The 110,526-nt window shown below is 73.9% G+C and carries 115 protein-coding genes, 3 tRNA genes and 3 pseudogenes (2 of these 121 cut by a window edge); 69 read left to right on the top strand and 52 right to left on the bottom strand.

Features of this window, described 5'->3' with window-relative positions; all coding sequences use genetic code 11:
* From NLX85_RS14530 to NLX85_RS14550, 5 genes are all read right to left on the bottom strand, one after another.
* Positions 1–422, bottom strand: partial view of a glycoside hydrolase family 13 protein gene (locus NLX85_RS14530; protein WP_254335576.1) — the beginning only. 1,222 nt of this gene lie to the left of the window's left edge; only the first 422 of its 1,644 coding nucleotides appear in the window; its start codon is at positions 420–422; its stop codon lies off the left edge, out of view.
* Positions 423–457: 35 nt separating this feature from the next.
* Positions 458–1,528, bottom strand: a complete 1,071-nt coding sequence (locus NLX85_RS14535; RefSeq protein ID WP_254335301.1) for a LacI family DNA-binding transcriptional regulator — start codon at positions 1,526–1,528, stop codon at positions 458–460.
* A gap of 62 nt (positions 1,529–1,590) precedes the next feature.
* Positions 1,591–2,550 (bottom strand): carbohydrate ABC transporter permease, encoded by a 960-nt coding sequence (locus NLX85_RS14540; protein ID WP_254335303.1) that lies wholly within the window; start codon positions 2,548–2,550, stop codon positions 1,591–1,593.
* Between the two features lies 1 nt (position 2,551).
* Positions 2,552–3,598 (bottom strand): carbohydrate ABC transporter permease, encoded by a 1,047-nt coding sequence (locus NLX85_RS14545; protein WP_254335304.1) that lies wholly within the window; start codon positions 3,596–3,598, stop codon positions 2,552–2,554.
* Between the two features lie 71 nt (positions 3,599–3,669).
* Entirely contained in the window at positions 3,670–5,010 is a 1,341-nt protein-coding gene (locus tag NLX85_RS14550; RefSeq protein ID WP_254335306.1) for an ABC transporter substrate-binding protein, read from the bottom strand.
* Between the two features lie 262 nt (positions 5,011–5,272).
* Between NLX85_RS14550 and NLX85_RS14555 the strand changes: the two genes are divergently transcribed.
* Positions 5,273–6,049 (top strand): M23 family metallopeptidase, encoded by a 777-nt coding sequence (locus NLX85_RS14555; RefSeq protein WP_189197859.1) that lies wholly within the window; start codon positions 5,273–5,275, stop codon positions 6,047–6,049.
* Between the two features lie 36 nt (positions 6,050–6,085).
* Here NLX85_RS14555 and NLX85_RS14560 read toward each other — a convergent pair whose 3' ends face one another.
* The 5 genes and pseudogenes from NLX85_RS14560 to NLX85_RS14580 form a co-directional block, all read right to left on the bottom strand.
* A complete protein-coding gene (locus tag NLX85_RS14560) occupies positions 6,086–6,580 on the bottom strand; it encodes a TspO/MBR family protein (RefSeq protein WP_254335308.1) in 495 nt (164 codons plus the stop codon).
* Between the two features lie 147 nt (positions 6,581–6,727).
* Positions 6,728–6,871 (bottom strand): GPGG-motif small membrane protein, encoded by a 144-nt coding sequence (locus NLX85_RS14565; protein WP_168215290.1) that lies wholly within the window; start codon positions 6,869–6,871, stop codon positions 6,728–6,730.
* A pseudogene (locus tag NLX85_RS14570) lies at positions 6,862–7,639 on the bottom strand (metallophosphoesterase). Before NLX85_RS14570 ends, NLX85_RS14565 begins: the two are co-directional and overlap by 10 nt.
* 10 nt (positions 7,640–7,649) lie before the next feature.
* Positions 7,650–7,859: a hypothetical protein gene (locus tag NLX85_RS14575; RefSeq protein ID WP_229791949.1), complete on the bottom strand. Its 210-nt coding sequence runs from the start codon at positions 7,857–7,859 to the stop codon at positions 7,650–7,652.
* Between the two features lie 56 nt (positions 7,860–7,915).
* On the bottom strand, positions 7,916–8,662 hold the full coding sequence (locus tag NLX85_RS14580) for a nucleotidyltransferase (protein ID WP_308210726.1): 747 nt from the start codon (positions 8,660–8,662) through the stop codon (positions 7,916–7,918).
* On the opposite strand from NLX85_RS14580, the gene NLX85_RS14585 reads away from it, so the two are divergent.
* Entirely contained in the window at positions 8,650–9,381 is a 732-nt protein-coding gene (locus NLX85_RS14585; RefSeq protein WP_254335313.1) for a dTMP kinase, read from the top strand. The genes NLX85_RS14580 and NLX85_RS14585 overlap by 13 nt on opposite strands.
* Here NLX85_RS14585 and NLX85_RS14590 read toward each other — a convergent pair.
* On the bottom strand, positions 9,366–10,052 hold the full coding sequence (locus tag NLX85_RS14590) for an SDR family NAD(P)-dependent oxidoreductase (RefSeq protein WP_254335314.1): 687 nt from the start codon (positions 10,050–10,052) through the stop codon (positions 9,366–9,368). The genes NLX85_RS14585 and NLX85_RS14590 overlap by 16 nt on opposite strands.
* A 310-nt stretch (positions 10,053–10,362) precedes the next feature.
* On the opposite strand from NLX85_RS14590, the gene NLX85_RS14595 reads away from it, so the two are divergent.
* The 3 genes from NLX85_RS14595 (at position 10,363) to NLX85_RS14605 (ending at position 13,673) form a co-directional block, all read left to right on the top strand.
* Positions 10,363–11,277 carry a MurR/RpiR family transcriptional regulator gene (locus tag NLX85_RS14595; protein ID WP_254335316.1) on the top strand — a complete coding sequence of 305 codons (915 nt, stop codon included), beginning with the start codon at positions 10,363–10,365 and terminating at the stop codon, positions 11,275–11,277.
* The gene (gene murQ, locus NLX85_RS14600) at positions 11,274–12,221 is read left to right on the top strand and encodes an N-acetylmuramic acid 6-phosphate etherase (RefSeq protein WP_254335318.1); all 948 of its coding nucleotides are present in this window, start codon (positions 11,274–11,276) and stop codon (positions 12,219–12,221) included. The genes NLX85_RS14595 and murQ overlap by 4 nt, the downstream gene beginning before the upstream one ends.
* Before the next feature lie 462 nt (positions 12,222–12,683).
* Positions 12,684–13,673, top strand: coding sequence for an RNA polymerase sigma factor RpoD/SigA (locus NLX85_RS14605; protein WP_189197923.1), 990 nt, complete (start codon positions 12,684–12,686; stop codon positions 13,671–13,673).
* Between the two features lie 72 nt (positions 13,674–13,745).
* On the opposite strand, the gene NLX85_RS14610 is transcribed toward NLX85_RS14605, so the two are convergent.
* Positions 13,746–14,714 (bottom strand): C40 family peptidase, encoded by a 969-nt coding sequence (locus NLX85_RS14610; RefSeq protein WP_254335320.1) that lies wholly within the window; start codon positions 14,712–14,714, stop codon positions 13,746–13,748.
* A 492-nt stretch (positions 14,715–15,206) separates the two neighbouring features.
* On the opposite strand from NLX85_RS14610, the gene NLX85_RS14615 reads away from it, so the two are divergent.
* Positions 15,207–15,725 (top strand): DUF6232 family protein, encoded by a 519-nt coding sequence (locus NLX85_RS14615; protein WP_254335322.1) that lies wholly within the window; start codon positions 15,207–15,209, stop codon positions 15,723–15,725.
* A gap of 10 nt (positions 15,726–15,735) precedes the next feature.
* On the opposite strand, the gene NLX85_RS14620 is transcribed toward NLX85_RS14615, so the two are convergent.
* Positions 15,736–16,065 (bottom strand): DUF3817 domain-containing protein, encoded by a 330-nt coding sequence (locus NLX85_RS14620; RefSeq protein ID WP_254335324.1) that lies wholly within the window; start codon positions 16,063–16,065, stop codon positions 15,736–15,738.
* A 25-nt stretch (positions 16,066–16,090) separates the two neighbouring features.
* Positions 16,091–16,510, bottom strand: a complete 420-nt coding sequence (locus NLX85_RS14625; RefSeq protein ID WP_254335326.1) for a hypothetical protein — start codon at positions 16,508–16,510, stop codon at positions 16,091–16,093.
* A gap of 122 nt (positions 16,511–16,632) precedes the next feature.
* Between NLX85_RS14625 and NLX85_RS14630 the strand changes: the two genes are divergently transcribed.
* The 3 genes from NLX85_RS14630 to NLX85_RS14640 are packed head-to-tail and all read left to right on the top strand — an operon-like array spanning position 16,633 to position 17,828.
* Positions 16,633–16,932 carry a DUF6158 family protein gene (locus NLX85_RS14630; protein ID WP_254335328.1) on the top strand — a complete coding sequence of 100 codons (300 nt, stop codon included), beginning with the start codon at positions 16,633–16,635 and terminating at the stop codon, positions 16,930–16,932.
* Positions 16,932–17,255 (top strand): hypothetical protein, encoded by a 324-nt coding sequence (locus NLX85_RS14635; protein ID WP_254335330.1) that lies wholly within the window; start codon positions 16,932–16,934, stop codon positions 17,253–17,255. The genes NLX85_RS14630 and NLX85_RS14635 overlap by 1 nt, the downstream gene beginning before the upstream one ends.
* A gap of 33 nt (positions 17,256–17,288) precedes the next feature.
* A complete protein-coding gene (locus NLX85_RS14640) occupies positions 17,289–17,828 on the top strand; it encodes a DUF1360 domain-containing protein (RefSeq protein WP_374628083.1) in 540 nt (179 codons plus the stop codon).
* A gap of 59 nt (positions 17,829–17,887) precedes the next feature.
* Here NLX85_RS14640 and NLX85_RS14645 read toward each other — a convergent pair whose 3' ends face one another.
* The 3 genes from NLX85_RS14645 to NLX85_RS14655 are packed head-to-tail and all read right to left on the bottom strand — an operon-like array spanning position 17,888 to position 19,509.
* Positions 17,888–18,097 carry a hypothetical protein gene (locus NLX85_RS14645; RefSeq protein ID WP_254335334.1) on the bottom strand — a complete coding sequence of 70 codons (210 nt, stop codon included), beginning with the start codon at positions 18,095–18,097 and terminating at the stop codon, positions 17,888–17,890.
* 41 nt (positions 18,098–18,138) lie between these two features.
* On the bottom strand, positions 18,139–18,372 hold the full coding sequence (locus NLX85_RS14650) for a hypothetical protein (RefSeq protein WP_256566920.1): 234 nt from the start codon (positions 18,370–18,372) through the stop codon (positions 18,139–18,141).
* Positions 18,373–18,417: 45 nt separating this feature from the next.
* Positions 18,418–19,509: a 3-deoxy-7-phosphoheptulonate synthase gene (locus tag NLX85_RS14655; protein WP_254335335.1), complete on the bottom strand. Its 1,092-nt coding sequence runs from the start codon at positions 19,507–19,509 to the stop codon at positions 18,418–18,420.
* 478 nt (positions 19,510–19,987) lie between these two features.
* On the opposite strand from NLX85_RS14655, the gene NLX85_RS14660 reads away from it, so the two are divergent.
* Positions 19,988–20,203, top strand: a complete 216-nt coding sequence (locus tag NLX85_RS14660) for a hypothetical protein (RefSeq protein WP_254335337.1) — start codon at positions 19,988–19,990, stop codon at positions 20,201–20,203.
* Here NLX85_RS14660 and NLX85_RS14665 read toward each other — a convergent pair.
* Positions 20,178–20,891 carry a phosphodiesterase gene (locus NLX85_RS14665; protein WP_254335339.1) on the bottom strand — a complete coding sequence of 238 codons (714 nt, stop codon included), beginning with the start codon at positions 20,889–20,891 and terminating at the stop codon, positions 20,178–20,180. The genes NLX85_RS14660 and NLX85_RS14665 overlap by 26 nt on opposite strands.
* Before the next feature lie 81 nt (positions 20,892–20,972).
* Here NLX85_RS14665 and NLX85_RS14670 point away from each other — a divergent pair, with 81 nt between their 5' ends.
* The 7 genes from NLX85_RS14670 to NLX85_RS14700 all read left to right on the top strand — a co-directional run bounded on the left by NLX85_RS14670 (position 20,973) and on the right by NLX85_RS14700 (position 28,576).
* Complete coding sequence (locus NLX85_RS14670; RefSeq protein WP_254335340.1) at positions 20,973–22,265, top strand: pitrilysin family protein; 1,293 nt, start codon at positions 20,973–20,975, stop codon at positions 22,263–22,265.
* Complete coding sequence (locus tag NLX85_RS14675; RefSeq protein WP_254335341.1) at positions 22,262–23,608, top strand: pitrilysin family protein; 1,347 nt, start codon at positions 22,262–22,264, stop codon at positions 23,606–23,608. Before NLX85_RS14670 ends, NLX85_RS14675 begins: the two co-directional genes overlap by 4 nt.
* A 300-nt stretch (positions 23,609–23,908) precedes the next feature.
* The gene (locus NLX85_RS14680; RefSeq protein ID WP_254335342.1) at positions 23,909–24,934 is read left to right on the top strand and encodes an aspartate-semialdehyde dehydrogenase; all 1,026 of its coding nucleotides are present in this window, start codon (positions 23,909–23,911) and stop codon (positions 24,932–24,934) included.
* Positions 24,935–25,029: 95 nt separating this feature from the next.
* Positions 25,030–25,470 (top strand): PPOX class F420-dependent oxidoreductase, encoded by a 441-nt coding sequence (locus NLX85_RS14685; RefSeq protein ID WP_254335343.1) that lies wholly within the window; start codon positions 25,030–25,032, stop codon positions 25,468–25,470.
* Between the two features lie 91 nt (positions 25,471–25,561).
* Positions 25,562–25,978, top strand: coding sequence for a CBS domain-containing protein (locus NLX85_RS14690; RefSeq protein WP_254335344.1), 417 nt, complete (start codon positions 25,562–25,564; stop codon positions 25,976–25,978).
* A 169-nt stretch (positions 25,979–26,147) separates the two neighbouring features.
* On the top strand, positions 26,148–26,516 hold the full coding sequence (locus NLX85_RS14695) for an SCP2 sterol-binding domain-containing protein (protein WP_254335345.1): 369 nt from the start codon (positions 26,148–26,150) through the stop codon (positions 26,514–26,516).
* Complete coding sequence (locus tag NLX85_RS14700; protein ID WP_254335347.1) at positions 26,516–28,576, top strand: glycogen debranching N-terminal domain-containing protein; 2,061 nt, start codon at positions 26,516–26,518, stop codon at positions 28,574–28,576. The genes NLX85_RS14695 and NLX85_RS14700 overlap by 1 nt, the downstream gene beginning before the upstream one ends.
* 55 nt (positions 28,577–28,631) lie before the next feature.
* Here NLX85_RS14700 and NLX85_RS14705 read toward each other — a convergent pair whose 3' ends face one another.
* Positions 28,632–29,024, bottom strand: a complete 393-nt coding sequence (locus NLX85_RS14705; protein ID WP_254335349.1) for a VOC family protein — start codon at positions 29,022–29,024, stop codon at positions 28,632–28,634.
* A gap of 19 nt (positions 29,025–29,043) precedes the next feature.
* A complete protein-coding gene (locus tag NLX85_RS14710; RefSeq protein ID WP_254335351.1) occupies positions 29,044–29,691 on the bottom strand; it encodes an alpha/beta hydrolase in 648 nt (215 codons plus the stop codon).
* 111 nt (positions 29,692–29,802) lie between these two features.
* Here NLX85_RS14710 and NLX85_RS14715 point away from each other — a divergent pair, with 111 nt between their 5' ends.
* The 3 genes from NLX85_RS14715 (at position 29,803) to NLX85_RS14725 (ending at position 32,202) form a co-directional block, all read left to right on the top strand.
* Positions 29,803–30,552 carry a 1-acyl-sn-glycerol-3-phosphate acyltransferase gene (locus NLX85_RS14715; RefSeq protein WP_254335353.1) on the top strand — a complete coding sequence of 250 codons (750 nt, stop codon included), beginning with the start codon at positions 29,803–29,805 and terminating at the stop codon, positions 30,550–30,552.
* A 103-nt stretch (positions 30,553–30,655) separates the two neighbouring features.
* The gene (locus NLX85_RS14720; protein ID WP_254335354.1) at positions 30,656–31,258 is read left to right on the top strand and encodes an isochorismatase family protein; all 603 of its coding nucleotides are present in this window, start codon (positions 30,656–30,658) and stop codon (positions 31,256–31,258) included.
* A 5-nt stretch (positions 31,259–31,263) separates the two neighbouring features.
* Positions 31,264–32,202 (top strand): GlxA family transcriptional regulator, encoded by a 939-nt coding sequence (locus NLX85_RS14725; protein ID WP_254335355.1) that lies wholly within the window; start codon positions 31,264–31,266, stop codon positions 32,200–32,202.
* A 40-nt stretch (positions 32,203–32,242) separates the two neighbouring features.
* On the opposite strand, the gene NLX85_RS14730 is transcribed toward NLX85_RS14725, so the two are convergent.
* From NLX85_RS14730 to NLX85_RS14745, 4 genes are all read right to left on the bottom strand, one after another.
* Positions 32,243–32,980, bottom strand: a complete 738-nt coding sequence (locus NLX85_RS14730; RefSeq protein WP_254335356.1) for a hypothetical protein — start codon at positions 32,978–32,980, stop codon at positions 32,243–32,245.
* Positions 32,981–33,053: 73 nt separating this feature from the next.
* Positions 33,054–33,770 (bottom strand): response regulator transcription factor, encoded by a 717-nt coding sequence (locus tag NLX85_RS14735; RefSeq protein WP_254335357.1) that lies wholly within the window; start codon positions 33,768–33,770, stop codon positions 33,054–33,056.
* Positions 33,740–34,942 carry a hypothetical protein gene (locus NLX85_RS14740; RefSeq protein WP_254335358.1) on the bottom strand — a complete coding sequence of 401 codons (1,203 nt, stop codon included), beginning with the start codon at positions 34,940–34,942 and terminating at the stop codon, positions 33,740–33,742. Before NLX85_RS14740 ends, NLX85_RS14735 begins: the two co-directional genes overlap by 31 nt.
* Positions 34,932–36,110: an ATP-binding protein gene (locus NLX85_RS14745; protein WP_254335360.1), complete on the bottom strand. Its 1,179-nt coding sequence runs from the start codon at positions 36,108–36,110 to the stop codon at positions 34,932–34,934. Before NLX85_RS14745 ends, NLX85_RS14740 begins: the two co-directional genes overlap by 11 nt.
* Positions 36,111–36,252: 142 nt before the next feature.
* Here NLX85_RS14745 and NLX85_RS14750 point away from each other — a divergent pair, with 142 nt between their 5' ends.
* Positions 36,253–36,408 carry a hypothetical protein gene (locus NLX85_RS14750; RefSeq protein ID WP_254335362.1) on the top strand — a complete coding sequence of 52 codons (156 nt, stop codon included), beginning with the start codon at positions 36,253–36,255 and terminating at the stop codon, positions 36,406–36,408.
* Positions 36,409–36,445: 37 nt separating this feature from the next.
* On the opposite strand, the gene NLX85_RS14755 is transcribed toward NLX85_RS14750, so the two are convergent.
* Positions 36,446–37,246, bottom strand: a complete 801-nt coding sequence (locus tag NLX85_RS14755) for a class I SAM-dependent methyltransferase (protein ID WP_254335364.1) — start codon at positions 37,244–37,246, stop codon at positions 36,446–36,448.
* Between the two features lie 83 nt (positions 37,247–37,329).
* Here NLX85_RS14755 and NLX85_RS14760 point away from each other — a divergent pair, with 83 nt between their 5' ends.
* The 3 genes from NLX85_RS14760 (at position 37,330) to NLX85_RS14770 (ending at position 39,788) form a co-directional block, all read left to right on the top strand.
* Positions 37,330–37,773, top strand: coding sequence for a hypothetical protein (locus NLX85_RS14760; protein WP_254335365.1), 444 nt, complete (start codon positions 37,330–37,332; stop codon positions 37,771–37,773).
* A gap of 64 nt (positions 37,774–37,837) precedes the next feature.
* Complete coding sequence (locus tag NLX85_RS14765; RefSeq protein WP_254335369.1) at positions 37,838–38,986, top strand: hypothetical protein; 1,149 nt, start codon at positions 37,838–37,840, stop codon at positions 38,984–38,986.
* A 304-nt stretch (positions 38,987–39,290) separates the two neighbouring features.
* Positions 39,291–39,788 carry a hypothetical protein gene (locus NLX85_RS14770; RefSeq protein ID WP_254335370.1) on the top strand — a complete coding sequence of 166 codons (498 nt, stop codon included), beginning with the start codon at positions 39,291–39,293 and terminating at the stop codon, positions 39,786–39,788.
* A 170-nt stretch (positions 39,789–39,958) separates the two neighbouring features.
* Here the strand turns inward: NLX85_RS14770 and NLX85_RS14775 are convergent, their stop codons facing one another.
* Complete coding sequence (locus NLX85_RS14775; RefSeq protein ID WP_254335371.1) at positions 39,959–40,768, bottom strand: alpha/beta fold hydrolase; 810 nt, start codon at positions 40,766–40,768, stop codon at positions 39,959–39,961.
* Positions 40,769–41,022: 254 nt separating this feature from the next.
* On the opposite strand from NLX85_RS14775, the gene NLX85_RS14780 reads away from it, so the two are divergent.
* Both NLX85_RS14780 and NLX85_RS14785 read left to right on the top strand, forming a co-directional pair.
* Positions 41,023–41,631, top strand: a complete 609-nt coding sequence (locus NLX85_RS14780) for a dihydrofolate reductase family protein (RefSeq protein WP_254335373.1) — start codon at positions 41,023–41,025, stop codon at positions 41,629–41,631.
* A gap of 166 nt (positions 41,632–41,797) precedes the next feature.
* Positions 41,798–42,391 carry a hypothetical protein gene (locus NLX85_RS14785; protein ID WP_254335375.1) on the top strand — a complete coding sequence of 198 codons (594 nt, stop codon included), beginning with the start codon at positions 41,798–41,800 and terminating at the stop codon, positions 42,389–42,391.
* 28 nt (positions 42,392–42,419) lie between these two features.
* Here NLX85_RS14785 and NLX85_RS14790 read toward each other — a convergent pair whose 3' ends face one another.
* Positions 42,420–42,920 carry a hypothetical protein gene (locus NLX85_RS14790; protein ID WP_254335376.1) on the bottom strand — a complete coding sequence of 167 codons (501 nt, stop codon included), beginning with the start codon at positions 42,918–42,920 and terminating at the stop codon, positions 42,420–42,422.
* Between the two features lie 174 nt (positions 42,921–43,094).
* Positions 43,095–44,030, bottom strand: coding sequence for a hypothetical protein (locus tag NLX85_RS14795; RefSeq protein WP_254335378.1), 936 nt, complete (start codon positions 44,028–44,030; stop codon positions 43,095–43,097).
* Positions 44,031–44,123: 93 nt separating this feature from the next.
* Here NLX85_RS14795 and NLX85_RS14800 point away from each other — a divergent pair, with 93 nt between their 5' ends.
* Positions 44,124–44,489: a hypothetical protein gene (locus NLX85_RS14800; protein WP_254335380.1), complete on the top strand. Its 366-nt coding sequence runs from the start codon at positions 44,124–44,126 to the stop codon at positions 44,487–44,489.
* Positions 44,490–44,703: 214 nt separating this feature from the next.
* On the top strand, positions 44,704–45,201 hold the full coding sequence (locus NLX85_RS14805) for a hypothetical protein (RefSeq protein WP_254335382.1): 498 nt from the start codon (positions 44,704–44,706) through the stop codon (positions 45,199–45,201).
* A 176-nt stretch (positions 45,202–45,377) separates the two neighbouring features.
* On the opposite strand, the gene NLX85_RS14810 is transcribed toward NLX85_RS14805, so the two are convergent.
* Together NLX85_RS14810 and NLX85_RS14815 are read right to left on the bottom strand one after the other, a co-directional pair.
* Complete coding sequence (locus tag NLX85_RS14810; protein ID WP_254335383.1) at positions 45,378–45,839, bottom strand: hypothetical protein; 462 nt, start codon at positions 45,837–45,839, stop codon at positions 45,378–45,380.
* A 164-nt stretch (positions 45,840–46,003) separates the two neighbouring features.
* A tRNA-Arg gene (locus NLX85_RS14815) sits at positions 46,004–46,079 on the bottom strand.
* 168 nt (positions 46,080–46,247) lie between these two features.
* Here NLX85_RS14815 and NLX85_RS14820 point away from each other — a divergent pair.
* A complete protein-coding gene (locus NLX85_RS14820; protein ID WP_254335384.1) occupies positions 46,248–46,988 on the top strand; it encodes a hypothetical protein in 741 nt (246 codons plus the stop codon).
* A gap of 10 nt (positions 46,989–46,998) precedes the next feature.
* On the opposite strand, the gene NLX85_RS14825 is transcribed toward NLX85_RS14820, so the two are convergent.
* Together NLX85_RS14825 and NLX85_RS14830 are read right to left on the bottom strand one after the other, a co-directional pair.
* Complete coding sequence (locus NLX85_RS14825; RefSeq protein ID WP_254335385.1) at positions 46,999–48,024, bottom strand: alpha/beta hydrolase; 1,026 nt, start codon at positions 48,022–48,024, stop codon at positions 46,999–47,001.
* An 86-nt stretch (positions 48,025–48,110) separates the two neighbouring features.
* Positions 48,111–48,521 carry an HPF/RaiA family ribosome-associated protein gene (locus NLX85_RS14830; RefSeq protein WP_254335386.1) on the bottom strand — a complete coding sequence of 137 codons (411 nt, stop codon included), beginning with the start codon at positions 48,519–48,521 and terminating at the stop codon, positions 48,111–48,113.
* A 290-nt stretch (positions 48,522–48,811) separates the two neighbouring features.
* Between NLX85_RS14830 and ssb the strand changes: the two genes are divergently transcribed.
* The 3 genes and pseudogenes from ssb to NLX85_RS14845 form a co-directional block, all read left to right on the top strand.
* Positions 48,812–49,573 carry a single-stranded DNA-binding protein gene (gene ssb, locus NLX85_RS14835; protein WP_254335387.1) on the top strand — a complete coding sequence of 254 codons (762 nt, stop codon included), beginning with the start codon at positions 48,812–48,814 and terminating at the stop codon, positions 49,571–49,573.
* 92 nt (positions 49,574–49,665) lie between these two features.
* Positions 49,666–50,679, top strand: a complete 1,014-nt coding sequence (locus tag NLX85_RS14840; protein ID WP_254335390.1) for a cobalamin biosynthesis protein — start codon at positions 49,666–49,668, stop codon at positions 50,677–50,679.
* Positions 50,676–52,340, top strand: a pseudogene (locus tag NLX85_RS14845) (cobyric acid synthase); the annotation flags it as partial. The gene NLX85_RS14840 and the pseudogene NLX85_RS14845, both read left to right, overlap by 4 nt.
* On the opposite strand, the gene NLX85_RS14850 reads toward NLX85_RS14845, so the two are convergent.
* Positions 52,239–52,640, bottom strand: coding sequence for a rhodanese-like domain-containing protein (locus NLX85_RS14850; RefSeq protein WP_254335577.1), 402 nt, complete (start codon positions 52,638–52,640; stop codon positions 52,239–52,241). The pseudogene NLX85_RS14845 and the gene NLX85_RS14850 sit on opposite strands and share 102 nt — an antisense overlap.
* A gap of 111 nt (positions 52,641–52,751) precedes the next feature.
* On the opposite strand from NLX85_RS14850, the gene NLX85_RS14855 reads away from it, so the two are divergent.
* The 4 genes from NLX85_RS14855 (at position 52,752) to NLX85_RS14870 (ending at position 56,776) form a co-directional block, all read left to right on the top strand.
* The gene (locus NLX85_RS14855; protein ID WP_254335394.1) at positions 52,752–53,405 is read left to right on the top strand and encodes a hypothetical protein; all 654 of its coding nucleotides are present in this window, start codon (positions 52,752–52,754) and stop codon (positions 53,403–53,405) included.
* Positions 53,406–53,441: 36 nt separating this feature from the next.
* Entirely contained in the window at positions 53,442–54,794 is a 1,353-nt protein-coding gene (locus NLX85_RS14860) for a dipeptidase (protein WP_254335578.1), read from the top strand.
* 78 nt (positions 54,795–54,872) lie between these two features.
* Entirely contained in the window at positions 54,873–55,079 is a 207-nt protein-coding gene (locus tag NLX85_RS14865) for a hypothetical protein (protein WP_254335396.1), read from the top strand.
* Between the two features lie 104 nt (positions 55,080–55,183).
* Entirely contained in the window at positions 55,184–56,776 is a 1,593-nt protein-coding gene (locus NLX85_RS14870) for an ATP-dependent DNA ligase (RefSeq protein ID WP_254335404.1), read from the top strand.
* A 46-nt stretch (positions 56,777–56,822) separates the two neighbouring features.
* On the opposite strand, the gene NLX85_RS14875 is transcribed toward NLX85_RS14870, so the two are convergent.
* The 3 genes from NLX85_RS14875 to NLX85_RS14885 all read right to left on the bottom strand — a co-directional run bounded on the left by NLX85_RS14875 (position 56,823) and on the right by NLX85_RS14885 (position 58,574).
* A complete protein-coding gene (locus tag NLX85_RS14875) occupies positions 56,823–57,212 on the bottom strand; it encodes a hypothetical protein (protein WP_254335406.1) in 390 nt (129 codons plus the stop codon).
* A 23-nt stretch (positions 57,213–57,235) separates the two neighbouring features.
* Positions 57,236–57,661 (bottom strand): hypothetical protein, encoded by a 426-nt coding sequence (locus NLX85_RS14880; RefSeq protein ID WP_254335590.1) that lies wholly within the window; start codon positions 57,659–57,661, stop codon positions 57,236–57,238.
* 97 nt (positions 57,662–57,758) lie between these two features.
* Entirely contained in the window at positions 57,759–58,574 is an 816-nt protein-coding gene (locus NLX85_RS14885; protein WP_254335408.1) for an SURF1 family protein, read from the bottom strand.
* A 135-nt stretch (positions 58,575–58,709) separates the two neighbouring features.
* On the opposite strand from NLX85_RS14885, the gene NLX85_RS14890 reads away from it, so the two are divergent.
* Positions 58,710–60,077 carry a cobyrinate a,c-diamide synthase gene (locus NLX85_RS14890; RefSeq protein WP_254335410.1) on the top strand — a complete coding sequence of 456 codons (1,368 nt, stop codon included), beginning with the start codon at positions 58,710–58,712 and terminating at the stop codon, positions 60,075–60,077.
* Positions 60,074–60,643 carry a GNAT family N-acetyltransferase gene (locus NLX85_RS14895; protein ID WP_254335413.1) on the top strand — a complete coding sequence of 190 codons (570 nt, stop codon included), beginning with the start codon at positions 60,074–60,076 and terminating at the stop codon, positions 60,641–60,643. The genes NLX85_RS14890 and NLX85_RS14895 overlap by 4 nt, the downstream gene beginning before the upstream one ends.
* 106 nt (positions 60,644–60,749) lie before the next feature.
* On the opposite strand, the gene NLX85_RS14900 is transcribed toward NLX85_RS14895, so the two are convergent.
* Positions 60,750–62,882, bottom strand: a complete 2,133-nt coding sequence (locus NLX85_RS14900) for a transglycosylase domain-containing protein (RefSeq protein WP_254335415.1) — start codon at positions 62,880–62,882, stop codon at positions 60,750–60,752.
* Between the two features lie 133 nt (positions 62,883–63,015).
* Between NLX85_RS14900 and cobC the strand changes: the two genes are divergently transcribed.
* The 3 genes from cobC (at position 63,016) to cobA (ending at position 66,537) form a co-directional block, all read left to right on the top strand.
* Positions 63,016–64,098, top strand: coding sequence for an Rv2231c family pyridoxal phosphate-dependent protein CobC (gene cobC, locus NLX85_RS14905; protein ID WP_254335417.1), 1,083 nt, complete (start codon positions 63,016–63,018; stop codon positions 64,096–64,098).
* Positions 64,098–65,168, top strand: a complete 1,071-nt coding sequence (gene cobT, locus NLX85_RS14910) for a nicotinate-nucleotide--dimethylbenzimidazole phosphoribosyltransferase (RefSeq protein WP_254335579.1) — start codon at positions 64,098–64,100, stop codon at positions 65,166–65,168. The genes cobC and cobT overlap by 1 nt, the downstream gene beginning before the upstream one ends.
* Before the next feature lie 73 nt (positions 65,169–65,241).
* Entirely contained in the window at positions 65,242–66,537 is a 1,296-nt protein-coding gene (gene cobA, locus NLX85_RS14915; RefSeq protein ID WP_254335419.1) for a uroporphyrinogen-III C-methyltransferase, read from the top strand.
* 62 nt (positions 66,538–66,599) lie between these two features.
* Here the strand turns inward: cobA and otsB are convergent, their stop codons facing one another.
* Complete coding sequence (otsB, locus tag NLX85_RS14920) at positions 66,600–69,161, bottom strand: trehalose-phosphatase (RefSeq protein ID WP_254335581.1); 2,562 nt, start codon at positions 69,159–69,161, stop codon at positions 66,600–66,602.
* A gap of 35 nt (positions 69,162–69,196) precedes the next feature.
* Entirely contained in the window at positions 69,197–70,597 is a 1,401-nt protein-coding gene (locus tag NLX85_RS14925) for a trehalose-6-phosphate synthase (protein ID WP_254335421.1), read from the bottom strand.
* 305 nt (positions 70,598–70,902) lie between these two features.
* Between NLX85_RS14925 and ettA the strand changes: the two genes are divergently transcribed.
* The 4 genes and pseudogenes from ettA to NLX85_RS14945 all read left to right on the top strand — a co-directional run bounded on the left by ettA (position 70,903) and on the right by NLX85_RS14945 (position 74,517).
* Complete coding sequence (gene ettA / locus NLX85_RS14930; protein WP_254335424.1) at positions 70,903–72,579, top strand: energy-dependent translational throttle protein EttA; 1,677 nt, start codon at positions 70,903–70,905, stop codon at positions 72,577–72,579.
* Positions 72,572–72,997, top strand: a pseudogene (locus tag NLX85_RS14935) (acyl-CoA thioesterase); the annotation flags it as partial. The gene ettA and the pseudogene NLX85_RS14935, both read left to right, overlap by 8 nt.
* A 135-nt stretch (positions 72,998–73,132) precedes the next feature.
* Positions 73,133–73,801, top strand: coding sequence for a hypothetical protein (locus tag NLX85_RS14940; protein WP_254335426.1), 669 nt, complete (start codon positions 73,133–73,135; stop codon positions 73,799–73,801).
* A gap of 131 nt (positions 73,802–73,932) precedes the next feature.
* The gene (locus NLX85_RS14945; protein ID WP_254335428.1) at positions 73,933–74,517 is read left to right on the top strand and encodes a YbjN domain-containing protein; all 585 of its coding nucleotides are present in this window, start codon (positions 73,933–73,935) and stop codon (positions 74,515–74,517) included.
* 22 nt (positions 74,518–74,539) lie between these two features.
* Here NLX85_RS14945 and NLX85_RS14950 read toward each other — a convergent pair whose 3' ends face one another.
* The 3 genes from NLX85_RS14950 to NLX85_RS14960 form a co-directional block, all read right to left on the bottom strand.
* Positions 74,540–74,959 (bottom strand): globin, encoded by a 420-nt coding sequence (locus NLX85_RS14950; RefSeq protein ID WP_374628084.1) that lies wholly within the window; start codon positions 74,957–74,959, stop codon positions 74,540–74,542.
* Between the two features lie 50 nt (positions 74,960–75,009).
* On the bottom strand, positions 75,010–76,395 hold the full coding sequence (locus NLX85_RS14955; protein WP_254335429.1) for an MFS transporter: 1,386 nt from the start codon (positions 76,393–76,395) through the stop codon (positions 75,010–75,012).
* Positions 76,396–76,644: 249 nt separating this feature from the next.
* Positions 76,645–77,637 carry a mechanosensitive ion channel family protein gene (locus tag NLX85_RS14960; RefSeq protein WP_374628091.1) on the bottom strand — a complete coding sequence of 331 codons (993 nt, stop codon included), beginning with the start codon at positions 77,635–77,637 and terminating at the stop codon, positions 76,645–76,647.
* A gap of 349 nt (positions 77,638–77,986) precedes the next feature.
* Between NLX85_RS14960 and NLX85_RS14965 the strand changes: the two genes are divergently transcribed.
* Positions 77,987–78,526, top strand: coding sequence for an HNH endonuclease (locus NLX85_RS14965; protein ID WP_091319047.1), 540 nt, complete (start codon positions 77,987–77,989; stop codon positions 78,524–78,526).
* A gap of 7 nt (positions 78,527–78,533) precedes the next feature.
* Here the strand turns inward: NLX85_RS14965 and NLX85_RS14970 are convergent, their stop codons facing one another.
* The 3 genes from NLX85_RS14970 to NLX85_RS14980 all read right to left on the bottom strand — a co-directional run bounded on the left by NLX85_RS14970 (position 78,534) and on the right by NLX85_RS14980 (position 80,443).
* Complete coding sequence (locus NLX85_RS14970; RefSeq protein WP_254335433.1) at positions 78,534–79,358, bottom strand: class F sortase; 825 nt, start codon at positions 79,356–79,358, stop codon at positions 78,534–78,536.
* Positions 79,359–79,371: 13 nt separating this feature from the next.
* A complete protein-coding gene (locus tag NLX85_RS14975) occupies positions 79,372–79,881 on the bottom strand; it encodes a hypothetical protein (RefSeq protein ID WP_254335437.1) in 510 nt (169 codons plus the stop codon).
* A 91-nt stretch (positions 79,882–79,972) separates the two neighbouring features.
* Positions 79,973–80,443, bottom strand: coding sequence for an Lrp/AsnC family transcriptional regulator (locus NLX85_RS14980; protein WP_254335438.1), 471 nt, complete (start codon positions 80,441–80,443; stop codon positions 79,973–79,975).
* A gap of 142 nt (positions 80,444–80,585) precedes the next feature.
* Here NLX85_RS14980 and NLX85_RS14985 point away from each other — a divergent pair, with 142 nt between their 5' ends.
* From NLX85_RS14985 to NLX85_RS15050, 14 genes are all read left to right on the top strand, one after another.
* Positions 80,586–81,470 carry a tryptophan 2,3-dioxygenase gene (locus NLX85_RS14985; protein ID WP_254335439.1) on the top strand — a complete coding sequence of 295 codons (885 nt, stop codon included), beginning with the start codon at positions 80,586–80,588 and terminating at the stop codon, positions 81,468–81,470.
* A 14-nt stretch (positions 81,471–81,484) separates the two neighbouring features.
* On the top strand, positions 81,485–82,762 hold the full coding sequence (gene kynU / locus NLX85_RS14990) for a kynureninase (protein ID WP_254335441.1): 1,278 nt from the start codon (positions 81,485–81,487) through the stop codon (positions 82,760–82,762).
* Positions 82,763–82,817: 55 nt separating this feature from the next.
* Positions 82,818–84,152: an FAD-dependent oxidoreductase gene (locus NLX85_RS14995; protein WP_254335443.1), complete on the top strand. Its 1,335-nt coding sequence runs from the start codon at positions 82,818–82,820 to the stop codon at positions 84,150–84,152.
* A gap of 20 nt (positions 84,153–84,172) precedes the next feature.
* A complete protein-coding gene (locus tag NLX85_RS15000; RefSeq protein ID WP_254335585.1) occupies positions 84,173–85,654 on the top strand; it encodes a 2-hydroxymuconic semialdehyde dehydrogenase in 1,482 nt (493 codons plus the stop codon).
* A 65-nt stretch (positions 85,655–85,719) separates the two neighbouring features.
* On the top strand, positions 85,720–86,514 hold the full coding sequence (locus NLX85_RS15005; RefSeq protein WP_254335445.1) for a 2-keto-4-pentenoate hydratase: 795 nt from the start codon (positions 85,720–85,722) through the stop codon (positions 86,512–86,514).
* Positions 86,511–87,440, top strand: coding sequence for an acetaldehyde dehydrogenase (acetylating) (locus NLX85_RS15010; protein WP_254335447.1), 930 nt, complete (start codon positions 86,511–86,513; stop codon positions 87,438–87,440). Before NLX85_RS15005 ends, NLX85_RS15010 begins: the two co-directional genes overlap by 4 nt.
* Positions 87,437–88,498 carry a 4-hydroxy-2-oxovalerate aldolase gene (gene dmpG / locus NLX85_RS15015; RefSeq protein ID WP_254335449.1) on the top strand — a complete coding sequence of 354 codons (1,062 nt, stop codon included), beginning with the start codon at positions 87,437–87,439 and terminating at the stop codon, positions 88,496–88,498. The genes NLX85_RS15010 and dmpG overlap by 4 nt, the downstream gene beginning before the upstream one ends.
* Positions 88,495–89,268, top strand: coding sequence for a 2-keto-4-pentenoate hydratase (locus NLX85_RS15020; protein ID WP_254335451.1), 774 nt, complete (start codon positions 88,495–88,497; stop codon positions 89,266–89,268). The genes dmpG and NLX85_RS15020 overlap by 4 nt, the downstream gene beginning before the upstream one ends.
* 20 nt (positions 89,269–89,288) lie before the next feature.
* On the top strand, positions 89,289–89,744 hold the full coding sequence (locus NLX85_RS15025; protein ID WP_254335586.1) for a RidA family protein: 456 nt from the start codon (positions 89,289–89,291) through the stop codon (positions 89,742–89,744).
* Positions 89,741–90,265: a 3-hydroxyanthranilate 3,4-dioxygenase gene (locus NLX85_RS15030; protein ID WP_254335453.1), complete on the top strand. Its 525-nt coding sequence runs from the start codon at positions 89,741–89,743 to the stop codon at positions 90,263–90,265. Before NLX85_RS15025 ends, NLX85_RS15030 begins: the two co-directional genes overlap by 4 nt.
* Complete coding sequence (locus NLX85_RS15035; protein WP_254335455.1) at positions 90,265–91,266, top strand: amidohydrolase family protein; 1,002 nt, start codon at positions 90,265–90,267, stop codon at positions 91,264–91,266. The genes NLX85_RS15030 and NLX85_RS15035 overlap by 1 nt, the downstream gene beginning before the upstream one ends.
* A 64-nt stretch (positions 91,267–91,330) precedes the next feature.
* Entirely contained in the window at positions 91,331–92,794 is a 1,464-nt protein-coding gene (locus tag NLX85_RS15040) for an amidase (protein ID WP_254335457.1), read from the top strand.
* Between the two features lie 74 nt (positions 92,795–92,868).
* A complete protein-coding gene (locus NLX85_RS15045; protein ID WP_148430771.1) occupies positions 92,869–93,156 on the top strand; it encodes a hypothetical protein in 288 nt (95 codons plus the stop codon).
* The gene (locus NLX85_RS15050) at positions 93,143–93,556 is read left to right on the top strand and encodes a DUF5130 family protein (protein WP_091319084.1); all 414 of its coding nucleotides are present in this window, start codon (positions 93,143–93,145) and stop codon (positions 93,554–93,556) included. Before NLX85_RS15045 ends, NLX85_RS15050 begins: the two co-directional genes overlap by 14 nt.
* Before the next feature lie 150 nt (positions 93,557–93,706).
* On the opposite strand, the gene pepN is transcribed toward NLX85_RS15050, so the two are convergent.
* Positions 93,707–96,253, bottom strand: coding sequence for an aminopeptidase N (gene pepN, locus NLX85_RS15055; protein WP_254335459.1), 2,547 nt, complete (start codon positions 96,251–96,253; stop codon positions 93,707–93,709).
* Positions 96,254–96,479: 226 nt separating this feature from the next.
* Here pepN and NLX85_RS15060 point away from each other — a divergent pair, with 226 nt between their 5' ends.
* The 4 genes from NLX85_RS15060 to NLX85_RS15075 all read left to right on the top strand — a co-directional run bounded on the left by NLX85_RS15060 (position 96,480) and on the right by NLX85_RS15075 (position 99,405).
* Positions 96,480–97,103: a disulfide bond formation protein DsbA gene (locus tag NLX85_RS15060; RefSeq protein WP_254335461.1), complete on the top strand. Its 624-nt coding sequence runs from the start codon at positions 96,480–96,482 to the stop codon at positions 97,101–97,103.
* A 120-nt stretch (positions 97,104–97,223) separates the two neighbouring features.
* On the top strand, positions 97,224–97,583 hold the full coding sequence (locus tag NLX85_RS15065; protein ID WP_254335463.1) for a hypothetical protein: 360 nt from the start codon (positions 97,224–97,226) through the stop codon (positions 97,581–97,583).
* A 78-nt stretch (positions 97,584–97,661) separates the two neighbouring features.
* Positions 97,662–98,870, top strand: a complete 1,209-nt coding sequence (locus NLX85_RS15070) for a DUF1015 family protein (RefSeq protein ID WP_254335465.1) — start codon at positions 97,662–97,664, stop codon at positions 98,868–98,870.
* Positions 98,871–98,934: 64 nt separating this feature from the next.
* On the top strand, positions 98,935–99,405 hold the full coding sequence (locus NLX85_RS15075) for a ribose-5-phosphate isomerase (RefSeq protein WP_254335467.1): 471 nt from the start codon (positions 98,935–98,937) through the stop codon (positions 99,403–99,405).
* A 38-nt stretch (positions 99,406–99,443) separates the two neighbouring features.
* On the opposite strand, the gene NLX85_RS15080 is transcribed toward NLX85_RS15075, so the two are convergent.
* Both NLX85_RS15080 and NLX85_RS15085 read right to left on the bottom strand, forming a co-directional pair.
* Entirely contained in the window at positions 99,444–99,875 is a 432-nt protein-coding gene (locus NLX85_RS15080) for a hypothetical protein (protein ID WP_254335469.1), read from the bottom strand.
* A gap of 37 nt (positions 99,876–99,912) precedes the next feature.
* Entirely contained in the window at positions 99,913–101,133 is a 1,221-nt protein-coding gene (locus NLX85_RS15085) for a GNAT family N-acetyltransferase (RefSeq protein WP_254335473.1), read from the bottom strand.
* 99 nt (positions 101,134–101,232) lie between these two features.
* Here NLX85_RS15085 and NLX85_RS15090 point away from each other — a divergent pair, with 99 nt between their 5' ends.
* Positions 101,233–101,763 (top strand): hypothetical protein, encoded by a 531-nt coding sequence (locus tag NLX85_RS15090; RefSeq protein ID WP_254335474.1) that lies wholly within the window; start codon positions 101,233–101,235, stop codon positions 101,761–101,763.
* A gap of 400 nt (positions 101,764–102,163) precedes the next feature.
* Positions 102,164–104,044, top strand: coding sequence for a propionyl-CoA synthetase (locus NLX85_RS15095; protein WP_254335475.1), 1,881 nt, complete (start codon positions 102,164–102,166; stop codon positions 104,042–104,044).
* Here NLX85_RS15095 and NLX85_RS32995 read toward each other — a convergent pair.
* Complete coding sequence (locus tag NLX85_RS32995; RefSeq protein WP_256566696.1) at positions 104,034–107,090, bottom strand: Hsp70 family protein; 3,057 nt, start codon at positions 107,088–107,090, stop codon at positions 104,034–104,036. The genes NLX85_RS15095 and NLX85_RS32995 overlap by 11 nt on opposite strands.
* Positions 107,091–107,190: 100 nt before the next feature.
* Positions 107,191–107,451, bottom strand: coding sequence for a hypothetical protein (locus NLX85_RS15110; RefSeq protein WP_254335476.1), 261 nt, complete (start codon positions 107,449–107,451; stop codon positions 107,191–107,193).
* Between the two features lie 159 nt (positions 107,452–107,610).
* Here NLX85_RS15110 and NLX85_RS15115 point away from each other — a divergent pair, with 159 nt between their 5' ends.
* Positions 107,611–108,042: a hypothetical protein gene (locus NLX85_RS15115; protein WP_254335477.1), complete on the top strand. Its 432-nt coding sequence runs from the start codon at positions 107,611–107,613 to the stop codon at positions 108,040–108,042.
* Between the two features lie 433 nt (positions 108,043–108,475).
* Here the strand turns inward: NLX85_RS15115 and NLX85_RS15120 are convergent, their stop codons facing one another.
* The gene (locus NLX85_RS15120) at positions 108,476–108,955 is read right to left on the bottom strand and encodes a hypothetical protein (RefSeq protein WP_254335478.1); all 480 of its coding nucleotides are present in this window, start codon (positions 108,953–108,955) and stop codon (positions 108,476–108,478) included.
* A 244-nt stretch (positions 108,956–109,199) separates the two neighbouring features.
* Positions 109,200–109,273: transfer RNA gene (locus tag NLX85_RS15125), tRNA-Gly, on the bottom strand.
* Positions 109,274–109,411: 138 nt separating this feature from the next.
* Here NLX85_RS15125 and NLX85_RS15130 point away from each other — a divergent pair.
* A tRNA-Pro gene (locus NLX85_RS15130) sits at positions 109,412–109,485 on the top strand.
* A 145-nt stretch (positions 109,486–109,630) separates the two neighbouring features.
* Positions 109,631–110,526, top strand: the 5' portion of a protein-coding gene (gene tig / locus NLX85_RS15135) for a trigger factor (protein WP_254335479.1). It continues 451 nt past the right edge of the window; the window shows 896 of its 1,347 coding nt (coding positions 1–896); its start codon is at positions 109,631–109,633; the stop codon falls past the right edge of the window.

Consider the following 110,526-nt stretch of genomic DNA (forward strand, 5'->3'; position numbering starts at 1 on the left):
CCGTCGCGGAAGATGTACCGCTGCCGCTCGGGGCTGCCCGGCGCGGCCGCGACCGCGGCCCGGAACCAGCGGTGCTCCGACGAGGTGTGGTTGGGCACCAGGTCGACGATCACCCGCAGGCCGCGCGCCTTCGCCTCGGCGATCATCTTGTCGGCGTCGCCCAGGGTGCCGAAGAGCGGGTCGACGTCCCGGTAGTCGGCCACGTCGTAGCCGGCATCGGCCTGGGGTGACGGGTAGAACGGCGACAGCCAGATCGCGTCGACGCCCAGCTCGCTGAGGTGACCGAGCCGGGCCGTGATGCCGGGGAGGTCGCCGATGCCGTCGCCGTTCGCGTCGGCGAACGAGCGCGGGTAGATCTGGTAGATGACGGCCTCGGTCCACCAGCCGGTGGCCGGGGTCTCCTGCGTCGCGTCGGTGTTCAGCGCCTTCTCCCTGTCGTGCGTACGGGACGAATGTTTCAGTTTGCCCGGGGCGGCGCGGTCGATTCGCGCACCACCAGGCGAGTGGGCAGGATCACCGAGGTGGGTGACCCGTCGTCGGGGTCCGGGCCGCGCGGGGCCGGCACCAGCCCGGCGTACGGGTCGGCGACGCGCCCGCCCAGCGGGTCGAGCAGCATCCGGGCGGCCAGGAGCCCCTGCTCGGCGGCCGGTTGGGCGATGGTGCTCAGCCCGAGCACCCCGGCCAGGTCGTGGTCGTCGATGCCGATCACGCTGACGTCCTGGGGCACCCGCAGCCCCGCGTCGCGCAGCGCGGTCATGGCGCCCATGGCCATCTCGTCGCAGGCGGCGAAGATCGCGGTCGGCGGCTCGCCCCGGGCCAGCAGCTCGGCGGTCGCCCGGGTGCCGCCGTCAACGGTGAACTGCGACTCGACGTCCAGGCTCGGGTCGGGCCGGAGCCCGGCCGCGCGCAGCGCCTCCTGGTAGCCGCGCCGCCGGTCCAGGTGGGTGGTGAAGGCCAGCTCGTCGTCCGGGTCGCCGGAGATGTGCGCGATCCGGGTGTGGCCGAGGTCGAGCAGGTGCCGGGTGGCGGTCCGCGCCGCGGCCACGTCGTCGATGCGGACGCAGGGCCAGCCGGGCACCCCGCTGCCGGAGCTGATCGTCACGCCGGGCAGGGCCAGCTTCGTCAGCGCGGAGAGGTCGGCCGGGCGCAGCGGGGTGGCGACCAGGATGATCGCGTCCACCCGCTTGTGCAGGCTGGCCGGGCGCAGCACCCGCTGCCGGATCTGCTCCCGCCCGCCGAGGTTGTAGAGCAGCAGGTCGTAGCCGTTCTGGTGGAGGTAGTCCTCGACCGCCTCGACCACCGTGCCGAAGAACCACCGGGTGATCCGGGGGACCACCACCGCGACCGTGCCGGTCTTCCCGCCGGCCAGCCGGGAGGCGCTCGGCGAGACCGCGTACTGGAGCTGCTCGGCGGCGGCGAGCACCCGGCGCCGCGTCGCGGCCGAGACCGTCGGCAGGCCGCGCAGCGCCCGGGAGACGGTGGCCGTGGAGACCCCGGCCAGGCGGGCGACATCGTCAATCTTCGTCATTGGTTCCCCGCTCCGAGCCGCGCCCGCCGCCGCCGGGGTGCCGGCGGCGGCGGAGCAGCGGATCAGCCCTTGACGCTGCCGGCGAGCAGGCCCCGCACGAAGAAGCGCTGGAGGGACAGGAACACGATCAGCGGTACGACGATCGACACGAACGCGCCGGCCGTCAGCCGCTGCCACTCGTTGCCCCGGGTGCCGGCCAGCTCGGCGAGCCGGACGGTCAGCGGGGCGGTCTCGTCGCCGCCCCCGGCGAAGATGAGCGCGACCAGCAGGTCGTTCCAGACCCAGAGGAACTGGAAGATGCCGATCGCGGCCAGCGCCGGGGTGATCAGCGGCAGGACGATGGTCCGGAAGATCTTCGGGTGGGTGGCCCCGTCGACCCGGGCCGACTCCATCAGCTCGCCCGGCAGCTGCGAGATGAAGTTGTGCAGCAGGTAGACGGCGAACGGGAGCGCGAAGCAGGTGTGCGCGAACCACACCTGCGCGAACTTCTGCTCGTCGACCAGATCCCAGGCGGGGAGCACCTGGATCCCGGCGATCGTGACACCGGTGGAGAAGAACTTCAGCAGCGGCACGAGCGCCATCTGCAGCGGCACGATCTGCATCGCGAAGATCGCGATGTAGACCCAGTCCCGGCCCTTGAAGTTGATCCACGCCAGCGCGTACGCGGCCAGTGAGGCGAAGGCGATCGGGAACAGCACCGAGGGGATGGTGATCGCCAGCGAGTTGATGAAGTAGCTGGCCAGCTGCCCCGACGAGCCGGTGCTGAACAGCACCTCCTGGTAGTTCTCCAGGGTGAACTGCGGGTCGCTGAAGAAGGTCCACCAGCCGGTGGTCTTGATCTGGTCCTCGGGTCGGAACGAGGAGATGAACAGGCCGAAGGTCGGGACCGTCCAGAGCAGCGCGAGCACGATCGAGACCAGGGTGGCGGTGCGGCTGTTCAGCCGCTTGCGGACCCGGGCGGCCCGGCCGGGCGTCGCGGTGGCCTGGACGCCGGCTCCGACGGTGGGGGTGGCGGTGGTCATCTCAGCCCTCCCGCTGCTGACGCAGGTTGCGGATCTGGTAGATCACGATCGGGATGACCAGGACGAAGAGGAAGACCGCGAGGGCGGAGCCCTGCCCGGGCTCGCCGTAGCGGAACGCCTGGTTGTACATCTCGTTCGCGATGACGCTGGTGTCGTAGTTGCCGTTGGTGGCGGTCCGGACGATGTCGAAGACCTTCAGCGTGGCGATCGAGAGCGTCACGACCACGACGATCACCGCCGGCCGGATGCTCGGCATGGTGATCTGCCAGAACATCTGCCACGGGGACACCCCGTCGAGGCGGGCCGCCTCGACGATGTCGGCGGGGATGGCCTTGATGGCGGCGGAGAGCACCACCATGGCGAAGCCGGCCTGGATCCAGATCATGATCACGATGAGCAGCAGGGTGTTCAGCGGCGACTCCAGGAGCCACTGCTTGGGCTCGCCGCCGAGGCTCACGACGATCTGGTTGAGCAGGCCGATCTGGTCGCCGTCGCCCCGGTAGGCGTAGACGAACTTCCAGATGATGGCGGCGCCGACGAACGAGATCGCCATCGGCAGGAAGATCAGGGACTTGGCCACCGACTCGAAGCGGGCCTTGTCCACGAGGACGGCGTAGATCAGGCCGAACGCGGTGGCCACCAGCGGAACCAGCAGCACCCAGATCAGGCTGTTGATCAGCACCCGGACGATGGAGTCCTCGGAGAACATCCAGGTGTAGTTGGCCAAGCCCACCCAGTTGCTGCTGTCCTTGTCCATGAACGAGAGGAGGGTGGTCCGGATCGCCGGCACCACCAGCCCGATGGCGAGGAACAGCAGTGTCGGCAGCAGGAAGAAGAGCGCGAACAGGCCTTCCCGCGGCTTGCGCCGGCGGGGCAGGGGCGTGCCGCTCGCCACGGCCGCGACCAGCCTCGCCTCCCGGCGGCGGTCGAACCAGGCCGGCACCACGTCGAGGAGCAGGAGCAGCCCACCCACCACCGCGACGAAAGCGATCAGCCCGTACATCAGCATGAGGAACTTCGGCTGTTCCGCCGCGAAGTCGAACTCCATCGACCCTCCCTCAAGGGTTCGGTTGCGGGCGGTGGCCCGGCCCGCGTCGCGGACCGGGCCACCGCCTCAGATCACTTCCAGCTGCCCTCGATGCCGTTCAGCACCGTGGTGGTGTCCTTGCCGTTGATCCAGTCGACCATGCCCTTCCAGAAGGTGCCCGCGCCGACCGCGGCCGGCATCAGGTCCGAGCCGTCGAACCGGAACTCGGTCTTCGGGTCCTGGAGGATCTGCACGGAGAGCTTGTCCACCGGGTTCGGGACATTGTTGATGTCGAGCTTCTTGTTCGCCGACAGCCAGTCGCCGATCTTGGCGCGGCTGTTGACGTACTCGCCGGAGGCCAGGTAGGTCTGCACCGCCTGGACCTCGGGACGGTCGGCGAAGGCCGAGACGAACTCGCCGGCGCCGAGCACCGGCTTGCCCTTGGCCGGGTCGACGGCCGGGAAGTAGAACGCGAAGACGTCGCCGTCCTCGGCCACCTTGGTGCCCTGCGGCCACTGGTTGGCGTAGAAGGACGCCTGGCGGTGCATGGCGCACTTACCGGTGGTGATCGGCGTGCCGGCCTCCTGGAAGGAGGTGGTGGCGATGCTCTTCACGCCGCCGAAGCCGCCGTTCATGTACTTCTCGTTCTTGAGGATGCTGCCGGCCTTGTCGACCGCGTCGGCGACCTTCGGGTCGTTGAACGGGATGCCGTGGGTGGTCCACTGGTCGTAGACCTCCACGCCCTGGGTGCGCAGCAGCACGTCCTCGATCCAGTCGGTGGCCGGCCAGCCGGTGGCGTCACCGGACTCGATGCCCGCGCACCACGGCTTGGTGCCACTCGCCGCGATCTTGTCGCTGAGGGCGATCAGCTCGTCCCAGGTGGTCGGGACGCTCCAGCCCTTCTCCTTGAAGGTCTTCGGCGAGTACCACACGTAGGACTTCACGTTGGAGCCGAGCGGCACGCCGTAGAGCTTGCCGTTGACGGTGCTGTACTTCAGCCAGTCGGGGGAGAAGTTCTGCTCGGCCAGCCCCTTAGTGTCGGCGCCGACCTCCTTGATCTTGCCCGAGTCGACGAACCGCTTGAGCAGACCGGGCTGCGGGATGAAGGCCAGATCGGGGGCGTTGCCGCCGTCGACCCGGACGCCCAGCTGGGCCTCGAACTCGCCGGAGCCCTCGTGGTCGATGTCGATGCCCGTGCAGTCCTCGAACTGCTTCCAGGACTGGTCCAGGCGGTCGGCCTCGATGTCCCGGATCGACGAGTAGATCGTCACCTTCTTGCCGTCGTGGCCCTGGTACTTCTCATATGCGGCGCACTCGGGCTTGCTCGCGTTGCCGCTCTTCTTGTCGTTGCCGGTGCCGCAGGCGGTGACGCCGAGCGCCAGCCCCAGAACGCCGGCGATCGCGAGAGCCTGGCGCGATCTGGCAAACGCCATGCCGATCTCCTTCCTTGCCGGCGCGTGGGGGAAATCGAACCCGCGCCGGTCCGATGGTCGTCCCCACATGTAAGCGCTTGCATCGCGTCCGGTCCACCCCCTGCCGGACACGGCCCGGTAACAATCCCGAAACCCGCTCACCGGCCGTGGGCACGCTCCCACGCTCCGCTGACGACCTGCCGCGACGCCCTCTTCCCATCGATGGAACTTTCTGCCACGCTGTCCGAAGCGGATCGAAAACTTTCAACATAGGAGGCAATGGATGCGCAAGCGCTGGTTCAGCCTCGCGGCGGTGGCGGCCGTCCTCGTGGCCCTGGTGCCGGCGGCCCCGGCCATGGCCGCGCCGACGTTCAAGGTCCCGTTCCCCTGCAACCAGTCCTGGTCCGGCCAGACCCGGTCCGACCACAGCCCGGCCTACGCCATCGACTTCAACCGCACGGACGACCTCGGCGACCCGGTGGTGGCCAGCGCGCCCGGCACCGTCGACCGGGTCACCGACCTCGGCGGCACCAGCTACGGCAAGTACGTCCGGATCGACCACGGCAACGGCTACACCACCTACTACGCCCACCTGAGCAGCTTCAACGTCTCGGTCGGTCAGGTCGTCGGCTACGGCCGGGTGATCGGCTACGTGGGCAGCACCGGCGGCTCGACAGGCCCGCACCTGCACTACGAGCAGCGACTCAGCGGCAACGACATCCAGGTCCGCTTCAACGGTGCGCTCGCCCTCTACTGGGGCACCAAGACCTACACGAGCGACAACGGCTGCGCCGGCTCGAACACGGGCGCCGGCACCGTCAACACCACCTCCGGCGTGGCGCTGACCGTCCGGTCCGGTCCGGGCACCGGCTACAGCGCGGTGGGCACCGTGGCCGACGGCGCCAGCGTCACCATCTACTGCCAGACCAGTGGCACCTCGGTCACCGGCACCTACGGCACCAGCTCGATCTGGGACCGGATCGGCTCCGGCCGGTACATCTCCGACGCGTACGTCTACACCGGCTACGACGGCTACATCCCGGGCGTGCCCCGCTGCTGACCCGAGGTGGGCGCGGGGCCGTCGGCCCCGCGCCGCTCACCCGTTCAGCCGCCAGATGGCGAAGTTGAGCGCGGCGGCGAACGTCACCCAGGCCCAGTAGGGCAGCAGCAGGAGCGCCGCCGGCCGGGAGACCCGCCGGAACAGCGCCACGGTGACCCCGATGGCCAGCCACATCAGCACGATCTCGGCGAACGCCAGGCCGTAGCGGCCGGCGCCGAAGAAGAGCGGCGTCCAGATGGCGTTCAGGACCAGTTGGGTGACCCAGGCGCCGAGCGCCGGTCCCCAGCCGGCCTGCCGCCAGACCAGCCAACCCGCGACCGCGATGAGCGCGTAGAGGACCGTCCAGACCGGCCCGAAGAGCCAGGACGGGGGAGCCCACGCCGGCTGGTCGAGGCTGGCGTACTCCTCCTGGGTGCCCCGCACCCCGAGCGCGCCGACGGCCGCCGCGACGGTGACCGCGGCGCCGAAGCCCAGCAGCGCCCACCACCTCCGGCCGCGCCCGACCCGCCGGATGCTTCCCGAGATCGTCATACCGCCGGATGCCCCGCCCGCCGGCTGGACAAACCGGCCCGGCGCAGCACAGCGCCGGGGTCGCCGGGCCCGGACGCTCCTGTCTGGGAGGACGGAGGTTCGGACCCGGCGACCCCGGCGGGTCAGGGGTGGTGGGAGGTCGAACGGCTAACTGAAGATGCTGACGCCGCCCGGGCCGACCAACAGGCCGACGATGATGAGGACGACGCCCCAGAGGATCTGCCGGCGGAAGAGCGCGAGGATGCCGGCGACCACCAGTACGACTGCGAGAATCCAGAGAATCAGCTCCATGTCGGCTGGATACCCGTCCGTCGGATCCGGGAAACCTGCTTCTCAGCCGAGATGATCACCGACGTGGAAGATGCTGTACGCCTGTTTGATCACCGGGTGCGCGACGTTGCGGACCCGTACGCCGCCGGGGGTGGTGCCCCGTTCGCTGCCGTGGTGGGCGTGCCCGTGCAGGGCCAGCGCGGTGGGCGCCGAGTCGATCGCCTGGCCGAGCTGGTAGCAGCCGAGGAACGGGTAGATCTCCAAGGGCTCGCCGGCGAGGGTGTCGGGCACGGGGGAGTAGTGGGTGAGCGCGACCAGCAGGTCGCAGTCCAGCCCGCGCAGCGCCTCGCCGAGCGCGTCCGCGCTCTCGTTGGTGGTCCGGACGAACGCCTTCATCTCCGGCTCGCCGAAGTCGCTGGCGCACCGCCCGGCGAACCCGCCGCCGAAGCCCTTCACCCCGGCCACGCCGAGCCGCCTACCGGCGCACTCCAGCACGATCCCGGTCCCCTCCAGCACGGTGATCCCGGCGTCCTCCAGCACCTTGACCACCTGGGGCACCTGGTCGCACTGGTGGTCGTGGTTGCCGAGCACGGTGAGCACCGGCACGCCGAGGTCGCCGAACTCCTGTGCCACGCACCGCGCCTCGGACTCGGTGCCGTGCCGGGTCAGATCACCCGCGAGCAGCAGCACGTCCGCGCAGTCGGGCAGCTCCTCCAGCGCGGGCCGGAACCGGCCGACCACGTCCTCGTCCAGGTGCACGTCGCCGACGGCGGCGATGCGGATCACCATCGAACCTCCCTCACGGCAGCTCCTCGACCTGGGTGGGCGCCTGCGTGCGGATCACGCCGATGTCGCTGGTGATCGGCAGGTCCGGGAACCGCTCGGCCACCCGGCGCAGGATCTCCTCCCGCCGGTGCGGGCTCTCCACCTCGCCGTAGAGCACCAGGCCGCGCTCGCGGCGCACCACGGTGATGCCCTGTTCGGCGACGTCCGGGTCCTCGGCCAACATGCTCTGGATCTCCGCCTCGACGTACTCGTCGGGCGGCGCGCCGCCGTGCTGTCCGGTCACGGGGTCTCCCTTCCTCCGGACGCGCCGCCGGGCAGCACGTCGAGCCGGTCGAGCAGCACCAGGAACGCCTCGGCGTACGGGGAGTGCTGCGTCTCCTTCCGTACCCGTTCCCAGTCGATCTGTTCCCGCAGCGAGCGGGCGAGCGGCAGGGCCCGGGCGAAGTCGCAGTAGTGCTGGGAGAAGCTGAGCAGCTTGTGCACCATGAGCTGGCTGGCCGAGAGCACCGGCATGTGGATGGCGTCGACCGGCCGCACGATGGTGTCGGCGAAGGTCTCCTCGGTCACCGGGGTCTCGATCGGCCGGTGGATCAGGTCCACCATCCGGCCCTCGTCGTAGACCTTGACCAGCCAGTCCTCGGGCGGGCGCTCGGCCGTGAAGCCGGCCTCCACCAGGGCCTCCAGGGCCCGGTCCACGTCCTGCTGCCGGATCAGGAAGTCCACGTCGTGTTCGCTGGAGTGGCCGCCGTGGGCGTAAACGGCGAAGCTCCCACCCAGCGCGAAGGGGATCTCGGACTGCTTGAGCACGGCGGCGACCTTCTTCAGCGTGTGCACCAGGGTCTCGTCCCCGCGCTCGGCCATCTGGGTCTCCCGTCGTCGTAGGTGGCGGTGGGAATGAAGTTGCGTACCCGGCGAACGGGTCGGCCACACCTGTAGCGGGCGCGGCCCGACGTGCCGGGGACAGATGTGGACAAACCGCCGAAGGCGAGCACGGGTCGGATAACCTCGGCAGGGTGGCCAGGTCACTGCGGGTGCGGCGCGGCACGGCCCGACTGCGCGCCGTCGCCCTGATCGGCATCGACGGCTCGGGCAAGACCACCCAGGCCCACCGGCTCGCCGAGGCGCTCACCGCCGCGGGCCACCCCGCCACCTACCACCGCAACGCCGGCGGCCGCCGCTGGCTCGGCCGGTTGGCCCAGCGGGTCGGCCGGCCCGACGCCCAGCGGCTCGTCGGGCGCAACGGCCTGCTCGCCGTGGAGTCCGTGCTCCGCTGGCTGGCCATCGCGCTCGCCCTGCTGAGCTGCCTGGTGACCGGCCGGACGGCCGTCATGGACCGCTGGTCCGCCTGCCAGTACGCCAGCATCCGTGCGCACGGCGGGCAGCGCTGGGAGCGGCTGGCCCGGGCCGGTTACCGGGTCTTCCCGCCGCCCCGGGTCACCTTCCTGCTCACCGTGGACCCGGCCGAGGCGTACCGGCGGATCGAGCGGCGCGGCACCGACCACGAGAGCATGCAGTGGCTCAGCGCCGCGGCCACCGCGTACCGGACCCTGCCGGAGTACGCGGGCTTCGTGGTGGTGGACGGTAGCGGCAGCCCGGAGGAGGTGTCCCGGCGGATCCGCGCGCACCTCACCGAGTGGCTCCCCGGCGATCCGCCCCCGCCGGCCGATCCGGGCCCGGACGACACCCGGCCGCCGTCCGGCGGGGAGGGGCGCGGCGAACCCGTGCCGGCTCAGGCCCGCCCGTAGACCGGGATGCTCGCCCCGCTGGTCGGCGCCGACTCGTCGGAGGCCAGGAAGCGGATCACCGCGGCGATCTCGGCCGGCGGGACCCAGCGCCGGTGGTCGGCGTCCGGCTGGGCGGCCCGGTTGGCCGGGGTGTCGATCACGCTGGGCAGCACCGTGTTGCAGCGCACACCCCGCTGCCGGTACTCCACGGCCACGGCGTTGGCGAAGGCCTGCACGGCCGCCTTCGCGGTGACGTAGCCGGCCGCGCCGGGGAACGGGGCCACGGCGGCCCGCGCCGACACGCAGACCACCGCGCCGCCGCCGGCCTCCACGAGGTGCGGCAGCGCGGCCTGGGTGACCAGGTAGGTGGGGCGCAGGTTGATCCGCAGCATCCGGTCGAACTCCTCGATCGGGGTCTCGTGCACCAGCCCGCCGCTGGCGTACCCGCCGACCAGGTTGACCACGGCCCGTAGCGGCGCGGCCGGCTCGGCGGCGGCGACGGCCACCGCCCGCGCGGCCCCGGCGGGGTCGAGCAGGTCCGCCACGACGCGGACCGGTCCGGCCGCCGGTGCTGCCCCGCCACCCTCCCGTTCGGGTACGACCACCCGCCAGCCGGCCGTCAGGAAGGCGGCGGTGACCGCACCGCCCAGCCCGCCCGTGCCACCGGTCACCAGCACCGTCCGTTCCGCCATGGGCACACGCTAGCCGCCCGGCCGGCCCGGCGGTGACCGGGTCGCGACCGGAGCCGTCGACGCTGGTCGATGCCGGTCGGGGTGCCGTACCGGCCGACCCGGTGACCCCGGCGAGGCCGTCCGGCCGGTGCGGCGGGCGCGACGGCGGAACCGCCCGTCGGCCGGCGGGGCGGAGTCGACCGCACCGGAGGAGGCGGCGGGGCTGCGGGAATGGGACCCTTGGCGCGGGGGGCGGGCGCGGAAGGCGGTACTTTTCCCGATACGCGCCGTCATGGTTGACGGTCACGCCTCATGAAAGTAAGTTTCATCCGTGGCGAAGAGTCCGAAGATTTCTGCGAGTCACGAGCCCGGTGGACTGATCGTCCACATCAGCGGGCTGCTCCCCTCGCTGTCCCCGGCCGAGCAGCGGGTGGCCCGGCTGGTCGTCTCCGATCCGGCCGACGCCGCCCGGCGCACCATCACCGACCTCGCCACCGCCGCCGAGACATCCGAGGCCACCGTCATCCGGTTCTGCCGGTCGGTGGGCATGGACGGCTACCCCCAGCTGCGCATCCGGCTCGCCGCCGAGGCCGCCCGCCGGGTCGAGCCACCGGACGCCCGGGTCGTCGGCGGCGACATCCCGCCCGGCGCCGACCTGGCGCAGATCATCGCCACCATCGCGTTCAACGACGCGCGGGCCGTCGAGGAGACCGCCGAGCAGCTCGATCCCGCCGTCTGCGAGCAGGTTGTCGAGGCGATCGTCGCGGCCGGCCGGATCGACGTCTACGGCGCCGGCGCCAGCGGCTTCGTCGCCTCGGACTTCCAGCAGAAGCTGCACCGCATCGGCCGCACCGCCTTCTACTTCCCGGACGTGCACACCGCGCTCACCTCGGCCGCCCTGCTCGGCCGCGGCGACGTCGCGGTCGGCATCTCGCACACCGGCACCACCTCCGACGTCATCGAGGTGCTCGAACAGGCCCGCGCCCGGGGCGCCACCACGGTCGCGCTGACCAACTTCCCCCGCTCGCCGATCACCGACGTCGCCGACCACGTGCTGACCACCGCGGCCCGGGAGACCACCTACCGCTCCGGCGCGATGGCCAGCCGGCTGGCCCAGCTGACCGTGGTCGACTGCCTCTTCGTCGGGGTGGCGGCGCGGAACCGGACCAAGGCCAGGAAGGCGCTGGAGGCCACCGCCGAGGCGGTCCAGTCGCACCGGGTGGGCGCCGGCCGGAGGCGGGCATGACGGCAGGACGGGTGGAGCGGGACGAGATGGCCCCGATGCGGCCCGTGGTCCGGGTGGGCGCCCCCACCGAGCGGCGCAACCCGCAGAGCCTCGACCTCGACCTGATGTCGACCCGGGACGTGCTCACCGTCATCAACGAGGCGGACCGGCGGGTGCCCGCCGCGGTGGCCGCCGTCCTCGACGAGATCGCCGAGACCGTCGACCTGGCCGTCGCCGCGCTGCGCGGCGGCAACCGGGTGCACTACTTCGGCGCCGGCACCTCCGGCCGCCTCGGGGTGCTGGACGCCGCCGAGCTGGCCCCCACCTTCAACTCGCCGCGGCACTGGTTCTGCGCCCACCTGGCCGGCGGCCCCGAGGCTATGTGGCGGGCCGTCGAGGACGCCGAGGACGACGAGCGCGGCGGCGCCGCCGAGGCCGCCGAGTGCGTACGCCCCGGCGACCTGGTGGTCGGGCTGGCCGCCAGCGGGCGCACCCCGTACGTCCTCGGGGCGCTCGCCGCGTCCCGGGCGCAGGGGGCCGCGACCGTGCTGCTCTGCGCCAATCCGGAGGCCGACGCCGCCGGGACGGTGGACGTCTTCATCGGGGTGGACACCGGACCCGAGGTGGTCACCGGGTCGACCCGGATGAAGGCGGGCACCGCGCAGAAGCTGGTGCTCAACACGTTCTCCACGGCCGTGATGGTGCGCCTCGGTCGGGTCTACTCGAACCTCATGATCGACATGGTGGCCACCAACGCCAAGCTGCGCGGCCGCATGATCTCGATCCTCATGGAGGCCACCGGCTGCGCCGAGGAGGTCTGCCGCAGCGCCCTCAACGAGGCCGACGGCGACCTGAAGACCGCCCTCGTCTCGCTGGTGTCCGGCGCCGAGGTCTCCGCCGCCCGGGCCGCCCTGGCCCGCTCCGCCGACCAGGTACGCGGCGCGCTCGCCCTGCTCGCCTCCTGACGCGGCCGCCCGCCCGGATCCCCTCCCGGCCGGGCCCGCGCCTGGCGGTGCGACGCGTGTCACGTGGCGGTGCGGGACGTCCCGCGCGCTGCGGATTGTTCCACCAGGCGTGGGGTAATCCTCACCCGAGGCTGAACCGACCGGTCGGCGGGCGCGTATCTCGCAGTGACCAGGATCGCAATGTCGCGGTGACGCGGGTCGCTGTGTTCATGGAATTCGCAATGGTGCGATTTCATGGGCGGACGAGGACGCCGCTGCTCCGACGCCCTTCGACCGGGGCGTACGCGGGCCACCCGAGCAGGGGTCCTGACAGCAAACATGGACCGGGCTCTCAGCTACTACTCAGGCATTCGTGACAGTTTCGACTCACGACATGGAATCCCCGACGCGTCTCATCTGTTGTGTAGGTGTCAGCACCTACGGGCACAGCGGAGGTTACGGGGAGGGCTGATGAACGTGGGGATGGCAAGGAACCGGGCAACCGGCGCGAGCGAGGGGACCGTGGCAATCGTGGACAAGAACATCGGCATGCGTACCGACGAGGTCGCCGAGGAGCGGGACCTGGTCGGCGTCTACCTGCACGAGATCTCCCGGACGCCGCTGCTGGACGCCGCCAAGGAGGTCGACCTCTCCAAGGCGATCGAGGCCGGCCTGTACGCCGAGCACCTGCTCGGCGAGGACCGCGTCCCCGACGGCGTCGACCGGGAGGACCTGGAGCGGCTGGTCGTCGAGGGTGAGCGCGCGAAGGACCTGTTCATCCGCGCCAACCTGCGGCTGGTCGTCTCGATCGCCCGCCGCTACGTGCGCTCGGGCATGCCCATGCTGGACCTCATCCAGGAGGGCAACACCGGCCTGGTCCGGGCGGTCGAGAAGTTCGACTACGAGCGGGGCTACAAGTTCTCCACCTACGCGACGTGGTGGATCCGCCAGGCCATCAGCCGGGCGATCGCCCAGCAGGAGCGCACGGTGCGGCTGCCCGTGCACCTGGTCGAGGACGTCAACCGGATGCGCAACGTGGCCCGGCAGCTCACCCGTGAGCTGGGCAGCGACCCGGAGCCGGAGCAGATCGCGGCGGCGCTCGGCGTCACCGTCGAGCGGGTCAACGAGCTGCGCCGCTGGTCGCAGGACACCGTCTCGCTGGACACCCCGGTAGGCGACGACGGCGACACCAACCTCGGCGACCTGGTCGCCGACAGCGACGCCCCGTCGCCGGAGGAGATCGTCCTCACCGGCCTGGAGCGGCAGCGGATCGAGGGTCTGCTCAACCACCTCGACGACCGTTCGGCCGGCATCATGCGGGCCCGCTACGGCCTGGAGGACGGGCGCGAGCACTCGCTGACCGAGGTCGCGTCGCGGTTCTCGCTCTCCCGGGAGCGGATCCGCCAGCTGGAGATCCAGGCCCTCGGCCGGCTCCGTGAGCTGGCCCGCGCCGAGGGGCTGCAGGCGGCCTGAGCTGGTAGTAATGGAATCGACGAACGGCCGGCGTCCGATAGGGGGACGCCGGCCGTTCGCTGTTGTCGGGGGTCAGCGCACCCGGCCGTAGCCCGCGATCGTCATCATGTTCATGTCCCGCTTGAGCACGTTGCGGCCGGCGCTGGGCGCGTCGATCACCTGACCGCCGCCCACGTAGAGCGCAACGTGGCCGAGCCCGGAATAGAACACCAGATCACCGGCCTGGAGCGAGCTGCGGCTGATCCGTGAGGTGGCGTCCCACTGCATGGCCGCGTTGTGCGGCAGGGACTTGCCGGCGGCCCGCCAGGCCGCCAGGGTCAGCCCGGAGCAGTCGTAACCGTCCGGTCCGTCCGCGCCCCAGACGTACGGCTTGCCGATGGCGCCGTAGGCGTAGCGCACGGCCACGCCGGCCGAGCCGGAGATGGCCGGGGCACTGCCGGCCGAACTCGACTTCGCGGGCGTCTCGGTGGCCCGGCCGTACGCCTGCCGGCGCAGCTCGTAGAGGCGGGCCAGGTCCGCCTCGATCTTCTTCTTGCCGGCGACCAGCTGCTTGGCCTGCGCCGCCTCCCGGGCGAGCGTGGCGTCCAGCCGCGTCTTCTGGTCGATCAGCTGGCGCTGGGTGTCCGTGAAACCGGCGATGGTCTGCTGCCGCTGGCGGGTGAGCTGGTCCAGGGTGCCCAGCCGGTCCGGCAGCGTGGCGGGGCCGCCGGGCTCCAGCAGGGCCTGCACGGTGCGCATGCCACCGGTCTTGTACGCGGTGGCGGCGATGGCGCCCACGTCGGCGCGGCTCCGCTCGGCCTGCTCCTGCAACGGGCCGATCTTGGCCTGCAACGTGGCCGCGGTGGCCTTGTTGGCCTTGATCTCCTCGTTGAGCTTGTTGTACGACTCGACGATTCGCTCCAGCTCAGTCGAGGACTTCTCGATCTGCTTCGTCAGCTCGGCGGGGGTGGGCTCGGCCCGAGCCACCGACGCCGGGGCGAGCAGCGCGGCCGAGAGGCCGGCCACCGCCAGCGAGCGCAGCAGGATCCGTAAGGACGACAAGAGCGGAAGGCTCCTCTCCGACTCTCACCGGGGCGGCGGGCGACCCGGCGACACCGGCCCGGGGCCACCCTGGTGGATGGCGGTCGACCGGACCGGCCTGCCCAACCTAACCCGTGACCGGAGTGACGGGCAGTTGAAGCAGGGGCGAAAGTTGGCAAAGTGTCAGGAAGTGCCGCCGGTACTGATGACGCTTCGTGACCGGTTCGGGGCCGGGCCGTCGCGGCGCGGACGCCGGCTGGGCGGAACGCGCCACTCGCCGGATTCGTCGTTCTGGGCGGATGTCGCCAGGCAACGCGCCGCAAAGTCGTGATAAAGACGGAAATCACTCTGCTTTCCCGGCGCGACGGTCTCCGGTCGGCGGGCGGGTGGCCAGGGAAAACGCCGGGCCGGGGTGGCGTGCCCGCAACACAATGAGGCGCGGAGGCCGGGAATCCCGCCGTACGGCAGCGCCGGCGGCGCGGAGGCCCGGCCCGCGATCCCCTGGAGGCCGCCGTGCAGACCGATGGCTCCACCACCCGCCCGCCCCGGTCCCCGGGCGCGACCGCACCGACCCTGCTCTACGCCCGACCGGGCATCGTGGTCACCGGCGAGCGCTTCACCGTCGGCCGCAACAGCTGGCCCGTCGCCGACATCACCCAGCTCTGGACCGCCCGCGGTCCGCACGACCGGCTCGCCCTCCGGGCGGTCGCCGTCTCCGCCGCGCTGATCGGCGCGGTCGGCGTGCTGCTCGGCTTCACCGGCGGGCTGCAACGGCTCACCGCGGCGGCATACCTCACGCTGGGCGCGGTCGGGCTGCTGCCGCTGCTGCTCGTGCTGGTCGGGGACCGCTGGCGGCCCCCGGCGTACGAGCTGTGGGGGCGGCTCCGCGGGGCCGAGGTGCTGCTGTTCAGCAGCGACGACGAGCGGCAGTTCGGCCAGGTCACCCGGGCCCTGCAACGAGCCCGGGAGGGGGTGCGCCACGGCGGCTGGACGGACCCGCCCGCGGCCGCCGCGTGGCGGCCGAACCGCTGACCGCCCCGGGTCAGCCGGCGATCGGCTCCGGGGCCCGGGCCGGCTGCTCGGCGGCCAGCCAGTGGCTCACCCGGCGCTCGGCGTAGAACGAGACGAACGGCACGGTGCCGGCGAGCATCACGAGCAGCATCCGCTTCAGCGGCCAGTCGACCCGGCGCGACAGGTCGAAGGTGAGCGCCAGGTAGATCATGTAGAGCCAGCCGTGCGCGGTGCCGACCACGGCCACCACGGTCGGGTTGTCGAAGCCGTACTTCAGCGGCATCCCGATCAGGACCAGCACCACCAGCGCGACGCCCACGATCCAGGCGATCACGCGGTACCGGGTAAGGGCTCCGCCCACCGTCGTCCGTCCTTCCGCACCGGCCTCAGCCGGGATAGTCGCCGGGCTTCGCGCCCGGGTTGGCGTTCAACCAGGAAAGGTAGCGGTTGTACGCGGCCAGTTCGCCGTCGTCGGCCCCGCCGACCGGTACGGCCGGCACCCGGCTGACCCGCACCGGCCGGCGTACCGCCGGGGCGGCGACGTCCGGCTCGGATCCGGCGGCCGCCGGCGGCGCCGGAGTGCCCCGCTCCTCGCGCGAGGCCCGCAGCGCGTGTCGCAGCTCACGCCACCACACGAAGACCACGAAGCCGGCGAAGACCGGCCACTCGATCGCGTAACCGAAGCTCAGCGTGTTGCCCCCGGCGGCCCGGGTGACCTGCCACCAGCCGAGCCCGAGGAAGCCCACCACCAGCACGACCATGGCCACGTGGCGGGCGATCCACGCCGGTGTCCAGAGCCGCTTCATGCCACCGAGGGTACCGGGCCCGCCGGCCGTCTCCGACGCGGTGTCGTAGGTGGCGAGGGTTTGGTGGCACCCCGGCTGGGCATCCGTCTAGACGCCAGCCCGAACGAGACGAGGGGGCGACGATGACCGAATCAGTACGCCGCGACGCCAGTCCGGAGCAGCGGGTGACCGAGTGGGACGGCGATCACGCCCGCACCCAGGACGTTGACGGTGAGCTGCTCGGGGTGGACCCCGCCGACCTCGGCGACGAGGACCTGATCCGGGAGGTGCAGAGCCTGCACCGCACCCGGCTCGACACCCTCCGGCACGCCACCGACTCGGCGCTCGCCAACCACCTGCGGCGCACCGCCGAACTGGAGACCGAGTACCTGGCCCGGCACCCGGGCCGGGAGGTCGACCCGAGCCGGCTGCGGGACGCCTGATGGCCAGCCACGCCGAGCGCGGCATGTCCGCGCCTCCCGAGGTCGTCTTCAACACCGCCACCGACCCCGACCGGTCGGCGGCCTGGCTGCCCGAGGAACTGCGCCGCTCCGGCGCGCACCGGGTCGAGGTGGTCGACGCCGAGGACATGCGGGCCCGCTGGAGCTCCGAGTCCGCCGGCTGGTCGGCGGACATCGACGTCGAGCCGGCCGACGCCGGAGGCGCCCGGGTCCGGCTGGACCTCGACGGGACCGACCACGGGATGGCCGACGAGATCCTGGCCAGCCTCGCCCGCGAGGTGGCCGACAACCTGACCGCCGGCTGAGCCGGCGCTGGCACGATGACCGAGGAGGCCGGGTTGACCGGGAGTGGCCTGAAGCAGAAGGTGGCGCGGCTGCGCCAGGCGTACGCGCCGCACGAGCACCGGCCGCTGGGCGGCTACCTGGTGGCGATGGGCACGTACGGCGCGGTCACCGCGTCGCTGGTCGGCCTGGTCAAGGCGACCGGCCGCCCGGTGCCGGAGCGGCCCGCGCCCGGCGACGTGGTGCTGCTGTCGATCGCCACCCACAAGCTGAGCCGGCTGCTCTCCAAGGACGCGATCACCAGTCCGCTGCGCGCGCCGTTCACCCGCTACGACCATCCGATCGGCAGCGGCGAGGTGATGGAACAGGTCCGCGACCAGGGCAGCCCGACCCGGCACGCGCTCGGCGAGCTGGTGAGCTGCCCGTTCTGCCTGGCCGTCTGGGTCGCCACCGGCCTCACCGGCGGGCTGGTGCTGGCTCCCCGCCTGACCCGGCTGGTCGCCACCGCGCTGACCGCGGTGGCCGCCTCGGACTTCCTCCAGATGGGGTACGCGGCGGCGCAGCAGGCCGCCGAGGGCGGGCACCACGAGGACTGACCCCACGACGGAGAAGGGGGCCGGCGCGTCGCGCCGGCCCCCTTCGCGTTCCGGTCCGCTCAGGTGGGGGTGGTGCCGTGGTCCTCGCCGGCCCAGCCGCGCGACGCCTCGGGCTCCCGCTCCTCGCGGTCCTCGCCGGTGATGATGTCGTCGGCGACCGCGGTCTCCTCGTGCTCGTTGGCGAAGTCGGGCTCCGGCAGCGTGTCCATGCCCTCGGGGGGCTGGCCGAGCGCCGGGGGGTGCTCGCGTTCCTCGTTGCGGTCGGTCATCGCGCTGTCCTCTCCGTCCTCGGGCCGCCTCCGCAGAAGGCTCAGGCCACCGTCCCGCCGAGCAGGTCGGCGGCCTCGTCGACCGCGTACTCGCCCTGCGGCAGGGCGGCGATCCGGGTGAGCAGCTCGGCGGGCAGCTCGGCGGCCACCGCCCGACGGTAGATGTCCGCCTGACTGATTCGCTCCTGGCCGTGGTAGATGTCGTCGAGCAGTTCGTCGAGCGGCCGGGTGTCCGGCTGCTCGGTCACGGGCGCGTCATCGGTCACGCCGGTCAGCTACCCCGGCCCGAATCGGTCAAACCCCCCGGGTCGACCCCTCGGTCACGACGTGGTGGCGGGGAGCGTGGCGCGACGGGCGCGGACGGCGGCGGCGAGGTGGTCGAGGACCTCGGCGGTGGTGTCCCAGCCGATGCACGCGTCGGTCACCGACTTGCCGTACTCCAGTTGACGGGTGGGGTCGAGGTCCTGCCGGCCGGGCTGGAGGAAGCTCTCCAGCATGATGCCGACGATGCCGCGCTGGCCGGCGGAGAGCTGGGCGGCCACGTCGGCGGCGACCAGCGGCTGGTTGCGGTGGTCCTTGCCGCTGTTGGCGTGGCTGGCGTCGACCACCACCCGCTCGGGCAGCCCGGCGGCGCGCAGCAGGTCCAGCGCCCCGGCCACCGACTCCGCGTCGTAGTTGGGCCGGCCACCGCCGCCGCGCAGCACCAGGTGGCCGTCGGCGTTGCCCCGGGTGTGCATGATCGCCGGCGTGCCGGAGACGTCGATGCCGGGGAAGACGTGCGGGACGCCGGCCGCCCGGATCGCGTCCACCGCGGTGCCGATGCTGCCGTCGGGGCGGTTCTTCATGCCGATCGGCATGGACAGGCCGGAGGCGAGCTGGCGGTGGACCTGGCTCTCCACGGTCCGCGCGCCGATCGCGCCCCAGGCCACCGTGTCGGCGATGTACTGCGGGGTGATCGGGTCGAGGAACTCGCAGCCCACCGGGAGACCCAGCCGCACCACGTCGAGCAGGAGCGCCCGGGCGGTACGCAGGCCGGTGTTCACGTCGCCCGAGCCGTCCAGGCCCGGGTCGTTGATCAGGCCCTTCCAGCCCACGGTCGAGCGCGGCTTCTCGAAGTAGACGCGCATCACCACGAGCAGGTCGTCGGCGAGCCGGTCGGCCGCGTGGCGCAGCCGGGCCGCGTACTCCAGGGCGGCGGCGGGGTCGTGCACCGAGCAGGGGCCGACCACGACCAGCAGCCGGTCGTCGGCGCGGTCCAGCACCCGGCCGACGGCACGTCGACCGGCCACCACGGCCTCGGCGAGGGACTCCTCGAGCGGCAGGTGGTGGTGCAGCAGGGCCGGGGTGGTCAGCGGCACGACACGGTCGATCCGCTGGTCGATGACCCGATGGACGTCCGGGGTCGTCGTCACGGTGGGGTTCCTTCCGCCGACCGTGCCCGGGGCCGGCGCCCGGGATCGAGCCGGCTGCTCGTACGCGAAAGGGCAGGGAATGATCCCTGCCCGGCCGGCTCTGAGAGGAGTGACGTCAGCTCATGGTTGAGTCACCGGCTCCTCCAGCCGGCTGCCTAAACCATCGATACGACCGCGTCACGCCCGCCAGCGTACCCGACGGGAGGGGTGGGACTCACCCGCTCGTCGGGTAAGCCGTGCCTCATGTTAACCCCGGTCGATGGAACGGGGGGTAACTCCAGTGGCACGGCACGTGTCCGCCGGCCGTCCACGCGGGTGATCGCCCGACTTGGTCGATGATCCATCCCGAATGGCGGGAGTTCGGCGGCCGCCGGGGCCGCTTTGGGTGCGCGAATACCGCCGGAACTGATCTGCCGTGTGTACCGCATCCTGGGAAGCGCGGGGTTCCGCCGGGGCCTGGCGGGGGTATGAGGACGGCATGAGCCACCACCAGAGCGACCAGGACCGGATCGAGTCCCGCGCCCACCTGCTGCCCGAGGAGGCGGCGGTGGGCAGCGAGGACCCGGAGGCGCAGGCCGACGCCATCCTCACCGAATCGGACATCCGGGAGGAGGACCGGAACGCCGCCCCCGACACGGTGCTGGAGCACCGGACCTCCGAGCAGACCGTCACCCCCGTCGAGCCTCCCGACTGAGCCGGGCGCCCCGGCCCCGCCGGGACCCCCGGTAGGTGGTGTCCCGCAACCAGGCCAGCGGACCGGCCACCCGCAGGCCCGGCGGCACGTTCCCGATCGGGTCGAAGGCCAGCGCGGCGTCCTCCCGGGCGCCGCGCCGGCCGTCCAGCCGCACCTCGCCGAACGGCCGCCACGGCCCGACCGCCGAGGCCACCGCGAGCACCAGTCGCGGCCCGTCGTCGCCGCCCGCCGCCGGAAGCTCGGCCAGCCCGCGACCCAGCTCCGGTGAGTCCGGGTCGGCCAGCACGGCCAGGTACAGCCGCCGCCGGCCGGCCCGGAAGGACATGATCGAGGTGTACGTCCCGGTGAAGCCCCGCCGGGGCAGCGGCAGGTGACGCAGCACCGGCGCCGCCCCGCTGGAACTCGCCAGCAGGTCCACCGGCGGCTCCGGGTCACGGTGCAGCCGGATCCCCACCCCCAGCACGTCCGGCCAGCTTCCCGGGGTGGGCACCCCCTTGGACAGCCGGACGGTCGCCGGCCACCGGCCGGGCAGGTCGAGCAGCGGCACGCCGGTCGGCGGGCCCGGCGTACCCCAGATCAGCACCTCGGCGGAGAAGGTGCGGCCGGCGGGATGCAGCAGCCGGGCGTGCCGGAGCCGGGCCAGCGCGGCGGCGGCGCGTTCGACCGCGGACGATGCGGGGGAGGCCATGTCCGGCGAGTACCCCGGCGCGCGGCGACGATGCTCCCCGCACGTCACCTTTCCGCCCGCGAGATCGGATAGCGTCGTGCCATGCCCGACAGCGGTTACCCCTGGCCGATCGAGACGACCCGACTGGACAACGGTCTGCGCGTGGTGGTGAGCGAGGACCGCACGGCACCCGCGGTCGCCGTGAACCTCTGGTACGACGTGGGATCCCGCCACGAACCCGAGGGCCAGACCGGCTTCGCCCACCTCTTCGAGCATCTGATGTTCGAGGGCTCGGTCAACGTGGCGAAGACCGAGCACATGAAGCTCATCCAGGGCTCCGGCGGCTCGCTCAACGCCACCACCAACCCGGACCGGACCAACTACTTCGAGACGGTCCCGGCCGAGCACCTGGAGCTGGCGCTCTGGCTGGAGGCCGACCGGATGGGCGGGCTGGTCCCCGCGCTGACCCAGGAGACGCTGGACAACCAGCGCGACGTGGTGAAGAACGAGCGCCGCCAGCGCTACGAGAACGTGCCCTACGGCGACGCCTGGCTGCGGCTGCTGCCGCTGCTCTACCCGCCCGGGCACCCCTACCACCACGCCACGATCGGCTCGATGGCCGACCTGAACGCCGCCGACCTGGCCACCTTCCAGGCGTTCCACAGCACCTGGTACGCGCCGAACAACGCCGTGCTCACCGTGGTCGGCGACACCACCGCCGCCGAGGTGTTCGCGCTGGCCGACAAGTACTTCGGCGCCCTGCCGCCGCGCGACGACATCCCGGCCGCCCCGGACGGGCGCACGGTCCCGGCCGGCGGCGGCCCCGGGGTGGAGACGGTCACCACCGACGTACCCGCTCCCCGGGTCTACGTCGCGCACCGCACCCACCCGTTCGGCACCCCCGGCTACGACGTGACCACCGTGCTCGCCACCGTGCTGGGCAGCGGCCGGGGCAGCCGTCTCTACCAGCGCCTCGCCGACGGCGAGCGGATCGCCCAGCCGGACCTGGTCGGGGCGTACGGGGTGGACCTGGCGCACGGCCCGGCGCCGCTGATCGCCACCGCCACGGCCCGCCCCGGGGTGTCCGGCGACCGGCTGCGCGAGGGGCTGACCGAGGTGGTCGACGAACTGGCCACCGTTCCGGTGACCGCCGCCGAGCTGGACCGGGCCAAGGCGCTGCTCAGCACCATGTGGTGGCGGCAGATGTCCACGGTGGACGGCCGGGCCGACACCCTCGGCCGGTACGCCACCCAGTTCGGCGACCCGGCCCGCGCCGGCGAGCGGCTGCCCGCCTGGCTGGCCGTCACCGCCGAGCAGATCGCCGAGCAGGCCGCCGAGCTGCTCGGCGCGGCCGACCGGGCGACCCTGACCTACCTGCCCGAGGAGACCTCATGACGCTGATCGCCACCCGTCCCGGCCCGGGCGCCGCCCGCCCGTACCGGTTCCCGCAGGTGGTCCGCCGGTCCGCCGCCGGCGGGCAGGTCGTCGCCGCGCACCTGCCCGGGCAGAACCTCGCCGTCGCGCTGCTGCTGCTCGACGGCGGCGCCGGCCGCGAGCCGGTCGGCAAGGAGGGGCTCGGCGGGGTCCTCGCCAAGGCGCTGGAGGAGGGGACCGCGCAGCGGGACGCCACCGCGTACGCCCTGGCCATCGAGGCGCTCGGCACCGAGCTGGTGAGCGGCCTGGACTGGGACTCGTTCCAGGTCAGCGTGCAGGTGCCGGTGGACCGGCTGGGCGCGGCCGTGGAGCTGCTCACCGAGGCGGTGCGGACGCCGAAGCTCGACCCGGCCGACGTGCGGCGGGTCCGCGACGACGAGGCGACCGCGCTGCGGATGGACTGGGCGACCCCGGGCCCGCGGGCCGACGCCGTGCTGCGCGCCGACCTGTTCGGCGCGGACAACCGCTGGGGCCGCCCGTTGTACGGCGACCCGGAGAGCGTGGCCGCCCTGGACGTGGACGACGTGACCGTCTTCCACTCCGAGTGGTTCATCCGCCCCGGCACGCTGATCGTCGCCGGTGACCTGGACCGGATCGACCTCGACGCGCTCGCCGCCACCGTGTTCACCGGGGCCGGCGGGGCGCCGGCGGACAAGGGCGGCCCCATCGAGGTGGCGCTGCCGGAGCGGCGGCGGATCATCCTGGTCGACCGTCCCGGCTCGGTGCAGTCCACGCTCCGCCTCGGGCACCCGTCGCCGCACCGCGCCCACCCGGACCACGTGCCCATGACGCTGGCCGGCACGGTGCTCGGCGGGGCGTTCACCTCCCGGCTGAACCACCTGATCCGCGAGGTGCGCGGCTACACGTACGGGATCCGGGGCGACTTCGCCTCGTCCCGCCGGTTCGGCCGGTTCGCCATCAGCTCCGGCGTGCAGACCGCGGTGACCGCCCCCGCCCTGGTCGAGGCGGTCGGCGAGGTGTCGCGTACCCGGCTGACCGGGGTGACCGAGGACGAGCTGGCGGTGGCCCGCTTCTGGCGGGCCGGCCAGCTCTCGGTCGAGCTGCAGAGCCCCCGGGCCATCGCCTCGGCACTGACCACCCTGGTCGTGCACGACCTGCCGGACGACTACCACGCCCGGCTGCGCGAGGCGCTGCTCGCCGCGACCGTCGAGGAGGTCTCCGCGGCGGCCGCCGCCCACCTGCACCCGGAGTCGCTCACCCTGGTGGTCGAGGGCGACGCGGCGGTGATCCGCGACGAGCTGGTGGCCGCCGGCCTCGGCGAGGTGGTCGACCACGCCGCCTGACGTGTCGGGCCGGCGCTCGCCGGCCCGCGCTGTGGCGGTGTCGGCCGGCCGGGGACACCGCCACAGCGGGACGTCGATGTGATTCCCGTCGCGTCCCGGCTCGCGTGTGTGCCGGCCGGTGGACGCGAATGCTGCGGTCCGGCACCCCGACGGCGGGCGATTCTCCGCCCATGGCCCACCGTCGGGTGGTGTCGTTGCAGGTCGACGGCCCGATCGGCGAACGGCGTGGCGGGCGGCGCCCGGCCCGCGCGCTGGGAAAGGCTTCCCGCCGGCCCCGCCCGGCTGGGTAGCCTCGCGGGCATGAGGATCGGCATTGTGGGGGCCACCGGCCAGGTCGGTGGCGTGATGCGGCAGGTGCTGGCGGAGCGCGACTTCCCGGCGGAGCAGGTGCGGCTGTTCGCCTCGGCCCGGTCGGCCGGGCGCGCGCTGCCCTGGCGCGACGGCGAGGTCACCGTGGAGGACGCGGCCACGGCCGACTACCGGGGCCTGGACATCGTGCTCTTCTCGGCCGGCAAGGGCACCGCCCGGGAGCTGGCCCCTCGGGTCGCCGAAGCGGGCGCGGTCGTCATCGACAACTCCTCGGCGTTCCGGATGGACCCCGAGGTGCCGCTGGTGGTCGCCGAGGTCAACCCGCACGCCGTCGCCAACCGGCCCAGGGGCATCGTGGCCAACCCGAACTGCACCACGATGGCCGCCATGCCGGTGCTGCGCCCGCTGCACCAGGAGGCCGAGCTGGTCAGCCTGGTCGTCGCCACCTACCAGGCCGTCTCCGGGGCCGGCCTGGCCGGCGTGGCCGAGCTGGACGAGCAGGTCCGCAAGGTCGCCGAGCACGCCGCCGGGCTCGCCTTCGACGGGTCGGCCGTGGAGTTCCCCGCGCCGCGCTCGTTCGCCCGCCCGATCGCCTTCAACGTGCTCCCGCTGGCCGGCTCGATCGTCGACGACGGCTCCAACGAGACCAACGAGGAGCAGAAGCTGCGCAACGAGAGCCGCAAGATCCTGGAGATCCCCGGGCTCAAGGTCTCCGGCACCTGCGTGCGGGTGCCCGTCTTCACCGGCCACTCCCTCCAGATCAACGCGCGCTTCGCCCGCCCGATCACCCCGGCCCGGGCCCGCGAGCTGCTCGACGGCGCGCCCGGCGTGGCGCTGCGCGACGTGCCGACCCCGCTGGAGGCGGCCGGGCAGGACCCCACGTACGTGGGGCGGATCCGGTCCGACGAGACCGTCGAGCACGGCCTCGCGCTGTTCTGCTCCAACGACAACCTGCGCAAGGGCGCGGCGCTCAACGCCGTGCAACTCGCCGAACTGGTCGCCGCCGAGCGGCGCTGATCCCGGTTCCCGCGTGCCCGGCGGGTGGCCGGGCACGCGGGCCGCAGATGCGGTGAGATGGGGGACGACCACACCAGTCGACGGCGGGAGACCCCATGGCGGACGAGCGGACCCGACAGGCCCTGACCGACCTCATCGCGAGCCGGTGGCTCGGCGTGCTCGCCACCCTCAAGCGGGACGGCCGGCCGCAGCTGTCCACCGTGGTCTACTCCTTCGACCGGGACGCCGGGCTGATCCGGGTCTCGGTCACCGACGGCCGGGCCAAGACCGCCAACCTGCGCCGCGACCCCCGGGCCAGCTTCCACGTGAGCAGCGAGGACGGCTGGGCGTACGCCGTGGCGGAGGCGCGGGCCGAGCTGACCCCGGTGGCGGAGCGGCCGGACGACCCGACCGTCGAGGAACTCGTCGGGCTCTACCGGGCGGTGCAGGGCGAACACCCGGACTGGGACGACTTCCGGCGGGCCATGGTGGCCGAGCGCCGGCTGGTGCTCCGCCTGCACGTCGAGCGGGTCTACGGGATGCCGCCGCGCGGCTGACCGGCGTCGGGTCGCCTCCCCGCGACCGCGCGGCGTTACCTCGGCCGTGGCGCCGGGTAGACCGCCGTGCCGACACCGAGAGGGGAGCACCATGACAACGGTCGGAGAGTTCATGACGACCCGGTTGGTGACGATGGACGGCAGCGACACCCTCACCGCCGCGGCGCAGGAGATGCGGGACAGCGCGATCGGCGACGTGGTGGTGACCGATGGCGACAACGTGGTCGGCATCATCACGGACCGGGACATCACGGTCCGGGCCGTTGCCGAGAACATGGATCCCAACACCACCCGGCTCAACCAGATCACCACCAAGGACGTGGTGACGGTGAGCCAGTACGACGACGCGGTGGCCGCCGCCGACCTGATGCGCACCTACGCGGTCCGCCGCCTGCCGGTGATCGACGACGGCCGCCTGGTCGGCCTGGTCTCCATGGGTGACCTGGCCGTGGAGCGGGAACCCCAGTCGGTGCTCGCGGACATCAGCGCCGACGATCCGAACAACTGACCGTCCGCCGCGGTGACGCCGGCCCCCGGTTCGGGGGCCGGCGTTCGCGCTGCCCAGGGTGCGGAGGCCGGGCGCGCGACTCACCCGAACCGGGCGAGGTTGACCGCCCACCCGGCGGGGACCCGTCCTCGGACGTCGGAGGCCGCGGATCGCGGGAGGAGTCGCCCGGATGGACACGACCACGAGATTCTTCGAGGAACTGGACCGGCGAGGGTTCGAACCGCTGCTGGCCAAGACCTCCGGAACTCTCCGGTTCGACCTGCACGAGGGACCGCAGACCACGCACTGGCTGCTGGAGATCGACCGGGGAAACCTCCGGGTCCGCCAGGAGGACCAGGAGGCCGACACGGTGGTGGGGACCGAGCCCCGGCTCTTCGGTGAGCTGGTCAACGGCGAGGAGAACGCCATCGCGGCGCTGCTGCGCGGCGACATGACGGTCTCCGGCGACCTGCGCCTGGTGTTGCAGCTCGAACGCATCTTTCCCGGTCCGCCGGACTCCCGGGGGCCGCGCCACTCGTTCCAGAGGAGGGCCGCCTGATGGCCGCGAGCAACACCATCCGGATCCTCGACGGGAACACCTTCGTGGTCTCCGAGGACACCGGTGACATCGAGGCCACGCCGAGCGAGCCGACCGGCCTCTTCTCGATCGACACGAGGTTCCTGTCCAAGTGGGTGCTGACCGTCAACGGCGAGCGCCTCAACGCGCTCTCCTACGACGACCTCCAGTACTACGAGGCCCGCTTCTTCCTGGTGCCGGGGCTGGCCACGCACTACATCGACGCCAAGTTGTCGATCATCCGGGAGCGGGCGGTGGGCGGCAGCTTCCGGGAGACGCTGACCATCCTCAACCACGACGAGAAGGCGGTGGACCTGGAGATCCGGATGGAGGCCGGCGCCGACTTCGCCGACCTGTTCCAGGTCAAGGACGAGATCCTGAACAAGAAGGGCGAGACCTACGCCGAGGCCGAGTCCGACCGGCTGCGACTCGGCTACCGGCGGGGCAACTTCCGCCGCGAGACGATCATCGCCGCCTCCCGGCCGGCCCGCTACGACCGCAACGGGTTCGCCTGGAGCATCCACCTCGAACCCAACGAGCAGTGGGACACCGCCATCGACGTGCAGACCCACGCGGTCGGCCCGGGCGGGCGGGACCTGCGGATGGGGCTGCAGGCGCACGGCACCGAGCGGCTTGCCCTCCAGCACGACCTGGAGCAGTGGATCGCCAAGGCGCCGAAGGTCAACACCGAGCACGAGCAGTTGGCCTCGACGTACCGGCGCTGCCTCATCGACCTGGCCGCGCTGCGGTTCTCGCCGCTGTCCCTCGGTGGCCAGACGCTGCCGGCCGCCGGCCTGCCCTGGTTCATGACCATGTTCGGTCGGGACAGCATCTTCACCTGCCTGCAGGTGCTGCCGTTCGCGCCGGGGATGTCGAAGACCACCCTGCGCATCCTCGGCGCGTTGCAGGGCACCCGGTTCGACGACTTCCGCGACGAGGACCCGGGCCGGATCCTGCACGAGATGCGCTACGGCGAGACCGCCGCCTTCGAGGAACAGCCGCACTCGCCGTACTACGGATCGGTGGACGCCACCCCGCTGTTCCTCGTGCTGCTCGACGAGTACGAGAAGTGGAGCGGCGACGTCGCGCTGGTCAAGGAGCTGGAACAGGAGTGCCGGGCCGCCCTGAAGTGGATCGACGACTACGCCGACCTGGTCGGCAACGGCTACATCTGGTACGAGCGGCGCAACACCGACACCGGCCTGGAGAACCAGTGCTGGAAGGACTCCTGGGACTCCCTCTCCTACTCCGACGGCACGCTGCCGCCGTTCCCGCGCGCCACCTGCGAGGTGCAGGGGTACGCGTACGACGCGAAGATGCGGGCCGCCCGGCTGGCCCGGGAGTTCTGGGGCGACCCGGCGTACGCCGACCAGTTGGAACGCGAGGCGGCGCAGCTGAAGGAGCGGTTCAACCGGGACTGGTGGGTCGAGGACGGCGGCTACTACGCCCTGGGGCTGGACCCCAACGGCCGGCAGTGCGACGTGCTCAGCTCCAACATCGGCCACCTGCTGTGGAGCGGCATCGTGGACGACGACCGGGCGGCGCAGATCGCCGCGCACCTGGTGGGCCCGCGGCTCTTCTCCGGCTGGGGGGTGCGCACCCTGGCCGAGGGTGAGGTCCGCTACAACCCGATCGGCTACCACAACGGCACGATCTGGCCGTTCGACAACTCCTTCATCGCCTGGGGGCTGCGCCGGTACGGCTTCGCCGAGGAGGCCGCCACCATCGCCAACGGCATCCTGGACGCGGCGCGGTACTTCGACGGGCGCCTGCCCGAGGCGTTCGGCGGCTACCAGCGGGAGCTGACGAAGTTCCCGGTGGAGTATCCGACGGCGTGCAGCCCGCAGGCCTGGTCGACCGGGACCCCGCTGCTGCTGATCCGGACCATGCTGGGGCTGGAACCGCACGAGGGGCACCTCGCCGTGGACCCCCGGCTGCCGGTCGGCATGGGGCGGATCGAGGTGCTGGACATCCCGGGCCGGTGGGGCCGGGTGGACGCCTTCGCCCGGGGCCGGATCGACCTGCACAACATGGTCGACTGACCGGCCCGGCAACCGGCGCCGCCGAGCCCCCGGGGCCGGCGGCGCCGCCGCGCGGTCAGTGCCCGGGCAGCAGCGTGTCGCCGTGCGCCTCGCCGCGGGGGAGCAGGCAGAACTCGTTGCCCTCCGGGTCGGCCAGCACGGTCCACCGGGGCAGCTCGCGGACCACCGTCGCGCCCGCCTCCAGCACGGCGGCCCGCTCCTCGGCGTCGCCCACCAGGTCGAGGTGGATGCGGCCGGGGCCGGGCAGGTCGGCGACCGGGCTGATCCAGACGTCGGGCCGGCGGCCGGCGGGGTCGCGCAGCAGCACCGACTCGTCCGGCTCCAGGGACCGGTCGGCGATCTTCCCCCGATCCTCCTCGACCACGGGCAAACCGGTCACCGTGCTCCAGAACGGGGCGAGCAGGTAGGGGTCGCGGCAGTGGATGACGATCGCGGCGAGGTCGGGCATGCCCTGCACCGTAGTCGGCTCAGGCCGGCGGCAGGACGGTGTCCAGGAACGTGGCGGTGACCGCCCGGATGTCGGGGCGGGCCAGGTCGAGCGCGTGCCCGCCGTGGGTGAGCCAGAGGTGCGCCGGGTGGCCGGCGGCGAGCAGCCGGCCGGCCAGGTCGACCGACTGGGCGGCCGGCACCGCGGCGTCGTCGCGGCCGTGCACCAGCAGCACCGGCACGCCCGAACCCAGGTGGCCGGCGACGGTCGCGTCGGCCGTCGCCGGGTCGCCCGCGGCGGGCGGGTGGCCCAGCAGGTCCGCCCAGGGGTCGTCGTTGCGACGCAGCCGCCGCCACTGCGCGTCCAGCGGGTCGACCGGCGCCCAGTACGCCAGCACCGCCCGGACGTCGCCGGGCCGGTCCACCCCGCGCAGGCCGAGGTGCAGGGCCAGCATGGCGCCGGCCGAGTCGCCGCCGACCAGCAGCGGCAGCCCGCCCGCTTCGGCCCGGGCGGCCCGCGCCGCGGCGCGTACGTCGTCGAGTTGGGCCGGCCAGTGGGCCTCGGCCGCGAAGCGGTAGGTCGCGGGCACCACCCGCAGCCCGAGCGGGGCGAGGGCGGCCCCGTCCTCCTCGGAGCGGGCCCGCCACCCGCCGCCGTGGATCCAGAGCAGTACGCCGCGATCGGTCATCCGGCCATGGTGGCCGCTGTCCCCGCCCCTCTGCCACCCGATCTGCCGACGGCAGAGCGAGGCGACTTCCGCCCCTACGGTCCGGTAACCTACTCGGGGTAAAGTTGGCGGATGCCGGAACTCGTGTACCCGCCCGTGATCCTCGCCGCCAAGACGATGTTCCGCGCCCTCGACCTGCGCCTACGCGTGGAGGGCAGCCACCACGTGCCGCGCACCGGCGGGGCGGTGCTGGCCTCCAACCACGTCAGCTACCTCGACTTCATCTTCTCCGGGTTCGGCGCGCACGAGTCCCGCCGCCTGGTCCGGTTCATGGCCAAGGACGCCGTCTTCCGGCACAAGGTCTCCGGCCCGCTCATGCGCGGCATGAAGCACATCCCGGTGAACCGGGCCGCCGGCGCCGGGTCGTACGCCTCGGCGGTGGCCGCGCTGCGCCGCGGCGAGGTGGTCGGCGTCTTCCCGGAGGCGACGATCAGCCGTTCCTTCACCGTGAAGGAACTCAAGAACGGCGCGGCCCGGATGGCCCAGGAGGCCGCCGTGCCGCTGCTGCCGGTCGCGCTCTGGGGCACCCAGCGGCTGTGGACCAAGGGCCGGCCGCGCACCCTGACCCGCCGGCACACCCCGATCACCATCCTGGTCGGCGAGCCGATCGACCCGGCCGCGTACCCGGACGGCAACGCCCTGACCGCCGAGCTGCGCACCCGCCTCACGGCGCTTGTCGACCAGGCCCAGCGGGAATACCCGGACCAGCCCGCCGGCCCGGACGACTCCTGGTGGCAGCCGGCCCACCTGGGCGGCACCGCGCCCACCCCGGAGCAGGCGGCCGAGCTGGACCGCCCCGGTCGCCGCACCCCCACCTCCTGATCCGCGCGCCGCGACCGGGCGTGGTCGGTCGTGGCCGGATCGTTCCGCAGCCGGGCATGATGGTGCCTGCCGGCCGGGCGCCCGCCCGGCCAGGATCGAGACCATGAGCAGAGCAGCACTCGTCGTCATCGACGTCCAGGAGTCCTTCCGGCAGCGTCCGATCTGGGCCCACGCCTCCCAGCCGGACATCGTCGACCAGGTGAACCGGCTGGTCGACGCGGCCCGCCGCCGGGGCGACCTGGTGGTCTGGGTCCTGCACGCCGAGCCGGGCACCGGTGGCGTCTTCGACCCGGCTCTCGGGCACGTCCGGCTGATCGACGGCCTCGCCCCCGCGGCGGGGGAGCCGACGCTGGTCAAGACCTCGCACAACGCCTTCACCACCACCAACCTCCAGCAGGTGCTCACCCTCGCCGGGATCCGCGACGTGACGGTCTGCGGCATCCGCACCGAGCAGTGCGTGGAGACCACCACCCGGGTCGGCTGCGACCTCGGGTACGAGATGACCTTCGTGACCGACGCGACCGTCACCTTCCCCACCCCGCACCGGGACCTGCCGGCCGACGCCCCGCTGGAGCGGATCCTGGCCGACCCGCGCACCCTGTCCACCGCCGACATGGTGGCCCGCACCGAGTACGCCCTGGCCGGCCGCTTCGCCACCGTGCGCACCGTCGCCGAGGTGACGAACGCCGTCCCGGTCGGCGCCTGATCCACATGGCCCGGGTCGCCTTCCTCATGGTTCCGCAGCTGCACCTGCTGGACCTCGCCGGGCCGGCCCAGGTCTTCTCCGCCGCCGCCGATCTCGGGTACGACTACCGCCTGCACTACGTCGCCGCCACGCCCGACGTGCCGACCGTGCAGGGGGTGACGCTGCGGGCCACCCTCGACTGGCCCGCGCTGGACCGCGACGACCTGGTGGTCGTACCCGGATGGCGGTTGTCGGCGCACGGCCCGGCCGGGCCGGTCGGGCCGGACGAGCTGCGGCGGCTGGCCGACCACCACGCGGCCGGCGGCACCGTGGCGAGCGTCTGCGCGGGCGCCTTCGCGCTCGCCCGGGCCGGCCTGCTCGACGGGCGGCGCTGCACCACCCACCACGACGTGCAGGACGAGCTGGCCCGGCGGCACCCGGCGGCCCGGGTGGTGCGCGACGTGCTCTACGTGGTCGACGACCGGGTGGTCAGCTCCGCCGGCATCGCCAGCGGCATCGACGTGGCGCTGCACCTGATCGCCGCCCGGCACGGCTCCGCGGTGGCCGCCCGGATCGCCCGCACCCTCGTCGTGTACGCCCGGCGCAACGGCCACGAGCAGCAGGCCAGCGCGATGATGCGGTACCGCTCGCACCTCTCCGACGCGGTGCACCGGGCGCAGGACCTGATCGACGGGCACTACGCCGAGCCGCTGCCGCTGGCCGAGCTGGCCGCCGCCTGCGGTGTCGCCGAGCGCACCCTGAGCCGGCTGTTCCGGCAGGCCACCGGGCTGACCCCGCTCGGCTACCAGCAGCTGCTGCGGGTGGAACGCGCCGAGCACCTCATCGGGCACGGCGCCACCGTGGAGGCCGCCGCCCGCGCCGTCGGCTTCACCGACGCCCGGATGCTGCGCCGGCTGCGCGCCCGGGGCCGACCCGACCCGGCCACGCTGCGACTGGCCGGCTGACCCCCGGGCAGCGGCTCGCCCGGGTGGCGTCGCGGAGGCGTCAGCAGGCGGAGCCGGGGCGGTCCCGCGCCGGGACGTCCTGACGGGGCCAGGCCGACGGCTCGGCCGGGCGGTAGTAGTCGTCGCGGGACAGGAACTCGACCGGCAGCGAACCCGGCAGGGTCACCGACCCCGGGGTCGGGCCGGGGGACGGGTTCATCCGGGCCGTCAGGGCGTCCCGCTCCGGCGGGGAGAGGTCCACCAGCTCAGGGCGGCGCAGCCGGAACGCGGCCACCGAGCGGCGTACCTGCCGGGCCAGCGCGGCGACCAGGGCGACCGGGCCGGTGAGCGCCAGCGCCGGCTGCCGGATGGTGCGCAGCGCGTCGCAGACCACCCGCAGCTCGGCGGTGCCGTCCGCGCCCTCGGCCAGCTCCAGCCGGGACGGCCACTGCCAGCGGATCTGGCCGCTGACCAGGCGGGACAGCCGGATCGGACGCCGGTGCCGGGCGTCCGTCCGGCCGTCCCGCCCGGAGACCAGGGACAGTTCGGAGCCGGTGCAGACGTACGCCAGCCGCCGGTCCGTCACGGTGACCGTCGCGGGGGAGGGCAGCGCCCAGGACCGGACGTCGTCGGTGGGGCCGAGCAGGTGACCGGCCACCAGCAGCCGGTGCTGCCCGAGCAGTTGCTCGCCCGGCTCGGGGAGCAGCGCGTACCGCCGGTCGAGCACGGGACGGGTGGGATCGTCATCCGCGTCGAAGCGGTGCGGCCCGATGAAGAACGGTGCGGCGTCCTCCGACACGGTCACGACCTCCCGACGGCGGTTGGCGATACGTCGAGCCTGGCCGACGCGGGTGCGGCTGTCATGACACCCGTTAGGGGGTCGGCCGGTCGGCGGACGCCTGTGACCGGTAGATGCCGATATCTTCCGGTCGGACGAGGCCGTCCTCGATCGCCCGGGCGAGCAGCGCCGCCTTCGTCGCGGCCGGCCGCCCGGCCCGCGTGTACTTGATCCGCGCCCGGTCCACGTACTGCTTCACGGTGTGCTCGCTGATCCGCATCCGGCGCGCCACCGACGCCTTCGACATCGACTGGAACCACAGCAGCAGGGCCTCGCGCTCCTTGTCGGACAGGGTCGGCCGGTCCGGCCGGGGGTCGCCCACGATCGCCCCGGCCAGCGCCGGCGGCACGTACGGGCGGTCGCTCGCCGCGGCGAGCACGGTGGCCACGCAGTGCTCCCGCCCCTCGTGCTTGGCGAGGAACGCCACGGCGCCGGCGTCGAGCGCCGCCAGCATCGTCTCCGGGTCGGTGTGCTCGGAGTAGACCACCACCCGGCGGCCGGCCGCGCTCAGCTCGGCCAGCTTGTCCAGCACCATCCGCCCGTGCAGCCGCAGGTCCAGCAGGACCACCTGGGCCTCCGGGGCGGCCCGCAGCACCACGTCCGGGTCGTCGCCGGTGGCCAGCACGCGCAGCCCCGGCTCGCCGGCCAGCCAGCCGCGTACCCCGTCGATCACGACCGGATGGTCGTCCACGATCGCCACGCCGACCGGCTGCCCGCCGGTCACGTCCTCCGCCACCGGGTCTGCGTCCATCTGATCTCCCCGTCCCGCTCGTGCAGGTGCTCCACCGGCCCGTCCCCGTCCCCGCCCGGCGGGCCGGTCGCGTCCGGCCCCTCGTGATCGGGGGTGACCAGGCTGACCACCACCTCGTCCGGGCCGGCCACCACGGTCAGCCGGGCCCAGCCCCGGGCGCCGGCGAGCGCCGCGGTCGGCGGGTCGGCCAGCCGCCGGCGGACCTCGACCGGCAGCTCCGGCGGCGCCCCGACGGCGACCAGCTCGATCGGCAGGCCGTTCCGTTCCGCCAGGTCGGCGGCGGCGCGCAGCTCGTGCAGCAGGGGATCCGGCACGTCGTCCGACTCGGCGATCAACCGGCGCAGCCGGCCGGCCGCCAGCACGGCGCGGCGGCGTACCGCCGGGTCGGCCGGGTCGGCCTCGCCGGCCGCGAGCGCGGCCAGCACCTCCTCGGCCGTGCCGCTGGCCAGAGCCAGGCGCGCCTGCCGCTCCCGCCGGGCCCCTTCCGCCGCCTCCCGCTCCGCGGCCACGCCCAGGGTCGCCGCGGCGGTGCCGGCCCGGTCCCGGGCCAGCGCGGCGATCGCCGCCGCCCCGGCGAAGACCGCCACCGGCAGCGACGAGGTGCCGTAGACGTACATGGCGTAGCGGCTCAGGTCGGCCGAAGCGGTGGCGCCGTGCAGGGCCACCGCGGCCAGGGCGATCGTCGCGTGCGCCGCGAGCAGCGCGAGCAGCCACCCCAGCGGCCGTCGCCAGAGCACGAGCAGGAAGAACCAGGCCAGCCCGCCCCACACCCAGTTGGCGGCGGTGAACAGCTGCCGCTCGCCGGCCGCCGCGAAGACCGTCGCGTCGACCACGAGCAGCGCCGCCGCCAGCGGCCGGGCGGGCGGCAGCCCGCCACGCAGCAGTCGTACGCCGGCCGCACCGCCGACCGCCGCGGTCACCAGCCAGCCGGCGGCGACCACCGGTGGCGCGGCCAGCCGGGACCAGGAGCCGAGCAGCGCCGGCAGCCCGATGGCCAGGTGCCAGGCCAGGGCGATGACCACCGCGACGATCCGGGCGCCCCGGTCCGAGGCGTCGGCCACCGCGTGCGCCGCGGTCGCGGCCACCCCGGGACCGGGGTGCTCCGGCGACCGCTGCCGCACGGCCGGCCGGGCCGTCGTGCCGGCCACGACCGCTCCCGACTCAGTGGACATCCGACCACTCCAGCCGGATCCGGGTGCCGGCGCCAGGGGCGGAGGTCACCTCCGCGCGGCCACCCACCGAGGCCATCCGGCCGTGGATGGACTCGCGCAGGCCGTACCGGTGGGCCGGGACCGTGGCCGGGTCGAAGCCCGGGCCGTCGTCGGCCACCTCCACCACCACGGCGGCGGCGTCCCGGGCCAGGCGCAGCGTGGCGGTGGCGCCCGGCGCGTGCCGGGCCACGTTGGCCAGCGCGGCGGCGGCGCTGTCGGCGAGCGCCGCGGCGACCGGCGCGGGCACCCGGCACGGCGCGAGCGTCGCGGTCACGGCCGGCTCGGGCAGCCGGGCCAGGACCGCCCGCAGCCGCTCGTCCAGGGCCACCGCGCCGGCCTCCGGCGCCGAGCGCGCGTCGGCCAGGACGGTGAGGGTACGCAGGTCCGCGGCGCACCGCTCGCGCAGCGCGGCCGACGGGCCGGACACCGCGCCGAGCCCGACCATGGTGAGCGTGGCGAGGACGGTGTCGTGCAGGTCGCGGTTCTGCCGCCGCTCGGCCTCCCGGGCGGCCCGCCCCACCAGCGCCTCGTGGGACAGCCGCTGGTAGTCCGCGAAGGCGGCGTCGGCGTGCCCGATCCGGCGACGCATCACGGCGGTCATCACCGCCGTGCAGCCGGTCTGCACCAGCAGCGTCCCGGCGTGCGCCCGCCCCTCCACCGGGTTGCCGGCCACGGTGGCGCCGGCCGCGTAGCCGGCGGCGACCAGCAGCCCGGCCGGGACCGACCAGCGGGCCGGGGCGGTGGCCTGCGCGTTGATCACGGTGGTGCTGGCGAGCACCGCGACCCAGCTGCCCTCGCCGGGCAGCACCTCGGGCGCCACCAGCCAGGGGATCGCCAACGCGGTGGCGGTGGTCAGCACCACGTCGCCGGCCACCAGCACGCCGGTGATCCCGTGCCGGAACGCGCGGACGGCGTACCAGACGGACCAGGCGGTGAGCGCGACGACCGCCGGGACCAGCAGCGCCACCCGGACGGGCGGGGTGCGCACGGCCAGCGCGACCACCGCGGCGACCAGGCCGCAGGTGAGCCGGAGCAGCGCCGGCAGGGTGGTGAAGATCAGGGTGAACGCGCCGCCCGCCGGCCGGTCCAGGGGGGACGGCGGCAGGGTCGTGGCGGCAACGACCGGCATCGGGGGAGGTGTCCTTCCGGCAGCGACCCGGTCGGGTCCGCACGGCCTAGATCGACGCCGGAGAATAGCATGTTCTCGGGCAACTGGTCACCCTCGGTGCGCGGCGCGTCGCTATCCGATCCGGCCAGGCTCGGGCGGGCCGGTGCGGGCGAAGGTGGCGGCCGGTGGCGGTCTCGTCCTCTCCTTCAGGGGCGCCGTCGTCACCGCGGTCCGGGCCCGCTCGTTCTCGCACATCCCGTACCCGCTGATGTACCTGGCGCCGGTCGCCGCCGCCGTGGCGCTCGGTCTCGCCGCCTGATCACCGGACCCACGGGTCACGGCCGGCTCCGACCTGCTCAGGCGCGGGCCACGGCGAGCAGGTGCGAGCTGGCGCCGAGCACCGCCGGGTCGCGTTCGAACGCCTCGGCGCAGGCCACCGCGTCGGCGAAGAGCCGCTCGGCCGGGCCCGTGCCGAGCGTGTTCAGCACCGGCCAGAGCGGACCCTCCACCCCGTACAGTGCGGGCGCCGGCAGGCCGGCCGCGACGAACTCGTCCACCACCTGCTCCGGGCGGTGGAAGTAGGCCGTGGTGAAGCCGGTCCGCGGGTCGTTCACCCCGGTGGCGTACGCCTCGCGGAGCAGCGGGCGGCTGCCCTCGTCCACCAGTCCCTTGGCGGTCAGGTCGATCAGCGCCGCGTTGCGGCTGATCACCGCCGCGAGCACCGGACCACCGGGCCGGGTCAGCCGGGCCGCCTCGCGCAGCGCCGCCACCCGGTCGGCCCGGTCGGGCAGGTGGTAGAGCGGGCCGAGCAGCAGGGTCGCGTCGGCCGAGCCGTCGGGCAGCGGCAGGTCCCGGGCGTCGCCCACGCTCGCGGTGATCCCCGGGTGCGCCGCCCGGGCCGCCGACACGTGCGCCGGTACCAGATCGACCAGGTGCACCCGGTGCCCGGCCGCGGCGAGCCACCCCGCGTACGCGCCGGGGCCGCCGCCGATGTCCAGCACCTCGGCCGGCGGTGCGGGCAGCAACCGGGCGAGCAGGTCCCGGGTCCGGTGCGCCTCCAGCCGTCCCTGCGGCGTCCGGTCCAGCCGGTCCGCCTCGTCGAAGACCTCGGTGTAGTAGCGCCGGATGTCCGGCTCGGCGGGTCGATGCTGCGGCATCCGTCGATGGTGACGCCTCGCCCCGGGCCCGTCACCCGGTTTACCCCGGCGAGCCGCTGGCGCGGCGCTCCTACCCTGCGGCCATGACGTACCAACCGGCCATGGTGCCGCCCAGGAAGTCGAACACCACCCGGGTGGTGCTCACCGTCGTCGGTGTGGTGCTCGCGCTCTGCTGCGTGGGCGGCGTCGTCGGCGGCTTCGCCATCTACCACGCCGCGCGGGAGGCCGTCGGCCCCGCCCAGGCCACCGTGGACAGGTTCGCCGGCGCGCTGGTCGCCCGCGACTACCCGACCGCGTACGCCCAGCTCTGCGGGCGCGTGCGCGACCGGGTCAGCCAGGACGACTTCGTCCGGCAGCAGTCCGCCCAGCCGCTGACCGGCTACCAGATCGTCGGGGTGAACGTCACGAACACCAACGGACGGGTCAGCGGATCGGCGCAGGTGCGCTTCACCCCGCAGAGCGGCACCACGGTGACGCAGGCGTTCGTCCTGGTCAAGGAGGACGGTGGGTGGCGGGTCTGCGAGTGACCGGTGGGACGGGCCGCCGGCCCGTCGCCGGACCCGCGTGCGCCGCTGTCCTAGCCTCGCTGCCATGTCGAGCAGCAGAGGTGGGCGCCGCCGGGCGGAGGATCTCCTCGCGCGGGCACGCGAGGAGATGACGGCCGGATCGGAGCGCCCGGACACCGCGGAGGACCCGGATCCGGTACGCGGCGCCGCGCCGGTTCCACCGGCCGCCGGCGCCGGCCGGTCCGGCCGTCTCGCCCTGCTCGTGCCCGCAGGCATCGTCGCCCTGGTGACGCTGCGCATCGTGGCCGGCGACGAACTGCGGGCCCGGATCGACGAGAGCGCCTGTGCCTGGACCGGCTGCACCGGCACCGGCATGGCCGTCGTCGGCTGGCTGGTGATCACCCTCCCGGTCCTGTGGGCGGCGGTGGCCATGGTGCTCTGGTCGCGGCTCAGCGCGCCGGCCCGGGGCGCCGCCGTGCTGGTCGGGCTGGCGTTCCTGCTGGTGGCCTGGGTGCACGTGCCCGGCCGGCACTCCGCCCTGTACCTCCTCCTCGACGGTCCGGCCGCCGGGGCGACGGCCACCGGGATCCGCTGGGGCGGAGTCGGTGCCGGGCTGGCCGTGGTCGCCGTCATCGTCCGCACCGCCCGGGCGGAGGCCCGCCCGCGGCCGGCCCGCGGCCCGATCGGACCGGCTCTCGTGGCGGCGGCCCTGCTCGGCACCCTCGCCGTGGCGGTGGCCCGGGCCGAGGCGGCGCCGGTGACCGTGGCCGAGGCGATGCCGGAGCGGACGTTCCGGGCGGCCGGGGACACCCTGCGCCGGACCGGCGGTACGGACCTGCGCGGCTGCGCCGGGGTGCTCGCCGGCGACGTGCTGGACGGCTGCGTACGGACGGTCCGGGTCAGCTACACCACCGACGACAGCGACGCGGTCGTCCACCTGGCGGCGGTGCTCTACCCCAGCGAGCGGGCGGCCCGGGACCGGCGCGGCCGGCTCCCGCGGGGCGTCGCCCAGCTCGGGACACCCGGCGGCGACACCATCACGGTGAACTCCACGACCGGGAGCTGGGTGCTGCTCAACAGCGTCGGGCACGCCGGCGGGCGCAGCATCGCCGAGGCCGACCGGGGCTACCTGCTCTGGGCGGCGAAGCAGGTGGCGTACCGGTTCATCGGGCGGCAGGTGGGCCTGCTGGTCGCACCCTCGGCCGCGGACGGCATCGGCCCGCGTACGCCCTGACCGCCCGCGCGGTCACGGTCCGTCGGGTCGCGCCCGCCCGCGGTAGCGGTGTGACATCCCGCGGGGGACCAGCGCTGAGGGGCACGGAACGAAGGCACGGAACCCGTGACCAGCGCGTCCGTGGCGTAGCCGACCGGTCACCCGGTGGCGCCGCCCGAGACGTCGGCGGTCGGCCATCCAGGCCGGCGCCGGGTCACCCGTGCCGCGATCCCGCGTCCCGGCGTACGCGCCGGGAAGCGCGCTGTCCGGAGGCACGCCGAGCGGCACGTCCGTGTCCACACCCCCCCACAACGGAGCCGTACCGATGTCACAGTTTGTCCTCGCGAAACTGCTCACCCTCAAGGCCGGAGCGGCGGTCCTCGCCGTCACCGCCGGCGGTGGCGTCGCGCTCGCCGCCGCCACCGGCACCCTGCCCGGTCCGCTCGCCGACCGGACCGCGAAGCCGTCGGCGCACGCCACCGCCACGCCGTCCCCGGCGGACGGCAAGGGCAAGGGCCCGGCCGACGCCAAGGGCAGCCCGTCGCCGAACCTGGTCGGCCTCTGCCGGGCGTACCGGGCGGGCGCGGGCGACAACGCGGGCAAGGCGCTGGAGAACCCGGCGTTCCGCGCGCTGGTCACCACCGCGGGCGACAAGGAGAAGGTGGCGGCGTACTGCGACACGCTGCTCGCCGCCGAGAAGAGCCGGCCCGCGCGGCCGACCGTCACCCCCAGCCACCCGGCCGGCCAGCCGGACAGCCGGCCGACGGTCACCGGGACCGAGCGGCCCGGCGGCCACAAGCCCACCGCCCGGCCCACCCACTGACCTCCGGCGCCGGGCGGGCCACTTCACCCCCCACCCGCCCGGCGCCGGTACCGCGGTTCGCCCGGACGACCTTCCCCCCCCGGTCCTCCGTGCGAGCTCGCGAACCCGCGCCCGATCCGGCGCGGCGAGGCGGCGGCCGGCCCCCCGGCCGCCGCCTCACCCATTTCCACCTACCGGTCGGATGCCTGCTCGGCGCGCCCGCGGAGCCACTCCAACGCCGACCCGGCGTGACGCAGCACCGAGATGTGCCCGTCCTCCGGGTAGCGGCGCAGCTCGGCGGCGGGACAGCGGCCCGCCAGCCACGCGGCGTGGGCCACCGGCGCGATCCCGTCCCGCTCGCCGTGCAGCAGCAGCACCGGCGGCGTCACCCCGGCGGGGTCGAAGCCCCACGGGTGCACGTACGCCAGGTCGTCGTCGATAAGCCCGCCCGGGCCGCCCCGGACCGCCGGGCCCACCACACTGTCGAACCAGGACCACTCGCCGTGCAGCGCGGCCAGGTCGGCCGGGGTGAACTCCGGGTCGTACGCGGCGCCCGAGGCCTCGTGCGCCTCCTTGGCCGCCCGTCCCGCGACGGCCGCCCGCAGCGAGGTCACCCCGGCCGGCACCATGCCGGCGAACCAGTCCAGCCCGGCCGCGCCGTACGGGGCCAGGCCGGCGCCGACCACCACCGCGACCACCCGGTCCGGCAGGAGCGCGCCGCAGGCCAGGGCGTGCGGACCGCCGCCGGAGTGGCCCAGCACCGCGAACCGGTCGAGACCCAGCGCGTCGGCCACCGCCGCCACGTCGGCGGCGGCGGAGGCGATGTCGCGCCCCGGCAGCGGCGTCGAACCGCCGTACCCCGGACGGTCGTGGGAGACCCAGCGGAGGCCGAGCCGGTCGGCCGCGGCGAACAGCGGCGCGGGCGGCGCGCCGATGTTCGGCGTGCCGTGGTGCCAGAAGACGGCGAGCCGGTCCCGCCCGCCGGTGTCGTAGACGTGCACGTGCGGCCGTCGTCCAGGCGCAGGTCCGTCTCGGTCACCATGGGCGGAGGGTACGTCGGCACCGCGCCCGCCGCCGACCCGGTTCCACCGGGTGCCGGCGACGCACGGCGGCGTTACCTGTTCGCCCGCCGGGCTGACCTTGATGTGGCCCAGGTCACAAACGCCGTTCGGTCGGGCTGTCGAAACGGCTGTTCCCCGGCCGTCGGCAGGATGAAAGCCGGCGCGAGGCCGGTCCAAAAGAAGGAGGCGGCACCATGCGACTCACCATCACCACGTTCCTGACCCTCGACGGCGTCATGCAGGCCCCCGGCGGCCGGGAGGAGGACCGCACCGGCGGCTTCGACCTGGGCGGCTGGCTGCCGCCGCACTTCGACGAGACGGTCGGCGGATGGATGGGCGAGACCCTCGAGCGGGCCGAGGCCCTGCTGCTCGGCCGCCGCACCTACGACATCATGGCCGCCTACTGGCCGCACGTCACCGACCCGGCCGAGGGCGGCCCGGACAACCCGCTCAACCGGCTGCCGAAGTACGTTGCCACCACCCGCGACGACGAGCTGACCTGGGCGGGTTCCCACCGCCTCGACGGCGACCCGGCCGCCGCGATCACCGAACTGAAGAACCGCCCCGGCGGCGAACTCCAGGTGCACGGCAGCGGCGCGCTCGCCCGGTGGCTGATGCGGGAAGGGCTCATCGACACGTACCAACTGCTGGTGTTCCCGGTGGTGCTGGGACGCGGACAGCGACTCTTCGCCGACGGCGTGCCCCCGGCGGGCCTGCGGCTGACCGGCACCCGCACCTCCGGCACGGGGGTGACCATGCTGACCTACGACAGCGCCGGCGCGCCCAACTTCGGCACCGTCTGACGGCGCCCGACGTGGTCGAACCCGCGGTGCCGGTACGAGGAAAGCTCGCGGGGCGACATGGACTCACGCTCACCCACCGTGCGGCCGGGTCGGTGCTGCGGGTCGCACCGGCCGCGGTCGACACACTCGGCTAAGCTGCCGCTCCCCACTGATCGCGAGGAGCGCCATGGCGACGACCGCCCGCACCCGGACCACCCGAGCGGTGGCATCGACCGCCCCGCTGCTGGCAGTTGCCGGGCTCGTCCTGGTCACCGGATGCACGTCGCCTGCCCCCGCGCCGCATGCGGAGGCGAGCACCTCGCCGTCCCGGAAGCTGTACACGCCGGAGACCCTTCTTGGTATGCCCAAGTCGATGAGCCGGGAACTCACCGGGGCGCCCCGGTCGCAGATGGAGAAGCTGAAGCGCGAGGTCGGCGTAGCGACCAGTGCGGTCGGCTGGGCGTACGGGGGCGAGACGCCGGAGGCGGACGCCGTGTTCATGAGCGGCGCGTCAGGCACAGTGGCCGACCCCGGGGGCGCCGTGGAGCGTGCGTTGCAGCCCTACCGGATCACCACAGTCAACACGGTTGACGCCGGCCAGCTCGGTGGCGAGGCCCGTTGCGGGCAGGGACGAACCGAGGACGGCAGCTACTTGACGGCCTGCGGCTGGGCGGACAAGGAAACGGTCGGGGTGGTCGCCTTCGTCTCCTCACAGCCACAGGGCGATCGCACCGCCGACTTCCTCACGGCGCGAGGCCAACTGGAACGGGCAGCCGGCTGAGCTAGGTCAACCCCTGGCCACAAGTGATTCAGCGGTTGCTGGCCGACGTGCTCCGAAGCATGGTGGTGAGTTCACGTGCCCGTCGTTCGCCAGGAAAATCAGCGGCAATCAGGCTCGGCAGCAGGGCGATGCCAAAGCCGGCGAGGACCGGGACCAGCAGGAATATCGTGATCCCGAGTGAAGCAGTCAGGCCGTCGTCGGCCCACCGCGGCCGGGTCGGCGCCCGCGCGACCCACCTGCGGCCCAGCGCCAGACCGGCCAGAACGGTCAGCCCGTACGCCGACGCGAACAGGCGGGCAGGCAACGTGCCCGGGCGAGCAAGACCGACAACGAACAACGAGGACAAGGCCACGGCCAGCAGCGTGACGGTCAGAACGGCGGCAGTCGCGATCCTGCGACGTCTGCGGTAGTCACGACCACGTCCACGCCATGTGCCGCCAACGAACGGTGCGAGAACGACAGGGCCATCGGGAGTCGCGACGGTCCGAACGTACCTGCTCCAGTCGGCATGGGTCGCACCGCGCTTCACAAGCCGCGACGGTACAGCCGGAGCACGCTGCGCGCACCGGCCGGCCTCGACGCTGTCCTCATCTCGGCCTGTGGCAGGGAATTCGCCGGCGGCCGACTGCCACCCCTGGAGCGGCCCACGAGCGTCCAAGCGCTGATCTCGGCGGATACGGAGGGACCGCCGACATTGACGGCGTCACCGCACGGTCGCCCGCTCGTCGGCCCACCGACGGCCGGAATCCTCCGGGTCCTCCGGTTGGATGGTGCCGTCCACTAGCCCGGCGAAGAGGGACTCGAACAACCGGTCCGGGTCCACCGCTGCCCGCTTCGCCCGGTCCTCACCTGCCGCGTCGCACGCGGCCTGCACCTCGGCCACCCGACGCACCAATGCCGGCAGGTCCACACCGGAACGGTACAGCGACGCCCACAGCTCCTCCAGTGCGATCGCAGCCGTCTCCCATGGCTGCGCCGGCTCCGGCGCCCCGCCGTCCTCCTCCTCGGCCCGCCGGTACACCGCCCTCGACCGGGCCCTGGTCGCCAAGCCCATGCCGTCCGTGATGAGGGCAAACGGCCGGCTCCAGATCGGGAACGCCCACGGCAGCGTCCGGCTGATCCGGGCCACCCCCAGTCCCTTCACCAGGTCGAACAACAGATCATCCGCCGAACTCCAGTCGACACTCCGGTCGTGACTGATCACGGCGCGCAGCGCCGAGGCGTCCGCCCGCAGACCGGCACGGGCAGACCAGTCACTCAGCTCCGCGACCACTTCGTCGATGCCCCGGCCGACCGGCTGCGGCATCCCCCGCGGCTGATGCCGGTACACACCGCACGGCCCACTGACGTCCCACAGGTGGGTCAACGGCCCCACCGCACCCGGCACCGCCGCGCACATCACGGCACAGTGCTCGTCGCTGACGTACGCGGCGAAGACCGGCTGGCCCGTGGACGCCACCACCGCCTCGGACGGCCCAAGCAGATCCGGCGGATCATTCCACCCCTGGGTCTCCACCATCTGCCATCCGTCGCCCAGCTCGCGCAACCACTGATGGCGGTAACCGAACCCGCTCATGCCGGCCTGGTCGACCAGCAAACCCTGCGGCCGCGCCACCACCACCGTGCCCCAGTAACCCACCCGCGCAGACTAGGTCAACGTCCGTCCCTTGTTGTCAATCGACGTGGAATCAGCAGGCGGCCTGGGCTGTACAGATCGCTGTACGGTCGGCGGGTGAAGCGCGAGGAGCTGATCTCTCTACTTGCCGACGAAAGCCCAGTGAACAAGGCGTGCCGGGATGCCCTTGAGCGAGGAGCTTCCTTCCACATCTGGGACGGAACGCTCGGCTTGGTCCCCGCACACAACCTTGCCCGCACCTACCGGGTACGAGAGGTTCACACGAGGGAACGGGGCATCCCGACACTCGGGTTCGTGGCGTCCGTCGAGACGCTCTGCGCGCTCGGTGACCAGCCTGTGCGGCTTGGCGGCGTGACACAGCTCGATCCTCCCTACTACTTCCAGCTCTTCCTGGCGGCCGACGCGTCATCGGTCCTGGCGTGCATCGGCGTGGATCAACAACATCAACAGCGCAGGATCTGATCCCCTCGTCGGGCCGGAGTTCGGGGCGCAGCCCCGAGGTCTTCCAGCTTCTGCGCGTCCGTCCGCATGGGTCGGTGTCTGGCGGCGTCTGCGACCGGGGGCGGTCCTGGCGGTACGGATGGCTGTACTGGGATCATCGGATCCCTAGACTTGGCCGGACCGTCGGACGAGAAGGGAACTCGTGCGGGTGCTGGCCCGAGGGAAGCGTCGAGTTTTGCTGCTGGCGGGACTGCTGCTCAGCCTCAGCCAGCTCGGCGGCGCCTGCCTGCACCCGCCGCGCCCCGACTACCAGGTGGGCTTCGTGCGGATCGGCGACCGGCTGGCTGTCTACACTCCGATGTGCCCCGGCGACACGATCGAGGCGGTGCATGTCCACACGGTGCCCGAGGCGGACAAGAGCGGCAACTCCGTGCTGATCTGGGACGCCGGTGGCCCAACCGACGACAGCACCCGCGCCGGGCTGATCATCCTGGGCGAGGGCTTCGGCACCGTCCGGCAGGCGCCTCCGGCCCTGTTCGGCCGAACGCTGTCGGTGGCGGTCGACACGACCGACGGGAAGTCCTACTCCGACGCGGTCACCCTGCCGGAGCAGGTGGCCCAGTATCCGGCCGGCACATCGGTGACCGGCATGTCGTTCGAGACCGACGACGGAAGAGTCGGCTACGACACGCTCCGGGCCCACTTCGAGACCGAGATCGAGAAGTGCGGCTGAGTGATCGCCGGTGGTGTTCAGCGGTGCCCCCGCGGACCGGAGCGTCAGCTAGGGAATCGCACAGGAGCGGCTTGGAGCGAGGCGTTCCGCCTGTTCGGCGGGCCCTGACGTGGCCTCGTGTGGCCTCCGATGGCACCACCTTGTGACCCGGCGCGTTCTCTGATCCACAGCAGCGTTCAAGGTCGGCTCCGGCCAGGCCAAGCCTCGTCCCAGGTCGCCCACGCCTTCGTGTCATCAACCGACTCGGCGCCGACAGCCAGCAGCACGGACAGGACCGCGGCAAGCCGGGTGAACACCACGATGGATGAGCCGAGCTTTCCCTCAGCCGCGCCCGTGATGACCAGCCCGTCGTGAAGATCATGACCAGCGGCGTACAGCGCTGCCCGGTACTCGGGTTCGGTCAGGCCGAGCGTGACCTCGTCGCACGGCACCGACAGCGCGACGGATGCCGGCCTGAGGTCGAACTGGACGCCAGGCGAGTCCGCGACGCGCGCCATGAGCAGGCCGTACGAGGAAGGGTGACCCAACCGGCCCCGGTACTCCAGGCCGACAACGCCGGCCGCAGCCGGCACGGGACCGTCGTTGCCAGTCCACACGACGAGGCGTGACAACTGGCGCCGTACGAAATCCCTCCGCATCGCGTCACCGTATCTACGCGCGCCTGACCACCAGCTGGGAAGGACGAGGATCGCTACCGAGAAGGACCTGGTGGGCAAGGCCGCGAAGCACCGGCCGACTTGGCGGTACGGGGCTGTGCTGATCGCTCGGACCGGGAGCGGGAAGCCGCTGACCTGCGGTGGGGTGGTGCGCCCGGCAGGATTCGAACCTGCGGCCTTGGGATTAGAAGTCCCCTGCTCTATCCGCTGAGCTACGGGCGCGCGTCGACGATGTCGCGCCAAGAGGGTACCGCCGACCCCGGGCCGGCCGGGGGAACGGGTGAGCGCGGCCACGTCGCCGCTCAGCGTCCCACGGCCCGGCCGCCGCGGGCACCCCGGATATGCGGGTCACGGGCCACCGACCCCGGACCGGTCCGTACCCTCGGCGTCGTGCTGCTCGACCCGGAAACCGAGAACGACATCGCCTACGAGCTGTGCCAGCTGCTCGGTCGCGCCATCCTGCCCGTGCACGGGTCCGCCGGGCCGGGCGCGCCGGCCGGGGCCTTCGGCACCGCCTTCTTCTACAGCGAGCTGATCGGCGCGACCGACGACGGGGAGGTGGTGCACGAGTGGCTGCTCACGGCGGCCGCGACCACCCGGGCGCCGTACGGGGAGATCGGGCTGCGGCCGAGCGTCACCGAGCCGCCGGAGGCGGCCGCGGAGCCGGTCGAGCTGCCCGACTTCGCGGACCGGTGGCTGGACCTGCCGGGGGTCGGCCTGGCCGCCATGCCCACCGGCGGGCTGCACGGATACGCCGAGGACCGGGGCTGGAGCTGGCGTACCCAGCAGGTGACCGACGCGGTGGCGGCGCCGGCCGACGCGGTCGCCCGGGTCGGCGCGGAGCCCCGCTCGGCGTTCGTGCTGGCGCTCGGCGTCGGTGACGACGGGTCGCGGCCGCTGGAGGCGGTGATCGAGCGGGTGGCGCGCGACGGCGACGAGGTGCGGGTCACCACCGAGCTGCCCGTCGGGTACGTGGGCGCGCCGGTGTTCGCCGTCGAGGCCGGCCCGGACGGCGAGGTGGCGCTGCGCTGCCTGGGACTGCTGCTGCCGCCCACCTCCGGCGGTCATCCGGTCGCGACGTTCGACCGGATCCGGTCGTCCCTCGCGGCGGCGACCGCCGGTTACCGCTGACCCGTCCGGGTCAGCCCTCTGCGCTGGCGCCGGCCGGCTCGTCGGCCGGCCGCCGCGGCGCCGGCGTCGCCGGTTCCGCCTCGGTCGGCCCGGCGCCGAGGAAGCCGTCCGCCCACCGGCCGACCTCCGCGAACACCTTCTCGCGTACGGCGGGGCCGGAGAGGGTCAGGTCGTGCAATCCGCCGTCGAAGCGGGCCAGGGTGACGTGCCGGCCGAGCCGGGGTGCCCAGCGCACCATGTGCTCCACGTCGAGCACCGCGTCGGCGAGGGTGGCCGAGTCGTGCCACTTCGTGCCCCGGTAGCTGCGGGTGGAGCAGGCCAGCAGCACCGGCACCGGGATGTCGAGGCCCGCCCGGAGCTGGCGCTGGCCGGCGCGGATCGCGTTGATCCAGCCGGCCCGCACCGGGAACCCGGCGAGCGGCTTCCAGGCCAGGTCGTACCGCCACTCGCCGCGGTGGTCGGCGTGCAGGCTCTCGCCGTACACCGTGCCCAGCCCGAAGGGGAGGATGCGCTGCGGCGCCCGGCGGCCCAGCCGTGAGACGGCGGCCGCGAGGGGTCGACGGACCAGCCAGGGCGCGTTGATGTCGAAGAACGGGCTGTTCAGGAAGATCCCGTCGACCAGGCCGGCCTCGCGGCGGGCGTGCGCCCACAGCGAGATGATCAGGCCGCCGGTGGAGTGGCCCATGGCGAGCAGGGTGTCGTGCCCGTCGTCCTCGCGGATGATCTTCGCGGCGGCGTCCAGCTCGGGGAAGTAGTCGCTCAGGTCGCGGCAGAAGTTCGGGGTCTGGTGCGGTTGCAGGCTGCGACCGTACTTGCGCAGGTCGAGCGCGTAGAAGTCCCAGCCGCGCTCGGCGAAGAAGTCGGCGACGTGGGTCTGGAAGAAATAGTCGACGAAGCCGTGCACGTAGAGCACGGCCCGGCCGGTCGGGCGCTCCGCCCGCCGGCGGACCAGGGTGGCGACGACCGGTCCCTCGTCGTCGGTGCCCAGGTCGATCGTCTGCCGCTCGTACGGCGGTCCCAGCACGTCCGGTTCCACGACCGCGACGGTACGCCGCAACGCTACCCGACGGTAGCCCCCGCCCCCGCCCGCCGGCACCGGGCGCGGGCGGAGGCGGGGTGCTCTCAGACGGTCTCCGCGTCGGACCGCTCGGCGGCCTGCGCGGGGACGCCCTCGGGCTGGTCCGTCTCGCGCAGGTGCTTGTTGTGACGCGGCTCCTGCCGGGTCTTCGCGTCGTTGAGCCGGCGGCGCAGGTCGTCCCGGACGTCGTTGAGCGCGGCGTGCAGGTCCTCCTCGGAAGAGGTGGTGACGATCTTCTGCCGGCCCGCGACCCAGCACTCCAGGGTGACCTTCTGGCCCCGGGCGTTCCGGTCCTTGACCGACACCTCCAGCTCGGTGGCGTCGGCGTGGAACCCGGCGAGCCGGGCGTCGAGGGTCGCGAACTGCTCCGCGATCCAGTTCCGGTCGCCCTGGGAGAACCCGGCGCCGACGCGGAGGCACTCGGCCACGGTCGCGGGGTTCACCACGGCGCTCATCGCCGGATCTCGCAGACGTCTCGGAGAAGCATCGTCGCTCCCTTTCTCTCGGTTGATCAAGTCCTTACCCAATCGGCTCGGGTCCGGAACCGGCTCACCCGGTGGGCCTTTTGATCATGCTGCGGCGCAGGTCAGCACCGTAGGGCCGGTGGTCCCTAGCAGGCGGGACCTTGATCAGGCGGTTGTCCACAGGCCGGTCCGTCGTCCACAGGCCGGCCGGGGCTGCTGGTCGGGGTGCGGCCGCCGGGCGAGGCTCGGCCGGACAAGCCGAGTTCCCCTTGGGAGGGGCGATGTTCGATACGTACGTCACGATCGTCGGCAACGTGCTGACCGCGCCGGAATGGCGCCGGACCACCCAGAGCAACACCCTGGTGGCCAACTTCAAGGTCGCCTCGACCGCCCGGCGGCTCGACCGGGACAGCGGCCGCTGGGTCGACGGCAACAGCCTGCGGGTGCGGGTGAACTGCTGGCGGAAGCTGGCCGAGGGGGTGGCCGCCTCGGTGGCGGTCGGCGACCCGGTGGTCGTCGCCGGCCGCCTCTACACCCGCGACTGGACCGACGACGCCGGCAACCGCCGCACCCTCTACGAGCTGGAAGCCGTCGCCGTCGGGCACGACCTGTCCCGGGGCCGGGCCCGGTTCCTGCGCAACCGGCCCGGCATGACGACCAGCACCGTCGAGGACGCCGACGCGGAGCGCCGGGTGCACGGCGAGGCGACCGAGCCGGTGCCGGACGCTCAGGCCCCGGCGTCGCTCGACGACCGGCCGTTCGACGACGAGTTCCCGCCGGAGTTCGACGTCCCCCGGGTCGGGCTCTCCACCGGGGTGCGCGGGACGGCCGGAGACCCCGACGGGCTGATGGATCCGTTCGACGACCAGCCCGGCGGCCCGGCCGCCGAGGACGACGACGACGAACTGGCCGCGGAGGACGGCGACGACGAGTTGGCCGCCGAGCCGGCCGCCGAGGAGCCGGGCTCGACCGACGATGTCGACGGCGGCGCCGGGAGCGGTCGCAACCGGCGGGGTCGCCGGCGCACCCCGGTGCCCGCCTGAGCCGACGGATCGTGCCACGGGGGAGCGGGGTGGCGACGCCGGCGTGGCCACCCCGCCGTACGACTAGGCTGGCCGGCCGGAGGTGGTGACGAGTGCGGCAGGCGACCGCCATGGCGAACGCGGCGGGACTGGTGGCGGGCTACGCGCTGGACTCGCTGCTCGGCGATCCCCGGCACTGGCACCCGGTGGCCGGCTTCGGCCGGGCGGCCAGCGCCCTGGAGCGGCGGATCTACCGACCCGAGCGGTCGGCCGGCGCGGCGTTCACCGCGCTGGCGGTCGGCGCGCCGGTGCTGCTCGGGGTGGCCGCCGGCCTGGCCACCCGTCGTCGCCCGGTGGCCCGGGCCGCGTTGGTGGCCGCCGGCACCTGGACGGTGCTGGGCGGGCGCACCCTGCGCCACGAGTCGCGCGTGATGGCCGGGGCCTTGCGGGCCGGTGACCTCCCCGCCGCCCGGGGCCGGCTCAACCACCTGTGCGGGCGGGACCCGTCGGCCCTCGACGAGCCGGAACTGGCCCGGGCCACCGTCGAGTCGGTCGCCGAGAACACCTCCGACGCGGTGGTCGCCCCGCTGGTCTGGGGCGCCGTCGCCGGGCTGCCCGGCCTGCTCGGCTACCGGGCGGCCAACACGCTCGACGCCATGGTGGGCCACCGCTCACCCCGGTACGCCCGCTTCGGCACCCCGGCCGCCCGCCTGGACGACCTGCTCAACCTTGTCCCCGCCCGGCTGACCGGGCTGCTCACGGTCGCCGTGGCGCCGACCGCGCACGGGGACCGCGCCGCCGCCTGGCGGGTCTGGCGGCGGGACCGCAACGACCACCCGAGCCCCAACGCCGGGCAGTGCGAGGCGGCCATGGCCGGCGCGCTCGGCGTCCGGCTCGGCGGGCGCAACGTCTACTTCGGACGCGAGGAGACCCGGCCGTTCCTCGGCGACGGGCCCCGGCCCGAGGCGCGGCACCTGAAGCGGGCCGCCCGGCTCTCCGGCGCGGTCGGCCTGGCCGCGCTCGGCCTGGCGGCGGCCTACCCGGTGACGGTCGGTCGCCTGGTCGGCGCGACCGGCCGCGCCGCGCTGCGCGCCCTCGGCGGGGCGCGACGAGGGAGCGGGCGGTGAGCGGCGGGCTGCTGGTCGCCGGCACCACCTCCGACGCCGGCAAGAGCGTGCTCACCGCCGGCATCTGCCGCTGGCTGCGCCGCCGCGGCGTGCGGGTCGCCCCGTTCAAGGCGCAGAACATGTCCAACAACTCGGCCGTCGTCGTCGGGCCGGACGGGCGCGGCGGCGAGATCGGCCGGGCCCAGGCCATGCAGGCCGCCGCCTGCGGGCTCGCCCCGGACCTGCGCTTCAACCCGGTCCTGCTCAAGCCGGGCAGCGACCACGCCAGCCAGGTGGTGCTGCTCGGCGAGGCGGTCGACACGGTCACCGCCGGCAACTTCCGCGAGCTGCGCCCCCGGCTGGCCGGGACCGCGTACGCGGCGCTGGCCGAGCTGCGGGCCGAGTACGACGTGGTGATCTGCGAGGGCGCGGGCAGCCCGGCCGAGATCAACCTGCGGGCCGGCGACTACGTGAACATGGGGCTGGCCCGGCACGCCGGCCTGCCCGCGATCGTGGTCGGCGACATCGACCGGGGCGGGGTGTTCGCCTCGATGTTCGGCACGGTCGCGCTGCTCGACCCGGCCGACCAGGCCCTCGTCGCCGGCTTCGTCATCAACAAGTTCCGGGGTGACCTGGGGCTGCTCCGGCCGGGGCTGGACATGCTGCACCAGGTCACCGGCCGTCCCACCCTCGGCGTGCTGCCCTGGGCGCTCGACCTCTGGCTCGACGCGGAGGACTCGCTCGCGTACGGACGGGTGCTCGGCCGGCCGGCGGCCCCCCGGGGCACCGACTGGCTCGACGTGGCGGTGGTCCGGCTGCCGCGGATCAGCAACGCCACCGACGTCGAGGCGCTGGCCACCGAGCCCGGCGTCCGGGTCCGGCTGACCGTCGAGCCGGCCGAACTGGCCGCCGCCGACCTGGTGGTGCTGCCCGGCTCCAAGTCCACCGTGGCCGACCTGGCCTGGCTGCGGGAGACCGGCCTGGCCGACGCCGTCCTGGCGCACGCCGCCGCCGGCAGGCCGCTGCTCGGCATCTGCGGCGGGTTCCAGATGCTGTCCCGCGCCATCCACGACCCGGTGGAGAGCCGCGCGGGCAGCGTGCCCGGCCTGGGGCTGCTCCCCGTCGAGATCACCTTCGACCCGCGCAAGACGGTCCGGCGCGCCGCCGGCGCCGCCGCCGGTGACGTGCCGGTCCACGGCTACGAGATCCACCATGGCCAGGTGTCGGCGGCCGACCCGGGCCTGCCACCGCTGCTCCGCTACGCCGACGGCACCGGCGAGGGGGCCCGGCTGGGCGCGGTGCACGGCACCCACTGGCACGGCGCCTTCGAATCCGACGCCTTCCGCCGCCGTTTCCTCACGGAGGTCGCCGAACTGGCCGGACGGACCGGTTTCAAGGTCGCCCCGGACACCGCGTTCGCCGCCGCCCGGGAGCGCACCCTCGACCTGCTCGGCGACCTGGTCGAGGAACACCTCGACACCGACGCGCTGTGGCGGCTCATCGAGTCCGGCCCACCGCCGGGCCTGCCGTTCATCCCGCCCGGCGCCCCGACCGCCTGAGCCGGTCGGGCGCGGGCGGGCTCAGTAGCGGATGTCGGCGGGGCGGTCGGACATCGGCAGCCCCGCCTCCCGCCAGCCCTGCACGCCGCCGATCATGTCGGTGGCCCGGCGCAGGCCGAGCGCCTGGAGGCCGGCGGCGGCCAGGCTGGAGCTGAAGCCCTCGCGGCACACCACCACGATCTGGCGGTCATAGCTTGTCGACTCCGGGATGCGCCAGGCGCTGGCCGGGTCCAGCCGCCACTCCAGCACGGTCCGGTCGATGACGATCGCCCCGGGCAGCTCGCCCTGCTCGCGGCGCTGCGCGTCGGTCCGCGTGTCGACCAGCAGAGCCCCCGCCCGGACCGCCTCGACGGTGTCGTGCGGGGTGAGCCGGTGGAGGCCGGCGCGGGCCTGTTCGAGGAGGGCGTCGACGCCCGGACTCATCACGTCATGGAGCACCTCCCGATGATGCCCACGGCGACGCCGGCCCGCGCGGCGAACGGTCCGCTGGTGCCGCAGGATCCAGCGGAAGAGGGACTCGCTAGCGTCGGTCGGGTGACGGTGGCGGTGGTCGAGGCGTACGCCGGGTTGGCCCGGCGGGTGCTGGCCGGGCCGGCGCGGTTGGGGCGTACCCGACTGGTGGCGGTCGACGGGCCGAGCGGCGCGGGCAAGAGCGTCTTCGCGACGCGCCTCGCGGACGCCGTCGCGGCGCTGCCCGGCGGCGCCCGGCCGCCGGTGGTCCGCACCGACGACCTGCTCGACGGCTGGGACGACCAGTTCACCTTCTGGCCCCGGCTGGAGGAGTGGGTGCTCGGACCCGTCCGGGCGGGCCGGCCGGGGGCCTACCGCCGGTACAGCTGGGTCCGCCGGCGGTTCCTGGACCGGCCGGTGCCGGTGCCGGCCGGGCCGGTGCTGATCGTGGAGGGGGTGAGCGCGGCGCGGGCGGCGATCCGGCCGGAGGCGACCCTGTCGGTCCTCGTCACGGCGCCCGCCGGGTTGCGGCTGTCCCGGGCGCTCGCCCGCGACGGCGCGGAGATCCTGCCCGAGCTGCGCCGCTGGCACGCCGGGGAGCGGGCGCACTTCGCCGCCGACGGCACCGGCACCGCGGTGGACCTGGTGGTCGACGGCGCCCCCGACCTGCCGCACGACGCCGGCCGCTACTACGTCCGCCGGTGCGGAGCGGTGGGCTCGGACGACGGGGCGAGGTAAGGCCGGCATACGATTCCGGTCATGACCTCACCGATCATGTCCGAGTCCGAGGTGCGGGCCGCCGTCGAGCGGGAACTGCCCGGCGTCCGTGCCGACCTCGAGCGACTCGTCCGCATCCCGGGCATCGCCTTCGAGGGCTTCGACCACTCGCACGTCGAGCGTTCCGCCGAGGCGGTGGCGGAACTGCTGCGCGGCTGCGGCCTCGACACGAAGATCGTGCGCTCCGGCGGCCAGCCGGCCGTGATCGGGACGAAGCCGGCCCCGCCCGGGGCGCCCACCGTCCTCCTGTACGCCCACCACGACGTCCAGCCGGTCGGCGACCTGTCGCTCTGGGAGTCCGAGCCGTTCGAGCCGGTGGAGCGGGACGGCCGCCTCTACGGGCGCGGCGCCGCCGACGACAAGGCCGGCATCATGGCGCACATCGCGGCGCTGCGGGCGTACGGCGATCAGCTTCCCGTCGGCGTGGTCCTCTTCATCGAGGGCGAGGAGGAGTACGGCTCGGAGTCGCTGGAGCAGCTGCTCATCGCCCACCGTGAGGAACTCGCGTCGGACGTCATCGTCATCGCCGACTCGACCAACTGGGACGTCGGCGTGCCCGCGCTGACCACCTCGCTGCGCGGCATCGTCAACTGCTTCGTGGAGGTGCGCACCCTCGACCACGCCGTGCACAGCGGCATGTTCGGCGGCGCGGTGCCCGACGCGCTCACCACGCTCGTGAAGCTGCTCGCCACGCTGCACGACGACGCCGGTGACGTGGCCGTCGAGGGCCTGGTCGGCCGCGAGGGCGCCAGCGTCGACTACCCCGAGGACCGGTTCCGCGCCGAGGCCGGGCTGGTCTACGGCGCGGAGCTCTTCGGCACCGGCCGGATCACCGACCGGCTCTGGACCAAGCCGGCCCTGGCGATCCTCGGCGTGGACGCCCCGGCCACCGGGGAGGCGCCGAACGCGCTGGTCCCGGCCGCCAAGGCGAAGCTGAGCGTACGGCTGGCGCCGGGCGACGACCCGAAGAAGGCGTACGCGGCGCTCATCGCGCACCTGGAGAAGCACGCCCCGTGGGGTGCGCAGGTGACGGTGACGTTCGAGCACGACGGATCGCCCTGCGTCATCGACGCCACCGGGCCGATGTTCGAGGCGGCGCGGGCGGCGTTCCGGGGCGCCTGGGACGGCACCGACCCGGTCGACATCGGCGTGGGCGGCTCGATCCCGTTCATCGCCACCTTCCAGGAGATGTTCCCCGACGCCGCGATCCTGGTGACCGGCGTGGAGGACCCGCACGCCCGGGCGCACGGGCCGAACGAGAGCCTGCACCTGGGCGAGTTCGCCCGGGTCTGCGTGGCCGAGGCGCTGCTGCTGGGGAAGGTCGCCGAGGCCGGTCGGAACCGCCCCTGAGGTGTCGAAACCGTAACTTCGGGGCCGATGTCGGAGTTTGCGGTGTGTCGGGCGGCGGGGTGTTATAGCCTTTCGAACATGCGTACGAACGACGAGATCTCGCGGCTCCAGGCCGCCGTCAGTGCTCTGGGGGACGTCGATGTCTCCGCGTGGCCCGAGGACACGCTCAAGGAACAGCTCGGCGAGCTCTCCGCCGCGCTGGTCGCGCTCGACACGCTGCTCACCCGGGTCGCCGACGAGGTGCGCGCCCGAGGGTTGCGGATCGAGGAGCCGGTCTCGGCCTGATCCGGCCCGCGGCTTCCGAGGTCTTGGGGAGTTGACGTTCCTGGGGGGCGCCAACTTCCCAAGATCGCCCGGGATCCGCCCCGGTGTCGGGGGTGGCTGGCAGGATGAGGCACGTGCGGTTCCTTGAGCTGGCGGCCACGTCGGCGGCGGTGGGCGCCACCAGCGGCCGGCGGGCCAAGGTGGAGCTGCTGGCCGCCGCGCTGCGGTCGCTCGACCCCGACGAGGTGCCCGCGGGCGCCGGCTATCTCGCCGGCGAGCTGCGGCAGCGGCAGACCGGGGTGGGCTGGGCGAGCCTGCGTGACCTGCCCCCGCCGGCCGCCGAGCCGAGCCTGACCGTGGGCGGCGTCGACGCGGCGATCGAGGAGATCGCGGCGGTCGGCGGCGCCGGCTCCCAGGCCCGGCGGCGTGAGCTGCTCGGCCGGCTCTTCGCCGCGGCGACGGCCGACGAGCAGCGGCTGCTGGTCGGCCTCTTCCGCGGCGAGCTGCGCCAGGGCGCCCAGGCCGGCCTGCTCACCGAGGCGGTGGCGCGGGCCGCCGACGTGCCGGTCACGGCCGTCCGCCGGGCCCTGCTGCTCGCCGGCGACCTGCGTGCGGTGGCGGTCGCGGCGCTCTCCGGCGGTGCGGCCGCGCTGGCCGGGTTCGGCCTCCAGGTGGGCCGCCCGCTCGCCCCGATGCTGGCCCAGAGCGCGCCCTCGGTCGACGAGGCGCTCACCGCCACCGGCATCCCGGCGGTGGTGGACGTCAAGCTCGACGGAATCCGCATCCAGGTGCACCGGTCGGGCCAGGACATCGCGGTCTTCACCCGCAGCCTGGATGACATCACGGGCCGGCTGCCCGAGGTGGTGGCCGCCGTCCGCGCGCTGCCCGCCCGGGAGCTGGTGCTCGACGGCGAGGCGATCGGGTTGGACGCCGAGGGCCGGCCGCTGCCGTTCCAGGAGACCTCCAGCCGGGCCGCCCGGCGCACCACCCCGAGCACCACCGGGCGCACTCCGGTGGCGCCCGCGGTGCTCGCCGCCGCCGAGCGCACCGGCGCGACGGTGCTGACGCCGTACTTCTTCGACCTGCTGCACCTCGACGGCACCGACCTCATCGACCTGCCCGGCCGGGAGCGGTGGGCCGCGCTGGCCGGCGCGGTCGACCCGACCCTGCTGGTGGGCAGGGTGGAGGTGGACGACCCCGAGCAGGCCGGCGCGGCCTTCGCGGCGGCGGTCGACGCCGGCCAGGAGGGGGTGGTGGTCAAGGACCCGGCCGCGCCCTACGACGCCGGCCGGCGCGGCGCGGCCTGGGTCAAGGTGAAGCCCCGGCACACCCTCGACCTGGTGGTGCTCGCCGTCGAGTGGGGCAGCGGCCGGCGGCAGGGCTGGCTCTCCAACCTGCACCTGGGCGCCCGCGACCCGCGCACCGGCGATTTCGTCATGCTCGGCAAGACGTTCAAGGGGCTCACCGACGAGCTGCTGCGCTGGCAGACCGAGCGCTTCCTGGCGCTGGCCGTGGAGAAGGGCGACTGGGTGGTCCGGGTCCGGCCGGAGCAGGTCGTCGAGATCGCCTTCGACGGGGTGCAGGCCAGCAGCCGCTACCCGGGCGGCATGGCGCTGCGCTTCGCCCGCGTGGTGCGCTACCGGGACGACAAGACCGCCGCCGAGGCGGACACCATCGACGCGGTCCGGGCCATCCACGCCGGTCGGGTCACCGGCTGACCCGCCGGGGCCGGAGGCGGCGCGGTGCCGCCTCCGGGCGCGCGGCTCAACCCGTCGACAGCGACCGGGCGTAGTTGACCTGGTTGTTGATCTGCTGCACCTGGAACTGGTCGGCCACCGGGATCCGCGCGACGTACTGGTGCCCGCCGTTGGTCACCGTCACCTGCACGGTCCCGTGGTGCCGCGTCTCCTTGACCAGCAGGAAGAGGAGGCTGAACACGGTCAGGCAGAAGAAGCCGAGGATCGAGGCGACGATCGCCCAGGTGGCCACCTTCTCCTCCTTCTGCCAGTGGTCCATCACGTGCCAGGAGGAGCCGGCGAGCGGCAGGACACCGGCCGGGGTGCGGATCACCGGCGGCGTCACCATGATCTCGCCGATCTGCACGGCCACCACCGACTGCGCCGGCGGCAGCGGGCCCGGGAGCGGGGCCGGCACGGGCGGGTACGGCGCTGCCGGGATCAGCGCCCGCCGTGCGGCGCCGGCATCCCGACCGCCGGCCCCGGCGGCACGGCGAACTGGCCGGGCGGCGCCGAGAACTGGGCCGTGGCGGGCGGCGCCGAGAACTGGGCGGTGGCCGGCGGCGCCGAGAACTGGGCCGTCGCGGGCGGCGCCGAGAACTGCGCGGGCGGCGCGGGCGTGGCCGGGAACGGGGCGGCGGCCGGCGCGGCGGGGAACGGCGGGGCGACCGGGAGCGCCGGGACCGCGGGCGTGGCCGGGAACCGCGCGGTGGGCGGCGCGCTGACCGGGGGATCCGCCGGCGGCACGGCCAGCACCGGGAACTGCTCGGTGGGCGGCGCGACGGCCGGCGGCATGGCGGACCAGGGGTCGTACGCCGCCGGGGGCGGCGGCTCGGCGGGCAGCGGCGTCGTGGGATCAGGGGTCACCGCGACCCCCCACGGTTGACGATCATGGGCGGACCCTACAGCGTCCCCGTCGCCCGGTGTGCCCGCCGAATGTCCGGTTCGGGCGCCTCGAACGGGGTCAGGCGGAGGTCGGCTCGGCGGCCCGGTCCAGCGGCTTGCGCGGGGCGTCCAGGCCGGCCAGCCGCCGGGCCTCCCGGCGGGCGACCCAGCCGTAGCCGACCGGGCTCATCCCGGCGAAGAGCCACCACTGCACCACGTAGCCGAAGTTCTGCCAGTTGTTGGTGTGCCCGATGGGCACCGCCTGGAAGGCCGGGTCGGCGGGCGGGGTCTGCTGGTCGAGCAGCACGTAGCCGCCGGAGACCGGGTAGGGCAGCTGCCTGGCCAGGCGGGGGATGCTGATCCGCCGGGTCTCCAGCTTGCCGTCGCGCCGGTCGACCGCCCCGCCGCCGCTCTCGCTGGACACCAGCCGGCCGGAGACCGTCACCTCGCCGGTCGGCGCGGCCGGCACCGGCGGCTGGGCCGTGGCGTTGCCGCCGGGCACGGGCGGGATCCAGCCCCGGTCGACAAGCACCGCGCTGCCGTCGGCGAGGACCAGCGGGGTGAGCACCTCGAAGCCGACCTTGTTGTCGACGGTCCGGCCGCGGACCAGGACGATGTTGGCGCTGTCGTACCGACCGGTGGCGGTGACCCGGGTCCAGGTGAGCCGGTCCTCCGGCGCCGGGCCGGTGGTGCCGGGTCCGCCGGTCGGGGCGGGCAGGGCGTCGCGCAGCGGCGCGGGCGTCATGGTGGCGCCGGCGTCGATCCGGTCGTTGATCGCCGTGCGGCCCCGGTAGCGGTCCAGCTGCCAGTTGCCGAGGAACACCATCACCGCGGCGGCCACCAGGGTCAGCGCGAGATAGCCGAGCCAGCGCGGGGTCAGCAGGAACCGGTACACGTTGGCAAAGGCTACCCGTATGAGCGGCGCCACTGACCCGCACCGGGCCGGAACGGGCCGGTCGGCGGCCGCCGCCCGTCGGTCCGGGCGGGTATGGTCACGCGGGCGGAAACCACCCCAGACCAGGAGTCGATGATGACCGTCGTGCCGCGCGTCGTGTTGAGCGCGCCCTCCTCGGGGCACGGCACCGGTGCCCTCTCGCTCGGCCTGCTCGCGGCCCTCGCCGACCGGGAGTTGGACGTGGCCGGCTTCAAGATCGGGCCGGACCAGGTGGACGCGGCCTACCTGGGGCTGGCCGCCGGGCGGCCGGGGCGCAACCTGGACCCGCGGCTGGTCGGCTCGGAGCGGGTCGCTCCGCTGTTCGCGCACGGCGCCGCCGGGGCCGGGTTCGCGCTGGTCCAGGGCACCATGGGGCTCTACGACTCGATCGCCGGCCGGCCGGAGACCGAGTCCACGGCGGCCGTCGCGACCGCGTTGCGCAGCCCGGTGGTGCTGGTCGTGGACGTGGCCGCCATGGGCCAGTCGGTGGCCGCACTGGTGCACGGCTTCCGGGCGTACGACGAGCAGCTCTGGCTGGGTGGCGTCATCCTCAACCGGGTGGCCTCGCCCCGGCACGAGGCGATGCTGCGCGAGGCGCTCGACGACGTGGGGGTGCCGGTCTACGGCGCGCTGCGCCGGCACGAGCTGCCCGCGGTGCTGCCGGCCCGCCGGCACGGGCTGGTGCCGGTGGTGCAGCGCGACGCCGAGGCCCAGCGGGCGGTCCGCCGGCTCGGCGAGGCGGTCGCCGCCACGGTCGACCTCGACCGGCTGCTGGGGCTGGCCCGTTCCGCCCCGGAGCTGACCGTCGCGCCGTGGTCGCCGGAGCCGGCCGCGGGCGCGCCCGCGGGAGAACGGCCGGTGGTCGCGCTGGCCGGTGGTCCGGGCGGCAGCTACAGCCACCCGGAGACCGCCGAGCTGCTGCGCGCGGCGGGCGCCGAGGTGGTCACCGTCGACCCGCTGCGCGACGAGTCGCTGCCCGCCGGCACCCGTGCGCTGGTCGTCGGCGGCGGGCTCCCGGAGACGTACGCGGAGCAGCTCTCCGCCAACCGCCGGCTCTGCATCGCGGTGGCCGAGCTGGCCCGGACGGGCCGCCCGGTGATCGCCGAGGGCGCCGGCCTGCTCTGGCTGGCCCGGGAGCTGGACGGCCTGCCCATGTGCGGGGTGCTCGACGCGGTCGGCGCCAGCCGGGACGGCCTGGTGGTCGGCTACCGGGAGGCGACCGCGGCCGGTGACAGCGTGGTGGCCCCTGCCGGCGCCACGGTGGTGGGCCACAAGCAGCACGCCGCGGTCCTCACCCCGCGGGCCGGCGAGCGGGCGGCCTGGCGCTGGGAGGGTGGCGCCCCGGAGGGCTTCGTCTGGCGGGGCGTGCACGCCTCGCAGCTCGTGCCGCACTGGGCGGCGCACCCGGAGATCGCGGCCCGGCTGGTCGCGGCGGCCGTGGCTCCCGCGGAGGCTCCGGCGTGATCGGGCAGGTGGCGGTGCGCCGTTTCCCGGCGCTGACCGTCTCCACGCCGCGCACCGAGGTACGCCAGCTCGTCGCCGCGGACGCCGAGGCGGTCGACGAGGTGTTCGCGGACCGGCAGACCCAGCGCTGGCTCCCGCTGGCCGACTCCTCGGGCCAGATCGACGGGCGGGCCTGGTGCACCGAGCTGGCCCGGCAGCGCCGGGACAGCGGCGAGGGCGACCACTGGGCGGTGGTCCGCCGCGAGGACCGGCGGGTGGTCGGCTGCCTGTGGACCCGGCGCACCGACTGGGGCGCGCGGCTGACCGAGGTGTCCTACGCGATCGCCCCGCACGCCCGCGGCTACGGCCTGGCCGCCGAGGCGGTCGACGCGGTCGCCATCGCGCTGATCCTGGAGCACGGCTTCCAGCGCGTCGAGCTGCGGGTGGCCGCCGGCAACGTGGCGAGCCGCCGGGTGGCGGAGAAGGCCGGCTTCAGCTACGAGGGCCTGCTCCGCAACGCCGGCTTCGTCCACGGCGCAAGGGTTGACCTGGAACTGTGGAGCTTCGTCTCCGCCGACCTCCGCTGACCCAGGATGTTGATCAAGAGGTTTGCGTCGGGAATCGGGCGATTCCGCGCGCAAACCTTTTGATCAACTGGCCCGGGCGCACCCCCGGGTAGTTGTGGGGGCGGGTTCAGCCCACGATCTGGTCGCTGGGTGGGGTGAACTGTCGGGTGGGTTGGCCCTTCAGGGCGTCGCGGAGGGTCATGGCCACGGCGTTCACCGGGATCTGGGACTGGCCGTCGCCGACGGCGTTGAACGGGTTGTCCGGGTCGGCGATGAAGCTCGCCGCCGCCAGTTCCGGCGTGTAGCCGACGAACCAGGCCGACCGGGTGCTGTCCGTGGTACCCGTCTTGCCGGCGACCGGGCGGCCGACCGTGCCCCGCACGCTGTCCGCGGTCGACCAGCCGCCGCAGCTTCCCCTGGCCGGGGTGTCGCCGGTCGGGCAGCGGGCCGCGTCGGTGGCCGCCCGGGCCGCGTCGGCGTTGACCACCTGCCGGCAGCGCGGCTTGGCGACCTCCCGCTGCACCCCGCCCGGAGTGCGGTAGGTGGCGGGCGTGCCGTCCCGGTTCATGATCGAGTTGACCGGGATCGCCTCGCAGTAGCGTCCGTCGGCGGCGACGGCCGCGTACGCGTTGGCCATCTCCAGCGGGGTGGCGTCGGAGACGCCCAGGGTGAACGCGCCCCACTTCTTCACCTTGGTCGGGGACGCCTGATCGCGGTCCACGTCGGTGCGCCAGCGCAGCCCGAGCTGCTCGGCCAGCCGGACCGCCCGGTCCGCGCCCACCTGCTCCTCCAGCCACACGAAGTACGTGTTGACGGACTTCCCGAAACCGGACCACATGGTCTGCTGGCCGGTCATCGCGCCGCTGGCGTTCGACGGGGCCCAGCCGTCGTACACCGACGACTTGTACCGGTACGGGGCGTTGAACGAGGTCGAGAGCTTCATCCCCGAGTCGAGGGCGGCGAGCATCGGGAACATCTTGAACGTCGATCCGGCCTGGTAGCCGGGGAGCGTGCCACCGCCGAGCAGCGGCGCCACCGTGTTCGGATAGTTCGCCTTCACCTTCGGGCCGGCCTCCGGGTTCGAGCTGGGCCCGTTCTCGCTGAGGTCGAGGGAGTAGTTCCGGTTGACCGCCATGGCCTTGACCCGCCCCGTGCCCGGTTCGGCGACCACCACACCGTTGGCGAACGGGCTGCCGGTGTTGTCCTTGGCGCCGACGTTCTTCTCCGCCGCCGACTGGATCTTCGGGTCGAGGCTCAGCACGATGCGGTAGCCGCCCCGGCGCAGCTTGTCCATCCGTTCCAGCCGGTTCTCCCCGAACGCGGGCTGCGCGCTCCACCAGTTCTTCAGGTAGTCACAGGCGAAGCCCCAGGTGCGGAAGTCCTTGTTGATCGAGGCGCAGTCGTTCGGCGGGTTGGTGAGCCGCAGCTTGATGGGCTCGGCCTTGGCCGCCGCCACGGCGTCCGGCGAGAGGTAGCCGAGGCGGGCCATGTTGTCGAGCACGTAGTTGCGCCGGCCGGTGGCGTCCTTCTGGTCGGAGGTGATCGGGTCGTACTCCGAGGGGGACTTGACCAGGCCGGCCAGAGTGGCCGCCTCGACCGGGGTGAGGGTGGCCGGGGTCTTGGAGAAGAAGATCTGCGAGGCCGCGTAGATCCCGTACGCCCGGTGGCCGAAGTAGGCCGAGTTCAGGTAGCGCTCGAGGATCTGCTCCTTGCTGACGTGCTTCTCGATGTCCAGCGCCATGCGCATCTCCTTGACCTTGCGCAGGCTGGTCTGCTGGGTGGCCTCCTGGACCTCCTTCGGCGTCTTGGCGCTGTCCCGCAGGGCCATCCGCACGTACTGCATCGTGATCGTCGAGGCGCCCTGGGAGACGCCGCCGGACCGGGCGTTGGACACGAAGGCGCGCGCCACGCCCTTCGGGTCGACGCCGTGGTGCTGGTAGAAGCGGTTGTCCTCGGCGGCGACGATCGCCTGCTGGATGTTCGGCGACATCTCGTCGATCTTGGTGTACTGCCGGTACTCCTCGTAGAACATCGTCAGCACGGTCTTGCCGTCCGGCGCGTACAGGTACGAGGTCTCGGCGGGCAGCGCGGTCTTGAGGATGCTCGTCTTCTGCTCCACTGCGTGTGCGGTGGCCTTGGCGCCGATGCCGGTGACGGCGGCCAGCGGATAGGCCGCGGCGGCGACCACGATGCCGGCGATGAGCCCGGCGCGGAGGAGGGGCACGGCACGACCAGCGGAGGCAAGGGGTCGGTTGCTCACGTGGTCAAGCTATGACATTTCCGATTCGGAAATGAGAAGAATTCATAAACGGGCGAGGGGGTTCAGCGGTGGTGACGCGGCCCACGCCGGGATCCGCTGTCCCGGGCGGCGGCTTCCCGGCAGGATCGCGGACATGCGTGCTCAGCTGATCGGGACCGACGCTCCGGCGGGCGAGCCCGACCTCGGCCACCACGGGGACGCCGAGGCCACCCCCGGCCTGGTCGACCTGGCGGTCAACGTCCGCCGCGCCCCGATGCCGGACTGGCTGGCCGACCCGCTGGTCGCCGCCCTGGGCGCGCTCGCCGCGTACCCCGATCCCGGCCCCGCCCGGGCCGCCGTCGCCGCCCGGCACGGGCGTCCCCCGGAGGAGGTACTCCTCACCGCCGGCGCCGCCGAGGGCTTCGTGCTGATCGCCCGGGCGCTGCGCGAGGCCCGGCGACCGGTGGTGGTCCACCCGCAGTTCACCGAGCCGGAGGCCGCCCTGCGGGCCGCCGGCCACACCGTCGAGCGGGTGCTGCTCGACGCGGGCGACGACTTCCGGCTCGACCCGGCCCGGGTGCCCGCCGACGCCGACCTCGTGCTGGTCGGCAACCCCACCAACCCCACCTCGGTGCTGCACCCCGCCGGCGCGCTCGCCGCGCTGGCCCGCCCCGGCCGGGTGCTGGTGGTCGACGAGGCGTTCGCCGACACCACGGCGGCCCCGGGCGTCGAGGGCGAGCCCGAGTCCCTCGCCGCCCGCCGCGACCTGCCCGGCCTCGTGGTGGTCCGCAGCCTCACCAAGACCTGGGGGCTGGCCGGGCTGCGGATCGGCTACCTGCTCGGCGACCCCGGGCTGCTCGCCCGGTTCGCCGCCGCACAGCCCCTCTGGGCGGTCTCCACCCCGGCCCTGGCCGCCGCCACCGCCTGCGCGTCCCCGGCCGCCGTCGCGGCTGAGCGCGCCATCGCCGCCGAGCTCGCCGCCGACCGCGACCACCTGGTGGCCCGCCTGTCCGGCCTGCCCGGGGTACGCGTCGTCGGCCGCCCCGCCAGCGCCTTCGTCCTGGTCCACCTGACCGGTGCCGCCGAGGTCCGCGAGCGGCTGCGCGAGCGCGGCTGGGCGGTACGCCGCGGCGACACCTTCCCCGGGCTGGGCCCGGACTGGCTGCGGATCGCGGTGCGCGATCCGGCGACGACCGACGCCCTCACCGACGTGCTGGCGGAGATCCTGGAGGCATGATGTTGGAGTCCACCGTCGCGGCGATCCGGCCGCTCGACGAGGCCGCCATGGCGGCCGCCCGCGAACTCCAGGGCCGGCTCACCAAGCCCGCCGGCTCGCTCGGCGCCCTGGAGCCGCTCTCCGTTCGCCTCGCCGGCCTCGCCGGGACCTGCCCGCCGCCGCTGCCCGAGCCGGCCGCGGTGGCGATCTTCGCGGGCGACCACGGCGTGCACGCCCAGGGCGTCACCCCGTGGCCGCAGGAGGTCACCGCCCAGATGATCGCCAACTTCGTGGCCGGCGGCGCGGTGGTCAACGCGTTCGCCCGGCAGGCCGGCGCCTCGGTCACCGTGGTGGACGTCGGCGTGGCCACCCCGCTCCCGGTCGAGCCGACCGGCGACCCGGCCGGCCCCCGCCTGGTCGCGGCGAACGTACGGCCCGGCACCCGGGACATGACCGTGACCGCGGCGCTGACCCGGGACGAGGCCCGGGCGGCCGTGGAGACCGGCATCCGGATCGCCGGGGAACTGGTCGACGCCGGGGCCGGCATCCTGCTCACCGGGGACATGGGCATCGGCAACACCACGCCGGCCGCCGCGCTGATCGCGGCGTTCACCGGTGTCGACCCGGCGGCGGCGACCGGTCGGGGCACCGGGGTGGACGACGAGACGTACGCCCGCAAGGTCGGCGTGGTGCGGGCCGCGCTCGACCGGCACGCGCCCGACCCGGCCGACCCGCTCGGTGTGCTGGCCGCGGTCGGCGGCCTGGAGCACGCCGCGCTGGCCGGGCTGGTCCTCGGCGCCGCCGCGCGCCGGGTGCCGGTGCTGCTGGACGGTGTCATCGCGGTCAGCGCCGCGCTGGCGGCCGCCGCGTTCGCGCCGGACGCGGTCGGGGCCATGGTCGCCGGGCACCGTTCCGCCGAGCCGGGCGCGACGGCGGCGCTGCGGCACCTCGGCCTGGACCCGCTCATCGACCTCGGGCTGCGGCTCGGCGAGGGCACCGGCGCGCTGCTCGCGCTCCCCGTCGTCACGGGCGCGGTCCGGGTGCTGCACGAGGTCGCCACCTTCGACTCGGCGGGAGTGGCCGAGAAGTGAGCGCGGGAACCCTTCGCCTCAGCGTGCCGCGTGGGGGCGTGCGGCCGGCGCGGTCCGGCGGGGAGGCGGCGACGTGAGCGGCAGTCCGTACCCCCTGGGGTTGCGGCTGGCCGGCCGGCGGGTGGTCGTGGTCGGCGGGGGAGCGGTGGCGACCCGGCGGGTGCCCGCGCTGCTCGACGCCGGCGCGGACGTCCTGCTGGTGGCGCCGGAGCTGACCCCGGCGCTGCGGGCGCACGTGGACGCCGGCCGGCTGCGGTGGGAGCCGCGCCGGTTCGTCCCGGACGACCTGGACGGGGCCTGGCTGGTCCAGGTGGCCGTCGACGACCGGGTCGCCGCGGCCTCGGTCAGCGCCGCCGCCGCCGAGCGGCGGATCTTCTGCGTCCGCGCCGACGACCGGGCCGCCGCCACCGCGTGGACCCCGGCCGTGACCCGGCACGGCCCGGTCACCGTGGCCGTGCTGGGCGGCGGCGACCCCCGCCGCGCCATGAGCGTCCGGGACGCGGTGCGCGAACTGCTGGCCGCCCGCGCCGGACAGCCGGCCGGGGAGACCACCGTTGCCGGCGCGGCCGCGGGTTCCGCCGGTGCCGCGCCGGGACGGCCGAGCGTGCCGGCTCCCGGCGAGTCCGGCACCGACGGGGCGCCGGTGGGCCGGGTGGCGCTGGTGGGCGCCGGACCGGGCGATCCCGAGCTGATCACCGTCCGGGGCTGGCGGCTGCTCACCGAGGCGGAGGTCGTGGTCGCCGACCGGCTCGTCCCCGGGCTGCTCCTCGACGAGCTGCGCCCGGACGTCGAGCTGGTCGACGCCTCCAAGATCCCGTACGGGCCGTCGCGGGCCCAGGAGGAGATCAACCGGATCCTGGTCGACCGGGCCCGGGCCGGGAAGGTCGTGGTCCGCCTCAAGGGCGGCGACCCCTACGTCTTCGGCCGGGGCGGCGAGGAGCTGCTGGCCTGCGCCGAGGCGGGCGTGCCGGTCACCGTGGTGCCCGGGGTGACCAGCGCGATCTCGGTGCCCGCGGCCGCCGGGGTGCCGGTCACCCACCGGGCGGTGGCGCACGAGTTCACCGTGGTCTCCGGGCACGTCGCGCCCGACTCGCCGGCCTCGCTGGTCCGCTGGGAGTCCCTCGCCGGCCTGCGCGGCACCCTGGTGATCCTCATGGGCCTGAAGAACCTCGCGGCGATCAGCGCCGCCCTCGTCGCGCACGGCAGGCCCGCGGGGACCCCGGCCGCGGTGATCCAGGAGGGCACCACCACCGCCCAGCGGGCGATCCGCTCGACCCTCGGCACGGTGGCCGCCGACGTCGAGGCCGCCGGCCTCCGCCCACCCGCCATCGTCGTGGTCGGGGACGTGGTCGGGGCGCTCGACACCTGAGCACCGAGTAGGCGAGCGGCCCGGGACCAGTCGGTCCCGGGCCGCCGTCGCGCCTGGTCAGGTCACTGCTTGAGCATGTTGTCCAGCATCAGCGCGCAGCGGATCAGCCCGAGGTGGCTGTACGCCTGCGGGTGGTTGCCCAGCCCGCGCTCGGCCAGCGGGTCGTACTGCTCGGGGAGCAGCCCGGTCGGCCCGGCCGTGTCGACCATCTGCGCGAACAGCTCCTCCGCGTCGGTGCGCCGGCCGGTGCGCAGATACGCCTCGATCAGCCACGCCGTGCAGATGTGGAAGCCGCCCTCCCGGCCGGGCAGGCCGTCGTCCCAGTGGTACCGGTAGACGACCGGCCCGCTGCGCAGCTCCGCCTCGATCTTCAGCACGGTGGACAGGAAGCGCGGGTCGTCCCCGGCGAGCAGCCCGGAGATGCCGATCCAGAGCGACGAGGCGTCCATCTCCTCGTACCCGTAGGCGACGCTGTACGCCTCCGCCTCCGGGTGCCAGCCGTGCTCCAGCACGTTGTCGGCGATCCGGTCGCGCAGCTCGACCCACTCCGGCCGGTCCTCGCCGCCGTGCTGCCGCACCACGTGCAGCGCCCGGTCGACGGTCATCCAGAGCATGACCTTGGAGAAGACGTGGTGCCGGGGCGGGAGGCGGGCCTCCCAGATGCCGTGGTCGGGCTCGTGCCAGCGGCGGCGGACCGCCTCGACCATGTTCTCCAGCACCCGCCACTCGTCGTCCCGGACCGAGCCCCGGGCGTCGGCCACCGCGGCGATCAGGTCGGCGACCGGCCCGAAGACGTCGAGCTGGAGCTGGTGGTTGGCGAGGTTGCCGACCCGGACCGGCCGGGAGCCCGCGTAGCCGGGCAGAGTGTCGATGACCGCCTCGGCGCCCAGCTCGTAGCCGTCGACCGTGTAGAGCGGGTGCAGCCGCTCCGGGTGCCCGCCGGTGCGGTCGATGACGCCGTCGACCCAGCGCAGCAGGCCCTCCGCCTCCTCGGTGGAGCCGAGGTCGACAAGCGCGCGGGCGGTCATCGCCGCGTCCCGCAGCCAGCAGTAGCGGTAGTCCCAGTTCCGGACGCCGCCCAGCTCCTCGGGGAGCGAGGTGGTCGCCGCGGCGAGGATCGAGCCGGTCGGCTCGTGGCAGAGCCCGCGCAGGGTGAGCGCGCTGCGGGCCACCAGGTCCCGGGCGGTGCCGGGCAGCCGCAGCGAGGCCACCCAGTCCTTCCAGGGCTGCTCGGCGGCGGCCTGCCGCTCGTGGATGGGCACCCGGTGGTGCTCCAGGCTCTGGGTGCCGAAGCGCAGCTCCAGCACCACCTGACCGCCGGCGGCCGACAGGTCCACGACGGCCTTGGCGGTCTCGTAGCCGGCGTCGCTGGTGACCTCCCACTCGACGCCGGGCGAGTAGAGCGCCACCGGCTCGTTGGAGCCGAGCACCAGCAGCCCGTCGTCGAGCGGCTGGAGCTGCACGGCGACCTGGCCGAACTCGGGACGCGGGGCGAAGTCGATCCGGGCCTTCCCGGTGCCGCTGAGCACCCGGACCAGCGCCGAGTCGCCGGTGACGATCGCCGGGCCGTCCGGCGTGGTCTCCTTCGCCGGCAGGTCCAGCCAGTCGGTCACGGTGAGGCCGGACCAGCGGGTCTCCACGGTCATGGTGTTGCTGCGGTAGCGCTGGCCCAGCGGGATGCCACCCCGCTGCGGGCCGACCGTGAAGTGCCCGGCCGGGCTGCCGCCCACGAGGTCGGCGAAGATCGCCGCCGAGTCCGGCTTCGGGTGGCACAGCCAGGTGATCTTGGCCTCGGGGGTGACGAGCGCGACAGTGCGGCCGTTGGCCAGCATCGAGTGCCGCTCGATCGGCACCGCCCGCTCGCCGAAGAGCCAGTGCCGCCGGGTCTCCAGCAGCAGGCCGAGTGCCCGGGCCGCCTCGATGGGCTCGGCCACCCGGTAGTCGGCCCGGGTGTCGCCCGGACCGATCTTGATGCCGACGTCCGGCCCGTGCAGGTTGCCGAAGGCGTTCTCGTCGGTGACGTCGTCGCCGATGAACAGCACGGCGCTGGCCGCGAGCTGGGTCCGGAGCTGGTCGACCGCGGTGCCCTTGTGGGTCGCCACCACCGACAGCTCGATGACCTCCTTGCCCTGGGTGACGGTGACGTCGTCCCAGGTGGCGGGGCCGCTGCGGACCGCCTCGATGGCCGCTGCCGCGATCTGCGGGTCGACCCCGCGGGTGTGCACGGCGACGCTGGCCGGCTTGCGCTCCAGGCGTACGCCGGGGTGGGCCGCCGCGATCTCGCGCAGCTCGTTGCGGAGCCGGTGCCGGACCGCGATCAGCTCCGGGGTGAGGCGCTCGACGAAGCCGATGTCGAACTCCGAGCCGTGGCTGCCGACCAGGTGCACCTCGCTGGGCAGCCGGGAGAGCGTCGCCAGGTCGCGCAGCGCGCGGCCGGACACCACCGCGACGCTCGTCTGCGGCAGGGACGCGAGGGCACGCACCGCGGCCACCGACTCGGGCAGCGGCACGGCCTTGCTCGGGTCCTCGACGATCGGGGCCAGGGTGCCGTCGTAGTCGCAGGCGACCAGGAGCTGGGGGACCCGGGCGATCCGGCCGATGGCGGCGCGCAGCTCGGGATCCATCACCCCGCCGTGCGGAGTGGTGGTGGCAGGAGTGCTCACGCAGCCTCCGCATCGGGGACGCCGAGTTCGGTCAGGAACGACTTGGCCCAGTGGCCCACGTCGTGGCTGCGCAGGTGGCGTTGCATTATCCGCATCCGGCGTCGGGCCTCGGGTTTCTCGACGTGCACGGCGCGCAGCAGCGCGTCCTTGACCGCGTCGGGGTCGTGCGGGTTGCACAGGAACGCCTGGCGCAGCTCGGTGGCGGCGCCGGCGAACTCACTGAGCACGAGCGCGCCGCCCTGGTCGGCGCGCGATGCGACGTACTCCTTGGCCACCAGATTCATTCCGTCTCGCAGCGGGGTCACCATCATCACGTCGGCCGCGACGTACATCGCGGCCAGTTCGGAGCGACTGTACGACTGATGCAGATAATGCACCGCCGGCACGCCGACCCGTCCGAATTCGCCATTAATCCGGCCAACCTCGCGTTCCACCTTGACCCGAAGTGCCTGGTAGTGCTCCACGCGTTCGCGGCTCGGGGTGGCGACCTGCACCATAACCGCGTCCGGAACTGTCAACTTTCCGTCAGCGAGGAGTTCGCGGAAGGCCTTCAGGCGGAGCTCGATGCCCTTCGTGTAGTCGAGCCGGTCGACGCCCAGGATGATCGTCTTCGGGTTGCCCAGCTCCTCGCGGATCTGCTTGGCGCGGGCCTGGATCGCCGGGTCCTCGGCCAGCCGCTCCATCTCCCGGGTGTCGATCGAGATGGGGAACGCGCCGGCCTTCACCTGCCGGCCGTCGACCTGGATCATCTGCCCCTCGTAGCGCAGGCCGAGCAGGTGCCGGGCCAGCCGTACGAAGTTCTGCGCCGCCAGCCGCTGCTGGAAGCCGACCAGGTCCGCGCCGAGCAGGCCGCGCAGGATCTCGGTGCGGAACGGCATCTGCATGAACAGCTCGATCGGCGGGAACGGGATGTGCAGGAAGAACCCGATCCGCAGGTCCGGCCGCAGCTCGCGGAGCATCGACGGCACGAGCTGGAGCTGGTAGTCCTGCACCCAGACCGTGGCGCCCTCGGCCGCGACGTCCGCCGCGGCCTCCGCGAACCGGGCGTTGACCAGCCGGTACGCCTCGCGCCACCGCCGCTTGTAGGCCGGGGTCTCGACCGCGTCGTGGTAGAGCGGCCAGATCGTCGCGTTCGACTGCCCCTCGTAGTAGCGCTCCAGCTCCTCGGCGCTCAGTGGCACCGGGTGCAGCCGGATCCCCTCCAGGTCGAAGGGCTCGGGGGCGGCGCCGGTGCCGCCGGCCCAGCCGACCCACGTGCCCTGGTGCTCGGCGAGCACCGGGTGCAGCGCGGTCACCAGGCCGCCCGGGCTGCGTCGCCACTGCCGCCCTTCGGGTGTGCTCACCTCGTCGACCGGCAGTCGGTTCGCCACAACGACAAAGGAGCTACGGACGGTCACGATCGGCCACCTCCGGGTGCTGACGGGTCCACCGCGATGAGCGTACTGAGCGTAGCTGCGGCGTCTGGTGCCCCGTGCCTGAGTTCCCTACCCGTCCCAGAAGGGCCGAATCCTCGTCGTGATCTTGTCGACAGTCGCGGCGCCGCGTACTCCGGGGGCGGGGTGATGTGGGCGGAGCGGGCCGTACCTGTCAGGATTGACGATGGCGTGCGCGCGGCCGGCCCGGCCGGCGGCGGCGGGCGGACCTCGAAGCCCGCGCCCGCGCCCGCAGCTCGCGATCGCAACCGACGGAGGTAGCCCGCACCGTGGCCCAGTTCATCTACGTCCTGGAAAAGGCGCGCAAGGCGCACGGCGACAAGGTCGTGCTCGACAACGTGACGCTGAACTTCCTGCCGGGGGCCAAGATCGGTGTGGTCGGTCCGAACGGCGCCGGTAAGTCCAGCCTCCTCAAGATCATGGCAGGTTGGGACCAGCCGAGCAACGGCGAGGCCCGGCTCATGCCCGGCTACACCGTCGGCATGCTGGCCCAGGAGCCGCCGCTCAACGACGCCAAGACCGTCCTCGGCAACATCGAGGAGGCGGTCGCCGAGACCAAGGCCAAGCTGGAGCGGTTCAACAAGATCGCCGAGCAGATGGCGACCGACTACTCCGACGAGCTGATGGAGGAGATGGGCAAGCTCCAGGAGGAGCTGGACCACGCCGACGCGTGGGACATCGACTCGAAGCTCGAGCTGGCCATGGACGCGCTGCGCTGCCCCGCGCCGGACGCCGACGTAACGCAGCTCTCCGGCGGTGAGCGCCGCCGGGTGGCGCTGTGCAAGCTGCTGCTGGAGGCGCCGGACCTGCTGCTGCTCGACGAGCCCACCAACCACCTGGACGCGGAGAGCGTGCAGTGGCTGGAGCAGCACCTGGCCAAGTACGCGGGCACCGTCATGGCGATCACCCACGACCGGTACTTCCTCGACAACGTGGCCGGCTGGATCCTGGAGCTGGACCGGGGCCGGGCCATCGGCTACGAGGGCAACTACTCCACCTACCTGGAGAAGAAGGCCGCCCGGCTGGCCGTCGAGGGTCGCCGCGACGCCAAGATGAAGAAGCGCCTCGACGAGGAGCTCGAGTGGGTCCGCTCCAACGCCAAGGCCCGGCAGACCAAGTCCAAGGCGCGCCTCGACCGGTACGAGGAGATGGCCACCGCGGCGGAGCAGACCCGCAAGCTGGACTTCGAGGAGATCCAGATCCCGCCGGGCCCGCGCCTGGGTAGCACCGTGATCGAGGCCAGCAACCTCGTCAAGGCGTTCGGCGAACGGGTGCTGATCGACAACCTGTCGTTCTCGCTGCCGCGCAACGGCATCGTCGGCGTGATCGGGCCGAACGGCGTCGGCAAGACCACCCTCTTCAAGACCATCGTGGGCCTGGAGGAGCCGACCGCCGGCACGGTGAAGGTCGGCGACACCGTCTCGCTGTCGTACGTCGACCAGAGCCGGGCCGGCCTGGCGGGGGACAAGACGGTCTGGGAGACCGTCTCGGACGGGCTGGACCACCTCCTCGTGGGCAAGGTCGAGATGCCGTCCCGGGCGTACATCGCCGCGTTCGGCTTCAAGGGGCCGGACCAGCAGAAGCCGACCAAGGTGCTCTCCGGCGGCGAGCGGAACCGGCTCAACCTGGCGCTGACCCTCAAGATCGGCGGCAACGTCATCCTGCTCGACGAGCCGACCAACGACCTCGACGTCGAGACGCTCGGCAGCCTGGAGAACGCGCTGCTGGAGTTCCCCGGCTGCGCCGTGGTCATCTCCCACGACCGGATGTTCCTCGACCGGGTCGCCACGCACATCCTGGCCTGGGAGGGCGACGACCAGAACCCGGCCCGGTGGTTCTGGTTCGAGGGCAACTTCGAGGCGTACGAGAAGAACAAGATCGACCGCCTCGGCGCCGAGGCCGCCCGGCCGCACCGCGTGACGTACCGCAAGCTCACCCGTGACTGACAAGTTCGTCTACGACTGCACGCTGCGCTGGTCCGACCTGGACGCGTACGGCCACGTCAACAACTCGCGCTTCCTCACGCTCTACGAGGAGGCGCGGGTGGCCATGATGTTCGCCGGCGGCCGGGCGTGGGGAGTGGGCTCGTTCGCCGACGGGGTGGTCATCCGCCGGCACGAGGTCGACTACCTGCGCCCGGTCGACTACGCGCTGGGCCGGTCCACCGCGGAGGCGGCCCCGACGGTCCGGATCGAGCTCTGGGTGGAGGAGATCAAGGCCGGCTCGTTCACGGTCGCGTACGAGCTCTACGACCGGGACGTGCTGGCCAGCCGGGCCCGCTCGGTGCTGGTCCCGTTCGACCTGGCCGCGCAGCGGCCGCGCCGGATCTCCGCCGACGAGCGGGCCTTCCTGCTCCGGTACGCGCCCGGGCTGCCGGTGAGCGCGAGGAGTGAGCCGGGTTTGCGAGCCCCGCAGTCGCGAACGAAGGGCGGCTCCGGTGAGCGCGAGGAGTGAGCCGGGTTTGCGAGCCCCGCAGTCGCGAACGAAGGGCGGCCCGGCATGACCGCGCCGGCCACCGGCCACGGGCTGGACGGGGTGGCCGACGCGGGCGCCTTCCTGGCCCGCCTCGTCCGGCTGGACCCGGCCATCCTGGTCCGGCTCCGGCCGGTGCCGGGGGCCGGGCGTACGGCCCTCTGGGCGCGGCTGCCGTGGGACGTGCTCGTGGTGCGCACCGTCGCCGGCACGACGCCGGGCGACGCCACGGTCGCGGCGGCCGAGTTGCTGGCGGAGCTGTCGGCCGGCGGCGACGCGCTGCCCCGGCGCCGGGACGACGGGTGGCGCTGGCCGCTGCCGCCGGCGGCCAGCCGGGCCGTGGAGGCGCTGCCCGCGGCCGAGGTCCAGCGGATCGCCGCCGCGGCGGCCGGGACGCTGCGCGAGGCGTCCACCCACGGTGTGGCCGGTCGGGCGGTGGGCCAGCGGGCCCTGCGAGACGCGCTGCTCGACCACGTCGCGGTGGTGGTGACCCCGGACGACGCGCCGGACGCCCCGGTGGAGGTGCCGCAGCGGCTGGTGCAGGGGCTGGTCCGGATGGGCTTCCTCGGCGCCGGCGACGTTCAGGTGCGGGTCGCCGGCCGTTGGGTCGGGCTCGTCGGACCGTACGGAGCTGCCTGGTCGCGGAAGGTCGCAGAGCTCGCCGTGACGCCCAACAGGGGTCATCCGAACGGATGACCCCTGTTCGTTCTTCCGGTTTGGGGCAGCCGTTGGGGGGATGCCTCATCCCGGCTGTCCGGGTACCGTCCATCCTCGGATCCAACGCACCGTAGGCGACTGGATCCGCTGGGGAGTGAGGTGCGCGAGCGATGCCGTGGTGGTCATGGCGCCCCGGTCCCGCCAGTGGCGGCGATCCGGAAACTCGAAGCGGGATCACAGTGGATGACACCGTCCGGGTCGGACCACCGACCCCCCGTCAGCCGGCGGACGACGCGACGGCCGCCGAGCGGCCCGTGATCGCCGACATGCCGGCAACCGTCGCACCGGTCACCCTCGGCCGGGTCTGTGACGCGCTCGACCTGCTCGACGTGCGCTACCTGGCCGACGGCGACGGCAACCTGCTGGCCATGTGGGAACGGCACGCCGTGCTGGTCACCCTGGAGGGCCCCGAGGACGAGATCCTGGTCATGCGGGCCCGGCCGCACGCGACGGTCCCGCCGGACTGGGCGGACCGCGCCTACCGGGTGGTCAACGAGTGGAACCACACCCGGCGGTTCTGCAAGGCGTACATCGGCGACCCGACCGAGCGCGGCCAGCTGCCCATCTACGCCGAGCTCCAGGTCCCGCTGGGGGCGGGCACCCACGACGCGCTGCTGGTCGAGATGCTTGACTGCGGCGCGGCCGTGGCCACCACCTTCGTCGACTGGCTGCACGACGAGGGCGCCCTGCTCTGACCGCGCCGGCACAGCCGGCCGGTCAGCCCTCGGCCGCCGGGTCCTCCATCACGTTCACCATGAAGTACGCGGCCCGCTCCAGGTAGTCCCAGAGCGCGGCGGCGAGCTGCGGCGGCAGGTCCAGCCGGTCCACCGCCCGGCGCATGTGGAGCAGCCAGGCGTCCCGCTCGACCGCGCCGATCCGGAACGTGGCGTGCCGCATCCGCAGCCGCGGGTGACCGCGCTGCTCCGAGTAGGTGTGCGGGCCGCCCCAGTACTGCATGAGGAAGAGGGTCAGCCGGTCCGCCGCGGGGCCCAGGTCCTCCTCCGGGTACATCGGCCGCAGCAGCGGGTCGGTGGCGACGCCGGCGTAGAACTCGTCCACCAGCTTGCGGAAGGCGGGTTCGCCGCCGATCGCCTCGAAGAGGGTCATCGACTCGCCAGGGGAAGTCACGTCACCCATCCTGCCAGGTGCCGCCCGGGGGCGGCTCCCGCCCACCGCCGGAGCGGGACTCAGGTCACCGCGTGCCGGCGCCGGCTGCGCTCGCCGGCCCGGTCGGCCACCGCCGTCGCCCGGGCCGGGGTGTGCGTGCCGCGCCCCGCCATGGCGGCCGTCGCGGCGGACTCCGCGCGGGCGACCTCGACGGCCGCCTCGATCGTGTCGGGGCGCGGCCAGGTGAGCACCGCGAGGAGCATCAGCAGCACGCCGGCGGCGCTCCACAGCCCGACCACCGAGGGGATGGTGAACCGTTCGGCGAGGGCGCCCGTGGCGAGCACGGCGGCGCCCTGGATGATCTGGGTCCCGCTGGCCATCACGCCGAACGCGCGGGCCCGGTAGCCGTCCGGCAGCGCCTGGACGAAGAGGCCGTTGGCGACCGGGATGAGCCCGGCCACCGCGAAGCCGCACGCGGCCGCGAGGAGCGCCACCACGATCGGCGGCGGGTCGAGCAGCGCCGGGACGAGCACCGCCGGGGCGATCACCGCGAGCGGGCGCATCAGGGCCAGCCGGCGGGCCGGGGCGACGAGCCGCCCCACCATCAGGCCGCCGAGGATGTAGCCGACCGGGTTGGCGGCCATGATGACCGCCTGGGCCGTGCCGGTGTCCATGCCGTCCCCGCTCCGCTCGGCGGCCCAGGCCGCCGCGAGCCCCTCGGGGACGATCGAGAAGACCATCGCGCTGAAGACCAGCACGGCGATGGCGCGCAGCACCGGGCGGCCGAAGACGAGCCGGAACCCCTCGGCGGTCTCCCGCAGCAGGTGACTGCGGTGCGCCTCGGTCATGGCGGGCGGCCGGTTCCGCAGGCCGAAGCGGACCAGCGCGGCAGAGAGGCCGAAGGTGGCCGCGTTGATCAGCAGCGCGGCGGCCGGGTTGACCACGGCGATCGCCGCGCCGAGCAGGTAGCCGAGGACCTGGGCGGCCTGCCCGGTGCTCGCGGAGACCGACAGGCCGAGCACCAGCCGGTCGCCGGCCAGGATCTGCGGCATCAGCGCGGACCGGGCGGCCTGGCTCGGCGGGTTGGCCAGCGTGGTCGCGAAGACCAGGGCGAGGATCGCCCAGGACGGCATCCCGGGCAGGGCGACCAGCACCATGAGGGCCATCCGCACCAGGTCGCAGGCCACCATGACCTGCCGGTACCGGTAGCGCTCCGCGAGCGCGGAGAGCAGCGGACCGCCGACCAGCCAGGGCAGGTAGCTCGCCGCGAACGCGGCGGCCGAGAGCGCCACCGAGTCGGTCTGCCGGTAGACCAGGACGGTGACCGCGGCCTTCGCGACGTAGTCACCGATCCAGGACAGAGCGCTTGCCGCGAAGAGGACGCGGAACTCCGCGAGGCTGAACAGATCGCGGAAGCTGGCCGGGCCCTCCTGGGTGGGTCGCTCGTCGGACACCGTCGCCTCCATCGTTCCCGGATCGGCCACTCTTGATGGCCCGACCTGGGAACCGTCGTCAGATCTACGGATCAGCGAGGACACGAGCACGCTCCTTTGGGGAGCGTGTTCACCGGATTCTGCCCGATCGTCTGACAACTGGCTAGGGTGAACGGATTGATCGTCGCATCTCCGACTGAACGAACGGACGATACCCGAGGGGCCGCGCGGTGCGCGACCCCCGAAAATCGTCCCGCCGGTCCCGCCGACCGGAGACCGGCGTCAGGTGGCCCCGCCGGTGCCCGTCTCGCCCGGCGTCGCGGCGCGGGGCGGCAGCCCCGGGTAGAGCCGGCCGGCCGCGATCCGCGCGGTGATGCCCGAGTTCTCCAGCGCCTCGGCGAGCCGCCGGCGCAGCTCGCGGCCGACCGCGAACTGCCCGTCGGCGGTGGTCTTGACCACGGTACGGATCACCGCACCGTCGACCGTCATCTGCTCGACGCCGAGCACCTCCGGCTGCTCGACGATCTGCGGCGACAGCTCCGGGTCCAGGGCGACCGAGGCGGCCGCCGTACGCAGCACCGCGGTGGCCTCCTCGGTGCCGGCGAAACCGATCGGCAGGTCGACCACGACGAGGGCCCAGCCCTGGCTCTTGTTGCCGACCCGGACGATCTCGCCGTTGCGGATGTACCAGAGCACGCCCCGGCCGTCCCGGACCGTGGTGACCCGCAGGCCCACCGCCTCCACCACGCCGGTCGCCTCGCCCAGGTCGACCGTGTCGCCGACGCCGTACTGGTCCTCGATCAGCATGAACAGGCCGGCGATCAGGTCCTTGACCAGGCTCTGCGCGCCGAAGCCGAGGGCCACGCCGGCGATGCCGGCGCTGGCCAGCAGCGGCGCCAGGTCGAAGCTGAACTCCTTGAGCACCATGAGCAGCGCGATGCCGAAGATGAACGCCGTGACCATGCTGCGCAGCACCGAGCCGATGGCCTCGGCGCGCTGGCGCCGCCGCTCCGGCACGAACTGCTCCGGGTCGAGGGTGGCGCTGGGGATCCGCTCGCGCAGCGGGCGGAGCATGGTGGGCACGGCGCTCTCGGTGGTGGTCCGGACCAGCCGGTTGATGGTCCGGTGCAGCGCCCAGCGGGCGGCCACGGCGAGCAGCAGGATCAGCGCGATCCGCAGCGGCTTCAGGACGATCCAGTAGCTGCCCTCGGCGAACCAGGCCGAGCCGGTGATGTCGTAGACGTTCTTGCACCAGGTGTCGGTGCGGCAGTCCACGGACGGGGACGGGCTCGGCTCGACGGCGGACAACGCAGGGAGCAGCAGGTTGACGGGACTCACCCTGCTTTCGTACCGCAAGGTCGCTGGGCGCCCGCTGGCGACCCGCCCGCCTCCCGCGGATGGGGCGGCCAACCGATCATGCCGGGCGGAACCGGTCATCGTGGCACAGGCGGATACAGCTTCCCGAGGGTACCCCGGATTAGTGCGTGCAATCCGGGGCGCGATCAGGGACTATTGGCGCAACGGACGTCGGTGATCCGGCCGGCGTCGGTGTCGTTCCCCGCTGCCCGCGGGGTGCGCCCGGCGCCATGGTGGCCGGAGCGGCTGGACCGGGAGGGTGAGCGCGATGCCTGACATACGACCCACGGCGGGCTCCGGTGCGCTCGTTCTCAACGCCACCTATGAGCCCCTGTGCGTCGTGTCGGTGCGTCGCGCCGCGATCCTCGTGCTCTCCGCCAAAGCCGTCTGCGTGGCCGACGGCGAAGGCATCCTGCACAGCGCGCGCAACGCGCTCCCGGTCCCCTCGGTGGTCCGGCTGACCCGCTACGTCCGGGTTCCCTACCGCACCCACGTCGGGCTCTCCCGCCGGGCGATCTTCGCCCGGGACGGCTGGCGCTGCGCCTACTGCCGCGGCCCGGCGGAGACCATCGACCACGTCTTCCCGCGCAGCCGGGGCGGCCGGCACGCCTGGGAGAACGTGGTCGCCGCCTGCGCGCGCTGCAACCACACCAAGGGCGACAAGACGCCGGCCGAGCTGGGCTGGCGGCTGCACAACCTGCCGGCGGCCCCGAAGGGCACGGCCTGGCGGGTGCTCGGCCACCGCGCGCCCGACCCCCGCTGGGCCGACTGGCTCGACCTCCGCGAGCCGGAGACCGAGGCGGCCTGAGCGGCGCTTACCGCCGCGCCTTCACCAGCGAGGCGTAGACCACCAGGTTGTCCGCGTAGCCGGTCTCGCCCCCCACCCAGCGGCCGCCGCAGGTGATCAGCCGCAGGTTCGGGCGGCTGAAGTCGCCGTAGACCTCCCGCACCGGCAGCCGCTCCTTGCCGTACCGCTCGATCGAGGTCACCTCGAAGACGGCCACCGAGCGGTCCTGCCGGGTCACCTCGATCCGGTCGCCGTCGTCGAGGTCCTTGAGGTCGTGGAAGACGGCCGGCCCCGTGGTGGTGTCGACGTGCCCCACGATGACCGCCGGACCGTACTGGCCGGGGGTGGGGCCCTTGTCGTACCAGCCGGCCTCGCCGGCCCGGCCGAGGTCCGGCACCGCGATGCTGCCGTCCTGGGCGATGCCGACCCGGTGCACGGGCGCCCGGAGGTCGATCTTGCTGATCGTGAGGTCCGTCGGCGGGCTGCCGGACAGCACGGGGAACTTCTTCGGCGGCGGGCGCAGCCCGGCGGTGAGTTGTGCCGGCAGCACGCTGATGCCGGTCAGCTGTTCCACCCCGAGCATGGCCACGATGAGCGCCATGAGCGCCGCGACGACCAGCACCGGGACGCCGGGGCCGCGCTGGGCGGCGTACCGCCAGCGGCCGGCGGCGGGGGCGGGGCGCGGCGGCACCGGGCGGGCGTGCGGGTCGGCGGTGGTGACGCTGGCCGAGAAGGCGTGCCCGGCGGCGCGGGTGAACCGGCGCGAGACGCGGGACACCAGTCGCAGCCCGGCGCCGACCCGGGACCCGGCCCGGTGCCGGCCCCGGCGGGCGCGGCGCGGTTGGCGGGCCATGGCGGCACCCCCGTCAGAAGCGGCTACCGGTCTTGCGGCGGGCACCCACCCCGGCCACCACGGCGACCGCGACCAGTCCGCCGACCAGCAGCAGCGAACCGGCGCCCCGGCCGCCCGCGGTGCCCCCTCCACCGGTCGCCGGGCCCTTGCTCGGCTGGGCCATGTTCAGCACGGTGAGCATGGTGGAGGCGGCCTGGCCGTTGGAGCACTCCAGGTTCACCGGGTAGTCGCCGGGCGCCTTGTTGCCGGGGATGGTGACCGCCCCGGTCAGGAAGCCGTTGTCCGGCCGGAGCATCACCCGCCCGAAGGCGTCGGAGGTGACCTGGGCCTGCCGGTCGTTGTTGTTGTCGCAACTGGCCCGGATGCTCACCCGGGTGCCGGCCTGGGCGCTGTTGGGTGTGACCTCGACGAACACGTTCTCCCCGGCGCGCACCGGGGAGGCCGTGGCCAGGACGAACGCCGCGATCAGGCCGACCAAGCTCAGAACGCCCCGGAGTGCGCGGTGTGACAGGAGCCCTCGCATGATTCCCCCCTTCCGGTGCGGTGCACCGGAATCCTGCTGACGGGCAGCGCGGGCTGCATTCCCCCTGGTCCGGGGGCAAACCCGGGGCGGATCAGCGGCGCCGGCCGGCGGCGGACGGTCCGGCGGGCGGGAGCGGGGTGACCGGGTGCCAGTCCAGCGGCGTGGAGAGCACCATCGTGCTGGACGGCTGGCCGTACGGGGCGAGCCGGTCGATGACCCCCTCGAACTCGCCCATCGTGCCGGCGGCCACCTTGAGCATGCTGCACGCGTCGCCGGTGATCCGGTGGATCTCCATGATCTCCGGCCAGTCCGCCACCTCCGGGTCGTTGAGGATGCAGCGCGACCCGTAGCAGGACATTCGGATCAGCGCGAGCACGGTCCGGCCGGCCCGGGTCAGGTCCACGTGCGCGTGGTAGCCGGTGATCACCCCGGACTCCTCCAGCCGGCGCACCCGCTCGGCCACCGCGGGCGGGGAGAGGTGCACCCGGCGGGACAGCTCGCTGTAGGAGAGCCGAGCATCGGCCTGGAGTTCGCGCAGCAGGGCCCAGTCCATGTCGTCCACGCGGGGACCTTTCCTTCGTGAAGTGATGCGCCGGGCACGCCTTCGGCTCGACAGGTGATACCACGGTACCGCCGTTGAACAGGCATTCCATCTGCGGATCAACCGGCGGCATCATGTCGTCTACCCCGGCGTACGAAGGGAGATGACGGTGGAACAGACGACGGCGGTGCGGCCGGCGACCTCGCAGCAGCGGGCGGTCCGCGCGGCGCGCAACGGCGGCGAGCCGACCCTGGAGTTCGCCGACCGGGTGCCCTACGACGCCTACGTGCACGCCAGCACGCTGCACCAGCTCCAGCAGCCGCTCAGCGACGACCCGGGCGAGATGTCCTTCCTGATGGTCAGCCAGATCATGGAGCTGTACTTCAAGCTGACCTGCCACGAGCTGCGGCACGCCCAGCGCGAGCTGCGGGCCAACCGGGTCTGGGACGCGCTGCCCCCGCTGCGCCGGGCCGCCCTGCACCTGGAGGGGCTCAACGCCGCCTGGCAGGGGCTGCGTTGGATGACCCCGGCGGACTTCAACCGGTTCCGCGACCGGCTCGGCGAGGGCTCCGGCTTCCAGTCGGCCATGTACCGGCAGCTGGAGTTCCTGCTCGGCCTGCGCGACCCGGCGCTGATCCGCCCGTTCCGCCGGCAGGCCGAGGTGCACGCCGAGCTGACCGCCGCGCTGAGCACGCCGAGCCTCTGGGACGACGTGGTGGCGCTGCTCGCCCGGCGCGGCTTCGAGCTGCCCGCCGACCTGCTGGAGCGGGACGTGGCGACCGAGCACGAGTCGCACCCCGCCGTCGAGGCGGCCTGGGTGCGGATCTACGCCGACGGCGGCCCCGACAACCACCTTCGCCTGCTCGGCGACGCGCTGACCGAGGTGGCCGAAGGGTTCAGCGACTGGCGCTGGCACCACATCAAGGCGGTGCAGCGCTCGATGGGCGCCAAGGTCGGCAGCGGCGGCTCCGCCGGGCTGGCCTGGTTGCAGCGGAGCATGGCCCGGGTGGTATTCCCGGAGCTGTGGTCCGCCCGTACCGCGATGTGACCGGAGAGAGCAGCATGCACACCCCCGAAGAAGACGCCCGCGCCCGCGACGCCGCCGACCCCGGCCACCGGCACCTGTTCCTCGTTCCGCCGGCCGAGGGTGGGCGCCACCCCGAGGTGGCGTACCTGGCCGGCAACTCGCTGGGCCTGCAACCCCGGGCCACCCGCGAGGAACTCCTCGCCGACCTGGACGCCTGGCGGCGGCTGGGCGTGGAGGGGCACCTGGAGGCGGAGCGGCCCTGGCTGCCGTACCACGAACTGCTGACCGCGCCGGCCGCGCGACTGGTCGGCGCCCGCCCCGCGGAGACCGTGGTGATGAACTCCCTTACGGTCAACCTGCACCTGCTGATGGTGAGCTTCTACCGGCCGGCGGGGGAGCGGACCCGGATCGTCATCGAGGACAGCGCCTTCCCCTCGGACAGCTACGCCGTGCGCAGCCAGGCCCGCTTCCACGGCCTCGACCCGGACACCGCCGTCGTCCGGCTGAAGCCGCGCCCCGGCGAGGACACCCTGCGGACGCAGGACGTGCTCGACTTCCTGGCCGCCGAGGGGCACACCGTGGCGCTGCTGCTGCTCGGCGGGGTCAACTACCTGACCGGCGAGCTGATGGACATCCCGGCGATCACCGCCGCGGGGCGGGCCGCCGGCGCGGTGGTCGGCTGGGACCTGGCGCACGCGGCCGGCAACGTGCCGCTCTCGCTGCACGACTGGGACGTCGACTTCGCCGCCTGGTGCTCCTACAAGTACCTGAACTCCGGCCCCGGCGCGCTGGCCGGCGTCTTCGTCCACGAGCGCCACCTCGGCGACCCCGGCCTGCCCCGCTTCGAGGGCTGGTGGAGCACCGAGGCGGCCACCCGGTTCGAGATGACCCCGGTCTCCCGCCCGCCGGCCACCGTCGAGGCGTGGCAGATCTCCAACCCGCCGATCTTCGCGATGGGCCCGGTGCGCACCTCGCTGGAGCTGTTCGACGCGGTCGGCATGCCCGCGCTGCGCGAGCGCAGCCTCCGGCTCACCGGCTACCTGGAGCGGCTGCTCGACGAGGTGACCGCGGACCGGCCGCTGACCGTCATCACCCCGCGCGACGCGGAGCGCCGGGGCTGCCAGCTCTCGGTCCGGATCGGTGCGGGCAGCGCCAGCGAGCTGACCAAGCGGCTGCGGCACGAGCACGGCGTGATCGCCGACGCCCGGGAGCCGGACGTCGTCCGGTTCGCCCCGGTGCCGCTCTACTCGACGTACCACGACTGCTGGCGGGTTGCCGACGCGCTGGCCGCGACCGTGGAGGTGACCCGGTGAGCGCGAGGAGTGAGTCGGGTTTGCGAGCCCCGCAGTCGCGAACGAAGGAGGCACAGTGAACGCCGAGCGCGAGGAGATCGCCGTCGTCGGCGCCGGGCTGGCCGGCTGCCTGCTGGCCTGCTTCCTGGCCCGGCGCGGCTACCCGGTCGCCCTCTACGAGCGCCGGCCGGACCCGCGCACCGGCAAGGTCGAGCGGGGACGCTCGATCAACCTGGCGCTCTCCGAGCGCGGGCTGGACGCGCTGCGCCGGATCGGCCTGGACCACCAGGTGATGACCGACGCGCTGCCGATGCGCGGCCGGATGATCCACCCGGTGGAGGGGGAGCCGCAGTTCCAGTCGTACAGCGTCTCCGGCGACCGGGCGATCAACTCGATCAGCCGGGGCGCGCTGAACAACGCGCTGCTGGACGCCGCCGCCGCGCTGCCCGGCGTGCGGATCGCCTTCGACCACCGGCTCGTCGGGCTCGACCCGACCAGTGGCGAGATGACCTTCGAGACCCCGCAGGGCAAGGTCACCGAGACCGCGTCGGTCGTGCTGGGCGCCGACGGCGCCGGCTCCGCCGTGCGCGGGCAACTGCTGGCGTACGGGGCGGTGACCGAGAGCCTGGACTTCCTCGACTATGGCTACAAGGAACTCACCATCCCGCCGATCGGCGGCGAGTTCGCCCTGGACCCGGGCGCGCTGCACATCTGGCCGCGCGGCACCTCGATGATGATCGCGCTGCCCAACCCGGACCGCTCCTTCACCTGCACGCTGTTCTGGCCGACCCACGGCACCCAGAGCTTCGCCTCGCTGGGCAGCCCGGCCGCCATCGAGACGTACTTCGCCACCCACTACCCGGACCTGGTGCCGCTCGCGCCGAACCTGGTCGACGACTACCAGCACAACCCGGTCGGTGTGCTCGGCACGGTCCGCTGCACGCCGTGGCAGGTGGCCGGCAGGGTCGGCCTGCTCGGCGACGCGGCGCACGCCATCGTGCCGTTCTACGGCCAGGGCGCGAACTGCGCGTTCGAGGACGTGGTCGAGCTGGACCGCTGCCTGGACGAGTGCGGCGACCAGTGGGCGTCGGCGCTGCCGCTGTTCCAGCACCGCCGGCAGGCCAACGCCGAGGCGATCGCCCGGATGGCGCTGACCAACTTCGTGGAGATGCGGGACAAGGTCGCCTCGCCGGTGTTCCAGACCCGCAAGAAGATCGAGCACGCGCTGGAGCGCGCCCTGCCCGGCCGCTACGTCTCGCAGTACGAGCTGGTCTCCTTCTCCACCACCCCGTATGCCGAGGTGCGCCGCCGGGTGCGCCGGCAGTACGGAGTGGTGGGGGCGGTGGCGGCCGGCGCGCTGGTGGCGCTGGCCGGTGCGGCGGCGGCGCTCGGCCGAGGGAGGCGGGCATGACCCTCTGGGATCCCCGGCTGATGGCCGGGCACGCGCCGGACGGCCCCGGCCTGCTGCGCAACTTCGTGGGTGGCTCGTTCACCGACGCCGGGCCGCGGTTCACCAAGCGCAGCCCGGTGACCGGCGAGCCGGTGTTCGAGGTGGTCGAGGCCGGCGAGTCCGTCGTGGACGACGCGGTCACCGCGGCCCGGGCGGCGCTGCGCGGCCCGTGGGGCCGGATGGGCGAGCGGGAGCGCGCCGAGGTGCTCCGCCGGGTCGCCGACGAGCTGGAACGCCGCTTCGACGACCTGGTGGCCGCCGAGGTGGCCGACACCGGCAAGGCCATCTCGCAGGCCCGCACGCTGGACATCCCGCGCGGGGCCGCCAACTTCCGCGCGTTCGCCGAGATCGTGGCGACCGCGCCGACCGAGTCGTTCACCACGGTCACCGCGACCGGCGGCCGGGCGCTGAACTACGCCGTCCGCAAGCCGGTCGGCGTGGTGGCGATCATCGTGCCGTGGAACCTGCCGCTGCTCCTGCTCACCTGGAAGGTCGCCCCGGCCCTGGCCTGCGGCAACGCCGTGGTGGTCAAGCCCAGCGAGGAGACCCCGGCGTCGGCGACCCTGCTGGCCGAGGTGATGGCCGAGGCGGGCGTGCCCGAGGGCGTGTTCAACCTGGTGCACGGCTTCGGCCCCGGCTCGGCCGGCGAGCACCTGACCCGGCACCCGGGCGTCGACGCGATCACCTTCACCGGGGAGTCGGCCACCGGCAGCGCCATCATGCGGGCCGCCGCCGACGGGGTGAAGGCGGTCAGCTTCGAGCTGGGCGGCAAGAACGCCGGCCTGGTCTTCGCCGACGCCGACCTGGACGCGGCGGTCGCCGGCTCGGTCCGGTCCAGCTTCACCAACGGCGGCCAGGTCTGCCTCTGTACCGAGCGGATCTACGTGCAGCGGCCGGTCTTCGAGGAGTTCACGGCCCGGCTGGCCAAGCGCGCCGACGAGCTGGCGTACGGGTGGCCGGCCGACGAGGCCACCGTGAACATGCCGCTGATCTCGCACACCCACCGGGACAAGGTGCTCGGCCACTACGAGCTGGCCCGCACCGAGGGCGCCGAGGTGCGCGCCGGGGGCGGCACGCCGCGCTTCGGCGACGCCCGCGACGGCGGCGCGTACGTGCAGCCGACCGTGCTCACCGGGCTGGGGCCCGACGCCCGCACCAACCGGGAGGAGATCTTCGGTCCGGTGGTGCACGTCGCGCCGTTCGACGACGAGGACGAGGCGTACGCCCTGGCCAACGGCACCGAGTACGGCCTGGCGGCGACGGTCTGGACCCGCGACGTGGGGCGGGCGCACCGGGCCGGGTCGCGGCTGGACGCCGGCATCGTCTGGGTGAACACCTGGTTCCTGCGCGACCTGCGCACCCCGTTCGGCGGCGTGAAGGCGTCCGGCATCGGCCGGGAGGGTGGCGTGCACTCGCTCGACTTCTACTCGGAACTCACAAACGTCTGCGTGGACCTCTCATGACCGAGCGGAGTGCGCGGAGCGGGCAGAATGGCCGGCGTCCCAAGCGAACGCAGCGAGGAGCCGGCATGACCGTCGACATCGAAGCCGCCAACCGGGAGCTGGCCGTGGCCCGGCAGGAGGAGAAGCCGTGCCCGCCGCTGCGCGGGCGGCTGCTGCCGGAGGGCGACATCGAGGCGGCCTACCAGGTGCAGCAGGTCTACACGCGGCAGCGGCTCGGCAAGGGCCACCGCCGCGTGGGCGCGAAGATCGGTCTCACCTCCCGCGCCGTGCAGGAGAACTTCGGCGTCTTCCAGCCCGACTTCGGGGTGCTCTTCGACGACATGGCCGTCGGTGACGGCGTCGAGGTGCCGATGAGCCGGCTGCTCCAGCCCCGGGTGGAGGCGGAGATCGCCTTCGTGCTCGGCGCCGACCTGCCCGACGAGCGGGTCACCACCGTGGACCTGATCCGGGCCGTCGACCACGTGCTGCCGGCTATCGAGATCGTCGACTCGCGGATCGCCGGTTGGGACATCTCCATCGTGGACACCGTGGCGGACAACGCCTCCAGCGGGCTGTTCGTGCTCGGCACCGCGCCCCGCCGGCTGGCCGACGTGGACCTGCGGCTCTGCGGCATGGTGCTGGAGCACGCCGGCGAGCCGGTCTCGGTCGGCGCCGGGGCGGCCTGCCTCGGCAACCCGCTGCACGCCCTGGAGTGGCTGGCCGGCACGATGGCCCGCGCCGGCGACCCGCTGAAGGCCGGGGACGTGGTGCTCTCCGGGGCGCTCGGCCCCATGGTGCCCGTGACGCCCGGAGCGGCGTACGAGGCACGGATCTCCGGGCTCGGCTCGGTGCGGACCTGCTTCTCGAAGGAGACGCGATGAGTGTCGGAGTGGCGGTGCTCGGGTCGGGCAACATCGGCACCGACCTGATGATCAAGGTGCTGCGGCTCAGTGGCGAGCTGCGCATGGTGGCCATGGCCGGGATCGACCCGGAGTCCGACGGTCTCGCCCGGGCCCGCCGGCTCGGCGTCGCGACCACCGCCGAGGGCGTCGACGGCCTGGTGGCCATGCCCGAGTTCGCCGACGTGGAGCTGGTCTTCGACGCCACCTCGGCCGGCGCGCACCAGCGCCACGACGCGGTGCTGCGGGCGCACGGCCGGACCGTGGTCGACCTGACCCCGGCCGCCATCGGCCCGTACGTGGTCCCGCCGGTCAACCTCGACGAGCACCTGCACCAGCCCAACGTGAACATGGTGACCTGCGGCGGGCAGGCCACCGTGCCGATCGTGCACGCGGTCGGCCGGGTCACCCCGGTCGCGTACGGGGAGATCGTGGCCTCGATCGCCTCGAAGTCGGCCGGGCCGGGCACCCGGGCCAACATCGACGAGTTCACCGAGACCACGGCCCGGGCCATCGAGGTGGTCGGCGGCGCCGAGCGCGGCAAGGCCATCATCGTGCTGAACCCGGCCGACCCGCCGCTGCTCATGCGGGACACCGTCTACTGCCTCTGCCCGGACGCCGACGCCGACCGGACCGCGATCGCCGCCTCGGTGGCCGACATGGTGAAGACCGTGCAGGAGTACGTCCCGGGCTACCGCCTCAAGCAGGACGTGCAGTTCGACCGGGTGGACACGTACGCGCCGGTGCTGGGCCGGCACTTCACCGGGCTCCAGGTCTCGGTCTTCCTGGAGGTCTCCGGCGCCGGGCACTACCTGCCCGCGTACGCCGGGAACCTGGACATCATGACCTCGGCCGCGCTGCGCACCGCGGAGCGACTGGTCACGCTCCGAAAGGCGGCCGCGCAATGACCGACCTCTACATCCAGGACGTGACGCTGCGCGACGGCATGCACGCCATCGCCCACCGGTACACGGTGGACCAGGTGCGGACCATCGCGGCCGCGCTCGACGCGGCCGGGGTGGCCGCCATCGAGGTGGCGCACGGCGACGGGCTGGCCGGCTCCAGCGTCAACTACGGCCACGGCGCGGCCGGCGACGCCGACTGGATCTCCGCCGCCGCCGAGGTGCTGACCAGCGCGCGGCTCACCACCCTGCTGCTGCCCGGCATCGGCACCATCGCCGACCTCAGGGCGGCCAAGGCGCTCGGGGTGACAAGCGTCCGGATCGCCACCCACTGCACCGAGGCGGACATCTCCGCCCAGCACATCTCCTGGGCCCGGGAGAACGGCATGGACGTCTCCGGGTTCCTCATGATGTCGCACATGAACGACCCGGCCGGGCTGGCCGCCCAGGCCAAGCTCATGGAGTCGTACGGAGCGCACTGCGTCTACGTCACCGACTCCGGCGGGCGGCTGCTCATGTCCGACGTGGCGCAGCGGGTCGACGCGTACCGGCAGGTGCTCGACCCGGAGACGCAGATCGGCATCCACGCCCACCACAACCTGTCCCTCGGCGTGGCCAACAGCGTGCTGGCCGTCGAGCACGGCCGGATCCCCGGCCCCGGGCCGGCCGGCGCGGACGCCCCGCACGGGCGGACCGTCCGGGTGGACGCGTCGCTGGCCGGCATGGGCGCGGGCGCCGGCAACGCCCCGCTGGAGGTCTTCGTGGCGGTCGCCGAACTGCACGGCTGGAAGCACGGCTGCGACGTGTTCGCGCTCATGGACGCGGCCGACGACCTGGTCCGCCCGCTCCAGGACCGGCCGGTCCAGGTCGACCGGGAGACGCTCTCCCTCGGGTACGCGGGCGTCTACTCCAGCTTCCTCCGCCACGCCGAGCGCGCCTCCGCGAAGTACGGGGTGGACGTCCGCTCGATCCTGGTCGAGCTGGGCCGGCGCCGGATGGTCGGCGGCCAGGAGGACATGATCGTGGACGTGGCACTCGACCTGGCCGGTAAGGAGAACTCATGATCGGGCCGGACATCGCGGGGATCGCCGAGAAGCTGGGCGCGGCGGCCGACACGGCCACCGCGATCCCGCAGCTCGCCGCCGAGACGGGCCTCGACGTGGACGCCGCGTACGCGGTGCAGGCCGCACTGCTGAAGCGCCGCCTCGACCGCGGTGAGCGGCTGGTCGGGCTGAAGATGGGGCTGACCAGCAAGGCGAAGATGGCCCAGGTCGGTGTGGACGAGGTGATCTGGGGCCGGCTGACCGACGTGATGCGGGTGCCCGACGGCGGCACGGTCGACGTGGCCGACTTCATCCACCCCCGGGTCGAGCCGGAGGTGGCGTTCCTGCTGGACCGCCTCCCCGAGCCGGGCGAGCCGGTCGGCGCGTTCACCCGGGCCGTCCGCGCCGTGGCGCCGGCCATCGAGCTGATCGACTCCCGGTACGCCAACTTCACCTTCTCCCTGCCGGACGTCGTGGCCGACAACACCTCGGCCGCCGCGTTCGTCGTCGGCCCCTGGTCGCCCGTGCCCGAGGGCCTGGACAACCTGGGCGTGCTGCTGGAGATCGACGGCCGGGTCGCGCAGGTCGGCTCGACCGCGGCGATTCTCGGCGACCCGCGCCGGGCGCTGGACGAGGGCATCCGGCTGGCCGGCCGGCACGGCGTCCGGCTGCGCAAGGGCTGGGTCTTCCTGGCCGGCGCGGCCACCGCCGCCGTGCCGCTGCGCCCCGGCGCGCACGTCCGCGCCGTCGTCGAGAAGCTCGGCACCGCGTCCCTCAAGGCGTCGGCGTGAGCGCGAGGAGTGAGCCGGGTTTGCGAGCCCCGCAGTCGCGAACAGAGAAGGCTCAGACCGCCCGCGTGGTCGCCGGGAAGGCCGTGCCGCGGGGCGCCTTCCCGCACGTCAAGGTCGCCGGCGGGTTCGTCTTCGTCTCGGGTACGTCGTCGCGCCGGCCGGACAACACCTTCGCCGGTGTCTCGGTCGACGAGTTCGGCACCACCGACCTCGACATCCGGGCCCAGACCCGGGCGGTGGTCGGGAACATCCGCGACCTGCTCCGCTCGGTCGGCGCCGACCTGAGTGACCTCGTGCAGGTCACCAGCTACCTGGTCAACATGAACGACTTCGGTGGCTACAACGAGGTGTGGGCGGAGTTCTTCGACGCCACCGGACCGACCCGGACCACGGTGGCCGTGCACCAGCTTCCGCACCCGCACCTGCTCATCGAGATGCAGGCCGTGGCACTACTTCCGTCGGGAGGTCAGTCATGAGTGAGATCGCCGAGCCGTTCAGCTTCCAGGGCTGGATCGGGGAGAACCAGCACCTGCTCAAGCCGCCGGTGGGCAACAAGGAGATGCTGCCGGGCAGCGACGACTTCATCGTCATGGTGGTGGGCGGCCCGAACCAGCGGACCGACTTCCACGTCGACCCGTACGAGGAGTTCTTCTACCAGGTCAAGGGCAACATGCACATCAACCTCATGTTGCCCGAGGGACCGCGTACAGTGCACGTGCGCGAGGGTCAGATGTGGATGCTGCCGCGCAACACCCCGCACTCGCCGCAGCGCCCCGAGGCCGGCTCGATCGGCATGGTGATCGAGCGGGTCCGCGAGGAGGGCACGCTGGAGAAGTTCCAGTGGTACTGCCCCGAGTGCAGCCACAAGGTGCACGAGGTGGAGCTCCAGGTGCGCGACATCGCGGCCGACCTGCCCCCGGTCTTCGCGGATTTCTACGCCGACGAGAAGGCCCGCACCTGCGGCAACTGCGGCGCCCTGCACCCGGGCAAGGGCTGATGCCGCGACGCGTCGTCGACGTGCACACGCACGTCGTACCCAAGGGGTGGCCGGATCTCGCCGCGGCCTGCGGCGGGTCCGGCTGGCCCTGGCTCCGGGTGGACTCCGAGCGCGCCGCCATGATCATGGTGGGGGAGACGGAGTTCCGGCCGGTCGGCGCGGAGTGCTGGGACCCGGAGACCCGCCTCGCCGACATGGCCGCCGACGGGGTCGACGTGCAGGTCGTCTCGCCCACCCCGGTCTTCTTCAGCTACGACCGGCCGGCCGACCAGGCGGTGAAGGTGGCCCGGATCTTCAACGACCTGACCCTGGAGGTCACCGCGGCCGGGGGCGACCGGTTGGTGCCCTTCTGCCAGGTGCCGTTGCAGGACCCGGACGCCGCCTGCGCCGAACTAGACCGCTGCCTGGCGGCCGGGCACGCCGGGGTGGAGATCGGCAACCACGTCGGCGACCGCGACCTGGACGACGCCGGCATCGTGGAGTTCCTGACCCACTGCGCCGAGGTGGGCGCGCCCGTCTTCGTGCACCCGTGGGACATGCCGGGCGGCCCCCGGCTCGACCGGTGGATGGCCCGCTGGCTGACCGGGATGCCGGCCGAGACGCACCTGTCGGTGCTGGCGCTGATCCTGGGCGGCGTCTTCGACAAGGTGCCCGACACGCTCCGGATCTGCTTCGCGCACGGCGGCGGCAGCTTCCCGTTCTGGCTGGGCCGCGCCGACAACGCCTGGCACCGCCGCGGCGACCTGGTACGCGGCGCGTCCAGCGCCCCGCCCAGCGCCTACGTCGACCGGTTCAGCGTCGACTCGGTGGTCTTCGAGCCGGCCGCATTGCGGCTGCTCGTCGACACCATGGGCGAGGACCGGGTGCTTGTGGGCAGCGACTACCCGTACCCGCTGGGGGAGCGGCCGGTCGGGCAGGTGGTGCACCGGGCGGACTTCCTCACCGACGCGCAGCGGGCCAAGCTCCTCGGCGACAACGCCCTCCGCTTCCTGCACGGCTGACCCGCCCGGCGGGCACGCGGCGGGGGAGAGTGCGAGGGCCGCCGTGACCAGGCAGGATGGGGTCATGGCCGAGCCGCACGACCTGACCGCGCTGGAGCAGGCCGCCGCGATCCGCCGGGGTGAGCTGTCCAGCGTGGAGCTGGTCGAGCACCACCTGCGCCGGGTGGACGCGCTCGCCGACACCCTCGGCGCGTTCGTCACCGTCACCCCGGAACGCGCGCGGGCGGCGGCCGCCGAGGCCGACGCCGTGCCGGCGGACCGGCGCGGCCCGCTGCACGGGGTGCCGACCGCCATCAAGGACCTCACGCTCACCGCCGGGGTCCGCACCACCTTCGGCTCGGCCGCCTTCGCCGACTTCGTGCCGCCGGTCGACGCCGACGTGGTCCGGTTCATGGCCGGCGCCGGGCTGGTGAGCCTCGGCAAGACCACCACCTCCGAGCTGGGCTGCTCGCTCTACTCCGAAGGGCTCGTCGCGCCGCCGGCCCGCAACCCGTGGGGTCTCGGCCACACGGCGGGCGGGTCCAGCGGCGGGGCGGCGGCCGCGGTGGCCGGCGGCCTCGTGCCGGTGGCGCAGGGCTCCGACGGCGGCGGTTCGCTGCGCATCCCGGCGTCCCTCTGCGGCCTGGTCGGCTACAAGCCCAGCCGGGGGCTCGTCTCCGGCGGCCCGCTCGGCTTCGGGGCGTTCGGGCTGCCCATCAGCGGCCCGCTCGGCCGGACCGTGACCGACGTGGCCGCGCTGCTCGACGTGCTGGCGCAACCGGTGCCCGGCGAGCCGTACCTGGCGCCCGCCGCGCCCACCGGCGGCTACCTGGGCGCCGCCCGGGACGCCGCACCGGGTCGGCTGCGGATCGGCCGGTTCACCGCCCCGATGCTCGCCGACGAGCCGGTCCACCCGGACTGCGTGGCCGCCGTTGACCGGGCCGCCGCGCTGCTCACCGCGGCCGGCCACGAGGTGGTCGACGTCCCCGCGCCGCTCGGCCCCGACGCGTGGCCGCTCTTCGAGACCGTCTGGTACGTGCTGGCGCTCGCCCCGGTGCCGCCGGAGCGGGAGAGCGACCTGCTGCCGCTGACCCGGTTCCTCCGCGCCCGGGGGGCGGCCGTCGGCGCCGGTCCGCTGATGGCCGCGCTCGGCGAACTCCAGGCCCAGGTACGCCGCGGCGTGGGCCGTACCGCCGGGTGCGACCTGCTGCTCTGCCCGACCCTGGCGGCCCCGCAGGCGCCCGTGGGGGCGTTCGCCAGCCTCGATCCGGCCGAGGATTTCGACCGGCAGCGCCGGTTTTCGCCGTACTGCGCCATCTTCAACGTCACCGGCGACCCGTCCGTTTCCCTGCCGGTCGGCCGGACCGGCGACGGGATGCCGGTCGGCGTGCTGCTCACCGGCCGGTACGGCGACGACGCGACATTGATAGCCACTGCCGCGCAACTGGAGCACGGCTGTGGCGGGTGGGATCAGCACCCCGCAATCTGGCGGGCCGTCGACTCCGCTAACGTGAACAGCACAAGCGGAGTCGGGCGCGCGTCGTCTTGACCGTCCACCCGACCCGGAAAATTCCTGGTCTCTCTTTCCGCCTGGGGGCGTTGGGATTGTCTGTTACCGAGACGTTGCTGGTCTTCGTCGGCATCCCGGCGGCCGCCGTGCTGGTGATCGCCGGGCTGGCGGCCGTGGGCAACCGTGGTGGCGGCGGTGGCGGCGCCAAGCGCTACCGGCCCGGCCGGCCGTTCGACTTCACTCCGGTGTGGTTCCTGGGCCGCCCGGAGCAGCTGGCCGACTCGGCCGGCACCGCACTGGCCGCCGGCGCGCAGGCGCCGGCGCTGACCAGCCGCAAGCAGGAGCAGGCCGGCCGGGAGGCACCGGCCGGTGGAACCGGAGGCGCAAGTGACCGTTGGTGAGAAGCAGGCCGCGACGGGGACCGGTAACCCGCCCGAGGTCCTGGACGGGCCGTTCTCGACCCGTCAGCTGCTCCGCATCGACGAGGCGCTCCGCCTGGCCGACCAGGGCACCGGCCTGGTCTTCTCGGTCTACGTGGGCGGCCTCGACGAGCCGATCCGCGAGCACGCCGGGCGACTGCACCGCCAGCTCGCCGAGCCGGACCGGTCCGTGCTGATCGCCGTGTCGCCCAACCAGCGGCAGCTCGAGATCATCACCGGCCGGTACGCGCGCAAGCGCATCCCGGACACGTACGCCAAGCTGGCCGCACTCTCCATGGTGGCCTCGTTCGGCGGCGGCGACCTGGCCGGCGGCATCATCCAGGGCCTCGACCAGCTCGCCAGCCACGCCGGCAAGGGCTGACCCCCTTCCGCACACGACGAAGCCCGGCCCGCGCGACGCGGGCCGGGCTTTCTCGTGTCCCGGGTCAGCGAGGCCGGGCGCCAGGGCCGACAAACGGCCGGGGCCGGCGCGGGCTCCCACCCACGCCGGCCCCGGCCGCGTGCTCCTCGGTCAGGCGGTCCGGGCGTCCCGGGCGCGGGCCTTGAGGGCGCGGGAGACGCCGTCGCGGCCCTCCGCCACCAGCCGGCGCAGCGACGCCGGGTGACCCTCCTGGGCCAGCCAGGCGTCGGTGGCCGCCACCGTGTCCTCCTCGACCAGGTACGCCGGGTAGGCGAGCTGCACGAACTCCTGCGCCGGCTCGCTGTCCCGCTGCGCCCACACCTGCGCCGCCGCCGCGAAGTACTTCTCCCGGTACGGCGCGGTGAGCTCCACCTGCGCCGGGTGGGTGAAGCCCTGCAGCAGCGCCCGGTTGCGCCAGTTCGGCAGCGCCTCCGGGCCGGTGAGCTGCGCCCACACCGCCGCCTTGTTCTCGGCCGTCGGCACGAGCGCGTGCGCGTACGCGGCCTCCCGCTCGCCGCTGGCGGTCCGGTCGCCGGCCAGCTCGGCCTCCACCTCGGCGGCCCCGGCCGCGCCGTTGGCCACCAGCGACTGGAGGACGGTCCAGCGCAGCTCGGTGTCCACGGTCAGCCCGTCGGGCACACCGGCGCCGTCCAGCCAGCCGCGCAGCGCGGCCAGGTCCTCGCCGGAGCGGGCCGCGGAGGCGTACGCCCGGGCCCAGGCCAACTGGAAGCCGCTGCCCGGCTCGGCCGCGGCGAGCGCGGTCCGGGCGGTCCGGGCCAGCTCGGCCCAGCCGGTCGGCGCCCAGGCCGGGTCGGCGTAGAAGGTGAGCGTGGTGGTCGCCTGGCGCAGGGTGGCGGTGACCAGGTTGATGTCGGTCTCCGCCGGCAGCCCGGCCAGCACCAGCGCCACGTAGTCCCGGGCCGACAGCTCGGCGTCGCGGGTCATGTCCCAGGCGGCGGTCCAGCACAGCGCGCGGGCCAGCGACGAGTCGAAGCCGGCGATGTGCTGCACCACGGTCGCCATCGACCGCTCGTCGAGCCGCAGCTTCGTGTACGTCAGGTCGTCGTCGTTGAGCAGCAGCACGTCGGCGGCGGGCTTGCCGTGCAGCACGGACAGCTCGGTCAGCTCGCCGGTCACGTCCGCCTCGACCCGCTCCCGGCGGACCAGCCGCCCGTCGGTCAGGTCGTAGAGGCCCACGCCGATCCGGTGGGTGCGCAGGGTCGGGTGCCCGGCGGGCGCCTCCTGCCGGACCAGCACCCGCTCGTACGTGCCGTCGGCGCCGATGGTCACCTCGGGGCGCAGCGTGTTGACCTGGGCGGTCTCCAGCCACTGGGCGGCGAACTTGCGCAGCTCCCGGCCGGAGGCCGTCTCCAGCTCGGAGAGCAGGTCGTCGAAGGTGGCGTTGCCCCAGGCGTGCTTGCCGAAGTAGGCCCGCAGGCCGGCCACGAACGGCTCCTCGCCCACGTACGCGACGAGCTGCTTGAGCACGCTGGCGCCCTTGGCGTAGGTGATGCCGTCGAAGTTGACCTCGACGGCCTCCAGGTCCGGCATCTCGCAGTAGACCGGGTGGGTGGAGGAGAGCTGGTCCTGCCGGTAGCCCCAGTTCTTCCGGATGGACAGGAAGGTCGTCCACGCGTCGGAGAAGCGGGTGGCGTGGGTGTTGCACCAGTGGCTGGCCCACTCGGCGAACGACTCGTTCAGCCACAGGTCGTTCCACCAGCGCATGGTGACCAGGTCACCGAACCACATGTGCGCCAGCTCGTGCAGGATCGTGTTGGCCCGCTGCTCGTACTCGAAGTCGGTGACCTGCGAGCGGAAGATGTAGTGCGACTCGGCGTGCGTGACGCAGCCGAAGTTCTCCATGGCGCCGGCGTTGAAGTCCGGCACCCAGAGCTGGTCGTACTTGGGCAGCGGGTAGCGCACCTGGAACTTCTCGTGGAAGAAGTCGAAGCCCTGCTTGGTGATGAGGAACAGGTCGTCGGCGTCCATGTACTGCGCCATCGACGCCCGGCAGTAGACGCCCAGGTCGATGCCGTCGTGGCTGTCCCGCACCTCGTGGTACGGGCCGGCGCAGAGCGCCGTGATGTAGGTGCTCATCCGCGCCGACTCGGCGAAGTGGACGGTCTTGAGCGCCTCGCCGGCCGGCTCCTCGCGCTCCACCGGCGAGTTGGACACCACCCGCCAGTGCTCCGGGACGGTGGCGTGCCAGGTGTAGACGCTCTTCAGGTCGGGCTGGTCGAAGCAGGCGAACACCTTCTGCGCGTCGGCCGTCTCGAACTGGCTGTAGAGGTAGGTCTCGCCGTCGACCGGGTCGACCGTGCGGTGCAGGCCCTGACCGCTGTTGGAGTAACCGAAGTCGGCGTCGACAACGAGGACGTTCTCGGCGGCCAGGCCGGTGAGGGTGAGGCCCTTCTCCGCCGACCAGCCGGACAGGTCGACCGGCGTGCCGTTCAGCGTCGCCGAGCGCACCGACTCGGCGGCCGTCTCGATGAAGCTGCTCGCCCCCGGCTCGGCACAGCGGAACCGGACCTCGGTCACCGACCGGAACGTGCGGCCGTCGGCCTGCACCGCGGTCGACAGGTCAAGCTTGATGTCGTACCCGGTGACGTCGAGCAGGCGGGCCCGCTCGGTGGCCTCGACCTGGGTCAGGTTGCGCACTCCCGGCACTGTTCGTCTCCATCCCACTCGTCTCGCCGCGCCCCGCGGCACCGGCCTCCCGGCCCGCTCGTGACGGCCGGTCCGAAACCGAGTCTTCCATGCACGGTCACCCTTCGGTGGCCGAGGTCACGCTCTCATTCCGGTACCGGTCGATGCCGCGTGGGGTGAGGATCGGAGGGGAAGGCGCCGGAGCTCCGGCGCCGTGGAGTCGTGAAGGGATGACACCGTGACCGAACGTGTCGCCGTGGACATGTGGTTCGACCCGCTGTGCCCGTGGGCGTGGATCACCTCCCGTTGGCTGCTGGAGGTCGAGCAGGTCCGGGACGTGGACATCCGGTTCCACGTGATGAGCCTCTCGGTGCTCAACGAGGGCCGGGACCTGCCGGAGCAGTACCAGGATCTGATGAAGAAGGGCTGGGGCCCGGTGCGGGTCTGCATCGCCGTCGAGCAGGCGCACGGCGGGGAGGTGCTGGGGAAGCTCTACACCGCGATGGGCACCCGGATCCACCTCGGCAAGGAGGAGCTGGGCCGGGACATGCTGGCGGGGGCGCTCACCGACGTCGGCCTCGACCCGGCGCTCGCCGACGCCGCCGAGTCGACCGAGTACGACGAGGCTCTGCGGGCCAGCCACGAGGCGGGCATGCGGCCGGTCGGCACCGACGTGGGCACCCCGGTCATCCACGCCCCGGGCCCGGACGGCCGGCAGGTCGCCTTCTTCGGCCCGGTGATCACCCCGGCGCCGAAGGGCGAGGCGGCCGGCCGCCTCTGGGACGGCGTCCTGCTGGTGGCCGGCACCCCCGGCTTCTACGAGCTGAAGCGCAGCCGCGAGGTCGGCCCGGTCTTCGACTGAGCCGCGCCGGACGAGCCCCGCGCCGCCCCGTCACCGGGCCGGTGCGGGGCTCGTTTCACCGGGTGTCCCAGCCGGCGGCCCGTCCGGGGCCGCAGCCCGGCAGCTCCTGGAGGCGTTCCCATGGGTAAGCACCGCCGCCTGTCCGCCGAGGCGCCGGAGACGGCGACCGAGGACTCCGGCGCGACCTACTGGTCGGTGGCCGAGGGCGACTGGCCGGCGGTCCCGGCCGAGATGGCCGGCCTGCTGGCTCCGCCGATCGTGGTCGGCGTGGCCCGGGTGGTGGCCACCTCACGGATGACCCCGCCCGCCGACGCGGGCCTGCCGGCCCGCATCCCGGGCACGGTCCGCACCAGCGCCGCGGCGGGCCGCCCGGCCCCGGCCGGGACGACGACGGTCCGGCTCAGCGCCTCCGGCGGCTCCCGGCCGGCCGCCCCGACGCCGGGCGGGAGCGCGGCCTCCGGCCGGCACCGCACCGGCTGAACCGGTCCCCTTTCATCTGGTGGACGGCGCGCGGGTCCGGCACCGGCGCTCCGGACGGCGCGGGTAGCGTCAGCGGGCATGACGGTCGTGCATCCGATCGCCCGGGCCTGGATCACCACTGGCGGCACCGGCGCGCAGAACTACGACGAGTTCGCCGACGACGCGGAGATCACCGCCATCGTCGAGGCGAATCCGCACAGTGCCCTGGGCATCGAGATGCCCCACCGGGCGCCGGGAAGCCTCGGGAAGTCCTTCCTCGACGCGCTCCCCGACGCGGTGGCCCGCCTCGCCGAGGCGAAGGCGGACGGCAGCTACACCCCGGCCGAGCAGGTCGTGGTCCTCTACCGGATCAGCGCGCCGGGCGAGGAGAGCGCGTACGGGCTGTTCGCCATGGTCGACACCGACCAGATCTCCACCCGCGCCGACGAGCCCGGCCTGGTGATCCGCAACGAGGACGTGTTCATCGCGAAGGTGCGCGAGCGCGTCGCCCTCGCCGAGGCGCTGGGCCACCTGCTCTCACCCGTACTCCTGCTCCAGACCGGGCGCGGCGACGAACTGCACGCCGCGCTCGCGGCGGCGACCGAGTCGGCCGGCGCGCCCGCCGCCACCGACGTGGACCAGGCCGGGCGCACGCACGCCATCTGGCTGCTCGGCCCGGGCCCGGCGCAGGACGAGCTGACCGCCCTGGCGGGCGGCGGCGAGCTGGTGGTCGCCGACGGCAACCACCGCAGCCTGGCCGCGCAGACCGGCGGCTTCCCGCGCTTCCTGTCGGTGATCACCACGCCGGCGTCGGTCGCCATCCAGCCCTACAACCGGCTGGTCAGCGAGCTGACCACCACCCCCGACGAGCTGCTCGACCGGCTCCGCGCCGCCGGCGCGGAGATCACCCCGCTCGCCGGCCCGGTCGGCGTCCCCGCGACCGGCGGCACCGTGCACCTCCACCTCGCCGGCCAGGGGTACGCGGTGCGCCTGCCGCACGTCGGCGGCGAGCGCCTGGAGAACCTCGACCACGCGCTGGTCGAGCGGCTGCTGCTGCGCGACGCGCTCGGTCTCGACCCGGGCGACAAGCGGATCACCTACGTGGGCGGCGACTACCCGGCGAGCTGGCTCACCGGCGAGGTCGACGCGGGCCGGGCCGAGCTGGCCGTCCTCGTCGCCCCGGTGACCGTGGACGACTTCGTCGCGGTGAACCTGGCCCGGGAGAAGATGCCGCGCAAGAGCACCTGGTTCACCCCGAAGGCGCGGGCCGGCCTGGTCGTGGCCGAGCTCCCCCGAGCAGCCGTGTGACGAATCCGCCTCCGTGCCGCCGCCCGCGCGCTGGCACGGGGGCGGGCCTGTCAGACTGCGCGGTATGCGCGTCTACCTGGGATCCGATCACGCCGGTTTCGAGCTGAAGGTGCACCTCGCCAACCACCTGGCCAAGCAGGGGTACGAGGTGGTCGACGTCGGCCCGCACGCCTTCGACCCGGACGACGACTACCCGGCGTTCTGCCTGCACACCGGGCAGCGCGTGGTCGACGACCAGGGCAGCCTGGGTGTGGTCATCGGCGGCTCCGGCAACGGGGAGCAGATCGCCGCCAACAAGATCGCCGGGGTCCGGGCGGCGCTCGCGTGGAACATCGACACCGCCCAGCTGGCCCGCGAGCACAACGACGCCAACATCGTCGCGATCGGCGGCCGGCAGCACACCCTGGACGAGGCGACCGCCCTGGTCGAGGCGTTCCTCGCCACCCCGTTCTCCGGCAACCCCCGGCACGCCCGGCGGATCGCCCAGGTCGCCGACTACGAGCAGAGCCGCCAGCTTCCCGACCTGCCCGCCTGACGCCTCCCGGACGGGCGCGCCCGCGCGGGTCGCGCCCGTCACCGCCCGGTGCGGGGCAGTTCCTCCCGGGGCACCCAGTTGCGGCGGACGATCACCACCCGGGCCTCGGCCTCGGCCAGGTCCTCGTCGGTCGGCCGGGCGGCGTCCCGCGCGCGCAGCGCGGCGGTCACGCTCACCTGCGACGAGCCGGAGCCGACCAGGCCGCGCAGCCCCCGCTCGCCCTCGTCGGCGGGCGGCCCCGGGCGCCGGCCCCGCGGCTCCTGCTCCGCATCGGCGCGTCGGGCGCCGCGCGGCGACCTGGAGCCGTCGTCCGGCGACTCCGGCTCGGCGCGTCTGGCGCCGCCGCGCGGCGGCCGGGGGGCCAGGTCGTCGTGCATCGCGGCCGTGCTCGCGCTCGGACCGTCGGCGTCCGGCGGCCCGCCGTCGCCGTGGTGCCGCAGCCGTCGTCGCCGGCGCTCCGCATCACCCATCACCCGACCGTACCGGGCGCGGGAGGCGCCGGGGGAGTCAGAAGACCTCCATGGGGGCCGGGGCGCGGTGCCAGCCGAAGGCCGGGGCCGTCGCCGCCACCGTCCCGGGGACCAGCTCCCGGACCCGGCCGGCGGCGGTGAGCGCGGCCAGGCCGGCGCCGCCCAGGTAGAGCTCGCCGAGGGCGCGGACGTCGCAGGCCAGCCCGGCCGGCGCCGCGGTGGCCGTGCACTCCGCCCCGGACGGGCCGCCGACCAGCCGCCACCGGCCGCCGTTCTCGGGCAGCAGGTCGTCGGTGACCTCGACCACCACGTCGACGTCGGTGGCGTACCGGCGGGCGGCCAGCGCGGCCGGCACGTCCACGACGCGCACCCAGAGGGCGTCGGCGAGCTGGGCGCCGAGCTGCCGCGGCTCGTCCACCAGCCGGAACAGCGGCTCGTCCACGGCGGCGATCGGGAAGGACACCCGGCGGGTCAGGTCGATCGTGAGCAGCAGCCGCCACAGCGCCAGGTACGCCTCCGGCCGGGCCGCCACCACCTCGCCCACCTGGACCTCGGCCCGCGGCCCGCTGCCGGCCCACTCCTCCTTCGTCCGGTAGAGCGCGTACCCGTCGAGGCCGTCCGGCCCTTCGTGCAGCAGCACCCGGCGCTCGGTGGCGCCGCCCCGCAGCCCCTTCACGTCGGCGAGGACGTAGTCCCACCAGGGTTCGCTCCGGTGCGACCAGCCGGGGCGGTCGGCGCGCACCCGCTCGTACAGCCGGGCCAGCTCGGCCCGGTGCGGCGCCGGCCGGTCGAGGCGGAGCGTGCCCTCGGCGGGCGTCGGGTCCGGCAGGCGCAGCCCGAGGGTGTCGCCGGCCAGCACGAACCGCTGCGCGGCCAGGCCGTAGCCGAACCGGGGATAGATCCGGCCCTCGCTGGCCCAGAGCACCGCGAGCGGCTCCCGGCCGGCGTCGCGGACCTCGCGGAGCTGCCGGCGCATGAGCCCGGTGAGCAGCCCGCGCCGGCGGTGCGTCGGGGCGACCGAGACCATGGTCACGTGCGCGGCCGGCACGCTGGCCCCGGGCACGGCCAGGTCGCGGGTGAACGCCGCGGCGTGCGCCACGGCGATCGCGCCGTCGCGGACCAGCAGCGCCCGGTCCGGTTCGAAGATCGCGCGCTCGACCTCCCGCAGCTCGGGTTGCACGTCGCCGTGGAAGGCCAGCGTCAGCAGTGCGGAGATCTCGTCGAAGTCTTCGGCCCGGGGGACCAGCGCGTCGGTCATCCGGTGTGTCTAACCCATCACCTTCGGGGTCGGCACCCTATTTGCCGGCTCGCTACCCTCGGAACCGTGGCCGGCGTGGGTCAAGGGGGAGGACACGAGATGGCGGACCAGACACAGCCGTGGGCCGAGCGGACGGTCGAGGTGCCGCCGCAGCCCGGCGGGGTGCCTTCGCAGCGGGACGCGTTCCGGCGCGGGGTGGCGGCGGTCGGCCAGCCGCGTACGCCCCGGACCGAGCAGTTCCCCGCCGTCGACCCCGGCGACTGGACGGGCGACTCGGCGCCCCGGCGACCGATGGGCTGGCACCTCGCCCAGCTCCGCCGGGGCGGGGAGTGGAGCGCGGCCGGCGCCCTGTTCGCCTTCGTCTGCTGGGGCATCTGGGCGATCTCCGGCAGGGGCGACCTGGCCGCCCCGCTGCTCACCTTCGTCCTCAGCCTGCTCACCGCCGTCGGCCTGTTCGCCCTGGCCCGCCTGCTCGGCCGGCTGGTCCTGGAGCGGCAGCTCGGCCGGGTGCGGCGCAGCGCCCGCGGGGCGCACCTGGTGACCGCGCTCTTCCTGGCCGGCGTGGGGGTGGCCTACCTCCAGCAGACCGAGTGGGTGGTCTCCGCCTGGAACTGGGCGACCGGCAACTGACACCGTGGCCGCGGGCGGGCGGCCCCTGCCGCCCGCCCGCGCGCCCGGTCGCGGAACGCCGCGACGCCGGTCGTCACTCCACCAGGACGGCGCTCGCATTACCCGGCCCGACGCGGTTCATCCGTCGCCCGGTGGGCTGAGCGGTCACTGGCCCTCGGCGTCGGCCTTCGGGGAGGCCACCCGGGCCGCCGGGTCCTCGACGCCCGGCTCCCCGCCGCCCGGCGCCACCATCCCGTCGTAGTACGCCTTCGTGTTCGTCTCCATGGGCCAGCCGTACCCCTGGCGGAAACGGTGACCTCCACCGGCGGAGCCGGGCCGTTCACCGAGCCGGGGCGTGCTTCCGGCGCACCCGACCCGGTGAGCCGTTGCGCCGGCGCGGGGTCGCGACCAGCATGACGGGATGGGCGCGTATCGATCAGCGTACGAGCGGAGCATCGCCGACCCGGCCGGCTTCTGGCGGGAGGCCGCGGCGGACCTCGACTGGCACCGGGCGCCGGAGCGGATCCTCGACGACAGCGCCGCGCCGCTGTACCGCTGGTTCCCCGACGGCGTGCTGAACACCTGCCACAACGCGCTGGACCGGCACGTGGCCGCCGGCCGGGGCGACCAGCCCGCGGTGATCCACGACAGCCCGGTCACCGGCACGGTCCGCACCCTCAGCTACGCCGAACTGCTCGCCGAGACCGCCCGGTTCGCCGGAGCGCTGCGCCGGCTCGGCGTCGGCCGGGGCGACCGGGTGCTGCTCTACCTGGCCATGGTGCCGGAGGCGGTGATCGCCATGCTGGCCTGCGCCCGGATCGGCGCGGTGCACTCGGTGGTCTTCGGCGGCTTCGCCGCCCACGAGCTGGCCGTCCGCATCGACGACGCCCGCCCGGCCGTGGTGGTGGCCACCTCCTGCGGCATCGAGGTGGACCGGGTGGTGCCCTACCACCCGATCCTCGCCGCCGCGCTGGACGAGGCGACCCACGCCCCGGCGCACTGCGTGATCGTGCAGCGCCCCCAGGAGCCCGCCCCGCTGCTCCCCGGCCGCGACCTGACCTGGGACGAGGTGATGGCCGACGCCGAGCCGGTGGAGTGCGTGCCGGTCGCCGCCACCGACCCGCTCTACGTCCTCTACACCTCCGGCACCACGGGCCGGCCGAAGGGCGTGGTGCGGGACAACGGCGGGCACGCCGTGGCGCTGCGCTGGTCGATGCGGAACGTCTACGGCATCGAGCCGGGCGACGTCTTCTGGGCCGCCTCCGACGTGGGCTGGGTGGTCGGCCACTCCTACATCGTGTACGCGCCGCTGCTCACCGGCGCGACCACCGTGCTCTACGAGGGCAAGCCGGTCGGCACCCCGGACGCCGGCGCGTTCTGGCGGGTGGTCGCCCAGCACCGGGTGGCCGCCCTGTTCACGGCACCCACCGCGATCCGGGCGATCCGCCGGCAGGACCCGGACGGCGCGCTCCTGGCCGGACACGACCTGAGCAGCCTGCGCACCCTCTTCCTGGCCGGCGAGCGGCTGGACCCGGACACCTGGGCGTGGGCGGGGGAGCGGCTCGGCGTACCCGTGGTGGACAACTGGTGGCAGACGGAGACCGGCTGGCCGGTGGCGGCCAACCCGCGCGGCCTGGAGCCGCTGCCGATCAAGCCCGGCTCGCCGTCGGTGCCCGTTCCCGGCTACGACATCCGGGTGGTGGACGGCGGCGGCCGGGAGGTGCCCGCGGGCACCGACGGCTCGATCGTGATCCGGCTGCCCCTGCCACCGGGCTGCCTGCCCACCCTCTGGGGCGACGACGAGCGCTTCGTCCGCTCCTACCTGGCCGCCTTCCCCGGCTACTACCTGACCGGCGACGGCGGCCGGTTCGACGACGACGGCTACCTCTACGTGATGGGCCGCACCGACGACGTGATCAACGTGGCCGGGCACCGCCTGTCGACCGGGGCGATGGAGGAGGTGCTGGCGACGCACCCGGCGGTCGCCGAGTGCGCGGTGATCGGCGTGGCCGACGCGCTCAAGGGCCAGGTGCCCAGCGGGTACGTGGTGCTCAAGGCCGGCGCCGACGCGGACCCGGACGCGCTCGCCGGTGAGCTGGTCGCCCTGGTCCGGCAGCGGATCGGGCCGGTGGCCGCGTTCCGCCGGGTGACCGTGGTGCCGGCGCTGCCCAAGACCCGCTCCGGCAAGATCCTCCGCCGGACCATGCGCGGGCTGGTCGAGGGGCGGGACGAGCCGGTGCCGCCGACCATCGAGGACCCCGCGGCGCTGGCCGTCTTCCGCGACCTCGGCGCTACTCCTTGACGAAGCGGTGGAGCACGAAGTCCTGCTCGGAGCCGCACACGATGACCTGGGTGTTCCACGAGCAGGAGTCGCCCCGGACGTCCTTCAGCTCGCCGAGCTGGGCCACCGTGCCCGACTCGGCGCCCACCCCGGCCACGCTGCGGTCGTCGACCCCGCTGCCCAGCGGGTCGGCGAAGACCAGCAGGTTGCCGGCGTCGACCCGGACGGCCACCCCGTCCTCGTCGTCGAGCACCCTCTTCCCGTCCGGCGCGAAGAGGGTCGCCGCGGGCTCCGGGTAGAGCCGCCGGGCCAGCACCCGCTCGCCGACCGGCACCAGCTGGGTCATCCCGGGCGCCGGCCACCGCTTGACGTCCTTGTCCTCCTGCGCGGCCACCACCACGGCGGTCTTGTCGTCGGAGTTGGTCACCTCCAGCAGGCAGGCCCGGTGCTCCCCGCACGGCGCCAGCGCCTTGGCCCGCCGGTCGTTGTTCTCCGCCCGGTAGAGCACGCTCGGCTGTGCCTGCTTCCCCAGGTCGTACGCGAGCAGCCGTCCGTCGTCGCCCGCCACGTAGAGCCGGTCCTCGTGGGCGACCACCAGGTCGTCCGGCTCGGCCACCGCCTTCCAGTCGCGGACCACGTCGCCCGACCCGAGGTCGATCAGCCGGACCGACTTGTCCGCGTTCACCTGCACGAGCTGCTCGACCGTGCCCTGCTCCGGGTCCCGGGGCGAACCGTCGCCGTACCCGGGGCCGGAGACCGCCTCGTCGGTCGTCACCGGGTGCACGCTGTCGCGCGTGCTGCCGTACTGGTCGGTCAGGTCGTTCAGCGACCACTTCTCGTCGCCGTTGCTCAGCTTGAGCCCGACGAGCCGTTTGCGCTCGTGGTCGGTGACCGCCACGACGTCCCTGCCGACGAACATCTCGTCGTCCCCCTGCACGCTGTGCCGCCAGCGGGGACCGCCGTGCCCGCCGTCGAGCACCTCGAGCTGGCGCGGGGTACTGCTGCCCGCGGCGTCCGCGAGCAGTGCCACCGCGCCGGGCAACGCGACCACGCCGGCCCACTGGTCGGCCGTGGTGGAACTCTCCTTGCGCCACAGCTCCTTGCCGGTGCCCGCCTCGACGGCCACCACCGCCAGCCGGTCGTCCTCGCGCGGATAGGCCAGGTAGGCCCGGTCGCCCGCGACCGCCGTGAACATCTCCACGGGCCGCTCCCCGCCCGCCGCGACGCGGACGGGCTTGCCGAACGCCTCGAAGTCCAGCTCCGGGTGGCGGTCCCGGGTCAGGTAGAGCAGGGTCGCCGTGGCCACCCCGGCCAGGGCCGCCACGGCGCCCACCGAGATCCACAGCGCCCGCCGGCGCCGGCCACCGCCGGTCGGCGCGGCCGGCGACCCGGGCGCCCCGTTCCCGGGTACGCCGGGCCAGCCCGCCCACGCGCCCGGCTGGTGCGGGATGCCGGGGCCCTGCGGAGGCACGCCGCCGACCGGCGAGCCGGGCGGCAGGGGCGCGGATGCCGGCGTACCCGGGGCCGGTGACTGCGGGGCCACGGCGGTGCCGTGCGGTACGGCGGCGAGCGGCGTGCCCTGCGGTCCGGGGGCGACCCGCGTGCCGTTGGGGCCGGCGAGCGCCGCGCCCTGCGCGCCCTGTTGTGGCGGTCCGGCGGCGACGGTCGTGCCGTCCGGCGCGGCGGCGGCCGGGAGGAGGGGTGTGCGCTGGTCGGCGGCGGGTGGCATCCCGGCCGGCAGCGTGCCGGCGGGGCCGAGACCGGGCAGGGTGCCGGCCGGGCCGGCGACCGGCGTCGCGGCGGCCGGGGTCGCGGCGGCCGGGGTCGCGGTGGCCGGGGTCGCGGCGGCCGGGGTCGCGGCGGCCGGCGGGCCGGCGGGTGCCGCGCCGACCGGGGCCAGCGGAAGCGGCGGGGCGGCCGGGCGGTTCCGCCGCAGCGGCAGGTCGGTCAGCGCGCCCTCGGCGACCGGCAGTTCGGGCTGCTCCAGGACGGTGGGCGCGATCCCCAGCTCGGCGTGGAGCAGCCGCGCCACCAGCGGCATCCGGGACGAGCCGCCCACCAGGAACAGCCCGGCGAGGCGCTCCGGGGTCAGCCCGGCCGCGGCGACCACCCGCCGGGTCTCGGCGACCGCCCGCCGCAGCAGCGGGGCGGCCACCCCCTCCAGCTCCGCCCGGGTCAGCGACACGGCGGCCGGCACCCCGGGCACCGCCACCGGCGCCGCCGTGGTGCGGGACAGCATCTCCTTGGCGCCCCGGACGTGCTCGACGAGCTGGAGCCGCTCCCGCCACCCGGTGGTGTCGGCCGGCTCGCTCAACCGCGCCCACTGCGCCGGGTGGGTGGCGGCGACCCGCGCGCCGACCACCGCGAGCAGGGCGGCGTCCAGGTCCAGCCCGCCCAGGTCGTCGAGGCCGCCGCAGGAGATCACCCGGAAGCCGGAGTCGCCCCACGGGTCCGCGCCCTCGTTGCGGACCACGGCGACGTCCAGCGTCCCGCCGCCGAAGTCGAAGACCGCCACCGACTCGCCTACCGGGACCGGCCGGCGCAGCACCTCGGTGTAGTAGCGGGCCGCCGCGACCGGCTCGCGCAGCAGCCGGGTACCGGGCGGGGTGGGACCGGAGAGGGTGTGCTCAGCCGCCGACGGCCAGCCGGCCAGGGCGAGCGCCTCGGCGAGCACCTGCCGCCGCTCGGCGTCCCAGGTGGCCGGGCAGGTGACCACCGCGGGCGGCAGGAACCCCAGCGCGCCCACCGCGGCCTCGCCCACGGCCCGCAGCACCCCGCCGAGCAGCTCGGCCGGGCGGTACCGGCGGTCGCCGAGCGTCACCTCCGGCCCGTCGACGCGGCGCTTGGGGTTCGGCTCGTAGCGGTCCGGGTCGGCGTGGGCCAGCCGCAGCGCGTCCCGCCCCACGTGCAGGCGCCCGTCGGTGTCGGCGTACACACCGGACGGCAGGATCGGCTCGCCGTCCACCAGCAGCGGTCGGGTACGCCCGTCCGGCCAGCGCAGCACGGCCACGGTGTTCGAGGTGCCGAGGTCCACGCCGAGGGCGAAACCGTCCTGCTGGCCTGACATCCGTCGCTACCTCCACCCGACGAGGGGATGTCCGGCCCCGCATCGTACGCAGCCCCCGCCGCCCGCCGATCCCCGGCGCGTCCGAAGGCGGACGGGGGCGTCAGCCGCCGCTGCGCGCGAAGGGGTTGCGGCCCGTCGCCGTCAGGTAGAGCGGCACGAACACCACCCAGAGGATCAGGCAGCCCAGGAACCACGCCTCCGGGCTCCCGACACGGATGGAACCGAGCGAAACCGACACCGGGTTCCCGCTCCGCTGTCGATCCCTGGCATCGGTGTAGACCCACACGTCGGTACCGAGCGCGACGAGCAGTACGAGGATCGACACCAGTGCGGTGGAGAGCAGCCCGGTCATTCCCGCCACGCCTCCGATGGTCGGACAGAGGAAGAGGCGGCGAGCGTACCTCGCTGTCCGGGCGCCGCGATCACGCGAAGTCCCGCTGTTCACGCTCGGCACGCCGGCGCGGCAGGTCCGCGGGCTGCCAGGATCGGTGGCCCTCCGCCTCGCTGTAGGGTGCGCACGGTGGGATACCTGGTGAGGCCTTCAGGCCGCCTGAACCTCCCGGCGTCGGAGGACGTCGCTGCCGTCGCCGCTGCCACGGCGGCCATGGCTGTACGGGACGGTTGGTACAGCCCGGGTGTGTCTCCGTCAGATGACACGCTGGCGGACATGGCGGAGGCGGCCGGAGCCTCGATCAGCCGCGACGGAGACTGGATCGAGTTCGGTGAGGACGACCAGGGCGACCCCAAGTGGTCGGACCAGGCCACGGCCTTCTACGTCGCGATTGCGCCGTTCGTTCGCTCGGGAATCGTCCAGATCGAGGGCGAAGACGGCGCCCGCTGGTCCTACACCTACGCTGACGGGCGGATCACTCAACAGGGTTGGAACGGTTGGGACGGATCCATCGAGCCGTTCGGCGAGCCGGTGAATCTCCCTCCGCCGGACCACCCGTAGGCGCCAGCGGTTTCTCGGTGATCCTGTTCGTGGTTGCGTGGAGCGGGCGACGGGAATCGAACCCGCACCGTCAGTTTGGAAGAGCGTGCTCAACCGGTCGTGATGCCCCAAACGCCTGCTCCCGGCGGCCACTCCGGTGGCATCTCGTGCCCGCTCGTGACCGCTGGGCCTCGTGGTTACTGGCCCGTCGATGGCCCGGCCGCTCGCGGCAAGACGGAGCAGCGACCTGCGCATGACGAAATCAAGATGGGCGATCCGGCAAGCTGGGTGGACGGCCCGATTGGTGTCCGAGTCGGCACACGGTTTAGGGAGTGTGGACACGTCCGGTAGTCGCGGGGCCCTGCCCTGGCGTGACCCGCGCCGCCACGCCGGCTGCCACGTCCAGGAGCTGACCGCCGTTAACCCTCAGCTCCCGCGCCAACGGGCGCGGCCGTTAGTCGGCTCCCGGACCGACCTTCAAAACGATGACCTCTTCCCTGCCGTCAAGGATGGCCGGTATGTGGGACGCCGAGACGACTAGGTAGGCCGGAGGCTTGAGGCCTTCCTTCAACCTCTGGACACTTACCCGGCAATTTCCCTTCGAAGAATCCAAGGTCCCTTCCGCCAGTTCGACGTACGGGCCATTCGGAATGCTGTCTACTGGTGTCAACCTGAGGTCGGTGTCAGGTCCCGTAACCGCAACACTCCGTACAGGATCAGCTGAGCGGGTGCCGATGTACCCCATTCCTCTCCAGTCATGATCCACATACCGGTTCAGCTTGGAGAAGCCTTCGACCCGCAGACTGTTCGCGCAGGCCTCCACGCGAGCGTCCGGACCGTCGGCCGCACAGGAGGCAGTGAGGACGACCAAAACCAGAGGGATGGGCACCAGGATCCACCGCACGGCACGAGCCGTCGTCCGGCCGTCAAGCATTCACCGATGCTAGTTGTGGCGCTGGGGTCTGGCCCTGCGGGCTGTCTATCTCCGCCCCGGCATCGACCAGCGAGCGGGACCGCGAGATCGCCTCAGCCATGGACCGGCGGATCACCCGGCAGACCCGAGGCAAGGGCGGCCAGAGCAGCTAATGGCCCACGGATGGCCCGCAAGATCGGAGCGGGGGAGTGGCCGACCGGCCCAGGATCGGGGGATGCAGCCTCTGACCTGGGCCGGAGGCTGTTGGAGCGGGCGACGGGAATCGAACCCGCACCGTCAGTTTGGAAGACTGAAGCTCTGCCATTGAGCTACGCCCGCGTGCGCCCCGCTCTCGCGGCACGCGCCCGACAGCCTACCGAATCGCCGAACCGGACGCGCAGCGCCGTACCGCGCGCCGCCCCGCACCGCCCCGGTGCCCGTCCGGGGGGCCCGGACGGCATACACTCTTCGTCGCGACGGGGTGTGGCGCAGCTTGGTAGCGCACTCGCTTTGGGAGCGAGGGGCCGTGGGTTCAAATCCCGCCACCCCGACTGTCGTTCGCGACCGGGTCGCCCGGGAACCGCCGATTTTTTCCGCGCGGTACCCGGGCGCTGCCGATGCCGCAGGCCGGCTCGCCTACACTCGATGCGCGCAATCACGCCCAGACTCAACTGAGATCCGTCAAGGAGTACGCCTGTGAAGAGCACCGTCGAGACTCTGAGCCCGACGCGCGTGCGGCTCGCCATCGAGGTGCCGTTCGTCGAGCTCGAGCCGAGCCTCAAGAAGGCGTACCGGGAGATCGGCCAGCAGGTCCAGGTTCCCGGCTTCCGCCGGGGCAAGATTCCCGCCGCCGTGATCGACCAGCGGGTGGGCCGGGGCACCGTCCTCAACGAGGCGGTGCAGGAGGCCATCCCGCAGAACATCCTGGCCGCGGTCCGCGAGCACGACCTGAAGACGCTCGGCCGGCCCGAGGTCGAGATCACCGAGTTCAACGACGGTGACTCGCTCAACTTCACCGCCGAGGTGGACGTCCGGCCGGAGATCACCCTGCCGGACCCGGCCACCGTCGAGGTGACCGTGGACGAGATCCAGATCGCCGACAGCGAGATCGACGAGCAGGTCAACAGCCTGCGCGAGCGGTTCGCCACGCTGAAGACCGTCGAGCGGGCCGCCCAGGAGGGCGACTTCGTCCAGATCGACCTGAACGCCACCGTCGACGGCGAGGACGTGCCGGGCGGCCAGGCGAGCAACATCTCGCACGAGGTCGGCAGCAAGCAGCTCCTGCCGGGGCTGGACGAGGCGCTGGTCGGCCTGGCCGCCGGCGACAGCACCACCTTCTCCACCCAGCTGGTCGGCGGCGACTTCGCCGGCCGCGACGCCGACGTGGCGGTGACCGTCCGCACGGTCAAGGAGAAGGAGCTGCCCGAGCTCAACGACGACTTCGCCCAGCTGGCCAGCGAGTTCGACACCATCGAGGAGCTGCGCGCCGACCTGCGTGAGCGGGTCACCCGCGGCAAGCAGGTCGAGCAGATCTACGCGGCCCGCGACAAGGCCCTCGAGCAGATGGTCGCCGCCGCCGAGGTGCCGGCGCC

This window comes from Micromonospora sp. A3M-1-15 (genome assembly GCF_024213425.1).
Classification (GTDB): Bacteria; Actinomycetota; Actinomycetes; order Mycobacteriales; family Micromonosporaceae; genus Micromonospora; species Micromonospora chersina.

Bases quoted from the DNA above. Each gene is read 5' to 3' on its own strand.
- NLX85_RS14535 (WP_254335301.1), bottom strand. From the start codon at position 1,528: ATGACGAAGATTGACGATGTCGCCCGCCTGGCCGGGGTCTCCACGGCC.
- NLX85_RS14540 (WP_254335303.1), bottom strand. From the start codon at position 2,550: ATGACCACCGCCACCCCCACCGTCGGAGCCGGCGTCCAGGCCACCGCG.
- NLX85_RS14545 (WP_254335304.1), bottom strand. From the start codon at position 3,598: ATGGAGTTCGACTTCGCGGCGGAACAGCCGAAGTTCCTCATGCTGATG.
- NLX85_RS14550 (WP_254335306.1), bottom strand. From the start codon at position 5,010: ATGGCGTTTGCCAGATCGCGCCAGGCTCTCGCGATCGCCGGCGTTCTG.
- NLX85_RS14555 (WP_189197859.1), top strand. From the start codon at position 5,273: ATGCGCAAGCGCTGGTTCAGCCTCGCGGCGGTGGCGGCCGTCCTCGTG.
- NLX85_RS14560 (WP_254335308.1), bottom strand. From the start codon at position 6,580: ATGACGATCTCGGGAAGCATCCGGCGGGTCGGGCGCGGCCGGAGGTGG.
- NLX85_RS14565 (WP_168215290.1), bottom strand. From the start codon at position 6,871: ATGGAGCTGATTCTCTGGATTCTCGCAGTCGTACTGGTGGTCGCCGGC.
- NLX85_RS14575 (WP_229791949.1), bottom strand. From the start codon at position 7,859: ATGTTGGCCGAGGACCCGGACGTCGCCGAACAGGGCATCACCGTGGTG.
- NLX85_RS14590 (WP_254335314.1), bottom strand. From the start codon at position 10,052: ATGGCGGAACGGACGGTGCTGGTGACCGGTGGCACGGGCGGGCTGGGC.
- murQ (WP_254335318.1), top strand. From the start codon at position 11,274: ATGACGGCAGGACGGGTGGAGCGGGACGAGATGGCCCCGATGCGGCCC.
- NLX85_RS14605 (WP_189197923.1), top strand. From the start codon at position 12,684: ATGGCAAGGAACCGGGCAACCGGCGCGAGCGAGGGGACCGTGGCAATC.
- NLX85_RS14625 (WP_254335326.1), bottom strand. From the start codon at position 16,510: ATGAAGCGGCTCTGGACACCGGCGTGGATCGCCCGCCACGTGGCCATG.
- NLX85_RS14630 (WP_254335328.1), top strand. From the start codon at position 16,633: ATGACCGAATCAGTACGCCGCGACGCCAGTCCGGAGCAGCGGGTGACC.
- NLX85_RS14635 (WP_254335330.1), top strand. From the start codon at position 16,932: ATGGCCAGCCACGCCGAGCGCGGCATGTCCGCGCCTCCCGAGGTCGTC.
- NLX85_RS14645 (WP_254335334.1), bottom strand. From the start codon at position 18,097: ATGACCGACCGCAACGAGGAACGCGAGCACCCCCCGGCGCTCGGCCAG.
- NLX85_RS14660 (WP_254335337.1), top strand. From the start codon at position 19,988: ATGAGCCACCACCAGAGCGACCAGGACCGGATCGAGTCCCGCGCCCAC.
- NLX85_RS14665 (WP_254335339.1), bottom strand. From the start codon at position 20,891: ATGGCCTCCCCCGCATCGTCCGCGGTCGAACGCGCCGCCGCCGCGCTG.
- NLX85_RS14670 (WP_254335340.1), top strand. From the start codon at position 20,973: ATGCCCGACAGCGGTTACCCCTGGCCGATCGAGACGACCCGACTGGAC.
- NLX85_RS14675 (WP_254335341.1), top strand. From the start codon at position 22,262: ATGACGCTGATCGCCACCCGTCCCGGCCCGGGCGCCGCCCGCCCGTAC.
- NLX85_RS14680 (WP_254335342.1), top strand. From the start codon at position 23,909: ATGAGGATCGGCATTGTGGGGGCCACCGGCCAGGTCGGTGGCGTGATG.
- NLX85_RS14685 (WP_254335343.1), top strand. From the start codon at position 25,030: ATGGCGGACGAGCGGACCCGACAGGCCCTGACCGACCTCATCGCGAGC.
- NLX85_RS14690 (WP_254335344.1), top strand. From the start codon at position 25,562: ATGACAACGGTCGGAGAGTTCATGACGACCCGGTTGGTGACGATGGAC.
- NLX85_RS14695 (WP_254335345.1), top strand. From the start codon at position 26,148: ATGGACACGACCACGAGATTCTTCGAGGAACTGGACCGGCGAGGGTTC.
- NLX85_RS14700 (WP_254335347.1), top strand. From the start codon at position 26,516: ATGGCCGCGAGCAACACCATCCGGATCCTCGACGGGAACACCTTCGTG.
- NLX85_RS14705 (WP_254335349.1), bottom strand. From the start codon at position 29,024: ATGCCCGACCTCGCCGCGATCGTCATCCACTGCCGCGACCCCTACCTG.
- NLX85_RS14710 (WP_254335351.1), bottom strand. From the start codon at position 29,691: ATGACCGATCGCGGCGTACTGCTCTGGATCCACGGCGGCGGGTGGCGG.
- NLX85_RS14715 (WP_254335353.1), top strand. From the start codon at position 29,803: ATGCCGGAACTCGTGTACCCGCCCGTGATCCTCGCCGCCAAGACGATG.
- NLX85_RS14720 (WP_254335354.1), top strand. From the start codon at position 30,656: ATGAGCAGAGCAGCACTCGTCGTCATCGACGTCCAGGAGTCCTTCCGG.
- NLX85_RS14725 (WP_254335355.1), top strand. From the start codon at position 31,264: ATGGCCCGGGTCGCCTTCCTCATGGTTCCGCAGCTGCACCTGCTGGAC.
- NLX85_RS14735 (WP_254335357.1), bottom strand. From the start codon at position 33,770: ATGGACGCAGACCCGGTGGCGGAGGACGTGACCGGCGGGCAGCCGGTC.
- NLX85_RS14740 (WP_254335358.1), bottom strand. From the start codon at position 34,942: ATGTCCACTGAGTCGGGAGCGGTCGTGGCCGGCACGACGGCCCGGCCG.
- NLX85_RS14745 (WP_254335360.1), bottom strand. From the start codon at position 36,110: ATGCCGGTCGTTGCCGCCACGACCCTGCCGCCGTCCCCCCTGGACCGG.
- NLX85_RS14755 (WP_254335364.1), bottom strand. From the start codon at position 37,246: ATGCCGCAGCATCGACCCGCCGAGCCGGACATCCGGCGCTACTACACC.
- NLX85_RS14760 (WP_254335365.1), top strand. From the start codon at position 37,330: ATGACGTACCAACCGGCCATGGTGCCGCCCAGGAAGTCGAACACCACC.
- NLX85_RS14765 (WP_254335369.1), top strand. From the start codon at position 37,838: ATGTCGAGCAGCAGAGGTGGGCGCCGCCGGGCGGAGGATCTCCTCGCG.
- NLX85_RS14770 (WP_254335370.1), top strand. From the start codon at position 39,291: ATGTCACAGTTTGTCCTCGCGAAACTGCTCACCCTCAAGGCCGGAGCG.
- NLX85_RS14780 (WP_254335373.1), top strand. From the start codon at position 41,023: ATGCGACTCACCATCACCACGTTCCTGACCCTCGACGGCGTCATGCAG.
- NLX85_RS14785 (WP_254335375.1), top strand. From the start codon at position 41,798: ATGGCGACGACCGCCCGCACCCGGACCACCCGAGCGGTGGCATCGACC.
- NLX85_RS14810 (WP_254335383.1), bottom strand. From the start codon at position 45,839: ATGCGGAGGGATTTCGTACGGCGCCAGTTGTCACGCCTCGTCGTGTGG.
- NLX85_RS14830 (WP_254335386.1), bottom strand. From the start codon at position 48,521: ATGAGCGCCGTGGTGAACCCCGCGACCGTGGCCGAGTGCCTCCGCGTC.
- ssb (WP_254335387.1), top strand. From the start codon at position 48,812: ATGTTCGATACGTACGTCACGATCGTCGGCAACGTGCTGACCGCGCCG.
- NLX85_RS14850 (WP_254335577.1), bottom strand. From the start codon at position 52,640: ATGAGTCCGGGCGTCGACGCCCTCCTCGAACAGGCCCGCGCCGGCCTC.
- NLX85_RS14860 (WP_254335578.1), top strand. From the start codon at position 53,442: ATGTCCGAGTCCGAGGTGCGGGCCGCCGTCGAGCGGGAACTGCCCGGC.
- NLX85_RS14865 (WP_254335396.1), top strand. From the start codon at position 54,873: ATGCGTACGAACGACGAGATCTCGCGGCTCCAGGCCGCCGTCAGTGCT.
- NLX85_RS14870 (WP_254335404.1), top strand. From the start codon at position 55,184: ATGAGGCACGTGCGGTTCCTTGAGCTGGCGGCCACGTCGGCGGCGGTG.
- NLX85_RS14890 (WP_254335410.1), top strand. From the start codon at position 58,710: ATGACCGTCGTGCCGCGCGTCGTGTTGAGCGCGCCCTCCTCGGGGCAC.
- cobC (WP_254335417.1), top strand. From the start codon at position 63,016: ATGCGTGCTCAGCTGATCGGGACCGACGCTCCGGCGGGCGAGCCCGAC.
- cobT (WP_254335579.1), top strand. From the start codon at position 64,098: ATGTTGGAGTCCACCGTCGCGGCGATCCGGCCGCTCGACGAGGCCGCC.
- otsB (WP_254335581.1), bottom strand. From the start codon at position 69,161: ATGGATCCCGAGCTGCGCGCCGCCATCGGCCGGATCGCCCGGGTCCCC.
- NLX85_RS14940 (WP_254335426.1), top strand. From the start codon at position 73,133: ATGACCGCGCCGGCCACCGGCCACGGGCTGGACGGGGTGGCCGACGCG.
- NLX85_RS14945 (WP_254335428.1), top strand. From the start codon at position 73,933: ATGCCGTGGTGGTCATGGCGCCCCGGTCCCGCCAGTGGCGGCGATCCG.
- NLX85_RS14950 (WP_374628084.1), bottom strand. From the start codon at position 74,959: ATGGGTGACGTGACTTCCCCTGGCGAGTCGATGACCCTCTTCGAGGCG.
- NLX85_RS14955 (WP_254335429.1), bottom strand. From the start codon at position 76,395: ATGGAGGCGACGGTGTCCGACGAGCGACCCACCCAGGAGGGCCCGGCC.
- NLX85_RS14965 (WP_091319047.1), top strand. From the start codon at position 77,987: ATGCCTGACATACGACCCACGGCGGGCTCCGGTGCGCTCGTTCTCAAC.
- NLX85_RS14970 (WP_254335433.1), bottom strand. From the start codon at position 79,358: ATGGCCCGCCAACCGCGCCGCGCCCGCCGGGGCCGGCACCGGGCCGGG.
- NLX85_RS14975 (WP_254335437.1), bottom strand. From the start codon at position 79,881: ATGCGAGGGCTCCTGTCACACCGCGCACTCCGGGGCGTTCTGAGCTTG.
- NLX85_RS14985 (WP_254335439.1), top strand. From the start codon at position 80,586: ATGACGGTGGAACAGACGACGGCGGTGCGGCCGGCGACCTCGCAGCAG.
- kynU (WP_254335441.1), top strand. From the start codon at position 81,485: ATGCACACCCCCGAAGAAGACGCCCGCGCCCGCGACGCCGCCGACCCC.
- NLX85_RS15000 (WP_254335585.1), top strand. From the start codon at position 84,173: ATGGCCGGGCACGCGCCGGACGGCCCCGGCCTGCTGCGCAACTTCGTG.
- NLX85_RS15005 (WP_254335445.1), top strand. From the start codon at position 85,720: ATGACCGTCGACATCGAAGCCGCCAACCGGGAGCTGGCCGTGGCCCGG.
- NLX85_RS15010 (WP_254335447.1), top strand. From the start codon at position 86,511: ATGAGTGTCGGAGTGGCGGTGCTCGGGTCGGGCAACATCGGCACCGAC.
- dmpG (WP_254335449.1), top strand. From the start codon at position 87,437: ATGACCGACCTCTACATCCAGGACGTGACGCTGCGCGACGGCATGCAC.
- NLX85_RS15020 (WP_254335451.1), top strand. From the start codon at position 88,495: ATGATCGGGCCGGACATCGCGGGGATCGCCGAGAAGCTGGGCGCGGCG.
- NLX85_RS15030 (WP_254335453.1), top strand. From the start codon at position 89,741: ATGAGTGAGATCGCCGAGCCGTTCAGCTTCCAGGGCTGGATCGGGGAG.
- NLX85_RS15035 (WP_254335455.1), top strand. From the start codon at position 90,265: ATGCCGCGACGCGTCGTCGACGTGCACACGCACGTCGTACCCAAGGGG.
- NLX85_RS15040 (WP_254335457.1), top strand. From the start codon at position 91,331: ATGGCCGAGCCGCACGACCTGACCGCGCTGGAGCAGGCCGCCGCGATC.
- NLX85_RS15065 (WP_254335463.1), top strand. From the start codon at position 97,224: ATGGGTAAGCACCGCCGCCTGTCCGCCGAGGCGCCGGAGACGGCGACC.
- NLX85_RS15070 (WP_254335465.1), top strand. From the start codon at position 97,662: ATGACGGTCGTGCATCCGATCGCCCGGGCCTGGATCACCACTGGCGGC.
- NLX85_RS15075 (WP_254335467.1), top strand. From the start codon at position 98,935: ATGCGCGTCTACCTGGGATCCGATCACGCCGGTTTCGAGCTGAAGGTG.
- NLX85_RS15080 (WP_254335469.1), bottom strand. From the start codon at position 99,875: ATGGGTGATGCGGAGCGCCGGCGACGACGGCTGCGGCACCACGGCGAC.
- NLX85_RS15085 (WP_254335473.1), bottom strand. From the start codon at position 101,133: ATGACCGACGCGCTGGTCCCCCGGGCCGAAGACTTCGACGAGATCTCC.
- NLX85_RS15090 (WP_254335474.1), top strand. From the start codon at position 101,233: ATGGCGGACCAGACACAGCCGTGGGCCGAGCGGACGGTCGAGGTGCCG.
- NLX85_RS15095 (WP_254335475.1), top strand. From the start codon at position 102,164: ATGGGCGCGTATCGATCAGCGTACGAGCGGAGCATCGCCGACCCGGCC.
- NLX85_RS32995 (WP_256566696.1), bottom strand. From the start codon at position 107,090: ATGTCAGGCCAGCAGGACGGTTTCGCCCTCGGCGTGGACCTCGGCACC.
- NLX85_RS15120 (WP_254335478.1), bottom strand. From the start codon at position 108,955: ATGCTTGACGGCCGGACGACGGCTCGTGCCGTGCGGTGGATCCTGGTG.